The sequence below is a fragment of the Pseudomonas fluorescens genome (assembly GCF_000730425.1).
GTDB classification, from domain to species: Bacteria; Pseudomonadota; Gammaproteobacteria; order Pseudomonadales; family Pseudomonadaceae; genus Aquipseudomonas; species Aquipseudomonas fluorescens_X.
On the sequence record NZ_CP008896.1, the window covers coordinates 5,954,431 to 6,064,456 of the forward strand.

General features: G+C 60.6%; 89 protein-coding genes, 2 tRNA genes, 2 rRNA genes and 3 pseudogenes. 43 read left to right on the top strand and 53 right to left on the bottom strand.

Translation table 11 applies throughout. From position 1 onward, the window contains the following. Positions 1-40 precede the first annotated feature (40 nt). Positions 41-1,174, top strand: coding sequence for an elongation factor P maturation arginine rhamnosyltransferase EarP (earP, locus tag HZ99_RS26825; RefSeq protein ID WP_038447499.1), 1,134 nt, complete (start codon positions 41-43; stop codon positions 1,172-1,174). Between the two features lie 49 nt (positions 1,175-1,223). After that, positions 1,224-1,796 (top strand): elongation factor P, encoded by a 573-nt coding sequence (locus HZ99_RS26830; RefSeq protein WP_029298017.1) that lies wholly within the window; start codon positions 1,224-1,226, stop codon positions 1,794-1,796. Positions 1,797-1,856: 60 nt separating this feature from the next. On the opposite strand, the gene HZ99_RS26835 is transcribed toward HZ99_RS26830, so the two are convergent. From HZ99_RS26835 to HZ99_RS26845, 3 genes are all read right to left on the bottom strand, one after another. Further along, positions 1,857-2,276 carry an organic hydroperoxide resistance protein gene (locus tag HZ99_RS26835; protein ID WP_038447502.1) on the bottom strand — a complete coding sequence of 140 codons (420 nt, stop codon included), beginning with the start codon at positions 2,274-2,276 and terminating at the stop codon, positions 1,857-1,859. A 208-nt stretch (positions 2,277-2,484) separates the two neighbouring features. Continuing rightward, the gene (locus HZ99_RS26840; protein WP_038447505.1) at positions 2,485-2,928 is read right to left on the bottom strand and encodes a MarR family winged helix-turn-helix transcriptional regulator; all 444 of its coding nucleotides are present in this window, start codon (positions 2,926-2,928) and stop codon (positions 2,485-2,487) included. A gap of 77 nt (positions 2,929-3,005) precedes the next feature. Next, complete coding sequence (locus tag HZ99_RS26845) at positions 3,006-3,956, bottom strand: LysR family transcriptional regulator (protein ID WP_038447508.1); 951 nt, start codon at positions 3,954-3,956, stop codon at positions 3,006-3,008. A gap of 111 nt (positions 3,957-4,067) precedes the next feature. Between HZ99_RS26845 and HZ99_RS26850 the strand changes: the two genes are divergently transcribed. After that, positions 4,068-4,817, top strand: a complete 750-nt coding sequence (locus HZ99_RS26850) for a sulfite exporter TauE/SafE family protein (RefSeq protein ID WP_038447511.1) — start codon at positions 4,068-4,070, stop codon at positions 4,815-4,817. Here HZ99_RS26850 and HZ99_RS26855 read toward each other — a convergent pair. Then, on the bottom strand, positions 4,807-5,688 hold the full coding sequence (locus HZ99_RS26855) for a LysR family transcriptional regulator (protein WP_038447514.1): 882 nt from the start codon (positions 5,686-5,688) through the stop codon (positions 4,807-4,809). The genes HZ99_RS26850 and HZ99_RS26855 overlap by 11 nt on opposite strands. A 70-nt stretch (positions 5,689-5,758) precedes the next feature. On the opposite strand from HZ99_RS26855, the gene HZ99_RS26860 reads away from it, so the two are divergent. Together HZ99_RS26860 and HZ99_RS26865 are read left to right on the top strand one after the other, a co-directional pair. Continuing rightward, positions 5,759-5,965: a DUF1127 domain-containing protein gene (locus HZ99_RS26860; RefSeq protein WP_038448212.1), complete on the top strand. Its 207-nt coding sequence runs from the start codon at positions 5,759-5,761 to the stop codon at positions 5,963-5,965. 43 nt (positions 5,966-6,008) lie between these two features. Then, positions 6,009-7,241 carry a winged helix-turn-helix domain-containing protein gene (locus tag HZ99_RS26865; protein WP_038447517.1) on the top strand — a complete coding sequence of 411 codons (1,233 nt, stop codon included), beginning with the start codon at positions 6,009-6,011 and terminating at the stop codon, positions 7,239-7,241. Between the two features lie 51 nt (positions 7,242-7,292). Here HZ99_RS26865 and HZ99_RS26870 read toward each other — a convergent pair whose 3' ends face one another. Next, entirely contained in the window at positions 7,293-8,639 is a 1,347-nt protein-coding gene (locus HZ99_RS26870) for a class II 3-deoxy-7-phosphoheptulonate synthase (protein WP_038447519.1), read from the bottom strand. A 142-nt stretch (positions 8,640-8,781) separates the two neighbouring features. On the opposite strand from HZ99_RS26870, the gene HZ99_RS26875 reads away from it, so the two are divergent. Then, positions 8,782-9,537 (top strand): spermidine synthase, encoded by a 756-nt coding sequence (locus HZ99_RS26875; RefSeq protein WP_038447522.1) that lies wholly within the window; start codon positions 8,782-8,784, stop codon positions 9,535-9,537. A 103-nt stretch (positions 9,538-9,640) separates the two neighbouring features. On the opposite strand, the gene HZ99_RS26880 is transcribed toward HZ99_RS26875, so the two are convergent. Continuing rightward, positions 9,641-10,432 carry a crotonase/enoyl-CoA hydratase family protein gene (locus tag HZ99_RS26880; RefSeq protein WP_038448213.1) on the bottom strand — a complete coding sequence of 264 codons (792 nt, stop codon included), beginning with the start codon at positions 10,430-10,432 and terminating at the stop codon, positions 9,641-9,643. Between the two features lie 422 nt (positions 10,433-10,854). On the opposite strand from HZ99_RS26880, the gene HZ99_RS26885 reads away from it, so the two are divergent. Continuing rightward, on the top strand, positions 10,855-12,528 hold the full coding sequence (locus HZ99_RS26885; protein WP_017136163.1) for a DEAD/DEAH box helicase: 1,674 nt from the start codon (positions 10,855-10,857) through the stop codon (positions 12,526-12,528). 153 nt (positions 12,529-12,681) lie between these two features. On the opposite strand, the gene HZ99_RS26890 is transcribed toward HZ99_RS26885, so the two are convergent. Beyond that, positions 12,682-13,449: a DODA-type extradiol aromatic ring-opening family dioxygenase gene (locus HZ99_RS26890; RefSeq protein ID WP_038447530.1), complete on the bottom strand. Its 768-nt coding sequence runs from the start codon at positions 13,447-13,449 to the stop codon at positions 12,682-12,684. Positions 13,450-13,551: 102 nt separating this feature from the next. Between HZ99_RS26890 and HZ99_RS26895 the strand changes: the two genes are divergently transcribed. Then, positions 13,552-14,208, top strand: coding sequence for a thiopurine S-methyltransferase (locus HZ99_RS26895; protein ID WP_038447533.1), 657 nt, complete (start codon positions 13,552-13,554; stop codon positions 14,206-14,208). A gap of 57 nt (positions 14,209-14,265) precedes the next feature. On the opposite strand, the gene htpX is transcribed toward HZ99_RS26895, so the two are convergent. After that, positions 14,266-15,153: a protease HtpX gene (gene htpX, locus HZ99_RS26900; RefSeq protein ID WP_029298042.1), complete on the bottom strand. Its 888-nt coding sequence runs from the start codon at positions 15,151-15,153 to the stop codon at positions 14,266-14,268. A gap of 314 nt (positions 15,154-15,467) precedes the next feature. Next, the gene (locus HZ99_RS26905; protein ID WP_038447535.1) at positions 15,468-16,679 is read right to left on the bottom strand and encodes a pyridoxal phosphate-dependent aminotransferase; all 1,212 of its coding nucleotides are present in this window, start codon (positions 16,677-16,679) and stop codon (positions 15,468-15,470) included. A gap of 203 nt (positions 16,680-16,882) precedes the next feature. Between HZ99_RS26905 and msrB the strand changes: the two genes are divergently transcribed. The 3 genes from msrB to HZ99_RS26920 all read left to right on the top strand — a co-directional run bounded on the left by msrB (position 16,883) and on the right by HZ99_RS26920 (position 18,396). Then, on the top strand, positions 16,883-17,275 hold the full coding sequence (gene msrB, locus HZ99_RS26910; RefSeq protein ID WP_038447538.1) for a peptide-methionine (R)-S-oxide reductase MsrB: 393 nt from the start codon (positions 16,883-16,885) through the stop codon (positions 17,273-17,275). Between the two features lie 177 nt (positions 17,276-17,452). Beyond that, positions 17,453-17,938: a glutathione peroxidase gene (locus HZ99_RS26915; protein WP_038447541.1), complete on the top strand. Its 486-nt coding sequence runs from the start codon at positions 17,453-17,455 to the stop codon at positions 17,936-17,938. Then, entirely contained in the window at positions 17,935-18,396 is a 462-nt protein-coding gene (locus HZ99_RS26920) for a MarR family winged helix-turn-helix transcriptional regulator (RefSeq protein WP_038447545.1), read from the top strand. Before HZ99_RS26915 ends, HZ99_RS26920 begins: the two co-directional genes overlap by 4 nt. On the opposite strand, the gene HZ99_RS26925 is transcribed toward HZ99_RS26920, so the two are convergent. Beyond that, positions 18,380-20,704: a hybrid sensor histidine kinase/response regulator gene (locus tag HZ99_RS26925; protein WP_038447548.1), complete on the bottom strand. Its 2,325-nt coding sequence runs from the start codon at positions 20,702-20,704 to the stop codon at positions 18,380-18,382. The two genes, HZ99_RS26920 and HZ99_RS26925, sit on opposite strands and share 17 nt — an antisense overlap. Positions 20,705-20,870: 166 nt before the next feature. Between HZ99_RS26925 and HZ99_RS26930 the strand changes: the two genes are divergently transcribed. After that, positions 20,871-21,761, top strand: a complete 891-nt coding sequence (locus HZ99_RS26930) for an ATP-binding protein (RefSeq protein WP_038447551.1) — start codon at positions 20,871-20,873, stop codon at positions 21,759-21,761. Next, on the top strand, positions 21,758-22,240 hold the full coding sequence (locus HZ99_RS26935; RefSeq protein WP_038447554.1) for a GAF domain-containing protein: 483 nt from the start codon (positions 21,758-21,760) through the stop codon (positions 22,238-22,240). The genes HZ99_RS26930 and HZ99_RS26935 overlap by 4 nt, the downstream gene beginning before the upstream one ends. Positions 22,241-22,386: 146 nt before the next feature. Here the strand turns inward: HZ99_RS26935 and HZ99_RS26940 are convergent, their stop codons facing one another. From HZ99_RS26940 to HZ99_RS26975, 8 genes are all read right to left on the bottom strand, one after another. Beyond that, positions 22,387-26,013, bottom strand: a complete 3,627-nt coding sequence (locus HZ99_RS26940) for a transporter substrate-binding domain-containing protein (protein ID WP_038447557.1) — start codon at positions 26,011-26,013, stop codon at positions 22,387-22,389. Between the two features lie 8 nt (positions 26,014-26,021). Beyond that, complete coding sequence (locus tag HZ99_RS26945; RefSeq protein ID WP_038447560.1) at positions 26,022-26,648, bottom strand: response regulator transcription factor; 627 nt, start codon at positions 26,646-26,648, stop codon at positions 26,022-26,024. A 352-nt stretch (positions 26,649-27,000) separates the two neighbouring features. Further along, positions 27,001-27,402 carry a response regulator gene (locus HZ99_RS26950; RefSeq protein ID WP_038447563.1) on the bottom strand — a complete coding sequence of 134 codons (402 nt, stop codon included), beginning with the start codon at positions 27,400-27,402 and terminating at the stop codon, positions 27,001-27,003. 246 nt (positions 27,403-27,648) lie between these two features. Next, a complete protein-coding gene (locus tag HZ99_RS26955; RefSeq protein WP_038447567.1) occupies positions 27,649-28,980 on the bottom strand; it encodes a deoxyguanosinetriphosphate triphosphohydrolase in 1,332 nt (443 codons plus the stop codon). 72 nt (positions 28,981-29,052) lie between these two features. Continuing rightward, complete coding sequence (locus tag HZ99_RS26960) at positions 29,053-30,216, bottom strand: EAL domain-containing protein (protein WP_038447570.1); 1,164 nt, start codon at positions 30,214-30,216, stop codon at positions 29,053-29,055. Positions 30,217-30,325: 109 nt separating this feature from the next. Beyond that, complete coding sequence (locus HZ99_RS26965; RefSeq protein WP_038447572.1) at positions 30,326-30,667, bottom strand: hypothetical protein; 342 nt, start codon at positions 30,665-30,667, stop codon at positions 30,326-30,328. Continuing rightward, positions 30,664-31,050: a phage holin family protein gene (locus HZ99_RS26970; RefSeq protein ID WP_029298076.1), complete on the bottom strand. Its 387-nt coding sequence runs from the start codon at positions 31,048-31,050 to the stop codon at positions 30,664-30,666. The genes HZ99_RS26965 and HZ99_RS26970 overlap by 4 nt, the downstream gene beginning before the upstream one ends. A 2-nt stretch (positions 31,051-31,052) precedes the next feature. Then, on the bottom strand, positions 31,053-31,367 hold the full coding sequence (locus tag HZ99_RS26975) for a DUF883 family protein (protein WP_029298079.1): 315 nt from the start codon (positions 31,365-31,367) through the stop codon (positions 31,053-31,055). Positions 31,368-31,722: 355 nt separating this feature from the next. Between HZ99_RS26975 and HZ99_RS26980 the strand changes: the two genes are divergently transcribed. Then, on the top strand, positions 31,723-32,931 hold the full coding sequence (locus tag HZ99_RS26980; RefSeq protein WP_038447575.1) for an ammonium transporter: 1,209 nt from the start codon (positions 31,723-31,725) through the stop codon (positions 32,929-32,931). Here the strand turns inward: HZ99_RS26980 and HZ99_RS26985 are convergent. After that, a complete protein-coding gene (locus tag HZ99_RS26985) occupies positions 32,918-34,654 on the bottom strand; it encodes a cation:proton antiporter (RefSeq protein ID WP_404942421.1) in 1,737 nt (578 codons plus the stop codon). The two genes, HZ99_RS26980 and HZ99_RS26985, sit on opposite strands and share 14 nt — an antisense overlap. 148 nt (positions 34,655-34,802) lie before the next feature. On the opposite strand from HZ99_RS26985, the gene HZ99_RS26990 reads away from it, so the two are divergent. The 3 genes from HZ99_RS26990 to HZ99_RS27000 all read left to right on the top strand — a co-directional run bounded on the left by HZ99_RS26990 (position 34,803) and on the right by HZ99_RS27000 (position 36,391). After that, positions 34,803-35,039 (top strand): glutaredoxin family protein, encoded by a 237-nt coding sequence (locus tag HZ99_RS26990; protein ID WP_038448215.1) that lies wholly within the window; start codon positions 34,803-34,805, stop codon positions 35,037-35,039. A 76-nt stretch (positions 35,040-35,115) separates the two neighbouring features. Continuing rightward, entirely contained in the window at positions 35,116-35,451 is a 336-nt protein-coding gene (locus HZ99_RS26995; protein WP_029298086.1) for a hypothetical protein, read from the top strand. A 49-nt stretch (positions 35,452-35,500) separates the two neighbouring features. After that, positions 35,501-36,391: a pseudouridine synthase gene (locus HZ99_RS27000; RefSeq protein WP_038447581.1), complete on the top strand. Its 891-nt coding sequence runs from the start codon at positions 35,501-35,503 to the stop codon at positions 36,389-36,391. Between the two features lie 68 nt (positions 36,392-36,459). Here the strand turns inward: HZ99_RS27000 and HZ99_RS27005 are convergent, their stop codons facing one another. Beyond that, positions 36,460-36,681, bottom strand: a complete 222-nt coding sequence (locus tag HZ99_RS27005; protein WP_038447584.1) for a YgdI/YgdR family lipoprotein — start codon at positions 36,679-36,681, stop codon at positions 36,460-36,462. Positions 36,682-36,761: 80 nt separating this feature from the next. Further along, on the bottom strand, positions 36,762-37,364 hold the full coding sequence (gene mobA / locus HZ99_RS27010) for a molybdenum cofactor guanylyltransferase MobA (protein WP_038447587.1): 603 nt from the start codon (positions 37,362-37,364) through the stop codon (positions 36,762-36,764). A gap of 76 nt (positions 37,365-37,440) precedes the next feature. On the opposite strand from mobA, the gene moaB reads away from it, so the two are divergent. The 3 genes and pseudogenes from moaB to yegS all read left to right on the top strand — a co-directional run. Continuing rightward, on the top strand, positions 37,441-37,980 hold the full coding sequence (gene moaB / locus HZ99_RS27015) for a molybdenum cofactor biosynthesis protein B (protein WP_038447589.1): 540 nt from the start codon (positions 37,441-37,443) through the stop codon (positions 37,978-37,980). Then, positions 37,964-39,190 carry a gephyrin-like molybdotransferase Glp gene (gene glp / locus HZ99_RS27020; RefSeq protein WP_038447592.1) on the top strand — a complete coding sequence of 409 codons (1,227 nt, stop codon included), beginning with the start codon at positions 37,964-37,966 and terminating at the stop codon, positions 39,188-39,190. The genes moaB and glp overlap by 17 nt, the downstream gene beginning before the upstream one ends. Before the next feature lie 87 nt (positions 39,191-39,277). Beyond that, positions 39,278-40,202 (top strand): annotated as a pseudogene (yegS, locus tag HZ99_RS27025) (lipid kinase YegS); the annotation flags it as partial. Here yegS and HZ99_RS27030 read toward each other — a convergent pair. The 3 genes from HZ99_RS27030 to HZ99_RS27040 all read right to left on the bottom strand — a co-directional run bounded on the left by HZ99_RS27030 (position 40,164) and on the right by HZ99_RS27040 (position 42,489). Continuing rightward, a complete protein-coding gene (locus tag HZ99_RS27030) occupies positions 40,164-40,823 on the bottom strand; it encodes a response regulator transcription factor (RefSeq protein WP_038447596.1) in 660 nt (219 codons plus the stop codon). The pseudogene yegS and the gene HZ99_RS27030 sit on opposite strands and share 39 nt — an antisense overlap. After that, positions 40,820-41,713 (bottom strand): sensor histidine kinase, encoded by an 894-nt coding sequence (locus HZ99_RS27035; protein WP_038447598.1) that lies wholly within the window; start codon positions 41,711-41,713, stop codon positions 40,820-40,822. Before HZ99_RS27035 ends, HZ99_RS27030 begins: the two co-directional genes overlap by 4 nt. Positions 41,714-42,042: 329 nt before the next feature. Then, positions 42,043-42,489: a hypothetical protein gene (locus tag HZ99_RS27040; RefSeq protein WP_038448216.1), complete on the bottom strand. Its 447-nt coding sequence runs from the start codon at positions 42,487-42,489 to the stop codon at positions 42,043-42,045. Positions 42,490-43,040: 551 nt separating this feature from the next. Here HZ99_RS27040 and HZ99_RS27045 point away from each other — a divergent pair. Both HZ99_RS27045 and HZ99_RS27050 read left to right on the top strand, forming a co-directional pair. Further along, a complete protein-coding gene (locus HZ99_RS27045; protein ID WP_038447601.1) occupies positions 43,041-43,976 on the top strand; it encodes a chemotaxis protein CheV in 936 nt (311 codons plus the stop codon). 128 nt (positions 43,977-44,104) lie between these two features. After that, on the top strand, positions 44,105-44,911 hold the full coding sequence (locus HZ99_RS27050) for an MOSC domain-containing protein (RefSeq protein WP_038447604.1): 807 nt from the start codon (positions 44,105-44,107) through the stop codon (positions 44,909-44,911). A 64-nt stretch (positions 44,912-44,975) separates the two neighbouring features. Here HZ99_RS27050 and HZ99_RS27055 read toward each other — a convergent pair whose 3' ends face one another. The 8 genes from HZ99_RS27055 to HZ99_RS27090 form a co-directional block, all read right to left on the bottom strand. Next, the gene (locus tag HZ99_RS27055; RefSeq protein WP_038447607.1) at positions 44,976-45,260 is read right to left on the bottom strand and encodes a pyrimidine/purine nucleoside phosphorylase; all 285 of its coding nucleotides are present in this window, start codon (positions 45,258-45,260) and stop codon (positions 44,976-44,978) included. A 47-nt stretch (positions 45,261-45,307) separates the two neighbouring features. Continuing rightward, on the bottom strand, positions 45,308-45,850 hold the full coding sequence (locus tag HZ99_RS27060; protein ID WP_038447610.1) for an exonuclease domain-containing protein: 543 nt from the start codon (positions 45,848-45,850) through the stop codon (positions 45,308-45,310). Between the two features lie 70 nt (positions 45,851-45,920). Further along, the gene (locus HZ99_RS27065; RefSeq protein ID WP_038447613.1) at positions 45,921-47,855 is read right to left on the bottom strand and encodes an acetyl/propionyl/methylcrotonyl-CoA carboxylase subunit alpha; all 1,935 of its coding nucleotides are present in this window, start codon (positions 47,853-47,855) and stop codon (positions 45,921-45,923) included. A 160-nt stretch (positions 47,856-48,015) separates the two neighbouring features. Beyond that, complete coding sequence (locus HZ99_RS27070; protein ID WP_038447616.1) at positions 48,016-48,798, bottom strand: enoyl-CoA hydratase/isomerase family protein; 783 nt, start codon at positions 48,796-48,798, stop codon at positions 48,016-48,018. Next, positions 48,795-49,952: a citronellyl-CoA dehydrogenase gene (gene atuD / locus HZ99_RS27075; RefSeq protein WP_038447619.1), complete on the bottom strand. Its 1,158-nt coding sequence runs from the start codon at positions 49,950-49,952 to the stop codon at positions 48,795-48,797. The genes HZ99_RS27070 and atuD overlap by 4 nt, the downstream gene beginning before the upstream one ends. A 20-nt stretch (positions 49,953-49,972) precedes the next feature. Then, the gene (atuC, locus tag HZ99_RS27080) at positions 49,973-51,589 is read right to left on the bottom strand and encodes a geranyl-CoA carboxylase subunit beta (protein WP_038447621.1); all 1,617 of its coding nucleotides are present in this window, start codon (positions 51,587-51,589) and stop codon (positions 49,973-49,975) included. A gap of 3 nt (positions 51,590-51,592) precedes the next feature. Further along, entirely contained in the window at positions 51,593-52,465 is an 873-nt protein-coding gene (locus tag HZ99_RS27085; RefSeq protein WP_038447624.1) for an SDR family oxidoreductase, read from the bottom strand. Between the two features lie 12 nt (positions 52,466-52,477). Next, on the bottom strand, positions 52,478-54,256 hold the full coding sequence (locus HZ99_RS27090) for an acyclic terpene utilization AtuA family protein (protein WP_038447627.1): 1,779 nt from the start codon (positions 54,254-54,256) through the stop codon (positions 52,478-52,480). Positions 54,257-54,413: 157 nt separating this feature from the next. Here HZ99_RS27090 and HZ99_RS27095 point away from each other — a divergent pair, with 157 nt between their 5' ends. The 3 genes from HZ99_RS27095 (at position 54,414) to HZ99_RS27105 (ending at position 57,029) form a co-directional block, all read left to right on the top strand. Next, entirely contained in the window at positions 54,414-55,037 is a 624-nt protein-coding gene (locus HZ99_RS27095; protein WP_038447630.1) for a TetR/AcrR family transcriptional regulator, read from the top strand. Between the two features lie 99 nt (positions 55,038-55,136). Beyond that, positions 55,137-55,934, top strand: a complete 798-nt coding sequence (locus HZ99_RS27100) for a substrate-binding periplasmic protein (protein WP_038447633.1) — start codon at positions 55,137-55,139, stop codon at positions 55,932-55,934. A gap of 81 nt (positions 55,935-56,015) precedes the next feature. Continuing rightward, the gene (locus HZ99_RS27105; protein WP_038447636.1) at positions 56,016-57,029 is read left to right on the top strand and encodes a GNAT family N-acetyltransferase; all 1,014 of its coding nucleotides are present in this window, start codon (positions 56,016-56,018) and stop codon (positions 57,027-57,029) included. A gap of 165 nt (positions 57,030-57,194) precedes the next feature. Here HZ99_RS27105 and HZ99_RS27110 read toward each other — a convergent pair whose 3' ends face one another. Beyond that, positions 57,195-57,746, bottom strand: coding sequence for an RNA polymerase factor sigma-70 (locus HZ99_RS27110; RefSeq protein WP_029298131.1), 552 nt, complete (start codon positions 57,744-57,746; stop codon positions 57,195-57,197). Positions 57,747-58,058: 312 nt separating this feature from the next. Here HZ99_RS27110 and HZ99_RS27120 point away from each other — a divergent pair, with 312 nt between their 5' ends. The 3 genes from HZ99_RS27120 (at position 58,059) to HZ99_RS27455 (ending at position 74,605) form a co-directional block, all read left to right on the top strand. Further along, positions 58,059-58,817 carry a thioesterase II family protein gene (locus tag HZ99_RS27120; RefSeq protein ID WP_038447642.1) on the top strand — a complete coding sequence of 253 codons (759 nt, stop codon included), beginning with the start codon at positions 58,059-58,061 and terminating at the stop codon, positions 58,815-58,817. A gap of 70 nt (positions 58,818-58,887) precedes the next feature. Beyond that, positions 58,888-71,832, top strand: coding sequence for a non-ribosomal peptide synthetase (locus HZ99_RS27125; RefSeq protein WP_038447644.1), 12,945 nt, complete (start codon positions 58,888-58,890; stop codon positions 71,830-71,832). Between the two features lie 187 nt (positions 71,833-72,019). Next, positions 72,020-74,605, top strand: a complete 2,586-nt coding sequence (locus tag HZ99_RS27455) for a hypothetical protein (protein WP_051903261.1) — start codon at positions 72,020-72,022, stop codon at positions 74,603-74,605. 98 nt (positions 74,606-74,703) lie between these two features. On the opposite strand, the pseudogene HZ99_RS29355 reads toward HZ99_RS27455, so the two are convergent. Beyond that, positions 74,704-74,802, bottom strand: a pseudogene (locus HZ99_RS29355) (thiol:disulfide interchange protein DsbG); the annotation flags it as partial. Positions 74,803-74,962: 160 nt separating this feature from the next. Here HZ99_RS29355 and HZ99_RS27135 point away from each other — a divergent pair. Next, entirely contained in the window at positions 74,963-77,632 is a 2,670-nt protein-coding gene (locus HZ99_RS27135; protein ID WP_038447648.1) for a hypothetical protein, read from the top strand. Positions 77,633-77,691: 59 nt separating this feature from the next. Here HZ99_RS27135 and dsbG read toward each other — a convergent pair whose 3' ends face one another. From dsbG to dsbD, 3 genes are read right to left on the bottom strand one after another with little or no spacing between them, the layout of a single operon-like run. Then, complete coding sequence (gene dsbG / locus HZ99_RS27140; protein WP_038447651.1) at positions 77,692-78,453, bottom strand: thiol:disulfide interchange protein DsbG; 762 nt, start codon at positions 78,451-78,453, stop codon at positions 77,692-77,694. Next, positions 78,429-79,298, bottom strand: coding sequence for a TlpA disulfide reductase family protein (locus HZ99_RS27145; RefSeq protein ID WP_038447653.1), 870 nt, complete (start codon positions 79,296-79,298; stop codon positions 78,429-78,431). Before HZ99_RS27145 ends, dsbG begins: the two co-directional genes overlap by 25 nt. Then, on the bottom strand, positions 79,298-81,028 hold the full coding sequence (gene dsbD / locus HZ99_RS27150) for a protein-disulfide reductase DsbD (protein WP_038447656.1): 1,731 nt from the start codon (positions 81,026-81,028) through the stop codon (positions 79,298-79,300). Before dsbD ends, HZ99_RS27145 begins: the two co-directional genes overlap by 1 nt. A 171-nt stretch (positions 81,029-81,199) precedes the next feature. On the opposite strand from dsbD, the gene HZ99_RS27155 reads away from it, so the two are divergent. From HZ99_RS27155 to HZ99_RS27175, 5 genes are all read left to right on the top strand, one after another. Continuing rightward, a complete protein-coding gene (locus HZ99_RS27155; protein WP_038447657.1) occupies positions 81,200-81,880 on the top strand; it encodes a response regulator in 681 nt (226 codons plus the stop codon). Further along, positions 81,877-83,199, top strand: a complete 1,323-nt coding sequence (locus tag HZ99_RS27160; protein WP_038447660.1) for an ATP-binding protein — start codon at positions 81,877-81,879, stop codon at positions 83,197-83,199. Before HZ99_RS27155 ends, HZ99_RS27160 begins: the two co-directional genes overlap by 4 nt. 123 nt (positions 83,200-83,322) lie before the next feature. Then, positions 83,323-84,096 (top strand): N-acetylmuramoyl-L-alanine amidase, encoded by a 774-nt coding sequence (locus HZ99_RS27165; protein WP_038447663.1) that lies wholly within the window; start codon positions 83,323-83,325, stop codon positions 84,094-84,096. 155 nt (positions 84,097-84,251) lie between these two features. Next, entirely contained in the window at positions 84,252-85,664 is a 1,413-nt protein-coding gene (locus HZ99_RS27170; protein ID WP_038447666.1) for an aspartate aminotransferase family protein, read from the top strand. A 79-nt stretch (positions 85,665-85,743) separates the two neighbouring features. After that, positions 85,744-85,968, top strand: coding sequence for an MbtH family protein (locus tag HZ99_RS27175; protein ID WP_038447669.1), 225 nt, complete (start codon positions 85,744-85,746; stop codon positions 85,966-85,968). A gap of 157 nt (positions 85,969-86,125) precedes the next feature. Here HZ99_RS27175 and HZ99_RS27180 read toward each other — a convergent pair whose 3' ends face one another. The 9 genes from HZ99_RS27180 to HZ99_RS27220 form a co-directional block, all read right to left on the bottom strand. Continuing rightward, the gene (locus tag HZ99_RS27180) at positions 86,126-87,049 is read right to left on the bottom strand and encodes a metal ABC transporter solute-binding protein, Zn/Mn family (protein ID WP_038447671.1); all 924 of its coding nucleotides are present in this window, start codon (positions 87,047-87,049) and stop codon (positions 86,126-86,128) included. Beyond that, the gene (locus HZ99_RS27185; protein ID WP_038447674.1) at positions 87,049-87,948 is read right to left on the bottom strand and encodes a metal ABC transporter permease; all 900 of its coding nucleotides are present in this window, start codon (positions 87,946-87,948) and stop codon (positions 87,049-87,051) included. Before HZ99_RS27185 ends, HZ99_RS27180 begins: the two co-directional genes overlap by 1 nt. Then, positions 87,945-88,691 (bottom strand): metal ABC transporter ATP-binding protein, encoded by a 747-nt coding sequence (locus HZ99_RS27190; protein WP_038447677.1) that lies wholly within the window; start codon positions 88,689-88,691, stop codon positions 87,945-87,947. The genes HZ99_RS27185 and HZ99_RS27190 overlap by 4 nt, the downstream gene beginning before the upstream one ends. Continuing rightward, the gene (locus tag HZ99_RS27195; RefSeq protein WP_038447680.1) at positions 88,688-89,608 is read right to left on the bottom strand and encodes a metal ABC transporter substrate-binding protein; all 921 of its coding nucleotides are present in this window, start codon (positions 89,606-89,608) and stop codon (positions 88,688-88,690) included. The genes HZ99_RS27190 and HZ99_RS27195 overlap by 4 nt, the downstream gene beginning before the upstream one ends. Before the next feature lie 34 nt (positions 89,609-89,642). Continuing rightward, a complete protein-coding gene (locus HZ99_RS27200) occupies positions 89,643-90,218 on the bottom strand; it encodes a DUF6162 family protein (protein ID WP_038447682.1) in 576 nt (191 codons plus the stop codon). Then, positions 90,215-90,544, bottom strand: a complete 330-nt coding sequence (locus tag HZ99_RS27205) for a hypothetical protein (protein ID WP_038447685.1) — start codon at positions 90,542-90,544, stop codon at positions 90,215-90,217. Before HZ99_RS27205 ends, HZ99_RS27200 begins: the two co-directional genes overlap by 4 nt. Beyond that, the gene (locus tag HZ99_RS27210; RefSeq protein ID WP_038447688.1) at positions 90,541-91,080 is read right to left on the bottom strand and encodes a hypothetical protein; all 540 of its coding nucleotides are present in this window, start codon (positions 91,078-91,080) and stop codon (positions 90,541-90,543) included. The genes HZ99_RS27205 and HZ99_RS27210 overlap by 4 nt, the downstream gene beginning before the upstream one ends. Further along, positions 91,080-92,288, bottom strand: coding sequence for a PepSY-associated TM helix domain-containing protein (locus HZ99_RS27215; RefSeq protein WP_038447691.1), 1,209 nt, complete (start codon positions 92,286-92,288; stop codon positions 91,080-91,082). The genes HZ99_RS27210 and HZ99_RS27215 overlap by 1 nt, the downstream gene beginning before the upstream one ends. Positions 92,289-92,560: 272 nt before the next feature. Next, on the bottom strand, positions 92,561-93,016 hold the full coding sequence (locus HZ99_RS27220; protein WP_038447693.1) for a VOC family protein: 456 nt from the start codon (positions 93,014-93,016) through the stop codon (positions 92,561-92,563). Positions 93,017-93,208: 192 nt separating this feature from the next. On the opposite strand from HZ99_RS27220, the gene HZ99_RS27225 reads away from it, so the two are divergent. Beyond that, positions 93,209-93,574 (top strand): antibiotic biosynthesis monooxygenase, encoded by a 366-nt coding sequence (locus HZ99_RS27225; protein WP_038447694.1) that lies wholly within the window; start codon positions 93,209-93,211, stop codon positions 93,572-93,574. Here HZ99_RS27225 and HZ99_RS27230 read toward each other — a convergent pair. The 3 genes and pseudogenes from HZ99_RS27230 to ssuD form a co-directional block, all read right to left on the bottom strand. Then, positions 93,563-94,666, bottom strand: coding sequence for a sigma-54 interaction domain-containing protein (locus tag HZ99_RS27230; RefSeq protein ID WP_038447695.1), 1,104 nt, complete (start codon positions 94,664-94,666; stop codon positions 93,563-93,565). The genes HZ99_RS27225 and HZ99_RS27230 overlap by 12 nt on opposite strands. Before the next feature lie 8 nt (positions 94,667-94,674). Then, positions 94,675-95,863 (bottom strand): annotated as a pseudogene (locus HZ99_RS27235) (acyl-CoA dehydrogenase family protein). A 121-nt stretch (positions 95,864-95,984) separates the two neighbouring features. Then, positions 95,985-97,130, bottom strand: coding sequence for an FMNH2-dependent alkanesulfonate monooxygenase (ssuD, locus tag HZ99_RS27240; RefSeq protein WP_038447698.1), 1,146 nt, complete (start codon positions 97,128-97,130; stop codon positions 95,985-95,987). 253 nt (positions 97,131-97,383) lie between these two features. On the opposite strand from ssuD, the gene HZ99_RS27245 reads away from it, so the two are divergent. From HZ99_RS27245 to HZ99_RS27255, 3 genes are all read left to right on the top strand, one after another. Beyond that, complete coding sequence (locus HZ99_RS27245; RefSeq protein ID WP_038447699.1) at positions 97,384-97,653, top strand: hypothetical protein; 270 nt, start codon at positions 97,384-97,386, stop codon at positions 97,651-97,653. A gap of 221 nt (positions 97,654-97,874) precedes the next feature. After that, positions 97,875-99,035, top strand: coding sequence for a cysteine desulfurase family protein (locus tag HZ99_RS27250; RefSeq protein WP_038447701.1), 1,161 nt, complete (start codon positions 97,875-97,877; stop codon positions 99,033-99,035). 37 nt (positions 99,036-99,072) lie between these two features. Beyond that, positions 99,073-100,881: an aminopeptidase P family protein gene (locus tag HZ99_RS27255; RefSeq protein ID WP_038447703.1), complete on the top strand. Its 1,809-nt coding sequence runs from the start codon at positions 99,073-99,075 to the stop codon at positions 100,879-100,881. A gap of 45 nt (positions 100,882-100,926) precedes the next feature. Here HZ99_RS27255 and HZ99_RS27260 read toward each other — a convergent pair whose 3' ends face one another. Both HZ99_RS27260 and HZ99_RS27265 read right to left on the bottom strand, forming a co-directional pair. Continuing rightward, complete coding sequence (locus tag HZ99_RS27260) at positions 100,927-101,517, bottom strand: 2-hydroxychromene-2-carboxylate isomerase (RefSeq protein ID WP_038447705.1); 591 nt, start codon at positions 101,515-101,517, stop codon at positions 100,927-100,929. Positions 101,518-101,553: 36 nt separating this feature from the next. Beyond that, positions 101,554-102,285 carry an SDR family oxidoreductase gene (locus tag HZ99_RS27265; protein WP_038447707.1) on the bottom strand — a complete coding sequence of 244 codons (732 nt, stop codon included), beginning with the start codon at positions 102,283-102,285 and terminating at the stop codon, positions 101,554-101,556. Positions 102,286-102,375: 90 nt separating this feature from the next. On the opposite strand from HZ99_RS27265, the gene HZ99_RS27270 reads away from it, so the two are divergent. Further along, the gene (locus HZ99_RS27270) at positions 102,376-102,936 is read left to right on the top strand and encodes a TetR/AcrR family transcriptional regulator (RefSeq protein WP_038447709.1); all 561 of its coding nucleotides are present in this window, start codon (positions 102,376-102,378) and stop codon (positions 102,934-102,936) included. A gap of 4 nt (positions 102,937-102,940) precedes the next feature. Here the strand turns inward: HZ99_RS27270 and HZ99_RS27275 are convergent, their stop codons facing one another. Both HZ99_RS27275 and rhtA read right to left on the bottom strand, forming a co-directional pair. Then, positions 102,941-103,222, bottom strand: coding sequence for a hypothetical protein (locus HZ99_RS27275; protein WP_029300660.1), 282 nt, complete (start codon positions 103,220-103,222; stop codon positions 102,941-102,943). Between the two features lie 169 nt (positions 103,223-103,391). After that, positions 103,392-104,279 (bottom strand): threonine/homoserine exporter RhtA, encoded by an 888-nt coding sequence (gene rhtA / locus HZ99_RS27280; protein WP_038447711.1) that lies wholly within the window; start codon positions 104,277-104,279, stop codon positions 103,392-103,394. A 696-nt stretch (positions 104,280-104,975) separates the two neighbouring features. Between rhtA and HZ99_RS27285 the strand changes: the two genes are divergently transcribed. From HZ99_RS27285 to HZ99_RS27300, 4 genes are all read left to right on the top strand, one after another. Next, positions 104,976-106,512 (top strand): 16S ribosomal RNA (locus tag HZ99_RS27285). 82 nt (positions 106,513-106,594) lie between these two features. Further along, positions 106,595-106,671 (top strand) — tRNA-Ile (locus tag HZ99_RS27290). A gap of 30 nt (positions 106,672-106,701) precedes the next feature. After that, positions 106,702-106,777, top strand: a tRNA-Ala gene (locus HZ99_RS27295). A gap of 247 nt (positions 106,778-107,024) precedes the next feature. After that, a 23S ribosomal RNA gene (locus HZ99_RS27300) occupies positions 107,025-109,918 on the top strand. Together the 16S and 23S rRNA genes with 2 tRNA genes alongside form the textbook arrangement of a ribosomal RNA operon. Positions 109,919-110,026: the final 108 nt, after the last annotated feature.

Sequence of the window (110,026 nt, forward strand, 5' to 3'; positions counted from 1 at the left end):
TTTATGCGGACAATCGAGCCTTTGAATGATGGAGCCGGGAATGAAAGCCCGCTGGGATATTTTTTGCAGCGTCGTCGATAACTACGGCGACATCGGCGTGACCTGGCGGCTGGCCCGGCAACTGGCAGCGGAACATGCATGCAGGGTGCGCTTGTGGGTCGATGATTTGCGGGCGTTCGAACGCATGTGCCCAGAGGTGGATGTGCAGTTGGACCAGCAGTGGCAAGAGGGTGTCGACGTGCGCCACTGGTCACCGACCTGGGTGGCTACGCCGGCGGCCGATGTGGTGATTGCCGCATTTGCCTGCCAATTGCCCCACGACTACATGGAAGCCATGGCCGGGTGTGAGCAGCCGCCGCTGTGGATGAACCTTGATTATTTAAGCGCCGAGGAATGGGTCGTCGGTTGTCACGGCCTGCCGTCGGTGAAGTTCAAGGGCGTACAAAAGTACTTCTTTTTTCCGGGATTTCTCCCAGGCACGGGAGGCTTGTTGCGTGAGGCCGGGTTGATCGAGCGGCGTCAGGCTTTTCAGCGTGATCCCCAAGCCAGGAAAGAATTCCTACAGTGGCTGGGTGTTGTTCCTGCGGTAGGCACGCGATTGATCTCGCTGTTTGCCTACGAAAATGCGGGATTGGCCAGTTGGCTGGAAGCATTGGCGGTTGATGGACAGGCCACTCACCTGTTAGTGCCGCAAGGGCGCATCCTTGGCGACGTGCAGCGTTGGCTGGGTGTGGCTGAGCTGGCAGTGGGGGATATTCATCTGCGCGGCACCTTGACGGTGCAGGTGTTGCCGTTCGTGCGCCAGGAGCAATACGACCATCTGCTGTGGTGCTGCGATTTCAATGCCGTGCGCGGCGAAGACTCCTTCGTACGGGCACAATGGGCCGGGCGCCCGCTGCTGTGGCATATCTACCGCCAGGATGAAGACATTCACCTGGACAAGCTCGATGCCTTCCTGACGCTCTACACCAAGGCGTTGTCTGCACCCGCGAGCGCCGCGCTGATTGGCCTGTGGCAAGCCTGGAACACAGACAGCGATATGGCCTCAAGCTGGAAAATCGCGCTCGAACATTGGCCGGAGCTGACCGTGCACGCCGAGAAATGGTGCCTGGAACAGGCCTTGCAGGCCGATCTTGCGACGGCGCTGGTACAGTTTTATGAAAATTGGATATGATACGCGACCTTGATTTTTGTAAATCCCATCCAAATTTCGGATATTCGTAATGAAAACTGGTAAAGAACTGAAACCCGGTACCGTGATCCGTATCGACAACGACCCTTGGTTGGTTCAGAAAGCTGAGTTCACCAAGTCTGGTCGTAACAGCGCAATCATGAAGACCAAGCTGAAGAACCTGCTGACCGGTTACAAGACCGAAACCGTATACAGCGCTGATGACAAGCTGGACGACGTGATCCTCGACCGTAAGGAAGCGACCCTGTCCTTCATCAGCGGCGACACCTACACGTTCATGGACACCACCGACTACACCATGTACGAGCTGAACGCTGAAGATATCGAAGCCGTTCTGCCTTTCATCGAAGAAGGCATGACCGACGTCTGCGAAGCGATTTTCTTCGAAGAGCGCCTGGTTTCCGTAGAGCTGCCGACCACCATCGTGCGTAAGGTTGCCTACACCGAAGGTTCCGCTCGCGGCGACACTTCGGGCAAAGTGATGAAGCCTGCCAAGCTGGCTAACGGTACCGAACTGCAAGTTGCTGATTTCATCGAAATCGACGACCTGATCGAGATCGACACCCGTGAAGGTGGTTCGTACAAAGGTCGCGCCAAGAAGTAATTCTGGCGTTACTGACAAAAAACCCGACCTTGAGTCGGGTTTTTTTTGCCTGTTTGCCAGTCACACCGTGATATGCAGGCGCACATCAACATTGCCGCGGGTGGCATTGGAGTACGGGCAGACCTGATGTGCCGCGTCTACCAGGCTTTTAGCCTCGCCTTGCTCCAGGCCGGGCAGGGACACGTGCAGGTCGATGTCCAGGCCAAAACCACCGGGAATCTGGCCGATGCCCACATGGGCGGTGATCGAGGCGTTATCGGGGATCTTGCGTTTGTTTTGGCTGGCGACGAATTTCAGGGCGCCAATAAAGCAGGCCGAGTAGCCAGCGGCGAACAGTTGCTCCGGGTTGGTGGCCTGGCCGCCAGCACCGCCCAGTTCTTTTGGGGTAGAAAGTTTGACGTCGAGGATGTTGTCGTTGGAAACGGCACGGCCATCACGACCGCCGGTGGCGGTGGCTACTGCGGTATAGAGCGTTTGCATGGGAGATCTCCTTGTTGGTTTTGCGCTAAAAATTTGCGCGCTAAGTAAGTTGCTAAATAAATGTATCGCGCAAATAGTTTGCGCGCAATATAAAATTCAAAATACTCCCATTACCTGTAGGAGCCGGCTTGCCGGCGAAAAACCTGAGCGCGGCACCACGCACCCGCGTCATCATTGGCGATTTTCGCCAGCCGGCTCCTACAGGAGGCTAGACGCTACCCTGCAAATTCCTGCGCAATTCCAGCAGGTCTGCCTGCAGCTTCTGCAGTTGCTCCATCTGCAGCCCGCTGGCGCCGAGGATGCAGGGGGGAACATCCAGGGCCTTGTCCCGCAGTGCCCGGCCAGCGTTGGTCAACTCCACCACGACCACGCGCTCATCGGCGCGATTGCGTGTGCGGCTTAGCAGGCCCTCGGCTTCCAGGCGCTTGAGCAGTGGCGTCAGCGATCCCGGATCGGTCAGCAAGCGGCTGCTGATTTCGCCCACGGTCAGGCCATCTTTTTCCCACAACACCAGCATGGCCAGGTACTGCGGGTAGGTCAGGCCAAGGGCTTGCAGCAGGGGTTTGTAGACTTTGGTCATCAACAACGATGTGGAGTGCAGGGCGAAGCACAGTTGGTTGTCGAGGAGCAGGGCATCACAAGAGTCGGTCATGGCAGGGCCTTAAAGCGTATTTGATCTGGAATCTAGCGGCCAAACCTTTAACGCGCCAGATAATTTTGCCGCGGCCGTCAGCCCCAGCCACTCTGCAACGCCAGATCCCACGGTGGGATGGGGCTGAAACGGCTCTTGAGGTACTCCAGCAGCAAGCGGCTGCGTGCGTTGGCTTGCTGTTCGAGGCGCAGGGCGTAGATGCCGGCGCTCTCTGCAGTCGGCAGGCCGTTCTCGCAGAACAATGGCACCAGCTCGCCGCGTACCAGGTATTCACTGGCCAGCCAGGTAGGCAGGTGAGCGATGCCCAGCCCGGCCAGGGCGCCGGACAGCAGGGCTTCGGCATTGTTGGCGCTCATGCGGATACGCTGCGGACGGTAGGTGTTCTTGCGCCCATCGAACTCAAAGCGCCAGGCGAACGTCGGCGCCAGTCCTTCCCAGTCCAGGCCATCGTGTTGATTGAGCTGGCTGGGATGGGTCGGCGTGCCACGGTTTTTCAGGTAGGTTGGGCTGGCGCAGGCGATTCTTACGATGCTGGCCAATGGTGTGGCGATCAGCCTCGTATCAACGATAGGTCCTGCGCGCAGTACCAGATCCACCTTGCCCAGGTGTTCGCCTTGCATGTCGACAAAACTGTCGATCAAGTGCAGGTGTACGTCCAGGCCAGGGTAGACCGTCAGGAAGTCCGCAATTGCCGGCGCCAAGTGCCGTCGGCCAAACGCAGCGGGTGCGTCCACGCGAATCAGGCCTTCGGGTGCATGACTTAAAGACACGGCCTCGGCTCGTGCCAGTTGCAACTCCCGGACAACCCGCCGCGCCCGCTCGGCAAACGCCAGGCCGGCAGGGGTGGGTAGCACTGCGTGGGTACTGCGCAAGAACAGCTGGCTGCCCAGGGCGCCTTCCAGGCTGTCGATCCTGCGGGCGACGGCGGAGGGCGTCAGCGGATGGCGCCGCGCGGCTGCGGAAAAACTGCCCGTCTCCAGCACGTCGAGGAACAGGCCCAGTTGATCAGTCAAGGTCGTGGGATTCATGGGGTCATTCGCTTGTGCGGATTTGGCATAGCCATTGTGCGTTGCTGTGCGTTTCCATGCCAGGGTGGACTGCGTAGCATGCAGGGCTTGAGACGGTGCAGGGGCGCAGTTGTGGTGGATATGGCGATGTATGTGCTGCTGGGCATAGCCTTGGGCACCGTGGGTGGGTTGTTTGGCATTGGTGGCGGGCTGATTGCGATCCCGGTACTGGGCGTGTTGTTTGGGCTGGATCAGCAAATCGCCCAAGGCACCGCGCTGGTGATGGTTGTGCCCAATGTGATGCTGGCGCTGTGGCGTTATCACCAGCGCAATCGCATTGAGCTGCGCCATGCCTTGCCACTTGGCGTCACGGGCTTCTGCTTTGCCTGGCTGGGGTCGATCTGGGCAGTAGGTATCGATGCCGGTGTGATGCGCATTGGTTTTATCGCGTTTTTGGTGGCCCTGTCGGCGTACAACCTGTTGCGCATGGTCACCAGCAATGCACCGCCCAGCGCGCAGATGCGCTATTCCTGGCCGTGGCTGGGGGTACTGGGCGCAGCGTCGGGCTCCATGGGTGGCCTGTTCGGTGTCGGCGGCGCGGTGGTTGCCACGCCCGTATTGACCAGCGTGTTCGGTACTACCCAGGTGGTCGCCCAGGGCCTGTCTCTGGCATTGGCCTTGCCCAGCACCGGCGTCACTCTGGTGACCTACGCCTGGCACCATGAAGTGGATTGGCTGATCGGCATGCCCCTGGCGGTTGGCGGCCTGCTCAGTATCAGTTGGGGGGTGAAAATCGCCCACGCATTGCCGGAGCGTCTGCTACGCGGTTTGTTCTGTGGCTTTTTGGTGGTGTGTGCGGTGATGTTGACCTTCAAAGTCTGAAACCCTCGAGGATGTACTCCGCCAGGCATTCGGTGATGGGGGAGGTCATGCCCGGGTTGCGCAGCAGCCGCAGGTTGACTGAGTGCAACGGGCCGAAGCCTTCGTCGCTGCCAAGTATGCGCAGGTCTTCGGTGACCAGGCTTTCCATCATGACCGTCACTGCCAACCCCGCACCTACTACGGCCTGGATCGCCGCACCGTTGGAGCTGTGATAAGCGAGGCGATACTCTCGCCCCACAGCCTCCAGGGAGGCGCGGGCCCATTGCGTACAAAAGCTGTCCAGGCCGGAGATCGCCAGAGGCAGGGTTTCGTGTTCATCCACGCAAAAGCAGGGTGATGCCACCCAGACCATACGTTCATTGCGCAACAACTCGCCGATTTCATTGCCCTGCTCGCGGCTGACCACCGTCAGTGCCAGGTCGCGCCGCTGCATCAGCACCGGCGTTCCCTCACAGTGCATCTCGATCTGGATCAGCGGATACGCCTTGGAAAACCGCTTCAGAATACCGGGCAGGTAGCGCATCACGTAGTCGTCCGGGGTGCCGATCCGCACCAGTCCAACCATATGCGGCTCGCGCAAGGTATTGAACACCTCACTGTGCAGTTTCAGGATACGTCGCGCATACCCCAGCAACACCTGGCCCTCGGGCGTAAGCCTGACCTGCCGGCCATCGCGTTCGAAGAGTTTGCGCTGCAGCACGTCCTCTTCGAGCCGCTTCATCTGCATGCTCACCGCTGACTGGGTGCGATTGACCTGCTCGCCGGCGCGGGTGAAACCCCCTTGGTCGGCGATGGCGACGAAGGTGCGTAGCACGTCGGTATCGATGCTCGGGTAGTTGTTCAATTGATCAATCTCTGAGATGTATTGCATAAAAAACATTCGTTGGATTGATCGTAACCCTGAGCACAGACTTTAGTCATCCCCACTGGAGGGCAAGATGATGAAAGGTCAAAAAGGTTATGTGTTGATGGTGAAGCGCCCGTTTGCCGGGCTGTTTCAAAGAGTTGCCCGTTGGTACGCCTTGCATTGCGAGCGTCAGGTGCTGGCACAGATGAGCGACGAGTCGCTCAAGGATATTGGCTTGACCCGGGCGGACGTCGAGCATGAGCGCCACCGGCACTTCTGGAATGACCCGTTGGGTAAATGACGGGCTTCGCGCTACAGTCTGCGGGCGCAATCAGGAGATACACATGCCCGCAGAACTGAGCTTTTCCCTCAAGCAGGCGCGCCGTCTGGCGCTGGCGGCCCAAGGCTTCTCCGGGCGCCAGCCGCCGTTGCAGATCAAGGCCACCCAGGTCAATCGCGTGATCGAGCGCCTGGGCGTATTGCAGATTGATTCGGTCAATGCCGTGGCGCGCTCTCACTATTTGCCGCTGTTTTCCCGCTTGGGCAATTACTCGCCGCTGCTGCTTGAACAGGCGGCCTGGAGTCAGGGGCGCCAGCGCACGTTGTTTGAATATTGGGGGCATGAGGCCTCGCTGTTGCCCATGGCGCTTTACCCGCTAATGCGTTGGCGCATGCAGCGGGCAGCCGAGGGGCAGGGGATCTACCAGCAGATGGCGCGTTTTGGGCGTGAGCAACAGCCCACCATCCGCCGCGTGCTGGCCATTGTCGAGCAACGGGGCGCGCTGGGAGCGGGCAGCCTATCGACCCGTGAAGAGCGCGCCGGGCCGTGGTGGGACTGGAGTGATGAAAAGCACGCGCTGGAGTGGTTGTTCGCTGCCGGCCTGGTGACGGTTGCGGGGCGCCGTGGTTTCGAGCGGCTGTATGACCTTCCGGAGCGGGTCATACCGTCTGCGATTCTGCAACAAGCGCCCTTGAGCGAACACAGCGCCCAGTGCGGCCTGTTGCTACATGCCGCAACGGCGTTGGGTATTGGTACAGAAAAGGACCTGCGCGATTACTTTCGCCTGGACCCCGCAGACAGTCGTGGGCGCCTGGCCGAGTTGGTCGAGGACGGGCAGTTGCAAGCGTGCCGGGTCCAGGGGTGGAAGCAGGTCGCTTATTGCCTGCCCGAGCCCAGTGTCCCGCGCAAAGTGGCAGCCAGCGCCTTGCTGTCACCCTTCGACTCATTGATCTGGGAGCGCAGCCGTACCGAGCGGCTGTTCGACTTTCGCTATCGGTTGGAGATCTACACCCCGCAGGACAAGCGGGTGTACGGCTATTACGTACTGCCGTTTCTGCACAATGAACGGATTGCTGCACGGGTGGATTTGCGGGCCGAGCGAGCCCGTGGGCGGCTGGCGGTGCATGCCGTGCATGAGGAAGAACCGGGGCTGGACGAGGCGGGGATGTTGGCGTTGGCGTTGAACTTGCGGCAGATGGCAGATTGGTTGGGGTTGGAGCAAGTCCAGGTCAACTGCCAGCGGCACAGTGCAGCCCGGTTGCGGGTGGCGATGCTGGCAATAGAGGTTGGCCGTTAGGGCCCTATCGCGGGCAAGCCCGCGATAGGGGTCGATCAGGCTACAACTGCCCTAGCGTTTGACCTGCTTCAACGTCTCGGCAATCAAGAACGCCAGTTCCAGCGACTGATCGGCATTCATCCGTGGGTCGCAATGGGTGTGGTACCGGTCCGACAAGCCATCTTCGGTAATCGGCCGCGCGCCCCCGATGCACTCGGTGACATTCTGTCCGGTCATTTCGATATGAATCCCACCGGCATAAGTGCCTTCGGCTTGGTGGGCCTGGAAGAACGCCTTCACTTCGCTGAGGATCTGCGCAAAGTCCCGGGTCTTGTAGCCGCTGCTGGCCTTGATGGTGTTGCCATGCATCGGGTCGCAGCTCCAGAGCACCTGCTTGCCTTCGCGCTGTACCGCACGGATCAGGTTGGGCAGGTGATCACCGACCTTGTTGGCGCCCATGCGTGCGATCAGGTTCAAGCGGCCGGGATCGTTGTCCGGGTTGAGGATATCGATCAGGCGAATCAAATCGTCGGGGTTCATGCTCGGGCCGACCTTGACCCCGATCGGGTTGTTCACCCCGCGCAGGAACTCGACGTGCGCGCCGTCGAGCTGGCGCGTGCGGTCGCCGATCCACAGCATATGGGCTGAACAGTCGTAGTAGTCGTTGGTCAGGCTGTCGCGGCGCACGAAGGCTTGCTCGTAGTTGAGCAGCAGGGCTTCGTGGGCGGTGAAGAAGCTGGTCTCGCGCAATTGCGGCGAGCTGTCCATGCCGCAGGCGCGCATGAAGGCCAGGGTCTCGTCAATCCGATCCGCCAGTTGGCTGTACTTGTCGGCCAGGGCGGAGTTGGCGATAAAGTCCAGGTTCCACTTATGCACCTGGTGCAGGTCGGCAAAACCGCCCTGGGCGAAGGCCCGCAGCAGGTTCAGGGTCGCGGTGGACTGGTGGTAGGACTGCAACAGGCGGTCGGGGTCCGGGACGCGGCTTTTTTCGTCGAAACCAATGCCGTTGACGATATCGCCGCGGTAGGCGGGAAGGGTGATGCCGTCGATGGTTTCGTCGTTGGCCGAGCGCGGCTTGGCAAACTGGCCGGCCATGCGTCCGACTTTGACCACCGGGCAGCTGGCGGCGAATGTCATGACAATGGCCATCTGTAGCAACACTTTAAACGTGTCGCGGATTTTTGCCGCCGAGAACTCGGCAAAACTCTCGGCGCAGTCGCCACCTTGCAGCAGGAACGCGCGACCCTGGGTCACCTCGGCAAACTGGCGGCGCAGCTCCCGGGCTTCGCCTGCGAAGACCAGCGGTGGGTAACTGGCCAGGCTCTGCTCGACCTGCAGCAAGTGCGCGGCGTCGGGGTAGCGGGGTTGTTGCTGGATCGGCAGGGCGCGCCAGCTGTCGGGGCTCCAGGGTTGGCTCATCGTGAACTCGAATGAATGTCGGGAGCGTGCATGTTATCAGCAATTAGTGCGTGACCTGCTGGCGCTGCTTGGCCGACAATCGCGCCTTTCCCGCTTGGTACCAGGCGGCTTGAACCCATGCCCGGGCCCATTAGGAGATGAAATGACTGAGGAGCGCGTCGAGCGCCTGTTGGCTGAGGTCCATGATGACTTTGGCATGATCCGTGTGCTGGAAGTGGCCGATTACCGCTTTCTCGAATTTGGCGATGCCATCGAGCAAAGCTGCGTGTTTACCGCCGATCCGAGCTGGCTGGAGTATGACTACACCCGTGCCATGTTGATTGGTGCCTTGTGTCATGAGCGGCCCGAAAGTGCGCTGTTTCTCGGTCTGGGTGCCGGGACATTGACCCAGGCCTGCCTCAAGTTCCTGCCCCTGGAAGATGTCGAGGCCATTGAGCTGCGCCCGGACGTGCCGCGCCTGGCTATCGAGTATTTGGGGCTGGATGATGACCCGCGGCTGTATATCCGTGTGGGCGATGCCTTGGAGTTGCTGGAGACTGCGGAGCCGGCGGACCTGATTTTCGTCGACCTGTACACCGATGTGGGGCCGGGGGTTGGCCACCTGGCCTGGACCTTCCTGGAAAACTGCCAGAAGAAACTCAACCCAGGCGGTTGGCTGGTGATCAACCAGTGGGCGACCGATGATGGCAAGCCGCTGGGCGCCGCGTTGTTGCGCGGGCTTTATCATCGGCATTACTGGGAACTGCCGGTGAAGGAGGGCAATGTGATCCTGATCGTGCCAGCGGATCTGGATCAAGAGCTGGATTTGGGGGCGGTTTCCATTCGAGCCGAAGCTCTGGCGCCTCGGCTAGGTTACTCATTGCAGGCGTTGATCAAGGCTGTTCGGCCGGCGACTTAGTTGCCTGTACTGGCCTCATCGCGGGCAAGCCCGCCCCTACATTTGACCGCATACATCTGTGGGAACGGGCTTGCCCGCGATGAGGCCATCACTGTCGACGACCTTACAAGCCTTTAAATACCCCCGGTCGCTTCTCCAGCATCGCCCGCACCCCCTCCTTGGCATCCTCGCTATTGAGCAGTTTCTCCACCAACACCGGCAACCCGGCGGCCGCTGCGGTTTCACCTTCATCCCGCGCCTGGCGTGCCGAGATCAATGTGGCCTGCACACCCAATGGCGCCTGGCTGGCAATCCGGTTGGCCAGGGCCAGGGCACGGGGCAGCAAGTCCTCGCTGGCCATGACCTCCTGTACCAGCCCCAGTCGCAAGGCTTCATGGGCGTCGAACTCGTCGCCGGTCAGCAGCCAGCGCATGGCGTTGCCCCAACCAGCGATCTGGTGCAGGCGCAGGGTGGCGCCGCCAAAAGGAAAGATCCCACGTTGTACTTCCATCTGCGCAAAGCGCGTATTGCTGGCACACAGGTTGATGTCTGCGGCGAGCATCAATTCGATACCGATGGTCAGGCAATAGCCCTGGGCTGCCACGATCACCGGTTTGCTGACCCTGGGTCCCGCGAACACGCCCCATGGATCGCAGCCTCCCAGCGGTGGTTGCCAGCCCTGTGCCATGGTGTGGGCGACGTTGATCAGGTCCAGCCCGGCGGTGAAGTGGTCGCCGTGGCCGAAAACCACGGCCACGCGCGCCTCTTCATTGCGATCGAATTCGCCGTAGGCCAGGCTCAGTTCGTTGAGCAGGTCGAGGTCGAAGGCATTGCGCTTGGCGACCCGATCGAGCCCCAACAGCAGGACATGCCCTTGTAGTTCACGGCTGACACGGCTGCTGCTGGTTTGTTTCATGGGTGGATCCTCGGGCGCGAAAGGCAGTTTCGGACCGAAGGGCCCGCTGCAAAAGGTGAAGCGTTTAAGCGCAATGATCAACAGGGCCGGGCCTTTGAAAAATAGACGCTCCTGCAAGGATGCGCAAAGCCTGTGGCGTAGAGCAGTTGAATGGTCTTTTCCGATAAAAAAAGCTCCCTTTTTCAGGGATTTCCGGTATAGTGCGCGCCGGCCTTTAACCGGGCCGCGTTTAGGTAGCGCAATTCCCCGAAGTCAGCTTCGGCTGCACGTCCGCACTGCGGACTCTCCCTTGACGAATCTTTTTCATTCATTCGTTTTCGCAAATCCCCGCCGACAAAGCAGCCAGGGCGACTCTTGAGTCTCAACACGGCATGCGCAGCTTTGGAGCATGGGTCTTTGCGGATGCACTTAGAGGCAGACCCATGACCCAGGAAACCGGCGGCTTCGCCGCTTTTAATCTTAACCCGAACATTCTTGCTGCCGTCATCGCGACCGGCTACGAAGAACCTTCGGCTATTCAGCAGCAATCGATCCCGATCATCATGGCCGGCCAGGACATGATTGGCCAGGCGCAAACCGGTACCGGTAAAACCGCCGCGTTCGCCCTGCCTATCCTGCACTGCATCGATCCTGCCAAGCGCGAGCCGCAAGCCCTGATCCTGGCGCCAACCCGTGAGTTGGCGCTGCAAGTAGCAACCGCTTTCGAAACCTACGCCAAGCAAATGCCGGGCGTTACCGTTGTGGCCGTTTACGGCGGCGCGCCTATGGGCCCGCAACTGAAAGCAATCCGTAATGGTGCGCAGATTGTTGTCGCCACTCCGGGTCGTCTGTGCGATCACCTGCGTCGCGACGAAAAAGTGCTGTCGACCGTGAACCATCTGGTTCTCGACGAAGCTGACGAAATGTTGAAGCTGGGCTTCATGGATGACCTGGAAGTCATCTTCAAGGCGCTGCCACCGACCCGTCAGACCGTGCTGTTCTCGGCCACCCTGCCGCAGTCGATCCGTGCCATTGCCGAGCGCCATCTGCGCGATCCGCAACACGTGAAGATCCAGACCAAGACCCAGACTGTTACCGCGATCGAACAGGCTCACCTGTTGGTTCACGCTGACCAGAAGACCTCGGCTGTATTGAGCCTGCTGGAAGTCGAAGACTTCGACGCACTGATCATGTTCGTGCGCACCAAGCAAGCGACCCTGGACCTGGCCAGCGCCCTGGAAGCCAAAGGCTATAAAGCCGCTGCGTTGAACGGTGATATTGCCCAGAACCAACGTGAGCGCGTTATCGACTCCCTCAAGGATGGCCGCCTGGACATCGTTGTGGCGACTGACGTAGCTGCCCGTGGCCTCGACGTTCCACGTATCACCCACGTGTTTAACGTTGATATGCCGTACGACCCTGAGTCCTACGTTCACCGTATCGGCCGTACCGGCCGTGCCGGTCGCGAAGGTCGTGCACTGCTGCTGGTGACTCCGCGTGAGCGCCGCATGCTGCAAGTGATCGAGCGTGTAACCGGTCAGAAAGTTGCCGAAGTCCGCCTGCCGGATGCCCAGGCCGTTCTCGATGCGCGCATCAAGAAACTGACCAACAGCCTGTCGCCGCTGGTGGCTGACGCTGAATCGACCCACGGCGACCTGCTGGACCGCCTGACCGCCGATATCGGTTGCACCCCGCGTGCCCTGGCTGCAGCCCTGCTGCGCAAGGCTACCAACGGTCAGGCCCTGACCCTGGCTGCGATCGAAAAAGAACGTCCACTGGTGCCGAACAACGCTCCGCGCGGTGATCGTCCAGAGCGTACCGGTGATCGTCCGGACCGTGGTGATCGTGAGCGTCGTGCTCCGGTTCCATTGGCTGAAGGCCGTGCTCGCTGCCGTACCGCGCTGGGCGCACGTGATGGCATCGCTGCCAAGAACCTGCTGGGCGCTATCCTCAACGAGGGTGGCCTGGCTCGTGAAGCGATTGGTCGCATCCAGGTGCGTGACAGCTTCTCCCTGGTGGAGCTGCCGGAAGATGGCCTGGAGAAATTGCTGGCCAAGCTGAAGGACACCCGCGTTGCTGGCAAGCAGCTCAAGCTGCGTCGTTATCGCGAAGATTGATCGGCCCTCGGGTTGATTGATCGAACATAAAAAATCCCCGACTGGTTCGGGGATTTTTTATGCCTGGGGTTTCACCTTGCCTGGGTTCTTGTGGAGGGCTGGCGTGCGATGGCATTTGCATCACAGGCAAGCGTGCGGCCTATAAAAACGCTGCTAATCAAATCGATAGATATCCATTCCCAAGGCGCCGAGGGTGAATCCCTGATGGGCCACAGTGAACTGGCCGCCTGCGCCGTAGGCGAAGTACAGCGGTAACAAGTGCTCATCGCTGGGGTGGCTGCGCACGGCATGAGGTGCTTGCTTGCGGTAGTCGTGCAGCCCGGCCTCATCCTGTGTCGCTAGTTTGTCGACCACCCAATCGCGAAAGTCACGCGCCCAGGGCTCAATGCTTTCCGGCCCGGCGTGCCAGTCCAGCTCACTCAGGTTGTGGGTGATGCTGCCGGAACCGATCAGTAAAATACCTTCTTTGCGTAAGCTTGCGAGTGCCTGACCGATTCGGGTTTGCAGCGCCGGTCCCATATGGCTGGGCAGGGATACCTGTACCACGGGTATATCGGCTGCCGGGTACATCAGTGACAGCGGCACCCAGGTGCCATGGTCGAATGGGCGCTGGTGGTCGAGGCGGGCAGGCAAGCCATCGGCTGCGAGCAGCTCGACAAGCCGCTGCGCCAGGGCCGGATCGCCGGGCGCTGGATACTGCACCGCAAACAGTTCGCGGGGGAAGCCGCCGAAGTCGTGCCAGGTCTCTGGGGCGGGGCTGGCGCTGACCAGCAGTTCACGGCTTTCCCAATGTGCGGACATCACCACGATTGCCTTGGGCCGTGGCAGGGCGGCGGCCAGGCGCTTGAGCGCCGGGCCGCTGGCGCCAGGTTGCAGGGCGAGCATGGGCGAACCGTGGGAAATAAACAGGCTGGGAAGCATGAGCGGGCCCTCAAGGTTAAGATAAGGCCATCTTCAATCAGATCATTGATCTAAATCTAATATAAGTTTTAGCGCTATTTGATCGAGTTTTCGGGATTATTCATGGACTCCACCTTTTGGCATGACCGCTGGGCACGCAATCAAATCGGCTTTCACCTGCCTGAGGTCAATCCCTATTTGCAGCGATACTGGCCGGGCCTCGGGCTGGCCAGTGGGGCCGGCGTGTTGGTGCCGCTGTGTGGCAAAAGCCTGGACTTGATGTGGCTGGCGGAGCAGGGGTATAGGGTCCTGGGTGTAGAACTGTCGGAAAAGGCGGTTGAAGCGTTTTTCCGGGAGCAGTGCCTGGCTGCGCATGTCAGCCGGCGAGGAGGCTTCAAGGTTTATCAGGCGGGTGCTGTCGAGCTGTGGTGCGGTGATTTTTTCGAATTGAGTCGCGAGGATGTGGGCGGTTGCACGGCCCTCTATGATCGGGCGGCGCTGATTGCCTTGCCGTCACCGGTGCGTGAGCGCTATATCGCACATTTACAGACGATTGCACCTCAGGTGCAGGACGGCCTGTTGATCAGCCTGGATTACGAGCAGGCCCTGAAGGACGGGCCGCCGTTTGCAGTGAGCGATGACGAAGTCCGTGGGCTGCTGGGAGCGCACTGGCGCCTGAGTATCCTGGAACAACGGGATATCCTGGCCGAGAGCCCCAAGTTCGCCCAGGGTGGTGTCACGTCGCTGGAGGAGCGGGTTTACCAGCTGGCGGGGTTGTAAAATACGTGCCCACAAAAAAGGGGCGATTCAATCGCCCCTTTTTTTACCTGCTGGCTGTCAGCCGCGACGACGTAGTGCGTCGATCCGCTCTTCCAGTGGCGGGTGGCTCATGAACATCCGCGCCAGGCCTTGCTTGACGCCACCGTTGATGCCGAAGGCATTCAGGGTATCCGGCATATGCACCGGCAGGCCCTGTTCGGAGCGCAGGCGTTGCAGTGCGCCGATCATGGCAGCAGTACCGGCCAGTTGAGCCCCGGCTTCGTCGGCGCGGAATTCGCGTTTGCGCGAGAACCACATCACGATGGAGCTGGCAAGGAAGCCCAGTACCAGTTCGGCAAAGATGGTCGCCACGTAGTAGGCGATACCCTGGCCGCCTTCGTTCTTAAAGATCACCTTGTCGACAAAGTTGCCGATGATCCGCGCGAAGAACATCACGAAGGTGTTCACCACGCCCTGGACCAGTGCCAGGGTCACCATGTCACCGTTGGCGACGTGGCCGATCTCATGGGCCAGCACGGCCTTCACTTCGTCTGGCGAGAAACGCTCCAGCAGACCCTGGCTGACGGCAACAAGAGCATCGTTCTTGTTCCAGCCGGTGGCAAAGGCGTTGGCCTCGTAGGCCGGGAAGATCCCGACTTCCGGCATCTTGATCCCGGCTTCGCGGGACAGTTGCTCGACGGTCTGCAGCAGCCATTGCTCATGCCGGGTGCGCGGCTGGGTGATGATCTGGGTGCTGGTGCTCATTTTCGCCATCCACTTGGAGATGAACAGCGAGAAGATCGAGCCGGCAAAACCAAAGACGGCACAGAAAACCAGCAGCTGATTGAGGTTCAGATCAACCCCGTTGGCCGCCATGAACCCGTTGAAGCCGAAAAGGCTCAGGGTGATGCTGGCAATCAGCACGACCGCCAGGTTAGTGGCCAAGAACAGCAGGATGCGCATCATGGTTGTAGAATTCTCCTCATGCTTAATATGTCGCGTACTGCGGGGTATATAAGGTGCGGCAGTGGGCTATTCAACCGGGCGACTATTTCAAACTGTGTCCTACAGCTTGAATGTAGAGCCTTGAAAGGATTTTCTGACTCTGAATGTTGAAGGAGATTTCCGTTCAGCAGCCTTGGGACCCCGTGATTGTTGGGGAGTACAAAGCCGAAGGGCAGCAGGGAAGGGCAGAAGGTATTTCTGCCCGACACGGGCACAAGATGTGTTGCTAGATACTCACTGTACGACCTCTTGCGGGCCGTACAGCGAAAGCGAGGTTACTGGCGATAGGACTTCAGGAAGTTGCCAATGCGCCCGATGGCCATGTCCAAGTCATCCACACGGGGTAAGGTCACCACGCGAAAGTGATCAGGCCACGGCCAGTTGAACGCCGTGCCCTGGACCACCAGCAGTTTTTCCGACAGTAGCAGATCGAGGACGAATTTCTCGTCGTTATGGATCGGGCAGACTTTCGGGTCGATCCGCGGGAACGCGTACAAGGCGCCCATGGGTTTGACGCAACTGACGCCGGGAATGTCGTTGAGCAGTTCCCAGGTGCGGTTGCGTTGTTCCAGCAGGCGACCGGCGGGCAGCAACAGGTCGTTGATACTCTGATAGCCGCCCAGGGCAGTCTGAATCGCGTGCTGGCTGGGTACGTTGGCGCACAGGCGCATATTGGCCAGCATGTCGATGCCTTCGATGTAGCTCTGGGCATTGTGCTTGGGCCCGGAAATGGCGACCCAGCCGGAACGAAAGCCCGCCACCCGGTAGGACTTGGACAGGCCGTTGAAGGTCAGGCACAGCAGGTCCGGGGCCAGGGATGCGGTGCAGATATGCACGGCTTCGTCATAGAGGATCTTGTCGTAGATCTCGTCGGAGAACACCACCAGGTTGTGCTGGCGTGCCAGTTCCAGCATGCCCAGCAGCACTTCCTTGGAGTACACCGCGCCCGTGGGGTTGTTCGGGTTGATGATCACCAGCGCCTTGGTGTTGGGCGTGATCTTGGCCTTGATATCAGCCAGGTCCGGCCACCAGTTGGCTTGTTCATCGCACAGGTAATGCACTGGATGTCCGCCGGCCAGGGTTACCGCAGCGGTCCACAGTGGATAGTCGGGCGCTGGCACCAGGACTTCGTCGCCGTTGTTGAGCAAGGCCTGCATGGCCATCACGATCAGCTCGGAGACACCGTTGCCCAGGTAGATATCTTCGATACCGACCCCTTCCACCTGTTTTTGCTGGTAATACTGCATCACCGCCTTGCGCGCACTGAACAACCCCTTGGAGTCGCTGTAGCCTTGGGCGGTGGGCAGGTTACGGATCACGTCCTGGAGGATTTCATCCGGCGCTTCGAAACCAAAGGGCGCCGGGTTGCCAATGTTCAGCTTGAGGATGCGATGGCCTTCCTCTTCCAGGCGTTTGGCGTGCTTGAGCACTGGGCCGCGAATGTCGTAGCAGACGTTGGCGAGCTTGTTCGATTTGCTGACCTGCATGGCGATGTGATCCCGAAAATGAACGATCCAGACGATGTGAAGACTACCGTGCTGGGAATCCTGCGTGTGGCCTGACCCATAAATACGTTTGAATGCCGATAACGCGGGTGCCAGACTGGCGCTTTGAAGAGGCGCAATCATACGTGCCGCCTGATCCATGGAAAAGACACAGATCAGGCTTTTTCAGTTGTCGAGGTGGATTGATGGAAAAGTTGGATAAGACCCTGGAAGAATGGCGGGAAATGCTTGACCCGGCGCAGTACCAAGTGTGCCGTCTCAAGGGCACAGAGCGGCCGTTTTCCGGCAAATACAACGCCACTACGACCGATGGTGTGTATCACTGTATTTGCTGCAATGAGCCGCTGTTCGACTCGAAGACCAAGTTCGATGCCGGTTGTGGCTGGCCCAGTTTTTATGAGCCGATTGCCGATAGCGCGATGATTGAGATTCGTGATGTCAGCCACGGGATGATTCGCACCGAAGTGACCTGTGCCAAGTGTGACGCACATCTGGGCCATGTGTTCCCGGATGGTCCACCGCCTACTGGTTTGCGTTACTGCATCAACTCGGTGTGCCTGGACCTGGTTCCTCGCTAAACCTGCCTCACCTGTAGGAGCCGGCTTGCCGGCGATGAGGGCCTGGGGGGCGCCATCGCCGGCAAGCCGGCTCCTACGGGATTGTGGTGATGATAAGGAATCAGTTCGGTTAATTAAATTGCATGCAATTTAATTGCTCGCTATGTTCTGCCTTTATTCTCCATCCGAGGCCTTGTCATGAGTGACAACCTGTTGACCATCCCTTGCACCACCATCACGGGCGAGCAAAAGACTCTGGCGGATTTCGCCGGCAAGGCGATCCTTGTGGTCAATACCGCCAGCAAATGCGGTTTCACCCCGCAGTACCAGGGCCTTGAGCAACTCTGGCAGCAGTACAAGGACCAGGGCCTGGTGGTGCTGGGCTTTCCGTGCAACCAGTTTGGCAAACAGGAACCAGGTGACGAGGGGGCTATTTCCGCGTTTTGCGAGTTGAATTTCGGCGTCAGTTTTCCGCTGTTCAAGAAGGTCGATGTCAATGGGGGCGAGGCCCATCCACTGTTCGCGCAATTGAAACAGCGCGCGCCGGGTCTGCTGGGCTCCAAGGGCATCAAGTGGAACTTCACCAAGTTCCTGATTGGTCGCGACGGCCAGGTAGTCAAGCGTTTTGCCCCGACCACCAAACCCCAGCAACTGACCCAAGAGATCGAAGCGCTGCTCAAATGACCGACTTGCCTGCCGTATCCCTGGCCCTGGATGACCAGTTGTGTTTCAAGCTCTACGCCGCTTCCCGGGCGGTGACGCGGGCCTACAAACCGATGCTCGACCAACTGGGCCTGACGTATCCGCAGTATCTGGTCATGTTGGTGTTGTGGGAGTGGCATGCCGCCGCACCGCGCCAGCCGACGGTCAAGGCGCTGGGGGAACGATTGCTGCTTGATTCCGGCACGTTGACGCCATTGCTCAAGCGCCTGGAGCAGCTGGCGCTGATCAAGCGCCTGCGCAGTACCAGTGATGAGCGCGAGGTGCACTTGAGTCTTGCCCAGGCAGGCCTGGCGCTGCGTGACCGCGTCCAGCCGCTGAAAGCCCGGCTGATGTGTGACCGCGGAGTGGACCTGAGCCAGGCGGATGCCCTGCGCCATGGTCTGGAGCAGTTACTTGAGCAGATCACAGACTTGTCGTAGTCGGCACCCATAGGTCGAGCAGGGCGTTGAGTTCTTCGCGGCGAAAAGGCTTGGCCAGGTAGTCGTTCATCCCCGCGGCCCGGCAACGTTCGCGTTCCTCGGCCAGGGCATTGGCGGTCAACGCGACAATTGGCAGCTGTGGCCAGCGCCCGCTGCGGCGGATCTGTCGGCTCGCCTCGTAGCCATCCATGACCGGCATGTTGCAATCCATCAGTACCATATCGAAGCGTTGTACTTCCAACTGCTTCAGCGCCTCTGCGCCATGGGCCGCGACGACTACCTCGCAGCCAAGCTTGCCGAGCATGCCCTTGGCTACCAGTTGATTGACCAGATTGTCCTCTACCAGAAGGATACGTGCCCGATGCGCAACCGGGCTGGTTTCCAGTTGGGCAAGGTCGAGGATGATTTCGCTGCCGTCGCGCAGGGTGCGGTGCAAGACCTGATACAGCGCCGCGCGGCTCAGCGGGCGTGCCTGCTGTTGCAGGGGCGCCAGCGTGGCCACTTCTTCGCCGGGCATGAAGTTGCCGTAGGCGGTGACCAGCAGGATCGGTGCGCTGATGGCCGGGCGCAGGCGGAACAGGCATTCGGGGCAGTCGGTGATCAGGATGTCCGGTGCCAGGCCACTCAAGTCATCGTCGATCGTATAGCTGTGGGGCGTCAGTCCCCAGTGCGGCAGCAGAGCGTGCAGCAGTTCTGCCAAGCCACTGCTAGCCCCGGTAATGACTGCGACTTCGCCGGCCAACGGCCCCAGTCGCGCGGCTGGTGTGTGGGCGGGCAGTGGCAATTCGGCACAGAACTGGCTGCCGAAACCGGTTTCCGAACTGATGGTCAGCCGGCCTTGCATGGCCTCGCAAAGATTGTGGGTCAGTGCCAAGCCAAGGCCAGTCCCGCCGAACTGGCGGGTAATGCCAGCGCCCGCCTGGGTAAAGGGTTTGAAGATACGTGCCTGGGCCTCCTGCGCAATACCGATGCCGGTGTCACACACTTCGATGCGCACACCATTGGGTGGCGCGCTGAGGCGCACATCGACGCGACCGAACCGGGTGAACTTCAAGGCGTTGGACAGCAGGTTACTGACAATCTGCCGGACCCGGGTCGGGTCACCGACCACTTGGGCGGGAAACTGTGGGTCGATCAGGCAGGTCAATTCCACGTTGGGCGCGGCGTTCTGCGACAGCAGGTTGGCGGTGTCTTCCACCAGGGAGCCGAGGTCGAAGGGGATGCTCTCCAGTTCCAGTTGCCCGGCATCGAACTTGGACAGGTCGAGAATATCGTTGAGCAGTTCTACCAGCACTTTGCCGGAGTCATGGGCAATCGACAATTGCTGGCGTTGTTCGGCATTCAGCGCGCTGTCCAGGGACAGCGCGATCATGCCGAGCAGGCCATTGAGTGGGGTGCGGATTTCATGGCTCATGTTGGCGAGGAAGGCCGCACGCGCCTGGGCCATGCCCAGGGCGGTCATTTTCGACGCCTCCAGTTCTTCGTTGGATTGGCTTAGCCGCTGGTTGATGGCCTTGAGTTCGGTGGTACGCGCCGAAACAATGTCTTCCAGTCGGGCAAGGTACTCGGTCAGGCGGTCCTCGGCGTGGCGCCGCTGCTGGATTTCGGTCTCCATATTCTCGAACTGTTGGTTGGCGACATTGACCAATACGCCGATCTCATCGTATTCGTGCCCCGGCGGGCAATCCAGGCGAGCCTGCGGCGCACTGCCGGGGCTGCGTGTGCTCAGTTCGCGGATGATGCGCACCAAGGGCTGGGTCAGCATCGCGTAGAACAGGCCCAGGAGGATGCCGGTCAGGATCAGGCTGCGGGCAAAGCCATTAAGCAGGGTGATCTCCGCCCTGCGCAGGAACCGGCTGCCGAATGCGTAGGTGTCGACGTCAAGGCGCAACACACCCAGGGATTCGTCTGGCATATGGGTGAGATACAGGCGGTCTTCGAACTGGCGGTTGGCGCCGAACAGGAAGTCGCTGATGGGGCGGTAGCTGCTCTCCTTGCGCGGCCGATCAACGTCAGCCAGCACCAGGCCATTGTTGTCGACCAACTGCGCTCGTGTGATGGCGGGGGAGTGCAGCAAACCCAGGGTCAGTTCCTGGGCCAGTTCGGCGTCGATGTTGTAGGCGATACGTGAGGCCGGGTTATGGCTGATTTCAAGCAGCGCGTGTATTTCACGGTTGATGGACGCGTCTTCGCTGGCATAATCAATGCCGATCTGGATCAGGCTGAGCAAGGTTCCCAATACGAAACCGACCAGCACAGTCAGTCTGGCTTGTTTATAAGACAAGCGGTGGGCGAACTTGATATCCATTAGGTGCTGAGCCACTTTACGTTTCCCTTCGCCCGGCAAGCATAGCTGAACATCCCCAGCGCCAGCCTTGCCCGGTATGAATCGTTTTTTCAGGTGCAGCCGCCTGGCAACTGCGTCAGGGTTGCCAATACGCCATCTTTTACAAGAACTTGCCACAGGAATAGTCATGGATTCTCGATTGAATGCCTTTCTTGAGCGGGCCGATGCGGTGCTGGCTCGTCTGGAACCCTTGTTGCCAGCGCCTCGCGAGGTCATTGACTGGAGCCTCTGCCTGGCGGCCCGCTGGCAGCGTGAGGGTCGTAGCGGTTTTTTGATGCCGCTGGAAGTCAGCCTGGATATGCGCCTGTCCGACCTGATCGGCGTCGATAAGCAACGCGAGCAATTGGCACGCAATACTCAACAATTTCTCGATGGCCTACCCGCCAACCATGCGTTGCTCTGGGGCTCGCGTGGCACTGGCAAATCCTCCATGGTTCGCGCCTTGCTGGCCCAGCATGCCAAGGCCGGCTTGCGCCTGATCGAAATCGAGCGCGACCACCTGGCCGACCTGCCGCGTGTAGTCGAACAACTGCTCAAGTTGCCGCAGCGTTTTATCCTGTTCTGCGACGACCTGTCGTTCGACGCCGGTGAAGGCGATTACCGTGTGCTCAAGAGTGTGCTGGACGGCTCGCTGGAGCAGGCTCCGGAAAACGTGTTGCTGTATGCCACGTCCAACCGTCGTCACCTGGTGCCGGAGAACCAGAGCGACAACGATAACTGGAAACGCGTGGACGGTGAGCTGCACCCCAGTGAAGCGGTGGAAGACAAGATCGCCTTGTCCGACCGCTTTGGCTTGTGGTTGTCCTTCTATCCGTTCACCCAAGAGCACTTCCTGGACGTGGTGGAGCACTGGATCGGCGAGCTGGCGAACAAGGCGGGCTTGCAGTGGCAGCGCGATGAGGCACTCGACATCCTGGCGGTGCGCTGGGCCACGGGTCGCGGTAATCGCAATGGCCGCTGCGCCTACCAATTCGCCCGCTATTGGGTAGGTCTTAAACTGCTGGAGCGTCAACCATGATCGATTTGCAACAGGCGGGCAGCGGCCTTGATGGGTACGCCATGCTCTGTGCACAGTTGGAATCGCTGCTGGGCGATGAGCGCGACTTTATCGCCAACGCGGCGCAGTTTTCTGCGTTCCTGTTCAACCAGATCGATGACTTGAATTGGGCCGGCTTTTATCTCAACCGTGATCAAGAACTGGTGCTTGGGCCTTTCCAGGGGCAGATCGCCTGTGTGCGCATTCCGTTTGGTCGAGGGGTGTGTGGTGCGGCAGCCGCTTCGCGGCAAACCCAGCGGGTGGAAGATGTGCATGCGTTTGCCGGGCACATTGCCTGCGACAGTGCCTCCAACAGCGAGCTGGTGGTGCCATTGGTCAAGGATGGCAAGTTGATTGGGGTGCTGGATCTGGATAGCCCGAAGCTTGCGCGCTTCAGTCCTGAGGATCAGGTAGGTATTGAACGGCTGGCCGCAATTTTTCTGCGGTTGACTGCCTGCTGAGTGAGTGGGGGGGGCGGGGGGGCTAGCCAGAGCGCGGGACTGCATTCCCTGTGGGAGGTGGCTTGCCTGCGATAGCGTCCGGAAGAAAACTTGGGGTGTCAGGTACCCCCTGTTTTCGTTAACGACCATCGCCGGCAAGCCGGCTACTACAATGGTGCGAGGATGTTCAACTGCTCTTGCAGCACGTGCTCAAGGTCGAGCATGGCTTTTTCGATGGCTTTGACCCAGATCTCGACCTGCGCCGGATCGGCACCCTCGCCAGCTTGTTCCAGCACTTCGCATTGCCCGGCCAGAGTGCAGGCCTGGACGATCCTGGCGGCGCCCTTGATCTTGTGGGCCTGCTCAATCAAGTCCTGATGCGCGCCTTGTGCGAACAATACAATGAGTTCTTCGCGATCACGCCGGCTGCTGCTCAACAGTTCTTCCAACAGACGCTGGCTTAGCAGTGGATCTCCGCCGGTGAGGGCGTTGAGGCTATCCAGATCAAAGATCTGCGCTGATGACAGCGGGGTGATTTCGGCCAAGTGCCGCTCCAGTGTGGTAAGGCTGATGGGCTTGAAGAGGCAGTCATTCATGCCCGCATCCCGACAGCGCTGTTTTTCCTCCGGCTGGGCATTGGCGGTGAATCCCAGGATGATGCAGGGCGTCATGTTTTCCCGTTGCTCGTGTTCGCGGATCGAGCTGGCCAGCTCATAGCCGTTCATGACCGGCATGTTGCAGTCGGCAATGATCAGGTCGAAATGTTCCTGGCGCCAGGCCTGGAAGCCCGCCGCGCCATGCTGGACTGCGGTGAATCGGTGCCCGAGAAAGCCTAATTGCTGGCACATAAGCAGGCGGTTGGCCGGATGGTCGTCCACCACCAGTACATTCAGCACCGCTGCTGCGTCCTGGGTCGCGGGCTTGAGTTCGATCTGCGGGTAGGCAGGTGGCAGGCTGGTCATCTGCAGCGAGACAAACACCTGGGTGCCGACGCTGGGCACGCTGCTCAGGCTCAACTGCCCGCCCATCATTTCGCATAAGCTGCGACAGATCACCAGGCCAAGACCGGCGCCGCTCCTGGCCAGGTGCCCGGAGTTATCGGCCTGGGAAAAAGGCTCGAACAGGCGTTGCTGATCATCCCGGCTGATGCCGATACCGGTGTCCTCGACCACCAGTTTCATCTGGATCTGTTGTGGCTGCCCGGTGGCCTGGATATCGACCTTGATCTTCACCCCGCCGTGCTCGGTGAACTTGATGGCGTTGCTCACCAGGTTGGACAGGACCTGTTTGAAACGCAGGGGATCGATCTGCACGTCACGTTCTTCGAAGCCGGGATTGAACTCCAGTAGCAGGTTGAGGTTTTTCTGGCGTGCCAGGCCATCGAACACGCGTACCACCGACTCGATCAGTTCCCGCAGGTTGACGCGCTCCGGCGCCAGGCTCAGGCGGCCCGATTCGATGCGTGCGATGTCGAGGATATCGCCAATCAACTCCAGTAAGTCTTTGGCCGAGTTGTAGGCCACTTCGATGGCCGGTCGATCCAGATGTCCATGGTCGGCACGCTTGAGGGTCAGCTCTAGCATGCCGATCACCGCGTTCATGGGGGTGCGGATCTCATGGCTCATGGTCGCCAGGAACGTACTTTTCGCACGGTTGGCCTCATCGGCACGGTCTTTGGCGGCGCGCAGGTCATCGAACAATTGGCGACGGTCGCTGATGTCGATCCAGCCGCCGATAATGCCCTGGACCTTACCGATCGAGTCGCGGTAGGGCAGGATCCAGTGATAGATCGTCAGGAGTTTCCCGTGAATATGCAGAGAGCGATCAAGGATCAGCGGCGTGCCCTGGGCCACTACCCGAAGATAGTCGGCATGGTACTGTCTGGCCTGGGCCTCGTCCGCCAAGTTGATCTGCATGACACTCTTGCCGATGACCTCCTCGCGTGCGACACCGAAAGCCTGCAGGTAACTATCGTTGCAGGTCTGCAGCAAACCGTTGCGATCACGCACATAGATCGGGTGAGGGGTTTCATTGACCAGGGCGCGCATGAATTCGTACTGATCGCTCAGGGCTCGCTCTGCCATCTGCCGATGCTTGATCTGTCTGCGCATGTAGCCGTTCCAGGCTAGGGACGTGAGTAGCAGCAGCGCGGCGGCGATGACAATCTGGAAGATCAGGCGATGGTAGTTGCGCCAATAGCTGTCGGACGCGGCTGTGTAGCCTCGCCAGCGGTTGTTGATTACCCCAAGTTCATCCGGCGCAATGCTGAGCAGAGCCTTGTCAAGGATGGAGGCCAGTTCGGGAGCGTTGCGTGACGTGGCCAGGGAAAAGGAGGCCAGTTGCGTGCCAATACTCGAACTGATCTGCAATCGGCCCTGGAAGAAGTGGGATGAGAGGAAGTAGTTGGCGACCACCAGTGAGTTGACGGCCCCATCCACATGCCCCTGGGCCAGCATCTCCGAGGCCTTGAAGGTATCGCTGGCCTGCACCAGGGTGATTTGCGCAAACTCCCGGCGCAGATAGTCCACCAGAGGGTTGCCTTCGGTGATGGCCAGTTTTTTCCCTGCCAGTTGCTCAAGGCTTGAGGGCGCTCCAGGCTCCTTACGCGTGAGCAGGACGTAGGAGTTCTGTAGGTAGGGACGACTGAAGTTGAGCCTGGATTCGCGTTCACGGCTGGGACTGATGGCGGCAATGATGTCTGCGTCGCCGTTTTCAACCCGCTCGATCATTTGGTCGACGTTACGGGTGCTCTGGAACTCCAGGCGCAAGCCGGTACGCAGTCGGATCAACTCCAGCAGGTCGGCGGTCATGCCCCGCAACTGGCCGTCAGAATCGACGAACGTCAGTGGCGCGAAGGTTTCGTTGATGACCACTTTCACCACTGGGTGGTTCTTGAGCCAGCGTTCTTCACGTTGGTTCAACTGCAACTTGTGGTCGGTCAACAGGATGTCACTGCCTGCACTCCAGCGTTTGGCGATGTTTTCCCGTTCGTATGTCCCGATGTCGGCGAGGACCGTATCGACGATACCCAGCAGGGTTTGCTGGTCACGATGCACGGCGAAGCTGAAACCGTATGCTTCGTGCTTGCCGAAATTGGCCATGCGGATGTTCTTCAGGTAGCCCTTGTTGATCATGTAATGGGTGGAAATGGTATCGCCGAGAAACACGTCGGCCTGGTCGAAGGCTACGGCGTTCAGTGCATTCAAATAGGACGGATAGACCTGGATGATCGCGTTGGGGTACAGCGCCTTGACCTCCTTCAATGGCAGGTAGTGGTAGACAAGGCTCAAGCGCATGCCCGCCAGCCCGTCATTGAGCGGGCGGGTTTCTGCGTCGCGAGTGACCAGTACCGGTTGGTCCACCGCGTACGGCGTTGACAGGATGACATCGGGGTTGCTCGCTTCGAATCCGTTGGCGCTGCCCAGCAAGTCGATCTTCCCATCTTCCAGCGCCTGGATTGCCGCTTCGCGCGAAGGGTAGCGCATTACCGTGACGGGCAATGCCAGGGCTTTGGCGAGGATTCCTGCGTAGTCGGCGGTAATGCCTTCATAGTCATGACCGCTGGCGGTGATGTCGAAGGGCGGGTAGTCGGGGGTCGAAGCGCCCAGCACCAGTTCGCGTTTGTTTTGTAGCCATTGGCGCTGGGTGGGGTTCAGTTGGGTGTCCAACTGAACAATGCCGGCACGACTCAGCAGCGAGTAGCGTTCTGGAGCGGTTTGAGCCGCTGGCACGGCTGTACTCAAGCACAGCCCGGTACTCAAAATGATTAGATAGTCCTTTAAACGCCTTGGCATCCTGTTTCTCACACTAACGCGTTGCGTTTTGCCATCTCGATAAGTTCTACCAAGGACTTGGCCTTAAGCTTTTGCATTAAGCGTTTTTTATAAGTGCTGACAGTTTTGTTGCTAAGGAACATGCCCTTGGCGATCTCTTTGTTTGTACGGCCTTGCGCAAAAAGTTGTAAGACCATAAGTTCCCGGTCGTTGACGGATTTGAAAAGAATCAGTTCTTCGTTTTCGCCGGTTTCAGCGCCAGTGGCATTTAAGGCCTGGCTTGGAAAGTAGTTGTAACCTGAAAGTACAGCCCTGATGGCACTTAGCAGCTCACTTAGGTCACCTTCTTTGCAGACATAACCATCGGCGCCCGAACGCATACAGCGTGTGGCAAATAGTGTCGGAGACTGGGCTGTCAGAATCAGGGTTTTCATTGGCGTGCTCATCGCATTGAACCTGCAAAGAACCTCCAGTCCGTCGAGTTTTGGAATGCTGATATCAAGTATAATGAGGTCTGGAAGACATTCGCGGACCATTTGTATTGCATCACAACCGTTATCTGTTTCACCGACTACTTTGTAACCTTCATGTTCCAGCAACATTCGGATTGCAAGTCGAATAACCGGGTGGTCGTCAATAATAAAGACTGTGTTCATGAGCCAATTCCATACTAATGCAAATAAGCGCGCACATTAGCTCAGAAGGCAGGGTAGGAGCATGAAGGCAAGGCTGAGTAGATATAAAACAGGAAAATTCCTACATCAAAAAAGGTTTAGGACTACGACTCGCTAAGGCTTTATTGGGCGTGCTGTAAGAGTTTCTTGGCTGAAAGGTTTAAAGAGTGCGCGGTGTTATTTGCGGGTTGAATAGGAGGGTATTTCATTCGCAGGTATGTTTAATGTCCTACGTTAAAACTCGAAAAGTTACCTGAAGGATCGGCGGAGTGCTGATGCAGCAGGTGCTTCCGGTATGTCAGGAAGTTTTTGTCCAAGTACAAGGCAGTATTCTTTAATCGCGGGCGAGCCCTGATTGGCTGATCAGCTCGATCCAGGCTTCTTTGTTCAATGGCTTAGCCAAATACCCGAGTAGACGCAAGTCGCGTTGCGTTGCCAGGGTTTTCAGATAATCCAGTTCGAGGGTAGGCAGCCCACTTAGCAAGACCGCACTTTTGACAAAGCCTGCATGGCTGGCTATCTCCACCAACTCCAAGCCGGTGAGGTCGGGCAGGCATTGATCACACAACATGAGATCGAAGGGGGTCTCGGTTGTGCGCATCAACTTGATCGCCTGTTCGGCATTCTCGGCAGGTGTCAGTTGATTGAAGCCGAAACTCTTGAGCAGGCACTGAATGGCCAGGAGTTGAAACGGGTGATCTTCCACCAACAGGATGCGCAATTGTCGTTCGGGCATAGGAAGTTCCGTGGAAGTAGCTGCAGCCGGAAAGTGCCAGCCAGTGCCTGTATCGAGTTGCCCAGTGACCCAGGTGGTGGGCTATCGTGGGTTGGCGTGAATGTAGGAACTGATCGCTGGGGTGGATAAGAGAGGGGTGATTATTCATTGGGTGTTGAGGCGAATTCGATCAGGCCGCTCTGGTGCCTGCGTAGGTCGATTCTTTGAGGCAAGCACCCAGGCAGGAAAGACTGCCTGGGCCACGGGTCATTGAGAGTGTGAGCGCCCGGTCATCTCGCGGGCCATCTCGCTGGCGTAGCTATCGGTCATGCCGGCGATGAAGTCGATCATGCGCAGGAATGAACGGTGCAGTGGCCAGTCAGGGTGGGGGGCGCTATTACCCAGCAAATCGAGGACGCGCCGATTCTTGAAGGAGGGTGTACGGCCGCCATGTTGCTCCAGTGCGGCGCCACAGAAGGTGTTCAGGAGGATCTCCAGGGTGGTGTAGGCGCCGATCTCATGCAGGGTCTTGCGTTTGTCCTGAAAGATTTTCTTGCGCGCCATGTCCTTGGCATTCAGTACACAACGCTTGGCTGGGCCATGCATATGCTCCACCAGGTCGCCCTGCAGGGTCCCGGCCAGCAGCGCCGGTTGCTGCTCGACGAACGCCCGCGCGGCGGCGTTGGTCAGGTGCTCGATGGCTTTCCCCCGCAAGATCGCGAGTTTGCGCCGCCTGGAGTCTTGGGGGCCGAGTTGCCGGTAGGTTTCCGGCAGGTCATCACCTACCAGGTTCAACAGCAGTGATTCGACTTCGGCGTACTCCAGCAACTCCATTTCCAGGCCATCTTCCAAGTCAATCAAGGCGTAGCAGATATCGTCGGCCGCCTCCATCAAGTAGACCAGCGGATGGCGCGCCCAGCGTTGTTCCTCCAGTTGTGGCAGGCCGAGCTTCTGGGCGATCTGTTCCAGGATCGGCAGCTCGCTCTGATAGCAGCCAAACTTGTGTTTCTTGTAGCCCAGGGAGTCGGCGTGGCGGGCGGTCCACGGATACTTCAGGTAAGTGCCCAAGGTGGCGTAGGTCAGGCGCGTGCCACCGTCGAACTGGTGGTACTCCAATTGCGTCAGTACGCGGAACCCTTGTGCGTTGCCTTCGAAATTGAGGAAGTCATTGCGCTCTGCGTTACTCATGTCATCCAGCCAGCCACGGCCTGCTGCCTGCTGGAACCAGTGGCGAATCGCATCTTCGCCGGAATGGCCGAACGGTGGGTTACCGATGTCGTGGGCCAGGCAGGCCGATTGCACTACCATTCCCAAGTCGCTGGGGTCGCACCAGTCGGGCAGGGCGCTGCGAATGGTCTCGCCGACGCGCATCCCCAGGGAGCGCCCCACACAACTGACTTCCAACGAGTGGGTCAGCCGGGTATGGATATGATCGTTGCTGGTCACCGGATGGACCTGGGTCTTGCGGCCCAGGCGGCGAAAGGCCCCCGAGAAGATGATCCGGTCATGGTCTTTGTGAAACGGGCTGCGGCCCAGCTCTTGCGGGCTATGCAGGGGTTTTCCAAGGCGTTCGCGGGTAAGCAGGGTAGGCCAATCCAAGGCGAGGGCTCTCCGTGGGATGAATGTCGACCCCCAGCTTCCCGGTTCGGCGTGCCCGGAGCAAGCAAAAAACTACAGGCTGGAGGCGTCAATATCGATTAACAGCAAGCGCTGACCGTTATCGAAGAATTGCCCTGCTGTCAGGCAGTACTGATTGGTCGTGGCATCGCGGTAGGTGGTGGAGAGAATCAGGCGGCGTTCTTCCCAGCCTTCGGCTAGCAGATGATAGAAGTAAGGGCGCCATGACCAGTTATGGCCCAGGTAGCGGCTGTCGGCTTGCCAGGCATCCTGGCGCCACTCGAAGTTGGGGGTCAGTTGGGTGCCGTGGCGATCACACTGATAAAACCGCAGCAACCGGGGAAAGCCCGGCAGCCATGGCAGTTGACTGAGCGGCGCCTGGGCCAGCGCCCAGCGTTGCAGGATCTGCATCAGCTCGATCAGTTGCTGGCGCAGCAACATGATACGCCCGCGCTCGGCCAGTTTCTGCTGTACGTAGGCCTGGCGCAGCGCAGCGAAACGCGGCACAAATGCATCGGCAGGGAACCAGTCCAGTTGTGCCTGGGCAAACAGGTAGCCCTGGACATAACGCGCGCCACATTCGAGGGCAAAGCTCAGTTGTGCTTCGGTTTCCACGCCCTCGGCAATGATCCAGCACCCGGTTTTTTCCGCCATTTGCGCCAGGGCGCGCACCACTTCACCGCTGGGACCGCCCAGGGCCGCAGCCTGGAACAGGCGCATATCCAACTTGAGGATATCCGGACGCAAGGCGAGGACCCGATCCAGTTGCGAATATCCGGCACCAAAGTCATCGATGGCAATCCGCGCTCCTGCCTCACGGTAGCGGGTGGCAACCTCGGCCAGGCGCTGGCTGTTGCCTCCCAGTTCGGTGATCTCAAACACGATGCGCTTGGGGTCGACATTATGGGCCTGCAACTGTTTCAGGCTGGGCAGGGCTTGCCCCGGTCGTAGCAGGGTAATCCAGCGTGGCGAGATATTGAGGCTCAGGAACCAGTCTTCAGGTGCTTCATGCAGGCGGCTCAGGGCATAGTCGCGGATCTTGCGGTCCAGGCGACGCAACGCCGAGGTGGGTGTGCGAGCGTCGGCGAATAGCGGGCCGACCGAATGCAGTTGGCCATCGGCCTGGAGTAGGCGCCCCAGTGCTTCCATTCCGGCAATACGACCGGTGGCGGTATCGATAAACGGTTGGAAACAGGCGAGCGGTTGCCCGTCAATCACAGAGCCTCCTTAGGGTGTTTCGTATAGGAAAGATATCGCATGAAAAAGGCCCGGCCCCTGTAGAGAGGGAGCCGGGCCTGATCCGTTTGCAAGAATGCAGCCAGTTACGTCAGGGCTTTCGGGATGCGCCCTGCATGGCAAGCTTGATCAAGGGGATCAAGCCCGCACCGAGCCGTACCAGGCGGGTCATGGTGCCTATTCCGCCCCCCTTGGCGCCTTTGCCGGTGAAAAAACCCAGCAGGGTCACCGCGGCGACGCCCCACAGCGGCGCATGTTTGATACCGAAGCCGGCCTGCCAGCTTTGGCCCATGTTGCGCACCTTTTGCAAGGGCAGCAGCAATTGCTGGGACTCATGGCGAATTTCCTGGCGATGCATTTCCATGCGCAGGCGGATCAAGGCCTTGCGCATTTCCCGCCGGGAGTTGGTTTGCGGCAGTTCAGTCAGGCTCATGGCAGCAGGCGCTCCCGGTCGTTGGCCAGCTCTTCGAGGGTGGCGTGGAAAGGCGTGGACTCATCGAACACCGCAGCCTTCAAGCGCAATCCACAGAACGCTGCGGCCAGTACGTAAAACACGCAAAGGCTGATGATCCCGGTCAGGCGATAGGTGTCCCAGACGAGGATCATCACCAGCGCCGATAATCCCACCAGCAGCAACAGGGCAAACACCAATGCCAGACCGGCAAACAGCAGCAGGCTGACGGTGCGTGCCTTCTGTTCCTGCAACTCAATGCCAAACAGTTCGACATGGCTGTGCAGCAAGCCCAGGACAGCCGCGCCGAGGCGCCGCGATGTGGAGCTTGGGCCCGAGGACGAGCCGGTTTCGCCGATAGACATGATTAGCGCCTTGTGGCCAGCAGGCCGATCAGGAAACCCACGCCGGCCGCGATGCCAACGGATTGCCAAGGATTGGCCTGTACGTAGTCTTCGGTGGCGGTGACTGCCGCCTTGCCGCGTTCGCGCAGGGAGTCTTCGGTCAACTTCAGGGTTTCCCGGGCCTGCAGCAGACTGTCGTGGATCTTCGAGCGCAATTCATCAGCCTGGTCACCGGCCAGAATCGCGGTGTCGTCCAGCAGCTTTTCGGTATCGCTGACCAGGGTCTGGAAATCTTCCATCAGTATTTCTTGAGCCGTCTTTGCCGTTTTTCTGGCCATGGTTAACTCCGTGAGTGGCTGTCTGAAGCTTTTGCAGGGTTTTGGTTGAGAGTCACCGGTATCGGTGAAGGTTCATTGCAATTGTCTGGTACAGCTTTTGCTTTGCCTTGGTGCGCCTGCCGCAAGGCTTGCGCGCAATGTGGGCGGTTTCGGCCAAAGCCTTGAAAAACCTTACCCTAAATCACTAAAACCCGTGGGAAAACCCGCAAGCCATTGCCTCTTTCAACGGTCGTCGCGCCAAAGCGGTTCATACCCTCTGCAGAAGGGGAGAACGCGCAGTGCCAATTTAGTGCGCGATCCTTGGGTGATGACCTGCTTTGGTGCTTTTCCCTCAACTGCAGGCCTGCCAATCTCCATGGAAAATATGCAAAGCGCGGTGGACACCCTGGTCCACAGCTCCAATACGCTGTTTATTCTGATCGGCGCGGTAATGGTCCTGGCAATGCATGCCGGCTTCGCATTCCTGGAAGTCGGTACGGTACGGCAGAAGAACCAAGTCAACGCGTTGTCGAAAATCCTCAGTGACTTTGCGGTCTCGACCCTGGCCTATTTCTTTATAGGTTATTGGATCTCTTATGGGGTCAGCTTTATGCAGCCGGCCGCGGTGCTCAGTGCCGACCATGGTTACGGCCTGGTGAAGTTCTTTTTCCTGCTGACTTTCGCGGCAGCCATCCCGGCGATCATCTCCGGAGGCATTGCCGAGCGTGCACGCTTTGCCCCTCAGTTGTGTGCCACGGCGTTGATCGTGGCGTTCATCTACCCGTTTTTCGAGGGCATGGTGTGGAATGGCAACTTCGGCCTGCAAGCCTGGTTGCTGGCGACCTTTGGCGCAACCTTCCATGACTTTGCCGGTTCCGTGGTGGTGCACGCCATGGGCGGCTGGCTGGCGCTGGCGGCGGTGTTGCTGCTGGGCCCACGTCAGGGCAGGTATCGCGATGGGCGATTGGTAGCGTTTGCACCTTCGAGCATTCCGTTCCTGGCATTGGGCTCGTGGATACTGATCGTCGGCTGGTTCGGCTTCAACGTGATGAGTGCGCAGACACTCTCCGGGGTGAGTGGACTGGTGGCGGTCAACTCGTTGATGGCCATGGTGGGTGGTACCGTGGCGGCGCTGGTGATTGGGCGTAACGATCCGGGCTTTTTGCACAATGGTCCGTTGGCCGGGCTGGTGGCGATTTGCGCGGGTTCCGACCTGATGCATCCGGTGGGCGCGTTGATTACCGGTGTGGTGGCCGGTGGCTTGTTCGTGTGGTGCTTTATCGCCGCTCAGGCTCGCTGGAAGATCGATGATGTGCTGGGGGTCTGGCCGCTGCATGGCTTGTGTGGCGTGTGGGGTGGGATTGCCTGCGGGATCTTCGGCCAGAGTGCCTTGGGTGGGCTGGGCGGCGTGAGCCTGATCAGCCAGTTGATCGGCACCGCCCTGGGGGTGGCGGTGGCCCTGGCTGGCGGGCTGCTGGTGTACGGCGCGCTCAAGTACTTCTGCGGCCTGCGCTTGAGCCAGGAAGAGGAGTACTACGGCGCGGACTTGTCGATCCATAAGATTGGCGCAGTCAGTCAGGATTGATCGGGGCTTCACGGTTGTCGTCGGTGTGCTGGTAGAAACCATGAAGCAAGCGGTAGCGGTTGCGCCGCACTTCATCGACGCGATCGCGTACCTGCTGGTCGGGCAGGCCGAGCATGATCATCGCGTGCGATGCGAGCATCAGGCTCGACTCCAGTAGCTCGGGCACCACTTCACTGGCCCCGGCGGCTTTCAGCTCCGTCAATTGGCTGTCGTCACGGGTGCGCACCAGGATCGGCACTTTATGGTTGATCCGCCGCGCTTCCTTGAGCACCGTCAGGGCCACGTCGCTATTGTCCACGGCAATCACCACCAGGCGAGCGCGCGCAAGGCCGACGGCGCTGAGCAACGCGCCGCGCCGGCAATCGCCATAGTGCACGCTGCTGTCCTCGGTGGCGGCTTCTTGTACGCGTTCGGGGTCATCGTCCAGGGCAATGAACGCCTGTTGTTCACGGCGCAGGAAACGCCCGATGGATTGACCGACCCGGCCATAGCCGCAGATCAGCACGTGCCCGCGCAATTGGGCATTAAGCGCGGTGATTGCTTCCAGTTGTACTTGCTGGTTGGGCTTGCGGTGCAGGCGCAGTGCGATAGCGGGGGCGGCCCGCAGCAGCAGGGGCGTGAGCAGCATCGAGCAGAACGTTGCTGCCAGCAGCAGGCCGCTGATTTCGCCTGGCAGCATATTGCTCAATTGCATCTGCGCCATCAGCGCAAAGCAGAACTCACCGCCCTGGGCCAGGGCCAGGCCACTGCGCCAGGCGGTTTCGCCGTCGCTACCCCGCAGCTTGACCAGCACTGCGACGACGCAGCCCTTGATCAGCATCAGCCCCAGGGTCAGCCCGAGGATCTGCAGGCTGTGACTGACGAACAGCTGCAAGTCGATCAGCATGCCGATACTGACAAAAAACAGCCCCAGGAGGATGTCGCGAAACGGCCGGATATCGGCTTCGATCTGGTGCCGGTAATGACTTTCCCCTAGCAACATGCCCGCCAGGAACGCACCGAGGGCCGGCGACAGGCCCAGCAGGTGGGTGAGCCAGGCAGTGAGCAACACAATCACCAGGGCCAGCAGCACGAACAGTTCCGCCGAGTGGGAGGCAGCGACTTCGTGGAACAGGCGCGGCAGCAGCCAGCGGCTAGCGAGCAGCAGGCCGAGGAACAACACCACGGTCTTGCCCAGGGTCAGGGGCAGAGCCCAGTACCAGGCCTGCTCGCTGCTGCCGGCGAACACCGGGACCAGGGTCAGCAGCAGCACCGCGACCACGTCCTGGAACAGCAGAACGCCAATCGCGTTCTGCCCATGGCTGCTGAAAATCTCCCCAAGGCTGGTCAACTCCTTGCTCACAATCGCGGTGGATGACAACGCCAGCCCGGCCCCCAGCAACAACGCCGCCACCGGCGACATGCCCATCAGCAGCAACAAGGCCCCCAGCAGGATCGCGCAGCACAACACCTGCAGGCTGCCCAGGCCAAACACTACTCGGCGCAGGGTGAGCATCTTGGACAGGGAAAACTCCAGGCCCAGGGAAAACAGCAGGAACACCACGCCCAGTTCGGCGAGGTCGGGCAGGTCTTCGCTGTCATTGACCCAATCCAGGGCCGTTGGCCCGACAGCCAGGCCCACGCACAGGTAGCCGAGCACCGGCGGCAGTTGCAGGCGACGGAACAGTGCAATGACGACCAGGGATGAGGCAAGAATGATCAGCAGGTTGGCAAACACAGACATCTCCGTCGGGGTGTTGCGGGAAAAAAGCCGCGAGAATCGCTGAATCAGTTATAGGCCATGGTGATCTGGATCAGGTCTTTGGCATGACTCGACGAGGTTTTTCCGGCGGCCTAGAATGAGTACCTGTTTCTTCTCGGGTCTGTACATCATGCCTCCTGAATGCCAGTTGTTCGGCACCCTCGGCTGCCATCTGTGTGAGCTTGCCGAAGCGCAAATCATGCCGTTGGTCGAGCACGGGCTGTTGGTCGAACTAGTGGATATCGCTGATTCGCAAGCGCTGTTCGAAGCCTATGGCCTAAGCATTCCGGTGCTGCGCCGGGTGGATACCGGTGCAGAATTGGGTTGGCCGTTCGACACTGAACAGGTGGTCGCCTTTCTAATCTAGTGCTAACGCCATGGCAGATTGCTGATTATTCGGTTACTGTATGTTTGTACAGCGATTTGAGTGAGAGGGAACGCCCGTGGTGAATGTTGAACAATTGAAAAGCAGCGTCAATCGCATGTCCGTCGATATCGTGCGCGATGCTGTCAATGAGCTGCGGCTTGATGGCCTGGTCACGGAAGGCAAGACGCCGTTCAACAAAGTGCATTTCAATACCTGCTTTGCCGAAATCGAAGCGTTGTTCCAGCGGGCCGGTTACCACAAGCAGTTGGACGTGGTGGGGTACCAGGGCCTGCTGTATGCGTTGTACGACCCTGGCCGCTGGGAGGCGGTGGATGTACTGCGCTGGCTCAAGGAGTTCACCGAGGCGGCCAGTGCCTCGCCGGTGCTGCGGGCCGAGTTGGTCAGGGCGTGAGATTCTGGGGGATAATGCCCCATAGTGTTTCCAGGCCTTGAGTGTACGCATGTCCGATACCGGTTTTTCCGCTGCCCAGAACCAAGCCAGTACGTTGTACCTGCCGCCTGGCCCCTGGGCGACCGTGCTCGATTGCCTGTGCGAGCACTTTCGTGCCATTGGCCGCGAGCAGTGGCTGGACCGTATCGCCCGTGGCCGGGTGCTGGATGGTAACGGCCAGCCCATCGCCGTGGGCCTGGCCTACAAGGAAGGCTTGCGCATCCACTACTTTCGCGAAGTGCCGGATGAAAAGCCGATTCCGGTGCAGGAGGCCATCCTGTACGCCGATGAGCATCTGGTGGTGGCCGACAAACCGCACTTTCTGCCAGTGACGCCCGCCGGCGAATACGTTGAGCAGACGCTGTTGCGCCGCCTGATCCGCCGCCTGGATAACCCGTCGCTGGTACCGCTGCACCGGATCGATCGCCATACCGCAGGGCTGGTGCTGTTCTCTGCCAACCCGCGAAGCCGATCGGCGTATCAACAACTGTTCCCCACTCGCCAGATCGATAAAATCTACGAGGCCATTGCACCGGCCTTGCCCGCGCTGACATTCCCGCGGGTGCACAAGAGCCGCCTGGTGGAGGGCGAGCCGTTTTTCCGCATGCAGGAAGGGCCTGGTACGAGCAACACGGAAACGGCGGTGCAGGTGCGCGAGAAGAATGGCGACCTATGGCGCTATGGCCTGTTTCCGGTGACGGGCAAGAAGCATCAGCTGCGGGTACATATGACGGCACTGGGTGCGAGTATCTGCAATGACCCGTTTTATCCCGAGGTCATCAAGGATGCCGTGGATGACTACGCCAACCCGCTCAAGTTGCTGGCCCAGGGTGTACGGTTTATCGACCCGGTAACCGGCGAGCCGCGCAGTTTCAGCAGCAGGATCGTGCTTGAGTGGTGATGTTTGCCATGCGCCAGACACAACAAAGCCCGCTCAAAAGCGGGCTTTGTTGTGTCTGGCGTTAAGACTTACAGGTCTTTAACGGTGCGAACCTGATCCTTGTTGATGCGGGTATGCTTGCCGTCCAGTTGTTCGAATTCGTAGAAGCCCGAATCCTGATCGAATTTAGGGGTGTCGACAGCCTGGATTTCGCGACCGTCATTCAAGGTGATCACTGTTGGCGAGGAGCAACCGGCGAGGGTAGCAAGGCCCAGTGCAAGCATGAGAGCGGCGATGGTCCGTTGAGTCATGAGTCTTCTCCGAGAGTAATGCTGTGTTGAGTTCTGACCTTGTGACGTATGCAACGTCGGCAAAGTTCCTTGTCTAACGCTCATTCTGACACGCCGGGGCGTGGGTGCAACAACTCTGGTGTATTGAGGTTGGCCAGGCGTGGGTCGTTCTCTGCGCAGTCGAGCGCCAGGGCCCCCAATTTCAGCAGGATCTGGCGCGGGCTGCGCTCGGCAGCCAGCCAGGCGTTTTCCACCTCGTCACGCAGGCGCGTCGGTATGACGCAGAGCAGAGGTTCCCAGAATGCGCCGTGGCGGATCATCACTGGCACATGTGGGTGCTGGCGTGCGGTCTGGAGCAGGTCTGCGAGTAACTGCCCATCGATGTGCGGCACGTCGCAGGGCAGTACCAGTAGATGTTCATGGCGTGCGGCGGCGAGCCCGGCACGGATACCGGCCAAGGGCCCGGGGAAGTCCGGGCTGTCGTCGTTCACCAACTGGTCGGCATAGGCGGCGTACTGCATCTGGTTGCGGTTACAGGAGATGATCAGGTCATCGGTCAACGGCCGCACCCGTTGGTGCAGGTGGGCAATCAGCGGTTGCCCGTGCCAGTCGAGCAGGCCCTTGTCCAGCCCGCCCATACGCTGGCCGCGACCGCCGGCCAGCAACAGGATCGAGCAGGGCAGGGGCGAAGAATTGAATGGCATGACGGCTCCGCGGAGGCAGTGAAATAGGGGGCTGTGATATAACATCGGGCTGTTCCTTCGACAACCGGACCGAGCCATGAAAGCCAAGGCTGATGCGCCTTTCGTACCTCTCAACATCGCTGTACTGACGGTCAGCGATACCCGCACCCTGGAAACCGACACCTCCGGACAAGTCTTTGTCGACAGCCTGCTCGCGGCCGGCCATCGCCTGGCCGAACGGGTACTGCTCAAAGATGACCTCTATAAAATCCGTGCGCAAGTGGCGCACTGGATCGCCGAGGATGTGGTGCAAGTGGTGCTGATCACCGGCGGCACCGGCTTTACGGGGCGCGACAGCACCCCGGAAGCTGTCAGTTGCCTGCTGGACAAGCAAGTGGATGGGTTTGGTGAGCTGTTCCGGCAGATTTCGGTCGCCGATATCGGCACCTCCACCGTGCAGTCCCGCGCCCTGGCCGGCCTGGCCAATGGCACCCTGGTGTGCTGCCTGCCGGGTTCCACCAACGCAGTGCGTACCGGTTGGGACGGGATTCTCGCCGAACAACTGGATGCTCGCCATCGCCCGTGCAATTTCGTCCCGCACCTCAAGTTGGCCGAGCCGTGTGAATCCCGTGGGTAAGCCGGGCAAGACCGGTGCACTGATGCCGGTAGAAGAAGCACTAGAGCGTTTGTTGAACATGGCCGGGGCCGCGCCGATCCGTGAGCAGGAACACCTGCCATTGGCCGAGTGCGACGGACGCGTGTTGGCCGAGGCGCTGGTGTCCACCCTCGACCTGCCGCCCTGGCCCAACAGCGCCATGGACGGCTACGCCTTGCGCAGTGCCGATTGGACGGGGGAGCCACTGCTGGTGAGCCAGCGTATTTTCGCCGGCCAGGCCCCTGAGCCCTTGGCGGCGGGGACCTGCGCGCGGATTTTTACCGGTGCCCCGGTCCCGGAAGGCGCCGACTGCGTGGAAATGCAGGAAAATGCCGAGGTGCAGGTCGATCAGCGGGTGAGCTTTACCCAGGCGCTGAAGGTCGGGCAAAACATCCGGCCCAAGGGCCAGGAGACTACGGTCGGTGAAGAAGTCCTGGCGGCCGGCACGCGGCTCGGGCCCATTGAGTTGGGGCTGGCGGCCTCCCTGGGGCGCGACCGTCTGGCAGTGGTGCGGCGCGTGCGTGTGGCGGTGCTGTCCACGGGTGACGAGTTGATCGAGCCGGGCCAGCCCCTGGGGCCGGGGCAGATCTATAACAGCAACCGCCGCGTGTTGTGCAGTTGGTTGCAACGCCTGGGCTGCGAGGTGACCGACGCCGGTATCTTGCCCGATGACCTGGCGTTGACCCGTACGCGTCTGGGGGCGCTGGGGGCGGTGGACTTGATTCTGTCCACCGGCGGTGTCTCGGTGGGAGAGGCCGACTTCCTGGGTATCGCATTGCGCGAGGAGGGCGAGTTGGCCTTGTGGAAGCTGGCAATCAAGCCTGGCAAACCGCTGACATTTGGCCATTTTCGTGGTGTTCCGGTGATCGGTCTGCCGGGGAATCCAGCGTCCACTCTGGTTACGTTCGCCCTGTTGGCGCGGCCATACCTGTTACGCCGCCAGGGTGTCGAGGTGGTGCAGCCCCTGCATTTCGAGGTGCCGGTGGGATTCGTCTGGGCCAAGCCGGGCAACCGTCGCGAATACCTGCGCGGGCGCCTGGAACAGGGGCGGGCGGTGATCTACCAGAACCAGAGTTCCGGCGTGTTGCGCAGTGCTGCCTGGGCCGAGGGTTTGGTGGAAGTATTGGAAGGCACCACCTTGGCCATCGGTGACCGGGTGAATTTCATTCCCTTGAGTGAAGTGTTGGGCTGAAGAATTAATTGACAGTCCGATGGCTTTTTTCCAACTGCCGAAGGTCAACATCCCTTAGGTCCCCTGCAACGATAGGAGCTTCACCCCATGAGCAAACCCAAGGCACTGCTGATTCTGCACGGCAAGCAAGCCCTCAATGAGGAGGTGCGGGCGGCAGTACAAGGCAAGCGCGAACAGGGGTGGGAGCTGGCGGTTCGCGTCACCTGGGAGGGGGGCGATGCCCAGCGCCTGGTAGCTGAAGCCCTGGATGCCGGCTACACACGCCTGATTGCGGGCGGCGGCGACGGCACGTTGCGTGATGTGGCCGAAGCCATGGCTCGCGCCAAGACTGACGCCAGCCTGGTGCTGATGCCCCTGGGCACCGCCAATGACTTCGCCCGTGCGGCTGGAGTGCCGCTGGAGCCGCGCCTGGCCCTGGAACTGCTGGACGTGGCGCCACGCGCCATCGACCTGGGGGAGGTGGGCGGGCAGGTTTTCCTCAATATGGCCACCGGCGGCTTTGGCAGCCAGGTCACGGCCAATACCTCCGAAGACTTGAAAAAGGTGCTGGGCGGCGCGGCCTATCTGTTCACCGGCCTGTCGCGGTTCAGCGAGCTGCGGGCGGCCTATGGAGAGCTGGTGGGGCCGGACTTTCATTGGCGCGGCGAGTTGCTGGCACTGGGGATCGGTAACGGTCGCCAGGCCGGCGGCGGGCATGAGCTGTGCCCGGGCGCCCTGGCCGATGATGGCCTGCTGGATATCAGTATCCTGCCGGCGCCCCAGGAAGTGGTCGGCACGTTGCGCAGCCTGATGAGCGACGGTTGGGGCCTGGACAACCTGTTTGTGCGGGCGCGCCTGCCGTGGGTAGAAATCAAGGTGGCCGAAGGGCTGGCTATCAACCTCGATGGCGAGCCGCTCAAGGGCGATGACCTGCGTTTCCAGGCCTTGCCCAATGCCTTGCAGGTGCACTTGCCGGTGGATTCACCGTTGCTGGCTAATCGTCCAGGCTGATGATCTGCTCGCGTACGGCAAACAGCACCAGGCCGGCCACATCGAAAATCTGCAGGCGCTTCATGATTTGCGAGCGGTGAGCCTCTACGGTCTTGATGCTCAGGCCCAGGCCGTGGGCGATTTCCCGGGTGGACTTGCCGCGCACGATCAGGCGCAGGATTTCCAATTGGCGTGCCGTCAGGTTGTGGCGCTGTACCGGTTGCGTGGTTTGCGACTGGTTGTGGATCAAGGCCTGGTTGATCACCGTATGGGCAATGGCCGGGCTCAGGTATCGCTCGTCATTGCGCAACGCCAGCAACGCATGTTCCAGCTCGTTGGCGGTGGTGTCCTTGAGCAGGTAGCCGTGGGCGCCGGACTCCAGGGCACGCATGATCAACTGCGGGTCGGTGTGCATCGAGAGGATCAGCACTTTGCTCTTGGGGTAGACGTGCTTGAGCTGTTGCAACGCGTCCAGGCCGCTGGTGTGTTTCATCGACAGGTCCAGCAGGACGATATCGGGCTGCAGGGCGGCGAATCGTTCCAGCACCTGCGCGCCATCGTTGGCTTCGCCGATCACGGCGTAGCCGGGGATATCGAGGATCAGCGCGCGCACACCGGCGCGGATCAGTGCGTGGTCATCTACCAGGAGTAAATTGCAGGTCACTCTAAAACCTTAGGCGTACTGGCCCGTTCGAGGGCGCGGGGTGCCCAGGGGAAAAGCGCCTCGATCCGCGTCCCTAATCCGGGTTGGCTCCTGACGGACAACGTGCCTCCCAGTTGATCAATGCGCTCGGACATGCCCGCCATGCCCCGTTGGCCTTCCAGGCCGGGGTCGGTGGCGGGCAAGAATCCCAGGCCGTCATCGCTGATAAACAGTGACAGTCCCTGGGGCAAACGTTGCAGGCGTACCCGCAGGTTGCGCGCCTGGGCATGGCGCAACATGTTGGTCACGGCCTCTTGAGTGATACGAAAGGCCGCTACGGCCATTTCTTCCGGAATCCCGGTCAGGCGTTGCTGGCATTCCAGGCTCCAGTGCACCGGGGTGTTTTCCAGGGTCTTGAGCAGATGCGCGCGCAGGCTCGCTTCCAGGCCCAGGCTGGTCAGTTGCCGGGGGTTGAGAATGGCCGACACGTCGCGCACCTTGGCCAGGGTTTCGTTGAGGGTGTTGCACAGCACATTGCACTGCTCCTGCAACTCTGCCGGCAGGCGGCGTTGCAGCCAGTCGCTTTGCAGCTTGGCCGCAGTCAACAGTTGGCCGATATCGTCATGCAACTCGCGGCTGAGGCGATGGCGCTCGTTTTCCTGGACTTGCAGCAGGCGGTCGGCCAATTCCTGGGGCTGGAACTTGATGGACTTGCGCGAGCGCCAACGCTGCAGGCCGACAGCGGCGAGGATGGCCATATTGAGAAGCAGCAGGAGTATCGGCAGCGGGGCTTCGTGGGCGTACACCCAGAGGCTGACAAGGGTCGCGCACAGGCATAGGCCAAGCGTTATCCAGCGGGTACTGCTTTGGGATCCGAACCTGGCGATGAGTGACTTGAGGTGGGTGTACATAGCAGATGGAGCCGATGGGTGTTCGCTGCGGGTAGACCGGTCACGACCGCTGACTGGGCTCTGTTTGAAAAGCGTTATTGAGTCTGATATGAGGTCGAAGGCTTTCTTGGGTTTGCTGACAGCAGACCGGTCAGTCACTTCGAGCGCGGCAATAGTACCATCAACAATTACCGCTGGTCGCCTGGCACGGTGCTTAGTTCAAGGGTGGCTAGTTGTATTGTTAATCATATTCTGCATCGTTATTAGCCATACTTAGTTGGCTGGCTAAATACCCGCCCGGCGACTAGTTGGGCACCCTCCGACATGTCCGGATTAACTGCAGGGCCAGATCAGGAGGCATGGGGCATGGATTGGCGGTAGACACTGCCAACATCCTTCTGGGGGATCTGCTGGGCGACGGTTTCAATCAACGTGGTTTGCTCCGCTTCATCCAGGCCGAGCTTGCCGGTCTTGATATCGATCAATTCCAATTGCCAGGCCAGCAATGTCAGGCAGTCATGCAGGGCTGAGAGCGCGGCATCATGCAGTTGCACCGGGTTCTGGGCATTGCTGATCAGCCCCTGAATGTGCCAGGAAAAATTGCCGATCGCCTCCAGCGCCATGGCGTCGGCCTTCTCGGCCAGCTTGGTCAGGCTGTTTTTCATGCAGTCGATGGCGTCGTTGTCGTTGCGAATCAAATGCAGGTGGCTCAAACATTCCTCTGACTTGGCCAGCAGCATTTCTGCCTCCAGGAGGAACTCGGGAAGTGCAGCTTGCCACTCTTTACCGTCGTTCATCATGAAAGTCTCCACAACACACGGTCAGATAGTGAGATGTTGTACTGGCGCAATAGCTGCAAACTAGCGCCGAAATATGACCGGAATCTGTAGTTCGTTTCTGATTTTTTAGTAGTACTTTTACTTGAATGACGGGTGTCGTGACTGCTGGTGCTGCTTGCAGTAGAAACATCCAGAGGCATTCGCATCACTTCGATTGCCCAGGTGTTAATGCCTGGAAGGCCCTTGGGCCGTGGGCTTGCGATAGCAAACAAAAGCCTGACTCCATTCATGCAATGAGAATGGCGTCACATTAATGGCTATTGGATATCGCGAATATCAGGTTGGACCCGATTGTGACTAGGGGAATCCCTTACAGCGTTGAACCTCGTGGTGTTTCGAGGGTCGCGCATGGCTGACTGCCAGGAGCTGAAGTGACTTCAGTAAAGCATGATGTCAGTGTGACATCAATGCATTTGCGTGGCATTTTAGTGAGGGTCAAGGTCTGAGGCTGTCTGCCGATAACCTTCTTTGTAGGCAGCAAATCTTTCAGCACACCCCAGGAGTCTTCAATGGCTGGCATTCTCGACACGGTAGATCAACGCACACAACTGGTGGGTGAGAATCGCCTGGAGATCCTCATGTTTCGCCTGGCTGGGCGCCAGTTGTTCGCGATCAACGTGTTCAAGGTGCAGGAAGTCCTGCAACTGCCCAAGCTGACCTTGATGCCCCAGCGCCACCCGTTTGTCTGCGGCGTGGTCAACCTGCGCGGCCAGACCTTGCCGGTGATCGACCTGTCCCAGGCCATCGGCATGCGCCCGTTGGTGCCAGGGCCCAGCAGCACCATCATCGTTACCGAGTACAACCGTTCGGTACAGGCCTTCCTGGTGGGCGGCGTCGACCGCATCGTCAACATGACCTGGGAGTCGATCCTGCCGCCGCCTGCCAGCGCCGGCCGCCAACACTACCTCACGGCGATCAGCAAAGTGGATGAGCAGTTGGTCGAGATCATCGATGTGGAAAAAGTCCTCGCCGAGATCGTGCCCTACAACGCCAAGGTTTCCCGGGAAAAACTCGAGGACCCGGTACTCGAACGCGCCCGTGGCCGCGAAGTGCTGTTGGTGGATGACTCCAATGTGGCCCTGTCGCAGTTGCGCGACACCCTGGGGCAACTGGGAGTGAAGATGCATATCGCCAGTGACGGCCTCAAGGCCTTGAACATGCTCAAGGCGTGGGCGGACAGTGGCCAGGTGATGACCGACAAACTGCTGATGATCTTCACCGACGCTGAAATGCCCGAGATGGATGGCTACCGCCTGACCACCGAGATCCGTAACGACCCGCGCCTGCGCGGTCTCTATGTGGTGCTGCACACCTCATTGTCCGGCAGCTTCAACGACTCGATGGTGAAGAAGGTCGGTTGCGACAACTTCCTCTCCAAGTTCCAGCCCGACAAACTGGTGGACGTGGTGCGACAGCGCCTGATGCTGGACGAAATTCCTGCCTGATCCCTCGCCCTTGTAGGAGCCGGCAAGCCGGCGCCTACAGGTGACGGCGCCTCGAATGCATGGGGATATTTTGATTCTGGCGGCATGCTCGTATAGGGTGACGTTTTTGCTCACAGGAACCCAGGCTTATGCTTCGTCTCAGCGCGTTGTATCGGTACCCCTTGAAGTCGGGCAAGGCGCAGACCTTGGCGAATATTGGCCTGGACAAACTGGGGGTGGAGGGGGATCGACGCTGGATGTTGGTGGACGAAGCCAGCGGGCGTTTCCTGACTCAGCGCGCAGTGGCGCAGATGAGCCAGCTATCGGCCCTCTGGAATAGCGCCGGTGGCCTGACCTTGAACGGTGCAGGCCTGCCCACCCTGGATGTGGCGTTGCCCGGTGCGGATGCCGAGCTGCGGGGTGTCACCATCTGGCGCGATACCTTGCGGGTACCGGACGCTGGGGATGAGGCCGCCGACTGGGTCAGCCGGTTCATCGGCAAACCCACCCGCCTGGTACAGGTGCCCCTGGAACGGGCGCGCACCACGGCGGCCGGTTACGGCAAGGATGATGATCAGGTCGCGTTCGCTGACGGTTTTCCGCTGTTGCTGATCGGCCAGGCCTCCCTCGACGACCTGTCCCAGCGTATTGGCCGGCCTATGGAAATGCTGCGCTTTCGCCCTAATCTGGTGATCGAAGGCAGCGAGGCCTTTGCCGAGGATGGCTGGAAGCGCCTGCGCATTGGTGACGTGGAGTTGCGGGTGGTCAAGTCCTGTTCGCGTTGCATCCTTACCACCATCGACCCGGCGACCGGAGAGCGCAGTGCCGACCGCCAGCCGCTGGCGACCCTGGAAACCTACCGCAAGGAGCCCGATGGCGTGATGTTCGGCCAGAACCTGGTCAATGACGGGGTTGGCCACCTGGAAGTCGGCATGCCGGTGACGATCCTCGAGTAACCCAGGCCCGATGAAAAATGCCCGTCTCTGGTGAGACGGGCATTTTTTTGTGCGTGGGGAAGGCTTAGCCGCGGTATTCGCACAGATAGGCAGTGTCCACGGCCACCTTGAGCTGGAACTTGCTGTCGGCGGGCACATTGAACTGGCTGCCGGCGGCGAAGGTTTCCCAGCTGTCGCTGCCTGGCAGCTTGACGGTCAGCGCGCCCGAGACCACGTGCATGATTTCACGCTGGGCCGTGCCGAATTCGTATTCACCCGGGGCCATGACGCCGATGGTCGCCGGGCCTTCAGTGGTACCGAAGGCGATCGACTTGACGGTGCCGTCGAAGTACTCATTGACTTTGAACATGGGTGAATCCTCGAAAAAGGGGCAAGAAAGGCCGGCCAGTATGCCTTCTACACGGGCAAAATCAACGGCAGCAAACGCGCTGTATTGCGCGCATCTTCCAGTGCCCGGTGTTGCTGGCCGTTGAACTGCATGCCCGCCAGTTGCAACGCGCCATTGAGTCCCAGCGGCTTGTCCAGGCGCCGAGCCTTGGCGAAGCGTTGCTTGAGGTTCACATGGGGTGTCTGGCCAAGCACGCTGGCCAGGCCATGGCGCTGCCACTCCAGCTCCAGTTGCTGGCGATCGTAGTCGCCCCAACTGGCCCAGCCTTCCAGGCGCGGGTGATGCTGGCCCAGCCAGCGTTCGAACAGCGGCCAGACCTCGGTCAAGGGCGCCGCGCTGTCGATATTGGCCTGGTTGATATGCGTCAACTGGCGGCAGAACGGTGTCAACAACGGGCGGCGCAAGGGCCGCACGAAGCGCTGGAAGTGGTCCAGCTCACGGCCCTGGCGGTTGACCAGGCTCACGCCGACTTCGATGATCTCCATCTCCGACACGGGCCAGCCGCCTTCATCCGTTGTGGCTTCAAGATCAATAATCAGCCAATGAGGCATCGCAGGTTCCCGTACTCATCCCTTCCTGATGGGGATAGAGCGTAGCCAAGCCTGGTAGTTCCGCCCGGGGCTACTCGATCTGCAGCAATACCTGGCGATTGCGCACTTGATCGCCTGCTGTGACCTGAATGGCCTTGACCACTCCGTCGATACCCGCCGTGAGCGGGTGCTCCATTTTCATCGCTTCAAGCACCAGCAGCAGTTGGCCCTTGGTCACCACATCCCCTTCGGCCACCTGCACCAGGGTGATGGCACCGTCCATCGGCGCCTTGACCGTGCCGTTGCTGGCTGGTGTTTCACGGCTGGCCACGGTTTGCGTTTGATTGCACACGCGCAGGCTGTGACCGGCGTGCGACAGCCAGAGCTGGATGCCCTGCAGGTGATAGGCAAGCCGTTGCCGAATGCCGTTGATGACCAGGCTGGCCCAGCCTCCATCACTGTCGAGGAGGTGAATATCGATGTTGCCGACGTGCAAATGGTCGTCCGCCAATAGCTGGACGCTGACCTCATGAAGGTGCTCATCGATACCCAGGCGATAGGTCCAGGGCACGCTGGCATTGTTGCGCCAGCCTGCCAGGGCGGGGCGATGCACTGCCGCGCTGTGCCGATAGAACAGTGCGGCGGCCACTGCCAGTTGTTCGTCGCTGATGACGGGGCGGGCAATTTCACTGAAGTGTTCGGCGATAAAACCGGTGCTGAAATCCGCCGCGACAAACTGCGGGTGCCCAAGCAAGTCCACCAGTAACCGTTGATTGCTGGGAATCCCCAGCAGCACACAGTCCTGCACCGCACGCAGCAGTTTGCGTCGCGCCTCTTCGCGGGTGGCACCCTGGGCGATGATCTTGCCCAGCATCGGGTCATAGAACGGGCTGATGCTCTGGGGGGCCTGCAAGTCATGGTCGACCCTGACGCCGGCAGCCGGCTCCCAGCGCAGCACTTCGCCGGTTTGTGGCAAGAAACCCCGGGCCGGGTCTTCGGCGTACAGGCGCACCTCCATGGCATGCCCGGTCAACGTCACCTGGTCCTGACGCAACGGCAGGGGCTGGCCGGCGGCGATTTGCAGTTGCCAGTCCACCAGGTCCAGGCCGGTGATCAGTTCGGTGACCGGGTGCTCCACCTGCAGGCGGGTGTTCATTTCGAGAAAGTAGAACCGTCCGTTCGGCTCCAGCAGGAACTCCACGGTACCGGCGCCGACGTACTCCACTGCGCGTCCGGCCTTGAGTGCCGCCTCGCCCATGGCCTGGCGCAGTTCGGCGGTCATGGTCGGGCAGGGCGCTTCTTCGATGACCTTCTGATGGCGACGCTGTATCGAGCAATCACGTTCGCCCAGGTAGATCAGGTTGCCGTGGGCATCACCGAACAGTTGGATTTCCACATGGCGTGGCGCGATCAACGCCTGCTCCAGAATCAGTTCGTCGCTGCCAAAGGCATTCAGGGCTTCGGAGCGTGCGGTGTGCAGTTGTTCGAGCAGCTGCACAGGCGTGTGCACCAGGCGCATGCCACGTCCGCCGCCGCCGGCACTGGCCTTGATCATCAGCGGGTAACCGATACGCTCGGCCTCGCTTTGCAAGGTGGCGTCGTCCTGGGCGCTGCCCTGGTAGCCGGCAATGCACGGTACACCGGCTTCGAGCATGGCGATTTTCGACAGGCGCTTGCTGCCCATCAATTCAATGGCGTGGGCGCTGGGGCCGATAAAGACCAGGCCGGCGGCGATGCAGGCCTTGGCGAACACGGGGTTTTCCGAGAGAAAGCCGTAGCCTGGGTGGACCGCGTCGGCGCCGGTGAGGCGCGCAGCGTCGAGAATCGCCGGGATGTTCAGGTAGGACTGCTGCACCGGGGCAGGGCCGATGTTCACGGCTTCGTCGGCCATCTGTACATGCAGGGCGTCAGCGTCGGCCTCGCTATAGACCGCCACGGTGCGGTAGCCCAAGGCTTGGGCGGTGCGCTGGATCCGGCAGGCGATTTCGCCGCGGTTGGCGATCAGTATTTTATTGAAGCTGGGCATTGTGGGTCCCTGTCTGATTGGTTACGCAGCACTTGCACCCCTGCGGGGCTTGTGTAGGCGCTGGCTTGCCTGCGATTGCATCACTTCGGTATCCCTGACAGACCGAGGTGCCCGCATCGCAGGCAAGCCAGCTCCCACAGGGGATGGGGCGTTTTCAAGATCAAATTACCCATCTGGCCTTGCGCTTCTCGACAAACGCCTGCGTCCCTTCAGTCCCTTCGTCCCCGGTCACCGCTTCAGCAAACCAATCGGCAGCCTGATCCAGCAGCGGTTCCAACGGCTGATCCAGGCTCTGGAGCAGCAACGCCTTGGTCCGGGCATTGGCCTGCGGCGCACAGCGCAACACCTGCCCCAGCACCTCATCCAAGCGCTGCGCCAACCCTTGGGGGTCATGCTCGACAACATGCACCAGCCCCAGGCGTTGCGCCTCGAGCCCATCAAACCGCGCTGCGGTCAGCGCCAGGCGTCGGGCCTGGGTCAGGCCGATACGCCGCACCACAAACGGCGCGATTTGTGCCGGCAGCACGCCGAGGCTGGTTTCTGGCAAGCCGAACTGTGCCTGGTGGTCGGCAATCGCAATGTCGCTGACACACGCCAAGCCCAACCCACCGCCCAGCACTGCGCCCTGCAACACCACAATCACCACCTGCGGCAATGCTTCGACTTCTTGCAACAGGGCGCCAAACGCCCGGTTCAAATCACGCAAGCCCTCGCGGCTGCCCGCGCGGTTCATGTCCTTGACATCACCGCCCGCACAGAAGTGCCCGCCGGCGCCACTGATCACCAGCGCTCGCATGTGCTCGTCATGCGCCACATCCGTCAGCACCGTGCGCAGTTCGCTGACCATCTGCAAGCTCATGGCATTGCGGCTCTGGGGACGGTTGAGGGTGATGTGCAGCACACCGTTGTGCGGTTCCAGCAACAGGGTTTCCCAGGTGCTCATGACTTTTTCCCCGGCAGCGTGCCCATCAGTTTGCAAATGATCCCCAGCATGATCTCGTCGGCGCCGCCGCCAATCGACACCAGGCGCACATCGCGATAGGCGCGGGCCACCGGGTTGTCCCACATAAAGCCCATGCCGCCCCAGTATTGCAGGCAGCTGTCGCTGACTTCGCGGCCCAGGCGCCCGGCCTTGAGCTTGGCCATCGAGGCCAGCCGCGTCACGTCCTGGCCTTTGATGTATTGCTCGGTGGCCTGGTACACCAGGGCGCGCAGGCATTCGATCTCGGTGGACAGTTCGGCCAGGCGGAAGTGGATCACCTGGTTGTCGATCAAGGCCTTGCCGAAGGTCTGGCGCTCCTTGCAATAGGCGATGGTGCTGTCGATGCAGAACTCCAGGCCCTTGATCATATTGGCCGCGCCAAACAGCCGTTCCTCCTGGAACTGCAGCATCTGCATCATGAACCCTGCGCCTTCATGGCCGATGCGATTGCGCTGGGGCACGCGCACGTCATCGAAAAACACCTGGGCGGTTTGCGAGCTGTGCATGCCGAGCTTTTCCAGGGGCGGGCTGACGCTGATGCCGGGGGTGTTCATCGGCACCATGATCAGTGACTTGTTGATGTGTGGCTTGCCGTCCGAGGTGTTGGCCAGCAGGCAGATAAAATCGGCACTGGGGGCGTTGGTGATCCACATCTTGCTGCCATTGATCACGTAGTCGTCGCCGTCCTTGCGGGCGTGGGTTTTCAGGCCGGCCACGTCGGAGCCGGCACCGGTTTCCGAGACGCCGATGCAACCCACTTGTTCGCCGCTGATGGCCGGTCGCAGGAACTCCTCGCGCAGCTCGTCGGAACCGAAACGGGCCAGGGCCGGGGTGCACATATCGGTCTGCACGCCGATGGACATCGGGATACCGCCGCAACGGATGGTGCCGAACTCTTCGGCCGCGACTATCGAGTAGCTGTAGTCCAGGCCCATGCCGCCGAACTTCTCGGGCTTGGAAATGCCCAGCAGGCCGAGGTCGCCGGCCTTGCGGAAAATCTCGTGGACAGGGAAGTGCCCGGCTGTTTCCCATTCGTCGACGTGGGGGTTGATCTCGCGTTCGACAAAGCCCCGTATGGTGCGGCGCAGCTCTTCGTGTTCTTGGGTAAAGATCATTTTTATTGTTCTCCTGATCGTTAAAAACGCGCTGTGCCGAAGCTGTTGGGTTGCAATTGGCGCACCTGGGCCTCCTGGCAGATATCCAGCAGGTAGCCCAGCAGCGTGCGGGTGTCCCGTGGGTCAATCAGCCCGTCGTCCCACAGGTTGGCGCTGGCGTACAGGGCCGTAGACTGGCTATCGAGTTTCTGGGCGGTGACCTGTTCGAGCATGTCGAGCACCTTGGGGTCGGGCACCAGGCCATCTTTCAATTGCTTGGCCTCGGTGACAATGCGCAGCACCTTGCCAGCCTGGGCGCCGCCCATCACGGCAGTGCGGCTGTTGGGCCAGGCGAAGATAAAGCGTGGGTCCAGGCCACGGCCGCACATCGCATAGTTGCCAGCGCCATAGGAGCCGCCGACCACCACGGTGAGCTTGGGCACGCGGGCATTGGCCACCGCCTGGATCATCTTTGCGCCGTGCTTGATCACACCGTGCTGTTCGGATTCGGTACCCACCATAAAACCGGTGGTGTTGTGGAAAAACAGCAGTGGCGTCTGGCTTTGGTCGCACAGCTGGATAAACTGCGCGGCCTTGCTCGCGCCCTTGGGCGTGATGGGGCCGTTGTTGCCGATAAACCCGCAGGCGCGGCCCTGGATCTGCACGTGGCCGCAGACGGTGTGGGGGTCGAACTCGCCCTTGAATTCGAGGAAGTTGGAGCCGTCGGCGATACGCGCAATGATTTCCCGCACGTCATAGGGCTTTTTCGGATCATCGGGGATCAAGCCCAGCAGTTCTTCAATGGGGTACAGCGGCTCGGCGTAGGTCCGCGCCGGCTGGGGCGGCAGTCGGTCGTCCCACGGCAACAGGCTGACAATCTCGCGCACGATGCGCACGCCATCAGCATCATTTTCGGCAAGGTATTCGGCGGTGCCCGCGGTTTGCGCATGCATCTGGGCGCCGCCCAGTTCTTCATCCGTCGCCACTTCGCCGGTGGCGGCCTTGAGCAGCGGTGGGCCGGCCAGGAACAACTTGGCCTTGCCGCGCACCACCACCACGTAATCCGAAAGGCCTGGCTGATAGGCACCGCCAGCGGTGGCGGAGCCATGGACCACAGTGATCTGCGGCAGGCCCATGGCCGACATCCGCGCCTGGTTGGCAAAGCTGCGTGCGCCTTCGACGAAAATCTCCGCCGCGTAATTCAGGTTGGCGCCGCCGCTTTCGGCCAGGGTCACCACCGGCAGTTTGTTCTCCATGGCGATCTGTTGCAGGCGCAGGGATTTTTTCAGGCCACTCGGGGAAATCGTCCCGCCCTTGATCGCACTGTTGTTGGCCACCACCAACATGCGCACGCCGCTGACGTAACCGATACCGGCAATCAAGCCGCCACCGGCCGCGCTGCCGTCCTTGTCATCGTGCAGCTTGTAGCCGGCCAGGCTCGCCAGTTCGAGGAAGGGCGCGCCGGGGTCGAGGAGCAGGTTGAGGCGTTCACGGGGCAGCAGTTGGCCGCGTTTGTCGAACTTGCCCTTGGCGGAGGTGGCCTTGTCCAACAGGTTCTGTTCCAGTTGGCGCAGGTGGTTGATGGCCGTGAGCATGGCCTCGCGGTTCTGCGCGAACTGCGGGCTGTGGGCGTCAAGTAAGGCGTCGATGACGGGCATAGTTTACTGCCCCTCCTTGAGCACATCCGGCAGGTAGGCGCGGTGAAAACCATTGAATGACGGGCTCGGCGGCTGCGCCTTGTGCAGCGGCCAGGCGCGGCTGCCCAGGCTGGCGGCGCCGTCGATGCGCAACGTGCTGCCGCTGACGAACGCGGCGGCGGGGCTGAGCAGGAACACAATCGCCGCGCTGACTTCCGATTCGGTGCCAATGCGCTTGAGCGGTACATGTTCGCGCAGGGTCGGGATCACCGCCTTGAACGCGCCTTCGTAAGTGTCCATGCCACTGGAGGCAATCCAGCCTGGCGCCACGGCGTTGACCCGTACCCCGGCATAGCCCCACTCGAACGCGGCAGTCTTGGTGAAATTGTCCATCCCCGAGCGCGCCGCGCCCGAGTGGCCCATGCCGGGCATTCCGCCCCACATATCGGCCAACATGTTGACGATGGCGCCGCCGTGCTTGCTCATCGATTGATTGAACACCTCCCGGGCCATCAGGAAACCGCCCACCAGGTTGGTGCGCAACACCGTTTCAAAGCCTTTTTGATTGATCGATGCCAGGGGCGAGGGGTATTGGCCACCTGCGTTGTTCACCAGGCCATGGAGCGGGCCGTGTGCCTCGATGATGTGGCTGACCAGCGCTTTTACCGCCTCTTCATCGCGAATATCACAGGCCTGCCAGCTGGCGCGGCCACCGTCCTCGCTGATTTCCTGGGTGACCTGTTGCAGCTTTTGCGGCTTGCGCCCCACCAGCACCACATGGGCGCCGAGTGCCGCCAGTTCATGGGCGGTGCAACGGCCAATCCCGCTGCCGCCGCCGGTGACGATAATGGTTTGCCCTTGGAACAAGTCGGCTTTGAAGATCGAGTCGAAGGCCACGGCGAGAGTCCCTTAGTTGAGTTGATCAGCGAGGTGGCGGGGCACGGCAATCGGGATTTCCAGCAGTTGCTGGGCGAAGGCCTTGCCTTGGGGGTCGATGCGCAGGCTGGCGATGCCACCGCCGCCCAGGGCGTTTTCCAGGAGGAAGTTCAGGCTATGGCTGCCGGGCAGGTACCAGCGCTGGACACGTCCGTGCAGCGGGTCGAGCACATGGCTCATCCAGTCGACGATCACTTCTGGGGTCAAGGCTTCGGCAATCCATGGCAGGTATTCGGGCCGGCGCGCAATCACACCAATGTTGCTGTGGTTGCCCTTGTCACCGGAGCGCGCCACGGCCAGTTTGACCAGGGGTACGCTGGCATCGGCGAGGCCTTCAGGCCTGGGCGGGTCGAGTGGTACGTGGGGCGTGCCCAGGGCGGTGGTAGCAGGCAGTTCGCAGGGGTGGGACTGCCCTTGGAAGTCGACGCTCAGGCTGCACACGCTTTTATCGATCAGGAATGAAAACAGGCGGATCAGCGGGTACACGGTGGGCCTGCCGCCGACGATGCCGGTCAGCCCCGGCGCCATACCGGTGGCCGCCTGGGCGATTTCCCGGGCGAACAGCGCCAGTGCCTGCTTGCTTGGGTGGCGCACCGCCAGTTTGAGCACCACTTCGCGGCAGTCCTGGCGCCGGGCGTGGGCGCCGTAGGTGGCTTCGCTGCCGAGCAATTCAATGTTGACCTCGGTGTAGGGCGCCCAGCCGCGCTGGCTGAACAGCTCTGAAGTCTTGTTGATGATCGCCTGGCTGACCCGTTCGGCCTTGGCCACCGCATCGATGCCGGCCAGCAGGCAACTGGCGGTGCAACGAAAACCGTCGGGGTAGGTGGCGCTGACTTTGTATTGGTGGGTCGGCGCCAGCCCTTTGGCGCCGCACAGGCGCACACGGTTTTTGCCTTGCTGCTCCAGCGTGACCTGGCTGAAGTCGCAGATCACATCCGGCAGCAGATAGGCGCGCGGGTCGCCGATTTCATACAGCAGTTGTTCGGCGACGCTCAGTTCGCTGATCAAGCCGCCCGTGCCCGGCACTTTGCTGACGGTGAACTGGCCGTCAGCGCTGACTTCGACAATCGGGAAGCCGATGTGCTCGTAGTCCGGCACCTCGCGCCAATCGGTGAAGTTGCCACCGGTGCACTGCGCGCCGCATTCGATGATATGCCCGGCCAGCGCGGCCTGGGCCAGTCGGTCGTAGTCCTGCCACGACCAGTTGAATTCATGCACCAGGGCCGCGCTGACCACCGCGCTGTCTACCACGCGCCCGGTGATGACGATATCGGCACCCAACTGCAGGGCCTGGACGATGCCCGGTGCGCCGAGGTAGGCGTTGGTGGACACGCACATCGCCGGCAAAGGCGCGCCGCTGAACATATCGCTGATGCCCTGCAACTGCTTGAACTGCGGTTGCAGGTCATCGCCCAGCACGACAGCGATTTTCAACGGTACCCGGGCCTGGTCGCAGGCGGCCTGCAATGCGGCGGCGCAGGCCTGGGGGTGAATGCCCCCGGCGTTGCTGATCACCCGGATGCCCTGGCGCTGGATATCGCCGAGCAAGGGCCCCAGCACTTCGACGAAGTCCGTGGCGTAGCCGGCCTGGGGGTCTTTTATTCGCGCCCCGGCGAGGATCGACAGGGTGACTTCTGCCAGGTAGTCGAACACCAGGTAATCCAGCGCGCCACCTTGCACCAACTGCGCGGCGGCGGTGCAGGTGTCGCCCCAGAATGCACTGGCACAGCCGATACGGACGGTCTTATCCATGGGACGTTCTTCTCTGGAAAATCGTTGGACCGAGACTACCAAGCAAGCGCTTGGTTTGTAAACGCTGGTCATAACTTTTGTCCAAGCGCTTGCTTGGGTGGCTGTCACGGCCTAAATTGCCGGCCACGACGCAATCAAAGTAGTTGAGGAGAGCAGCATGGATGAGCAAAAAGCCCTGGAGGTGATGCGCACCATGGTGGCCGGCGGGCAACTGACCGACCCCGACAGCGCCCGGGGCAAGCTGCTGCAGACCGCGGCTCACCTGTTTCGCAACAAGGGCTTTGAACGCACCACCGTGCGTGACCTGGCCAGTGCGGTGGGGATCCAGTCCGGCAGCATCTTTCACCACTTCAAGAGCAAGGACGAAATCCTGCGGGCGGTGATGGAAGAAACCATCCATTACAACACCGCGATGATGCGCGCCTCCCTGGCCGAGGCGAGCAACCTACGCGAGCGGGTGCTGGCGCTGATTCGCTGCGAGTTGCAGTCGATCATGGGCGGTAGCGGCGAAGCCATGGCGGTGCTGGTGTATGAATGGCGCTCGTTGTCGGCGCAAGGGCAAGCCCAGGTGCTGGCGTTGCGCGACGTCTACGAGGACATCTGGCTGCAAGTACTGGGGGAGGCCAAGCAGGCGGGTTACATCAAGGGCGATGTGTTTATCGCTCGGCGTTTTCTGACCGGGGCGCTGTCCTGGACCACGACCTGGTTCCGCGCCCAGGGCAGCATGACCCTCGAACAATTGGCCGATGAGGCGTTGCTGCTGGTACTCAAGGCTGATTAGGCGGGGTGTGCAGGCCATTTTATTGTCGGGTAGAAAGTTGTCTCTACAGACAAAAACGCCTAGCTTAGCGAGATTCAGATTTTGAACGGTGTGTGCCTGATGTATTCGCCTTTGCGGCTGGCTGCAGGACTTACAGTATTGGCGATGGGCACCTTGTGGCAGGCGCAGGTTTCGGCGGCCCAATTGGTACGGATCGGTGCCGCGCATTTTCCACCGTACACCGTGCGCCCGGAGCAGGGTGCCGACACTGGACTGCTGCCGCAATTGGTGGAGGCGTTGAACCGTGCGCAAACCGACTACCAGTTCGTGCTGGTGCCGACCTCCATTCCTCGGCGCTTTCGTGATTTCGAGCAAGGCCGGGTCGACATGGCCATCTTCGAGAACCCGCAATGGGGTTGGCAGGACATCCCTCATGCCAATATCGACATGGGCCTGGAGGACGCCGAGATTTTTGTCGCCCGGCGCCAGCCCGGTCGCGACCAGGAGTATTTCGCCGACCTCAGGGGCAAGCGCCTGGCGGTGTTCAGCGGTTATCACTACGCCTTTGCCAACTTCAACCCCGACCCCAAGTACATGGCTGCGCAGTTCAACGCCACGCTGACCTATTCCCACGACAGCAACTTGCTGATGGTCACTCGTGGCCGGGCGGATATCGCCCTGGTGACGCGCTCCTACCTCAGTGACTTCATGGTGCGCAATGCCGATACCGCCGGGCAGTTCCTGGTGTCGGAACGCATTGACCAGGTCTACCACCACTACGCGCTGCTGCGGCCCAAGGCAGCGATCAGTGGCCCGGCGTTTGCCGCGTTGCTCAAGGGCCTGCGCGAGAGCGGCGAGCTGTTGAAGATCTTCGAGCCGTATCGCATCGAGGTGCTGCCGGTATCTGACGCGCCGTGATCCCGGCAACACCGGCTTAAATTTTTGCTACCGGTTCACGTCACTTCGTCTAACTGTCGACGATTACCGTGAGCCCCTCCCATGCCCAATCCCCAAGACTTGTCAGTCCTGCCTCTCCCGGCAGGGCCCGCCCTTAACGCAGACGAAAGCGATGGCCGCCTGACCCTGACCCTCGCAGGCCAGCCACTGGTGCGCCTGCGCCTTGGGCGCGGCGAAGTGCTGGAGGTGCATTTGCAAAACCCCGCTGAGGTGCCTTCGGTACAGGCCCTGTGGGCCGCGTGTTATTGGTTGTTTGCCCGGGAACCCGAACGCCAGCAACTCTTCTGGCATCTCGAACATGCCCCTGATGAGGCCCTGCGCAGCGGCCTGTTGCTGGCCACGGACGTGGCGGGGCAGTTGCGTTGCGAGCGCACCCTGTTCTGGCAATTGCCACAGCCGTGGTTGGCCCAGCCGTCGAATGATGCCTATGCGCAGCAGATGATCATCAGCAATGGTAAGCGCCATCCGGTGCGGGCGCCCAAGCCCTGTGGCGAGGTCTATCGACGTTTCGATGCGCGCCTGGGCGCCTGGGTCTCATTGCGCACGCTGGAGATCGATGTGGACCTGGCCCGCTTCAATCGCTGGCAGAACAGCGCGCGGGTCGCCAACTTCTGGCAGGAAAGCGGCAGCCTGGAGCAGCACCGGGACTATCTGCAAAAACTGGCAGCTGACCCGCATGCCTTGACGTTGATCGGTTGTTTCGACGGTGAGCCCTTTGCCTATTTCGAGGCGTATTGGGCCAAGGAAGATCGCATCGCACCGTTCTATGACGCGGGCGATTACGACCGGGGTATCCATATGCTGGTGGGGGAGGAGCATCACCGCGGGCCGCACAAGGTTGCCAGTTGGCTGTCGGCGCTGGTGCACTACCTGTTCCTCGACGACCCGCGCACCCAGCGTGTAGTGGCAGAGCCGCGGGCCGACAACGCCAGGATGATCGGGCATATGCAGAACCAGTGTTTTCACTGCGAGAAGGAGTTCGATTTCCCCCACAAACGCGCGGCGTTGATGATCCTGGGGCGGGAGCGGTTTTTTGAGCGGTGTGGGTTGGTCTGAGGGCTACAGGCCAAGGCAGATCAATGTAGGCGCTGGCTTGCCAGCGATGACGCCAGTGGGAACACCTCGGGGTATCAGGTATCCAGCGTCATCGTTAACGAGCATCGCCGGCAAGCCGGCTCCTACAAGGATCAGGCCGCCTTTGTGTTCAATGCGCAGTACAGCTCAGACCCGTCGGGCAAAGGTATCGCTATGGGTCCCCGAAACCTTGCGGCAGTGCACCAGCGCATCGCGAATCATGAAGTTGACCAGGGTCGGCGAAACGCCCAGTTCCTTGGCAATGTCCTTTTGCGGCACGCCATGCAGGCGGTACATCTCGAACGCGTAACGCGTGCGCTGGGGCAGCTCGGTCAGGGCGTCGGCGATGTTTTCCAGGGTGGAGAAGTTGATGTGCGAGGTTTCCGGTGAAGCGCCATGAATAACCACATTCAAGCCTTCCTCTTCCGTGCCCGAGTACTTCAGTTCCAGGGCCTGTTTACGGTAGTGGTCGATAGCCAGGTTGCGCACGATCTGGAACAGATAACTCAGTTGCGCCTTGAACGATGAGGTGATCTGCGGGGCCGATTGCAGTCTGAAGTAGGCGTCCTGCACTACGTCTTCGGCGCGGGAGCGGCAGCCGGTAATGCGCGCTGCGATCTTGACCAGAATCAGTCGATTGTCGACAAACGCCTGGAGTAACGGTGAGTCGCACCTGCTTGTGGATACTTGTTCCGTCATGGAAATCACCTTGCTGCAAATGAGGTTAGTGGAGGGCATCCCTGCTGAGGCCTCCTACACATCGGGCAACAAATTATTCTTAATGATAATGATTGTCAAATGAGAAGTGGAACTAATCTTATGCCGGAATGCAAACGGTGAAGCGCTTCTCTTTGTGTGCGGGCCCGGGCTTGCAGACTAATTATTTTGCCGTGCCATCCGTTCTCATTGGTGACAGGCCAGCCAATACGCCGGCCATGGATTTGCACCTGGAGGAGGACGACATGCGTTTGTATCGCGAGAACCCAGCGTTCCAGGCAGGGGTGGTCTGAGATGAGCACGTCGACCCGCTTGCGCCTGTTTTGCCTGCCCTATTCGGGCGCCAGCGCCATGTTCTACAGCCGCTGGCGCCGGGCGTTGCCCGAGTGGTTGCAGGTGTGCCCGCTGGAGCTGCCAGGGCGTGGCATGCGCATGGACGAACCCTTGCAGCGCGATATCAAGGTGCTGGCTGCGCAGTTGGCCGGCGAGATCAGCACCGAACTCGACGGTCCCTACGCTTTGTTCGGCCACAGCCTCGGTGGCCTGCTGGCCTTCGAACTGGCCCATGCCCTGCGTGAGCGCGGCCTGCCTGCGCCCCTGGCGTTGTTTGCCTCGGCCACTGCTGGCCCGGCGCGCCGGGATGTCAGTGAATACGCCGTGGAAAAAGACGACAGCCAACTGATCGAACGCCTGCGCACGCTCAAGGGCACCCCCGAAGACGCCCTGGCCAATCGCGAGTTGATGCAACTGACCTTACCGATCCTGCGCGCCGACTTCCTGTTGTGCGGCAGTTTCCAATACGGCGAGCGCGAGCCGCTGCCGATGCCGATCCATGTGTTTGGCGGCAAACAAGACGACGTGCGTGCCGACGAATTGCTCGACTGGCAGGAAGACACCGCCAGCGGTTTCTCCCTGGACATGTTCGAGGGGCACCACTTCTTCCTGGTGCAGCAGGAAAGCTCGCTGTTGCGCTGCGTGCGGCGCTATGCCGACGAACACTTGACCCGCTGGCGCCATGGCGCTGCGCGGCGGGCGGCCCTGGCGGCTGGCTGAACACGCCGCCACACGCCCACGCCCTCTATCCCCGATTTCCCCGCAAGCCGATTTCAGGCAGGAACCCCTCATGATGGACGCCTTCGAACTTCCCCGCACTCTGGTCCAGTCTCTCCAGCGCCGTGCCGCGCAGACCCCGGACCAGGTGGCCCTGCGTTTTCTGGCTGAGTCCGCCGACGACACCGTGGTGCTCAGCTACCGCGACCTGGACCTGCGCGCCCGCACCATCGCCGCCGCCTTGCAGGCCTCGGTCGAGCCCGGCGAGCGCGCGGTGCTGCTGTTCCCCAGCGGCCCGGATTATGTCGCGGCGTTCTTTGGCTGCCTGTATGCCGGGGTGATTGCGGTGCCGGCTTATCCGCCGGAGTCCACCCGTCGCCATCACCAGGAGCGGTTGCTGTCGATCATCGCCGATGCCGAGCCAAGGCTGTTGCTGACCAGCAGTGGTTTGCGCGACGCCCTGGGTCAGATCGAAGAAGCGCCGCCCCTGCTCTGCGTGGATGAGCTGCATACGGATGTTGCTGCCGGCTGGATCGCGCCAAACCTGCAGGCCGACGATATCGCCTTCCTGCAATACACCTCCGGCTCCACGGCTTTGCCCAAAGGCGTGCAAGTCACCCACGGCAACCTGGTGGCCAATGAACTGTTGATCCGTCGCGGCTTCGGCATCGACCTGAACCCGGATGACGTGATTGTCAGCTGGCTGCCGCTGTACCACGACATGGGCCTGATCGGCGGCCTGCTGCAACCGATCTTCAGTGGTGTGCCGTGTGTGTTGATGTCACCGGCCTACTTCCTCGGCCGGCCGTTGCGCTGGCTGGAAGCGATCAGCCAATACCGCGGCACCATCAGCGGTGGCCCGGACTTCGCCTACCGCCTGTGCAGCGAGCGGGTCAGCGACTCGGCCCTGGAACGCCTCGACCTGAGCCATTGGCGCGTGGCCTATTCCGGTTCCGAGCCGATCCGCCTGGACACCCTGGAGCGCTTCGCCGAGAAATTCGCCCGCTGCGGCTTTACCCCGAACAACTTCTTTGCCTCCTATGGCCTGGCCGAGGCGACTCTGTTTGTCGCCGGTGGCACTCGCGGCCAGGGCATCCCGGCCTTGCGCCTGGACGAACAGGCGCTGGCCGCCAACCGGGCGGAGCCTGGGCAGGGCAGTGCGATCATGAGCTGCGGCACCAGCCAGCCCGAGCACGGGGTGCTGATTATCGAGCCCCATACCCTGGCCGAACTGGCCGACAATTGCGTCGGCGAAATCTGGGCCAGCGGCCCGAGCATTGCCCATGGTTACTGGCGCAACCCCGAAGCCACCGCCAAGACGTTCGTGCAGCACGCCGGTCGCACCTGGCTGCGCACCGGTGACCTGGGCTTTATGTGCGACGGCGAGGTGTTTATCACCGGGCGCCTGAAAGACCTGTTGATCGTGCGCGGCCACAACCTGTACCCGCAGGACATCGAACAAACCGTCGAGCGCGAAGTGGAAGTGGTGCGCAAGGGTCGTGTCGCGGCGTTTGCGGTGAATGACCAAGGCCTGGAAGGGATTGGCATCGCCGCAGAAATCAGCCGCAGCGTGCAGAAGATCCTGCCGCCCGAAGCCCTGATCAAAGCCATCCGCCAGGCGGTGGCCGAGGCCTATCAAGAGGCGCCGTGCGTGGTGGTGCTGCTCAATCCCGGCGCGCTGCCGAAAACCTCCAGTGGCAAGGTCCAGCGTTCGGCCTGCCGCACTCGCCTGGCCGATGGCAGCCTCGACAGCTACGCGCAGTTCCCCGATCAGGCCGTGCAGGCCGGTGAGGGCGCCTTGGCGTCGGGGCTGCAACAGCAGATCGCCGCGATCTGGTGCGAGCAGTTGCAAGTGCCACAGGTGGCTGCCGACGATCACTTCTTCTTGCTCGGCGGCAACTCCATCAGCGCCACCCAGGTGATCGCCCGCCTGCGCGAGACCCTGGGCCTGGAACTCAATCTGCGCCTGTTGTTCGAGGCGCCGGTGCTGGCTGATTTCGCCGCCAGTGTCGGCCAGTTGCAGCGGGACGGTGGCGTGGCCCAGGGCGCAATCAGCGCCTTGTCACGCCAGCAGGAGATGCCGCAATCCCTGGCGCAAAACCGCCTGTGGATCACCTGGCAACTGGACCCGCAGAGTAGCGCCTACACCATCCCCGGAGCATTGCGCCTGCGGGGCGAGCTGGATGAAGACGCGCTGCAGGCAAGCTTTGCGCAACTGATCCAGCGCCACGAAGCGCTGCGTACGCGTTTCTATGAGCGCGACGGCCAAGGCTACCAGCGTGTCGATGCCCAGCGTGAATTTGCCGTGCAAGTCATCGACCTGCGCGACTTGCCCGTGGCCGAGCGTGAAGCCCGCGCCGCACAGATCCGCGAGGATGAGGCGCGTACCCAGTTCGACCTGGAGCAGGGCCCGCTGCTGTGGGTCACGCTAGTGCGTCTGGACGATGAGGATCACCAGTTGCTGGTGACCTTGCACCACATCATCGCCGACGGCTGGTCGCTGAACGTACTGATCGACGAATTCTCGCGCCTCTACGCCGCCGCGTCCCAGGGCCAGGCCATTGAGTTGCCGGCCCTGGCCGTGCAATACGCCGACTACGGCAGCTGGCAGCGTCAATGGCTGGCCGAAGGCGAAGGCCAGCGCCAATTGGCTTATTGGCAGCAACAACTGGGTGATGAACATCCCACCCTGAGCCTGGCCACCGACCACCCGCGCTCGGCCCAGCAACGGCACAGCGCGTCGCGCTACAGCGTGCGCCTGGACGCGAGCCTCGGCGCAGCTATCCGCCAGACCGCCCAGGCCCACCAGACCACGACGTTTGTGCTGTTGCTGGCGGTGTTCCAGAGCCTGCTGCACCGCTACAGCGGCCAGCGCGATATTCGTATCGGCGTGCCCAATGCCAACCGTGGGCGCCAGGAAACCCAGGGGCTGATCGGCTTCTTTATCAATACCCTGGTGATGCGCGCCGAAGTGGATGCGCGCCTGCCATTCAGCGAGTTGCTGGCGGCGACCCGTCTGGCGGCCACCGAGGCCCAGGCCCATCAGGACGTGCCCTTCGAGCAGTTATTGGAAGCCCGCCCCCAAGCCCGGGAACAAGGCTTGTTCCAGGTGATGTTCAACCACCAGCAACGCGACCTGAGTGCCTTGCGCCGCTTGCCGGGCCTGCTTGCCGAAGAGCTGCCATGGCACAGCCGCGAAGCCAAGTTCGACCTGCAACTGCACAGTGAAGAAGACCGCAACGGGCGCCTGGGCCTGTCGTTCGACTATGCCGACGAGCTGTTCGACACCGACACCATCGCGCGCCTGGCCACGCATTTCATCAACCTGCTGCAGGCGGTCTGTGCGCAGCCGCACCAGGCGGTGGGCGATCTTGTGCTGCTACAGGCCGACGAGCACACCCAGCAACGCCACTGGAGCGAGGCGCCGTGCGCGTCGGCGCAACAGCTGGTGCCGGAGCAGCTCAACCAGCATGGCGACGAGCGTACCGCCCTGATCTGGCAGGACGGCAGCCTGAGCTATGCCCAACTGCACACCCAGGCCAACCGCCTGGCCCATTACCTGCGTGACAAGGGCGTCGGCCCGGACGTGTGCGTGGCGATTGCCGCCGAGCGCTCGCCGCAACTGCTGATCGGCTTGCTGGCGATCCTCAAGGCCGGGGGCGCCTATGTGCCATTGGACCCGGACTACCCGACGGATCGCCTGGCCTACATGCTGGCCGACAGCGGCGCGCAATTGCTGCTGACCCAGACCCCTCTGCTGGCGCAGTTGCCGGTGGCCGAAGGCGTGTCGGTGATCGCCATGGACAGCCTCAAGCTCGACAGCTGGCCGACCCAGGCACCGGGCCTGCACCTCCATGGCGACAACCTCGCCTATGTGATCTACACCTCGGGCTCTACCGGCCAGCCCAAGGGCGTGGGCAATACCCATGGCGCACTGGCGGAGCGTCTGCAGTGGATGCAGGCCACCTACCAACTGGACGAAAGCGATGTGCTGATGCAAAAGGCACCGATCAGTTTCGACGTGTCGGTGTGGGAATGCTTCTGGCCGTTGATTACCGGTTGCCGTCTGGTACTGGCAGGCCCCGGCGAGCATCGTGACCCCCATCGTATTGCACAACTGGTGCAGGCACATGGCGTGACTACCCTGCATTTTGTGCCGCCACTGTTGCAGCTGTTTGTCGATGAACCGCTGGCGGCCGAATGCACCAGCCTGCGCCGGGTGTTCTCCGGTGGCGAAGCCTTGCCCGCCGAATTGCGCAATCGGGTCCTGGCGCAGTTGCCTGCGGTGCAACTGCACAACCGTTATGGGCCCACCGAAACCGCGATCAACGTCACCCATTGGCACTGCCAGAATGCAGATGGCGAACGCTCGCCGATTGGCCGGCCACTGGGCAATGTGATTTGCCGGGTGCTGGACGAGCAATTCAACCTGCTGCCGGCGGGTGTGCCGGGCGAGCTGTGCATCGGAGGGATTGGCCTGGCCCGCGGTTATCTGGGGCGTGCGGGGCTTACGGCCGAACGTTTTGTGGCCGACCCACTGGGCGCGGCCGGCGCACGCCTGTACCGCACCGGCGACCGCGTGCGCTGGGCTGCCGATGGCGTGCTGGAATACCTCGGGCGCCTGGACCAGCAGGTCAAGCTACGCGGCTTTCGTGTCGAACCGGAAGAAATCGAGGCGCGGCTGCTGGCCCAAGATGGTATTGCCCAGGCGGTGGTGCTGATCCGCGACACCGCCGGCGGTGCGCAGTTGATCGGTTACTACACCGCCAGCGGCGAGCTGGCTGAGCAGGACGTGAAAGCCGCCCTGGCCGCCGAGTTACCGGAGTACATGGTGCCGGCGCAACTGATACGCCTCGACGCCATGCCGCTGAGCCCCAGCGGCAAGGTGGATCGTCGTGCCTTGCCGGAACCGGTGTGGCAGGCGCGTGAGCATGTGGAGCCGCAAACCGCACTGGAACAACAAATCGCCGGGATCTGGCGCACGGTGTTGGGCCTGCCACGTATCGGCCTGCGCGATGACTTCTTCGCCTTGGGCGGTCACTCGCTGCTGGCCACGCAAATCATCTCCCGTACCCGCCAGGCCTGTGATGTGGAACTGCCGCTGCGCACCTTGTTCGAAGCCAGCGAACTGGGGGCTTTTGCCGAACAAGTGCGGTTGATCCAGGCCAGCGGCCAGCGTAACCAGCAGACTGCGATTGGCAAGGTCGATCGCCGCCAGCCGGTGCCGCTGTCCTATTCCCAGCAACGCATGTGGTTCCTCTGGCAAATGGAACCGGACAGCCCGGCCTATAACGTCGGCGGCATGGCGCGCTTGCGTGGGGTACTGGATGTGGGGCGTTTCGAGGCGGCGTTGCAAGCTTTGATCATGCGCCACGAAACGTTGCGCACCACTTTCCCGAGTGTCGATGGCGTGGCCTGGCAGAAGGTCGCCGCGCAAAGCAACGTGCGCATGGGCTGGCAGGACTTTTCGGCCCTGAACGAGGCTGAGCGCCAACAGCGCTTGCAGCAACTGGCCGACCAGGAAGCGCACAGCCCCTTCAATCTGGAGACCGGGCCGTTGTTGCGCGCCTGTCTGGTCAAGGCCGGCGACCAGGAGCACTACCTGGTGTTGACCCTGCACCATATCGTCACTGAAGGCTGGGCCATGGACATCTTTGCCCGTGAACTCAGCGCGCTGTATGAAGCCTTTATCGATGAGCGCGAATCGCCCCTCGAACCGTTGCCGGTGCAGTACCTGGACTACAGCGTATGGCAGCGCCAATGGCTGGAGGCCGGCGAACGCCAGCGCCAGCTCGACTACTGGACCACGCAATTGGGCAACGAGCACCCGCTGCTGGAGTTGCCCGGCGACCGCCCACGCCCGGCGGTGCAAAGCCACCAGGGCGAGTTGTACCGTTTTGACCTTGACGATGAACTGGCCGCCAAGGTTCGCGCCTTCAATGCCGAGCATGGCCTGACCCTGTTCATGACCATGACCGCGACCCTGGCAACGCTGCTCTACCGCTACAGCGGCCAGACCGACCTGCGTATCGGTGCGCCGGTGGCCAACCGTATCCGCCCGGAAAGCGAAGGGCTGATCGGTGCCTTCCTCAACACCCAGGTCTTGCGTTGCCAGCTCGACGGGCAGATGCGCGTCGCTGAGCTGTTTGAGCAGGTGCGCCACACGGTGATCGAGGGCCAGTCCCATCAGGACCTGCCGTTCGATCACCTGGTGGAAGCCCTGCAACCGCCGCGCAGTGCCGCGTATAACCCGTTGTTCCAGGTGATGTGCAACGTGCAGCGCTGGGAGTTCCAGCAAAGCCGGCAACTGGCCGGGATGACCGTCGAGTACCTGGCCAACGACGCGCGTGCCACCAAATTCGACCTCAACCTGGAAGTCACCGACCTCGATCATCGCCTGGGTTGCTGCCTGACCTACAGCACGGATCTGTTCGACGAGCCGCGCATTGCACGCATGGCCACACATTGGTGCAACCTGCTGGAGGCGCTGATCACCGATCCGCAACAGCGTTTGAGTGAGCTGGCGTTGCTGCAGATCGATGAGCAGCGTGCCCTGCAAGACAGCCTCGGGATCGAGGCCGGCGAGCACCGGCTCGACCAGTGCATCCATCATCTGTTCAGCCAGCAGGTCGAGGCCCGTGGCGATGCCCCGGCGCTGACCTTTGCCGGCCAGACCCTGAGCTACCGCGAACTGGACAGCCGCGCCAACCGCCTGGCCTGGATGCTGCGCGAGCGTGGAGTGGGCCCGCAGGTGCGGGTCGGCCTGGCGCTGCCACGCTCCCTGGAAATGGTCATCGGCCTGCTGGCGATCCTCAAGGCCGGTGGCGCCTATGTGCCGCTTGACCCCGAATACCCGCTGGACCGCCTGCACTACATGATCGAAGACAGCGGCATTGGCCTGTTGCTCAGTGATGCGGCGATGTTCGACGCCCTCGGTGAGTTACCCGCCAGTGTCAGTGGCTGGTGCCTGGAAGATGACCTGCCGGTGCTCGCCAACTATCCGGCCAGCGACCTGCCGGCGATCAGCCTGGCGCAGCATCAGGCGTACCTGATCTACACCTCCGGCTCCACCGGCAAGCCCAAGGGCGTGGTGGTATCCCACGGTGAAATCGCCATGCATTGCCAGGCGGTGATCGAGCGCTTTGGCATGCGCGCAGACGATTGCGAACTGCATTTTTATTCGATCAACTTCGACGCCGCCACCGAGCGCCTGCTGGTGCCGCTGCTCTGCGGTGCGCACGTGGTCTTGCGTGCCCAGGGCCAATGGGATGCCGAAGAAATCTGCGGGCTGATCCGTGAGCATCGCATCAATGTTCTCGGCTTTACCCCAAGCTATGGCAGCCAGTTGGCGCAATGGCTCGCCACGCAAAACCAGACCTTGCCGGTGCGCATGTGCATCACGGGTGGTGAAGCCCTGACCGGTGAACACCTGCAGCGCATCCGCGCGGCGTTCCAGCCGGCGCTGTTTTTCAATGCCTATGGGCCGACCGAAACGGTGGTCATGCCGCTGGCCAGCCTGGCCCCCGAGGTGCTGGAGGAGGGCGCCGGCAGCGTGCCGATCGGCCGCATCATCGGCGCACGGGTTGCCTATATTCTGGATGCCGACCTGGCGCTGGTGCCCCAAGGTGCCACCGGCGAGCTGTACGTGGGCGGCGCCGGCCTGGCCCAGGGTTATCACCAGCGTCCGGGCATGACCGCCGAACGTTTTGTGGCCGACCCTTATGCCGATGGCGGGCGCCTCTATCGCACTGGCGACCTGGTGCGCCAACGCGCCGATGGCCTGGTGGAGTACCTGGGGCGGATCGACCACCAGGTGAAAATCCGTGGCTTTCGCATTGAACTGGGCGAGATCGAAACCCGCCTGCTGGAGCATGAGGCGGTACGTGAGGCCGTGGTCCTGGCCCTGGATGCGCCGAGCGGCAAGCAATTGGCGGCGTACCTGGTCAGCGATGCCAGTGATCACGCAACGTTGCGCGAGGCGCTCAAGACGCACCTGAAGGCGCAACTGCCGGACTACATGGTGCCGGCGCACTTGATGGTGCTCGACAGCATGCCGCTGACCGCCAACGGCAAGCTCGACCGCCGTGCCTTGCCGCAGCCGGACCCCGAGACCAATCGGCAAGCGTACGTGGCGCCGAACAATGAACTGGAGCTGAGCCTTGCCGCGATCTGGTGTGCGGTGCTCAATGTGCAGCAGGTCGGGCTGCACGACAACTTCTTCGAGCTGGGCGGCGATTCGATCCTGTCGATCCAGGTGGTCAGCCGGGCACGGCAGGCGGGGATACACTTCAGCCCACGCGACCTGTTCCAGCACCAGACCGTGCAGGCCCTGGCGGCGGTGGCCACGCGCAGTGAGCAGATCATTGCCGAGCAGGGTGTGCTGACCGGCCCCTCGGGCATGACGCCGATCCAACACTGGTTCTTTGACAGCGAGATCCCGGCGCGTCATCACTGGAACCAGGCCTTGGTGCTGGCGCCGGTGCGGGCCCTGGACCCGCGCCGTCTTGAGCAGGCCCTGCTGGCTGTGCTGGAACACCACGACGCCTTGCGCCTGGGCTTCACCCAGCGCGGTGCACAATGGCACGCCGAGCATCTGGCGGTGCCGGAAGGCGGCGTGTTGTGGCTGGCCCAGGTGACGGATATGCAGCAGTGCGAGGCGCTGTTCGCCGATGCCCAGCGCAGCCTCGACCTGGAACACGGCCCGCTGCTGCGCGCCTTGCTGGTGGACGGGCCGGTGGGGCAGCAACGCTTGCTGATCGCGATTCATCACTTGGCGGTGGATGGCGTGTCCTGGCGCGTATTGCTCGAAGACCTGCAAAACGTCTACCGCCAATTGAGTGAGGGCCAGGCCATCAGCCTGCCGGCCAAGACCAGTGCCTTGCGTGATTGGGCCACCCGCTTGCAGGCCTATGCCAGCAGCGAATCCCTGCGTGAAGAACTGGGCCTGTGGCAGCAACAGTTGGCCGGCCCGGCGGTTGAACTGCCGGTGGACCGCGCGCACGGTAGCCTGCGCAATCGTGACGCCGAGACGGTCAGCGTGCGCCTGGATGCCGAGCGCACCCGCCAACTGCTGCAACAGGCACCGAGTGCCTACCGCACCCAGGTCAACGACTTGTTGCTGACCGCACTGGCCCGCGTGCTGTGCCGTTGGAGCGGGCATGCCTCGACCCTGATCCAGTTGGAAGGCCATGGCCGCGAAACCCTGTTCGATGAGATCGACCTGACCCGCAGTGTCGGTTGGTTCACCAGCGCGTACCCGCTGCGCCTGACCCCGCTGCAGGTCGAGGAGGCCAGCGGGCAGGGCGCGTCGATCAAGGCGATCAAGGAGCAACTGCGCGCGGTGCCCCACAAGGGCCTGGGCTACGGTGTGCTGCGTTACCTGGCCGACAGCACCTGTCGCCAGGCCATGGCCGCGTTGCCGAGCGCTTCGATTACCTTCAATTACCTGGGGCAGTTCGACCAGAGCTTTGATAGCCAGGCGCTGTTCCACCCACTGGAAGCGTCCGCCGGCCCGGCCCATGATCCGGATGCGCCGCTGCCCAACGCCCTGAGTGTGGACAGCCAGGTGTACGGCGGCGAATTGGTGCTGCGCTGGACCTTCAGCCGCGAGCGCCACGACCAGCAGAGCATCAGCGAACTGGCCGAGGCCTACCTGGGCGAGTTGCAAAGCCTGATCGCCCACTGCCTGCGCGACGACGCCGGTGGCCTGACGCCGTCCGACTTCCCGCTGGCGCACTTGACCCAGGCGCAGCTGGATGGGTTGCCGGTGCCGGCCAGTGCCATCGAGGACGTGTACCCGCTGACACCGATGCAGGAGGGTTTGCTGTTGCACACCCTGCTGGAGCCGGGCACCGGTCTGTACTACATGCAGGACCGCTACCGCATCAACAGCGAGCTCAACCCGGAGCGCTTTGCCCTGGCCTGGAAAGCTGTGATCGCCCGGCATGAGGCGCTGCGTGCGTCGTTCTGCTGGAATGTCGGCGAAGCGATGTTGCAGGTGATCCACAAGCCCGGCAGCACGCCCATCGAATACCTGGACTGGACCGGCACCCCGGCCGAGCAACAGGAGCCGCGCCTGCAAGCCCTGCTCAAAAGCGAGCGCGAGGCCGGCTTCGATCTGCTCAACCAGGCGCCGTTCCACCTGCGCCTGATCCGCGTCGGCGAAGCCCGCTACTGGTTCATGATGAGCAATCACCACATCCTGATCGATGCCTGGTGCCGCTCGTTGCTGATGAATGACTTCTTCGATATCTACATGGCCCTGGGTGAAGGCCGCGAGGCGCAGTTGGCAGCGCCGCCACGCTATCGCGACTATATCGCCTGGTTGCAACGCCAGAACCTGGCCGAGGCGCGGCAGTGGTGGCAACAGAACCTGCAAGGCTTTGAGCGCACCACGCCCATTCCGAGCGACCGGCCATTCATGCGCGAACACGCCGGCCATAGCGGCGGCATGGTGGTGGGTGATTGCTACACCCGCCTGGATGTACGTGACGGCGCGCAATTGCGTGAGCTGGCCCAGGCTCATCAGTTGACCGTGAACACCTTCGCCCAGGCGGCGTGGGCCTTGGTGCTGCGGCGCTTGAGCGGCGAGCGTGACGTGTTGTTCGGCGTCACCGTGGCCGGGCGCCCGGTGGACATGCCGCAGATGCAGCGCACGGTCGGCCTGTTTATCAACAGCATCGCCCTGCGGGTCAAGGTGCCTGAGGACGATCAGCCGTGCAGCGTGCGCCAGTGGTTGAGCACCTTGCTCGACAGCAATATGCAACTGCGCGAATACGAGTACCTGCCGCTGGTGACGATCCAGGAGCACAGCGAACTGCCCAAGGGCCAGCCACTGTTCGACAGCCTGTTCGTATTTGAAAACGCCCCGGTGGAAGTCTCGGTACTGGACCGCGCACAAAGCCTGAATGCCACCTCGGACTCGGGCCGCACCCACACCAACTTCCCACTGACAGCCGTGTGCTACCCGGGCGATGACCTGGGCCTGCACCTGTCCTACGACCAGCGTTATTTCGATGAGACCACCGTGCAAGGCATGCTCGCTGAGTTCAAGCGCTTGCTGCTGGCGCTGGTGCAGGGCTTTCATGGCGACATGGCCGACCTGCCGCTGATGGGCGAGCAGGAGCGTGAATTCCTGGTGGACGGTTGCAACCAAAGCGCTCATGACTACCCGCTGGAACGCAGCTACGTCGAACTGTTCGAGGCGCAAGTGGCGCAGCATCCGCAGCGCATTGCCGCCAGTTGCCAGGACCTGCGATGGACCTATGCCGAGCTGAACCAGCACAGCAACCGCCTGGGCCATGCGCTGGTCGCGGCGGGTGTCGGCCTGGATCAACCGGTGGCGCTGCTGGCCGAGCGTGGCCTGGATCTGCTGGGGATGATTATCGGCAGCTTCAAGGCCGGTGCGGGTTACCTGCCGCTGGATCCAGGGCTGCCGACCCAGCGCCTGAGCCGGATTATTGACTTGAGCCGCACGCCAATGCTGGTGTGTACCGAGGCCTGCCGCGAACAGGCACAGGCATTGCTCGCAGAGTTTGCCTGTGGCGCGCAGCCCAAGTTGCTGGTGTGGGAAGAGGTCGCGGGTGCGCACACCAACCCGGGGATCTACAGTGCCCCGGACAACCTCGCCTATGTGATCTACACCTCCGGCTCCACCGGTTTGCCCAAGGGCGTGATGGTCGAACAGCGTGGCATGCTCAACAACCAACTGAGCAAGGTGCCGTACCTGCAACTGAGCGAGCAGGATGTGATCGCCCAGACGGCCTCGCAGAGTTTTGATATTTCCGTGTGGCAGTTCCTCGCCGCGCTGCTGTTCGGTGCGCGAGTGGATATTGTGCCCAACACCATTGCCCATGACCCGCAGGGTTTGCTGGCGCATGTGCAGGCCCAGGGCATCACCGTGCTGGAAAGCGTACCGTCACTGATCCAGGGCATGCTCGCCCAGGAGCGCATCAGCCTGGAGGGCCTGCGCTGGATGCTGCCGACGGGTGAGGCGATGCCGCCGGAACTGGCGCATCAATGGCTGTTGCGTTACCCGGCTATCGGCTTGGTCAACGCCTACGGCCCGGCGGAGTGCTCGGATGACGTGGCGTTCTTCCGTGTCGACCTGGCCTCGACCCGTGGCACCTACCTGCCGATTGGGACACCGACGGATAACAACCGTTTGTACCTGCTCGATGGCGCGCTGGAGTTGGTGCCGCAAGGTGCGGTGGGCGAGTTGTGCGTGACCGGTACCGGGGTCGGGCGTGGGTATGTCAGCGATCCGCTGCGCACCGCCCAGGTATTTGTGCCGGATCCATTTGGCGCACCCGGGGAGCGTCTGTATCGCACCGGTGACCTGGCACGGCGGCGCAGCGATGGGGTGCTGGAGTACGTCGGGCGTATCGACCATCAGGTGAAGATTCGTGGCTATCGCATCGAACTGGGTGAAATCGAGGCGCGTCTGCATGAGCAGCCCGAGGTCCGCTATGCCGCCGTCGGTGTGCAGGAAGGCGTCAATGGCAAGCACCTGGTGGGTTACCTGGTGGCAACTGACGGGAGCCTTGAACCCGGCGAGCGCCTGGACCGCATCAAGCAACGCCTGCGCAGCGAACTGCCGGAATACATGGTACCGCTGCATTGGTTATGGCTGGAGCGCCTGCCCTTGAACGCCAACGGCAAACTCGACCGCAAGGCCTTGCCGGCCCTGGAGATCGGCCAATTGCACAGCCAGGACTACCTGGCGCCGCGCAGCGAACTGGAGCAGACCCTGGCCACGATCTGGGCCGAGGTGCTCAAGGTCGAGCAGGTGGGCGTGCTGGACAACTTCTTCGAGCTGGGCGGGCACTCGTTGCTGGCCACGCAGATCGCCTCGCGGGTGCAGAAAACCCTGCAACGGGAGGTGCCATTACGGGCGATGTTCGAATGCAGTACGGTGGCAGAGCTGGCGGCGTACATCGAGGGCCTGGCGGCCAAGCAAATCAGTGCCGGGACGGCGGATCGGCTGAGTGATCTGATGGCGGAGCTGGAGGGGCTTTAAGGCTGGCGGTTATTCCCCCCGAAGCGATTCGGGGGAATAACCGCTGGTCGGCTGGACAGGCTTGTTCGTGGGTAACTGTCAATTATGACAGTAGAAGACTCTCTTTTTTCAGGATGTGATGGACCGTATTGCAGGTAAGCAGTGCCGGCCTGTAGACGCCCGATCTTTTCTGAAAAGGAGTTTCCCCATGCCTGATTCAAAATCCAAGGTTGTAGAACTGCCCGCACCGGTGCTGGTCGAGGCTGAAGGCCAAAGAGAGGTCGACCCGCTTCGATTGCTGGAAGGTGCCACGGTTCGTGTCGGTTACGAGGGGATGCGCAGCACCGACCGTATCAACCTGTGTTGGGTCTCCACGGTAGGGAGTTGCGCGCCCATCGCCCCCCAGTACGGCGTGGAAGAGGGATCTATCGATTTTCATGTTCCGCCGTTGTACGTGGGCATGCGCCTGGATAATTTCGCGTTTTTTTCATACACCGTTAGCCGGGATGATGAGGAACACCGGTCGCCTGAAGGCGTGGTCCGGATTGTGCTGCCTTCCAATTTGCCTCGGCCGCAGATCTTCGAGGCGCCCCTCAACACTCTGGACCTGGGCCGGTTGTGCTGTGATGACCCCGTGACCATTCATGTTGCGCCCTGGCCGTTTATCGGTACCACGCAACTTGTCCAGCTCTATATCGGTGGCGTCTACCCGGATGGTTCAAAAGCCAGGCTGTTTCCTTTTGATGATGCGCCGATTACCGAAGACGATGTGCTTAACGGCTGGACCAGGACCCTGCCCAGGGCCGAACTGGCGGCACTCAAGCATGACAGCGAGTTGTATATTCTCTTCAGTGTCGAGTTCCTGCCGCGCAACGAATCGAGACCGGTCTACAGGGGGTTTCCTTCGCTGCTGGTGAATCTGCTCACCGAGCCCCACCTGGAACTGACCGCCCCCCATCTCGTCGAGTCTGTGGACTGCGGTGCCGACGGCTGGCTACTCAACCCGGTGAACACGGTGGACGGCGCACATATTCGGGTAGCGTACGAACGCATGTGCCCGGGGGATTGGGTGTGCCCGACCTTTACCGGCGCGCCAGGGCCCGGCTCGCCGGTGCTGGAATGCCGTGCGGTTGTGGGCGGTGAACAGAGCCTGGAGTTTGCGGTGCCGGCCTCGGCGATCAGTGCCAACCTGCGCCAGAAAATAGTGGTGGCCTACAGCGTGTCGCGCGTTTGTGGCGGTTACTGGGAATCGCCAGTAAAAGAGGTGCAAGTGCTGGATATCAGCGGCCTGCCCAAACCTGCGGTGGAACAGGCCACGGGTAGCACACTGGACCTCAATACCTTCATCGGCGATGCCACGGCCACGGTGATGACCTGGCCCTATATCGAGTTGGGCCAATTTTGCTGGCTGTGGATCACGGGTGACCAGGAAGATGGCAGCGCCTACCGCTTTGATGTGCTGGAAGGTGAACCGGTAACCGAGGAGTGGCTGGCCAGTGGCGTCGATACGCCGTTGTCGCGCCAGCAATTGCAAAAGCTTGCGGATTGCAGTGACGTCGTGGTGCATTTTGCGTTGAACTTCAACGACCAGTTGGACCGGGACAGTGCGAAGAAATTTCCGCTGCTGAGGCTGCACATCGTGCAGCAAGACCTGGACCTCAAGCCTCCGAGCGTGCGCGAAGCCGTAGACGGGCAATTGACGATATGGAACGGCCGGGATGGGGTGACTGTCCGGGTCGAATACGACGGGATCAGCGCCCATCACAGGATCAATGTGCAGTGGGTCAGCGGTGACGGTACGATCCTGCCACTGGAGCCAAAACCCGGTAACAGCGAGCCAGGCTATGTCGATTTCGCGATCCCCCGTGAAGCGGTGATTCATGCTGCTGGCAAGACGGTGCTGATCCTGTACACCGTTACCAGCCCCTGCAAATTGGCATCCTCCAGGACCTTGCCTCTGCAGATCAGTGTGCCGGTGCGTTTGCCGACGCCGGTGGTGACGCAGGCGACTAACAACATCCTCGACCTGGGCACCTTCGCAGGGGATGCTGATGTTCGCGTCGAAGCTTGGTGGTTTATCCTGCCGGGACAAAGAGTCTGGTTGCGGTGCGTCGGAACCAACATTGATGGAAGTGCCTATACCATCAATATCGCGGTGGCACAGGAGGTTACACAGGGAGACGTGAGTTCAGGGTTGAATGAAGTTCTCAAACGATTGGATCTTGAGAAGCTAAAGCATGACACGCCTCTGGTACTCACTTGTAAGGTAACGGCCGATGGAAGCATTAAGGAAAACGAGGCTGTGGAGTTTGCACCGCGGGAACTGATAATAAGAAGACCCGTTGTCGTTATTGAGGAACGGTTTGAAGCGCAGGCCACCCGTACCTATAAAGTCGGTGGTGTCGTCGACACGCCAACCATGACGGTGACATTTATTTCAGGCCCTTCTTTGGCGGGAATCGTGCCTTACGGTAACGACCAATATTACTCTGGGCAATGCTATGTGATGTGTCAGTACGTCTCTCATACGGTACCGCCGCAAATACATCGATTCGATTTTAAACACAAGCTGGAGGCTGTGAAGTTTGGTTGGTCATGGAAGCAAAGCCCAGGCAGTGTGACGTTCTATGATGAACAGAATCACGTGCTTGCGGTGCGCAATTACCCTGACGAAAACAGGGGAGGGTTCTGGGTTGACTATTCACCTGCAAATGGCCAACTGATTTCAAGGATGGAAGTTACCGCCGAGGATTATTCGTTTATCGATAATTTTACGATGGCTTACCGAGCTTAGGCTGTTTGAGTCTTGTTGTGAGGAGTACTCGAATACCCGCTGCGTGTGGGTATTCTTTTTTCAGGTTGATGGGGCAAGAGTCTGATTCAACTTGCCGGAGCCGACTTGCCCAGGCTGTGCTCACGGATGATCCCCACCATGATCTGCCGCAACTGCACGTTGCTGATGTTCACCCAAGTCCGCGCGTGTTCCCAAAAATGTACGAGGGGCCACTGGTCGGCAAAGCGCACTTTTTTGAGTAAAACTGTCAATTCTGACAGTAGGCAAGACGCTCTCTCCAAGCGCTAGATAACACTGGTTCCCAGGCTTGCTTGGCCGGTACTGAACGTTATTTATCCTAGGACAGGAGGTCTTATCGTGGCTAAACAAACATCACCCAGAACATCCGCCGCCCCTGAAGTTTCGGACGTGCCTAGCGCCGAATTACCCTACCCGCAGATTCAGTACGCAGAAAACAACAACGTGCTTGACCCGATCAAGGCGATCAAAGGTACGCATGCCACGATCACGGTTGCGAACATGCAGGCTGCACCTGTTACCTTGTATTGGGCTATCAAGGATCAGGCCCTGCCTGCGTTTGAGCCGATTGTGGTGCCTGGCAGTACCAGCGGCAGAATTGAAATTGCCATCCCCTGGCAATGGGTGAGTACTTGCATCGGGCACACGGTGCTGGTCAAGTATTCGGCCACGGTGAACGGGCGCCTTCAAGAGTCGTTGGTCCTGGAGTTGGAAATCCAGCAGATCCGGGAAGAGAATCTTCGAGAGTCATTGCCTGTATTCCTGCACTCCAGATTGGAATGGAGTACATGGTGGCTGAACATGTACGAGTTCCAGGGCGATGAAACCATACGGATCAAGGCCTGGCCCATGATTCAGGCCGGGCAGCGGCTGTTTGTCACCGTAGCCGGTAACCAGCACCAGGTACCGTACAGATTCATCTGGGTGTCCTTTGATCATGTGGTGACCGCCGCTCAAGCCCATGTTGATCATGTCTTCGAGTTCTGGTTGGCCCGTGGCTGGATGTCGCGACTGGATGACTACTCGGCGCTGACAATTCATATGGGGGTGATCTGGGACGGCACTGCGCCGGTGCTGCCTGCACCAGATGACCCTGTCCATGAAAATCCGCTGCCCATCAATGCCCAGGATTTCCACCTGCGCACTACCACGCTGTTGCGGGTGGACCCGGCGCTGGATTTACCGCCGCCACACCTCAAAGAATCGGTGGACTGCGATGGCGATGGCTGGGTGGTGAATCCGATCAATACGGTTGACGGCGGGCATATCGTGATCACCTATGAGGGGATCGATGCCGGAGATATTGTGTGTCCCACGTTTGTGGGCACACCCGGGGCGGGCTCACCGCCTCTTGAGTGCCGTACGGTGCAGCCAGATGAAACCAGCCTGAAATTTCCTGTAGCGTCTTCGGCTTTCAGTGCCAACTTTGGTCAAACTGTCACGCTCACCTACACAGTAAGTCACAGCGGCACCGGGCCTTGGCAATCACCGCCACGGCAAGTGAACGTCCTCGATATCACTGGGCTGCCGACGCCGGAGGTCGAGCAGGCCACGGGCCAAACTCTGGACCTCAATACGTTCTCCGGTGACGCCACTGCCACGGTCGAGCCTTGGCCTTACATGGCCCTGGGTCAATTTTGCTGGCTGTGGGTCACCGGAGAACGGGAAGATGGCAGTGCCTACCGTTTCCAGGTGCTGGAGGGTGAACCGGTCAGCGCCGAGTGGCTGGCCAGCGGCGTCAACACGCCATTGGCCCGCAACGAATTGCAGAGGCTGGCCGATTGCAGCACCTTCAAGGTGCATTTTGCCGTGAATTTCAACGGGCAAATGGATAAAGCCAGCGCCAAGGAGTTCCCGGTACTGACCCTGGATATCGTCCAGGAGGACCTCGTGCTCATGGCGCCTACGGTGCGTGAAGCGGTGGGGTCGCAACTCACGGTGTACAACGGGCGTGAGGGTGTGACGGTGCGGGTGGCGTACGACCTGATCAATCCTAGTCACGCGATCAGTGTCTGTTGGAAAAGGGCGGATGGCACTTGCCTGCCGTTGATGTCGAAGCCCGGCAGCAGTGATCCTAAGTACGTGGATTTCCAGATCTCTCGCGAAGCCGTGATCTACGGGATCGGTAAAACGATCACGATTAATTACACCGTCACCAGCGCCTGTAAGCGGGCCACTTCAGCTGATTTGAATCTGGCGATAAGTGTCCCTGTGCGTTTGCCAACTCCGGTAGTACCGCAGGCGACGAATAATATCCTCGACTTGCGCACCTTTGCCGGGAACGCGGATATCACTGTTGAACAGTGGTGGTTCATCTTGCCAGATCAGAAAGTTTGGTTGCGGGGGGCGGGAACCAAGAAAGATGGCAGTGCATACCTATTGAATGTGTACTTGGGTAAGGCGGTGACGGCTGCTGAGGTCAGTGCGGGCTTGAAAGAGGTCCTGAAACGAAACGAGCTTGAGTCGTTAAAAAATCTAAGCAGTTTGACCTTCACCTGCAAGGTAACGCCGGATGGCAGTACCCATGAGAGTGATTCAGTGGTGTTCCCGATATTGCCACTGACGGTTAGGTTGCCATTCGATGATCTCACCACGTTTGATAACGAAAACTGGAATGGTTGGCAAAAAGGCCCGGCTGCCGCAGATCCCAAAGACTTGGTGATCAAGCACGAAGAAGGCAACTGGTTCCTGTACAACTGGACCTATACCGATAACTCGGCGGGTGTCTTTTTGTTCAGAAATTACTCGGGACTTGAGATCAACAGAAACTATGAATTCAGTATATCTATCCGGCGCGTCAATAATTCACCGTCTGTACCTGAGGTGTCGATGTTGGCGGCAGGCAAGACTGTAGTCGCCCGTACTCCCATTCCTGGCCAGGAATGGAGAACTTTGCTAGGCGTCTTCACAGCAACGGCGACGACCATGAGTCTTGAACTTTACAACCATATTGCGACAGGGATCGGTAACGATTACGCAGTGGATAACATTCGCGTTCGAGAGTTGTAACGGTTGTTCAAAAATGCCCGCCTCGTGCGGGCATTCACTTGCTAGTGGCTGTTGTACCGTTATTTCGGCCCAAGAATTTTCCCCAACTTATCCGGCGACGGCGCCCCTTGCTGTTGCTGCAACTGCCCCTTGTCATCCAGATAGAAAATCGCCGGGGTGGCCGACAACTCCAATTCATCCATCAGCTTCATATTGGCATCGAGCTTGGCCTGGATCTCGGCCGGGATCTTGGCCAGCGCCTTGAGCTTGCTCGCCTTGCCCGCAGACTCATGTTCTTGCAGGGCCTGGGCCGTGTCTTTGCTGGCCAGTAGCGCTGCCGATTTGCCGGGGCTGTCCTCGCGGATGATCCCGACCATGATGTGCCGCAACTGCACCTTGCCAGCCTTGACCCAGGGCCGTGCCTGTTCCCAGAACATATTGCAGTATGGGCAGTTGGGGTCGCTGAACAGGTAGACGGTGCGCGGTGCATTTTTATCGCCGTCCTGGATCCAACTGCTCTGTTCCATCTTGGCCCAGACTTCCTTGGCCATTGGTGCGTAGACCAGTTTTTCCAGGGGCGCGGTGCTCAGGTCGTTGCCCTTGGCGTCGTACAGGTTGCCGGCAAGGACGTGTTGGCCATCGGCGGTCAGGTACAGCGCCATGCCACGGTTCTGGTACTGCGCGGCGTAGCCCTTGAGCCCGCCCGGTGCATCGAAGCTGCCGATGATCTTGGCGCCCTTGGCTTCGATCTGTTTGATCGGTGCGGGCCATTCTTCAGCGTGTGCGAGGCTGGCGGCCAGGGTCAGGGGCAACAGGGTCAGCAGGTGGCGGAGGCGGGGCATAGGGGTTTCCTTGTTGTGGCCGGCTGGGCGGCGGTCGAGTCCGAGGGGTCGAAAGATTCCATGGCGCGGGCCAGGCTGGCCTGGGACAACTCGCCCAGGTGGCTGTTGATCAGGCGGCCGTCGGCTTGGTAGAACAGCGTGGTGGGCAAGGCCATGGAGCCCACCGCCTGGCCCAGGCGGCCGCTGGCATCGAACAGTACGTTGTCCAGGTTCAGGCCCTGGGTCGCCAGGTAGGTGCTGACGCTTTGCATGCTTTCGGCCTGGTTGACGAACAAAAAGGTTACGTCAGGCCGTTGTTTCTGAGCGTTTTCCAGAACCGGCATTTCCCGCCGGCAGGGTGGGCACCAGGTGGCCCACAGGTTGATCACCAGCGGCCCGCCTTGGTAGTCGGCCAGTTGCACGGTTTCGCCATCGGCATTACGCAAGGCGATGTCCGGCAGGCGGGTGCCTCGCTCGAATATGCTCAGGGACAAACTGGCCAGTGCCCAGAAAGCCAGGCCGGTGATGACGCCTGCGCTCAACGGTTTGCGCAGGGCCGGGCGACGCCAGCCCCACAGGATGGCGCCAAGCAGCAGGGCAATCACCCCAGGCCAGGCGAGAAAACCACCGTCGCGCAAGTCGACGATTTGCAGCGGATCGTCACGGTAATAGGTCCAATACATCAGGACAAAGCTGACCCGCGCACTGAACATGCCCAGCAGGAACAGGCTGAACAGCACCGACTCAGGGTTCTCGCCCCCCCGCTTGGCCACGCGCCAGCCGACCAACGTGGCGAGGATCAGCGCGGTGATCAGCAGCAAGTGGTTCAGGGCGATGGCGAAGGTGCCGATGGTCAAGGTCAGCATCAGCGTGCGTCCCGGGTCTGGGTCCAGCGTTGCAGGAAGGCAGCGGCATCCACTTCGCCAGTGATGCGCTGGGCGCGGCGTTCTTCACCGTCCGGGCCGATCCATACGAAGCTCGGAGGGCCGGGGACTTTGTAGCGGCCCAGCAGCTCGCGGCTGGCGGCGTTGTCGGCGGTGACGTCCAGGCGCAGCAGGCGCACGTCCTTGAGTGCAGCCAGCACTTCGGGTTGGCCGAACACCTGTTTTTCCATGATCTTGCATGACACACACCAGTCGGCGTAGTAGTCCAGCAGCACCCATTGGCCCTGGGCCTTGGCGCTGTCGAGTTGGGCTTGCAGTGCGACGGGCTCGTTGATCGTGGTGAAGGCGTCATGGGCCGTTGGTGCACTGGCAACGGGGGAACCACCGAAGACCTTGAGGGGTTGCCACAGGTCATCGCTGCCACCGGCTGCGCCGATAACCAGGATGGCGCCCCACAATCCCAGTACCAGGGAACCGGCGCCGAGTGCCTTGGCGACAAGGCCGTACTCACGGGCCAGGCTCCAGCCGCAGTACGCCATGACCAGGGCCAGCACGCCCCACAGGCCAAGCCACAGGCTCTCGTCGACCACTGGGCGAATCATCAGCACGGCGGTCGCCAGGAACAGGAAGCCGAAGACGCCCTTGAGCACATTCATCCAATTGCCAGGCTTGGGCAGGAAGCGATTGCCCACGGTCACCAGCAGCAGCAATGGCACCCCGATCCCGATGCCCATGGCAAACAGGATCAGGCCGCCGTGCAGGGCGTTGCCGCTTTGTGCGATGTACAGCAGGGCGCCAGCCAGGGGGGCGGTCATGCACGGGCCCACCAACAGGCCGGACAAGGCCCCGAGCACGCCAGCCCCGACCAGGCTGCCGCCACTTTGCTTGCGGGTGGCATTGTCCAGGCGATCGCGCAGGAAGGCTGGCAGTTGCAGTTCAAAGAACCCGAACATTGGCAGGGCCAGGATCACAAACAGGGCCGCGAAACTGCCGAGAATCCAGGGAGTTTGCAGCAACGCAGCGAGGTTGCTGCCTGCCAGCGCGGCCAGCACGCCGAGTGCGGCATACACCAGGGCCATGCACACCACATAACTGGTGGCCAGGGCAAAACCACGGCGTGGGCTGGCGCCGCTGCCTACTACCAGGCCGGCGAGGATCGGCAACATCGGCAGTGAGCAAGGGGCAAATGCCAGCAACAGGCCAAGGCCGAAGAACACCAGCAGGCTCCAGCCCAGGCTGCGTTGTTGCAAGCCACTGGCCAGGCTTTCATCCTGGGCCTCGGCGGCAGCCGCCGCGGCAGGGTTGCCGCCCAGGTCTACAGTGAGCGATTGCGGTGGGTAACATAGGCCCGCATCGGCACAACCCTGCCAACCCAGCTTGATCTTGCCGGTGGCGCCGGCCGGAAGTTTCACTTCCAGGCCCTGGCGGTACACTTGTTGCTCGCCGAAGAACTCGTCGCTATGGGCCTCGCCTTGTGGCAGCACCGGCTGTTGGGCCAGGCCCTCGAACTTCATACGTTGCTGGTACAGGTAATAACCATCGGCAATCTGCCAATACAGCTGGGTTTCACCAGAGGCCAGGCGCTCAGAGGTAAAAGTAAAGGCTTTGCCCACCGGGAGGAATTCGGCTTTGGCCTCGAAAGGATTGTTGCCAGGTGCGGCCTGGGCCAATCCGCTGAACAACACCAACAGGAAGATAAACAGATGCCGCATGGTCAAGCCTTAGTTCGATGCAAGTGGGGCACACAATGTGTGGTGCTGATTAACCGATGATTAACCGGGCTATTCTAGAGTGTAGGGATAATCTGGGTGTGCATCTTTTAGCGGCATAATGCGCGCTTAATCCGCCAACCTTTAAATCAGCACTTTTGCAAAGGGCTCACCATGCACGTACTGGTCTGTGAAGACGATGAACTGATTGCCAGTGGCATCGTTGCCGGTCTTGGTGCCCAGGGCTTTACGGTCGAGCGTGTGGGCACGGCCGCAGCTGCCCGGGCGATGCTCAAGGCGGCGCAGTTCGACATCATGGTACTGGACCTCGGCCTGCCGGATGAAGATGGTCTCAAACTGCTGCAACAACAGCGCAGCGCAGGCCTGGAGATCCCGGTGTTGATTCTCACCGCACGGGATTCTGTGACCAACCGGGTCGATGGCCTGCAAGCCGGTGCCGACGATTACCTGCTCAAACCCTTCGACTTGCGCGAGTTGGCTGCACGCCTGCAAACCCTGCTGCGCCGGGTGGCCGGGCGCAGTGTCGACCTGATTGAGCATGGTCGGTTGAGCTACAGCCCCAGCAGCCGCGAAACCCTGCTGGGCGGCAAACCGGTGGACCTGTCCCGCCGTGAACAGGCCTTGTTGCAGGCGCTGCTGCACAACCGCGGCCGGGTGCTGTCCAGCGAGCAGCTCAAGGACAGCGTCTACGGCTTCAACGATGAGTTGGAAAGCAACGCCTTGAACGTGCATATCCACCACCTGCGTCGCAAACTGGGCAACGGCATTGTCGAGACCGTGCGTGGCCTGGGCTATCGCCTGGGCCCGGCAGACGGTGGAGAGGACGCTTCGTGACGAGCTTGCGCCTGCGCCTGACCTTCAAACTGGGCGCCGCCTTTGTGCTGATCTGGGTGCTGGCGGCGGCCTGGATGCTCAACGACCTGCGCAACCAGATGATGTTTTCCCTGGATCAACGGCTGGTGGCATCGGCGCGCATGGTGGCCGGGCTGATGGAGCAGATGCCAGGCCTGGCCAGCGTGGGCGAGGGCAAGCGCTTTGGCGCCGAGCAACTGAACGTGCCCGGTGGCATGGCGTGCCAGGTCAGCTCGTTGCGTGGTGAGGTGCTGGCCCGCAGTCACACCACCCCGGACCAGGGGCTGGAGTCTCGGCAAAGCGGTTTTCGCGACCAGGTGATCGACGGTGCCGCCTGGCGCAGCTTTACCCTGGCCCGGGGCGATTTGTTTATCACCACCGCCGACCGCCAGGTGGAGCGCGAGGCGCTGAACATGTCGATCCTGCTGGCGGCCTCGGTGCCGGTGGGCGTGGCCCTGTTGGGTTGCCTGTGCCTGTTATGGCTGGGGATCGGCCAGAGCCTGGTGCCGCTCAATCGCATGCGTGACGCCTTGATGCGCCGCAGCGCCGACTCCCTGGAGCCGTTGCAGATTCACCCGTTGCCCAGCGAACTCAAGCCGTTGCTCGATACCCAGAATCAACTGCTGCAACGCATCGCCAAGACCATCGAGCGCGAGCGCCGGTTGACCGGCGATGCCGCCCACGAACTGCGCAGCCCCCTCACGGCGATCAAGACCCATCTGCAAGTGGCACGCATGACCGACGGCGCTGCCCGCGACCAATCCCTGGCCCATGCCGAGGAGGGCGCCGATCGCCTGCACCGCACCCTGGAGCAATTGCTGCTGCTGGCGCGGGTCGAGGGTAGCCTGTCGTTTGATGACGGCCTGCAGTCCAGCGCCGAACAGGTGGCGCAGTTGGCGATCCAGGATGCCAATGCCGGGGATAATCGGCGCATCGACCTGATCCTGGAGGACAAGCTGTCGCAAAATCCGGTGGAAATGCCCGTGGGCCTGGCAGTTGCCGCCTTGCGCAACTTGCTGGATAACGCCCTGCGTCACACCCCGGCCGATACGCGGGTGGAGTTGAACGTGTTCACCCAGGGCAATCACGTGGTGTTTCGCGTGCGCGACCATGGCGCACCCATCTCCAGCGAGGACTTGCAACACCTGACCCAGCGTTTCTGGCGCAATGGCAACAGCGGCGGTTGTGGCCTGGGCCTGGCCATCGTGCAGGCGATTGTCCAGCGCTGCTCCTGTTCCCTGGTCTTTGACAGCCAGCCTGATGGCCTGCGGGTCGACCTGGGCATGCCGCTGCGGCGCTGATCTTTCCTTGCATACACATAACTACCGCCATCCTCAGGCCCGACGCTTCAGGATGGCGGTAATTTTTGTGTTTGCAGGTTTGCCGGCTGAATGAATCAGCCTGTATTGAAAAGGACAGCACCTATGTTGGTCATCGATTCAACTTACCCCGCCAAAGACTTTAATCAGCGCAATGGCGAAACCGTGCGCCAGTTGGTGGTGCATTACACCGCCGCGCCCTTTGCCTCCTCCCTGCGCACCCTGACCCGCCAGGGTGTCAGCGCCCATTATCTGCTGCCCGATCCCCGTGAAGCCGGTTATCGAGACGCCGGCTACGACGAGCTGAGGGTGTTTCAGTTGGTGGACGAACACCAGCGCGCCTGGCATGCGGGAGCCAGTCATTGGGCGGGCCGCGATAACGTCAACAGTTGCTCTATCGGCATCGAGATCGTCAACCTGGCCCGCGATGAGGGTGGAGTATTTACCTTCCCTGACTATGACTTGCAGCAGATCGAGGTGCTGATCGCGCTGATTCGCGATATTTGCGCCCGTCATCCGCAGATAGGCGCCACCGATATCGTTGGCCATTCGGATGTGGCGTTCTGGCGCAAGAGTGACCCCGGGCCACGGTTGCCCTGGTACAGCTTGTTCGAGGCGGGTATTGGTGCCTGGTTCGATGAAGAGGTCAAAAATGCCTATGCGCGGCGCTTTCGCATGGGGTTGCCACCGGAGGTGGAGATTGAACGGGCGTTCCAGCGCTACGGCTACGCGCCGGCAAAAAACCGCCAGGCGTTCCAGCAACGGGTACGGGCCTTCCAGATGCACTTTCGGCCTGGCGACTATCGCGGGCAACTGGATATCGAGACCTGCGCGATTCTCTATGCGCTGAATGAAAAGTACACCAGTGCCAGCGAGTGACCGGTCATTTGCCGGTTTTTCGCAGGCATAGGTGTAAATCCTCACGCCGCTGAAGCGTTTCCAGAACAGGAAATCCGTGCGCATGCCCTTCGGGGGCCAGACGTCAACGGGTTGGCAGTTTGGTCACCATCATCAGCGTATTGAGGGATCTAGAGATGTCAGTCGCTACCAGCCGCATTGAAAATTTGCAGGTGTCGGCCAGCCCGACGCCAGTGGAAACGCTTTACCAGTTCGATGAATCACCGTTGCTGGCTCGCCAGCGGCTGCAGGAGTCCAATGCGCGCAGCTACCCCCGGCGTATCCCCCTGGCACTCAAGCGGGCCAAGGGCATTTATGTCGAGGACGTTGAGGGCCGCAGTTTCATCGACTGCCTGGCTGGGGCCGGCACATTGGCGCTGGGACACAACCATCCGGTGGTGATCGAGGCGATCCAGCAGGTGCTGCTGGACGAGTTGCCCCTGCATACCCTGGACTTGACCACGCCGGTCAAGGATCAGTTTGTGCAAGACCTGTTCAGCCTGTTGCCGGCAGAGTTGGCCCGGGAGGCGAAGATCCAGTTTTGCGGCCCCACCGGCACCGATGCGGTGGAAGCCGCGCTGAAACTGGTGCGTACCGCCACGGGACGCAGCACGGTGTTGTCGTTCCAGGGTGGCTATCACGGCATGAGCCAGGGCGCATTGAGCCTGATGGGCAGCCTGGGGCCGAAAAAACCATTGGGGGCCTTGCTGGCCAATGGCGTGCAGTTCTTGCCATTCCCTTATGACTATCGCTGCCCGTTCGGCCTGGGCGGGGTGGAAGGGGTCAAGGTCAACCTGCATTACCTGGAAAATCTGCTCAATGACCCGGAGGCCGGTGTGTTGCTGCCGGCAGCGGTGATCGTCGAAGTGGTGCAGGGCGAGGGCGGTGTGATTCCTGCCGACCTCGACTGGCTGCGTGGCCTGCGGCGGATTACCGAGCAGGCCGGCGTGGCGTTGATCGTTGACGAAATCCAGAGCGGGTTCGGTCGCACTGGCAAGATGTTTGCCTTTGAACATGCCGGCATCGTTCCGGATGTGGTGGTGTTGTCCAAAGCCATTGGTGGCAGCTTGCCGCTGGCGGTAGTGGTGTATCGCGAGTGGCTCGACACGTGGTTGCCGGGTGCCCATGCCGGGACCTTCCGTGGTAACCAGATGGCGATGGCGGCGGGGTCGGCGGTGATGCGTTACCTCAAGGACCATAACGTCGCCGACCACGCGGCGGCCATGGGTGAGCGCCTGGCTGAACACCTGCGCATCCTGCAACGGGACTTCCCGCAGTTGGGGGATATCCGCGGGCGTGGGTTGATGCTCGGGGTGGAACTGGTCAACCCGAGCGGCGCGCCTGACGTCCAAGGCCACCCGCCGGTCCATCGACAATTGGCGCCCCTGGTACAGCGTGAATGCCTCAAGCGCGGGTTGATCCTGGAGTTGGGCGGGCGTCATGGCAGCGTGGTGCGCTTCCTGCCGCCTCTGGTCATCACTGCCGCAGAAGTCGACCGCGTGGCTGAGATCTTCGGGCGGGCGTTGGCGGCGGCTGTGGCGAGCCTCTAATTTTTCGGCGCCGCTATACGTTCCTACATACATCAGCCACGCGCAGTGCGTGGCAGCCTTTGAGTGACGGAGAACCACAATGACCTCAGTATTTGATCGTGAAGACATCCTGTTCCAGGTAGTGGTCAACCATGAAGAACAGTATTCCATCTGGCCTGACTACAAGGCCGTGCCAGAGGGCTGGCGCACCGTGGGTAAAAGCGGGATGAAGAAAGAGTGCCTGGCCTATATCGAAGAAGTTTGGACTGATATGCGGCCGCTGAGCTTACGGCAGAAGATGGACGCGCAGGCAGTGGCTGGCTGAGGCTAAAGCCAGATCAAACTGCCTTGCCCTGTAGGAGCCGGCTTGCAGGCGATAGCGGTGTACCAGCCAATACACTCTTTGGCTGACATTCCGCCATCGCAGGCCAGCCCGCCTACAGGGAACCTCGTTGGCAACTAACTCTGGACACGCCGCAGGTTCAGGGCACCAAAGCCCCGATCACCTGATCCACATTCCCCTCCAGCTCCGCCACCGGATCCGCACCGTCAGTACCCAGCACCAGCAGTTTCGCGCCCCCCGCGCTGACTGCCGCCTTCACCGCCTCGGCTGGCTGGCGATGATGCAGCACCACCGCCACGTCGTTATCCTTCAGGCTGGTACTCAGCGCCTGTAGTGCCTCGGCAGACCATTCGGCATCCGGCCGTGGATCAGTGCTGAGCAGTTCCAGGTTCAACCCACTCACCAGATAAGCAAAATGGTCGCTCAGGCTGACCACACTCAGGTTATCGGCCTGGGCCAGGCGTGCCTCGCTGTCGGCAGTCAGCTTGAGCAGGCGTTGCTTGAGGCTGGCCAGGTTGTTGTCGATTTGTGCCTTGGCAGCGGGGGCCAGGCGGCTCAGGTCGGCGGCCATGACATCGGCCATGCGTCCCAGGTTGTTGCTCGATTGCCACGGCTGGCTGTTGAGGCCATCCACCGCGCCCGGTTGCAGAGCCACGCCCGGCAAGCCACCGTCTACCGGGCGTGCCGCGTCCACTTCGACGATGCGGATATTGCTGCGCCGGGCTATCGGGTACAGCGGGTCGTCCGGCCATAGCGAACGCAGGCCGACGGCGGCGTCGGCGTCCAGCGCCAGCGTGTGCAGGGCGGGCGCGCCACGGCCGGTAAAGTAAGAGGTCTGGCGTGAACCCGGCAAGTTGGCCGGTGCCGCACGTTCCAGTTTGACCGAGGTGCCCTTGAGCAAGGTCTCGGCCAGCCCGTAGGTCACTGGCAAGGCCGCCAGGACCTTGACCGGTTTGGCGGATTGGGCTGTGACCGGCAGCGGTTTGGCATTGTCGGCCGCCAGCAGTGGGGGGCTGATCAGGCAAGCGATAGCCAGGGCGATGGGGCGTAGAGCAGGGCGCATTATCCAAGATTCCCTTTCAGGCTGGGGACCGTGCCGCGCGCAATGGCGGCCAGGGCGAAGGCGATGCCGGCCACGAGGATGATCGCGGCGCCGGATGGAATGGGCAGGTCGAAGATGATCGGCAGCAAAATCCCGCATAGGGTGCTGACCGTGGCAATCACCACCGAGACCCAGAAGAAACCTTTGAGCGACTGACTCAACAAGCGTGCCGCAGCGGCCGGAATCACCAGCAGCGCGCCGACCAGGATCGCCCCGATGACCTTGACTGCTGCCACGGTGATCAGGGTGACGAGGATTACAAACAGGTAGTCCAGGGTCTTCACCGCCACGCCACGTACGGCGGCCAGTTGCGGGTTGAAGCTGGCCAGCATGATGCGGTTGTACAGCGGCAGGGCAAGGGCCATCACCAGTGCCCCGACAATCGCCAGCACCAGCAGGTCATTGCCGTTGACGGTCAGGACCGAGCCAAACAGCACGTTTTCCAGAATGTGCACGTTGATCTTGCCCGCGAGGATCAGCAGCAGGCTCGCCCCCAGTGCCAGGGACACCGAGAGGAACACGCCGATCAGCGTATCGGGGGCCAGGCCGGTGCGGTTGCGCAGGTAATTGAGCAGGATGCCGAACAACAGGCAGTAGCCGAACAGGCTGCCATAAGGCCCGGTGTAAGGTTCTCCCAGCAAAATGCCCACGGCTACGCCGGTCAGTGCCGCGTGGCCCACGGCTTCGGAGAAGAACGCAAAGCGCTTGACCACCACCAGCGTGCCCAGGCCGCCCAACACCGGGCCGATCAGCAGGCCGGCGAGCAGGGCGTTGACCACAAACCCGTAGGCCAGGGCTTGTGGCAGGTAGCCGGACGAGGCCCAGCCCTGGACCATCAAGCGAAAGGCTTCGTAGCTCATTGGGCTGCACTCCGTGGATGGGTGGAAAACAGTGTCAGCAGGCGTTCCGGGATCAGTGCTTCCCTGGGTGTGGCGTCGAACAGCACTCGGCGGTTCAGGCCGGTAACGCGCTCTGCCAGGCGACCCACGGCCTCCAGGTCGTGTTCGATCCAGAGCACGGTAATCCCGGCCTGCCGCCAGTCGCCCAGCAGGCGTTCGAACACCTGGATCCCGGCTTCGTCGAGGGCCGACATGGGTTCATCGAGGACCAGCAGTTGCGGCGCGGGGATCAAACCCTGGGCCAGCAGCACACGCTGGCGCTCGCCGCCGGACAGCGCGCCCATCCGGCGTTTGCGCTTGTCTTGCATGCCCACGCGCTCCAGCGCCTGGCCTATCGCCCCGGCGTAATGCCGGGACACGCCGAGAAACGCCGGGCGCCGCTGGCACATGGCGGCCATGAAGTCATCGACGGTCATCGGCAGGCCACGGTCGAACTCCAAGGCCTGGGGCACGTAGCCGATGGTGCCCGTGGCGCCCGGCCAGTGCAGGCTCAGCTGGCCCAGGTGTGGGGTCTGTCCCAGCAGGGTCTTGATCAGCGAGCTCTTGCCGCCACCGTTGGGGCCGACCAGGGCGTGGATACTGCCCGGTCGCACCTGGAAGCTGACGTTGTCGAGGATTGCGGTACGGCCCAGGGTCAGCGAGACGTTGTCGAATTCGATTGTCGGGCCGATGTTCGCCACGTTCAGGTGTTCAGCCGCCATCATGCCCCCGACTCCTGGATGGCCCGGACCACGGTATTGAGGTTGCCGGTCATTTCCACTTCGTACTTCTCGGCACTGTATTCACCGTAGGAAATATGTGACAGCGGGTACAGCTTGACCCCCGACTCGCGCTGGATGGTCTCGACGTAGGTGGACGGGAAGTCCATCTCCGAGAAGATCACCTTCACGTCCAGCTCGCGCAGTTGGTCGATGGTCTTCTTCAATTGGCTTGGGCTTGGCTCGATGCCATGGGCCGGCTCCACCACGGCGGTGACTTCCAGGCCGAACTCGCGCAACAGGTAGTCGTAGGCGGCATGCACCGTGGCCACGCGCAGGTCGGCGTTGGGTGCGCTGGTGAGCTTGGCCAGGGCATCGGCGCGCATCTGGCGCAGGCGCTTGCCATAGGCGCGGGCGTTCTGGGTGTAGGTCTTGGCGTTGTCCGGGTCGAGCTTGCCCAGCTCCCGGGCGATGTTGTTGACCTGGGCAATGGAGGCACTGATGGACAGGAAGGTATGCGGGTTGACCACCTTGCCGGCGCCGCGGGCCGCGTTGCCCGTGGCGGCCAGCAACGGCACATTGGCGTTGGCCTCGATCACCGGGATGCCCGGGCGTTCGCTGGTGGCGATCATGCGGTCGGCGAAATCATCATGGCCAACCCCATTGAGCACGATCACATCCAGGGTGCCGATGCGCTTGATATCTTCGGCGCGCGGCTCGTAGGCGTGGGGGTTGAAACCGGCCGGAATCAGCGGCACCACTTCGGCCTTGTCGCCGACGATATTCGCCACGTAGCTGTAATAAGGATGCAGGGTGATACCGATACGCAGGCGCTTGGCCGCTTCAGCATTGGCCAGGGGCGTCAGCAGGAGGCTGAACAGGCCCACCAGCAGCAGGCGGAGCAAGGGAGATGACATAGACATGGGTACTCGATCTTCTCTCGGAAACAGCGTGATTTCAGTGGCGATGCTGGCGGGTGACGCCGGCGTCGAATTGCGCAACGACCTGCTGCCAGCCAGCAGCGATCAGCCCCTGGTCGCTCAGGTCAGTGGGGGCGTCCAGGTTGGCACTACGGTTGAGCCAGATATCCGGCTCGGCACCGTCCACGCGCATCAGTAGTGAACCGCTGGTGCCATTGGCCTGGCTCAGGCCCAGGTAGGTCGCGGGTGCCAGCAACTGCCAGCGATGGTCGCCACGGCTGACCGAACTGGCGTCCCGGGCGAAGGGTGCGAAGCCCTCTTCAGCCAGTTGCGCGGGTGTGGGCAGGGCGCTTTGTTCCTGCACCAGCAACTGGATTTCATCCAGGGTCACCCGCAGGTCGGCGTAGATGCCCTGCTCGGCGGCGCTCAAGTCGCGGCGAGCGTCCAGTTGGTGGCTGGCCACTGTCTCGATGGCCTGGGTTTCACCGTGCAGGGATACCACCGTGCCGGCGACGGCCAGGATGATCAGGCACAGCAGCAGGACATAGAGGGTTTCGTGGCCGGCTCCGGCAGGCCGGACGACTTGGGTGGTGCCTGGGGTTACGCTGCTCATTGGGCCTGGATATCCGCTTGGTCGATCTCGACAACGTGGCCGGGACCGGCGTCAAACAACACGTAGAACTCGCTGGCAGGTTTCTTGAAGGTCAGCGTCGAGTCGGCACCCAGCTTGCCGGGCACCAGGATGGTCTCGTCGTAGCCGATCACATCCAGGGTCACCCCAGGGGCGCCGCTGCCATCGGAGAAGCCTCCGGTGCACTGGATCTGCTCGCCGGGGATTTCCTTGCATTCGCACATCGGGTTGTGGGCCAGGGCTTGGGTGCTTGCGCCAGCGCACAGGATCAGCACGGCACAGGCGCGGGTCAGGCGAATCAAAGTCATGGTTTAACTCCTTGCTTGGTCAACCAGGCGACGGTGGCAGGCGAAGCCTGGCTCAAGGGGACAGATGCCTGTTGCATGCTGCCGTCCCAGCCTTCCATGGTGATCCACAGTTGGGCGTCGGGCGGGGTGCGTTCAGGGATTGGCAGGGTGGCACCCATGCGGTACGGGGTGCCGAAGAAAATCACGCCGGCGGCCCGCAGGCTGCGGGGCTTGCCGATGCGCAGGTAGGTCGCCTTGACCTGATCGCCACAGGTCGCGCACAGGGCAGCATTGAAGGACTTCATCGGACCGGCCGGGTCGGGGCGGGGGGCTTCATTGCGCAACTCGGCGAGGGTGATACTCCACGGGCCGACCTGCACTTCGCCGACCTCTCGTTCACCCAGGCCGGCATCACCGCGAAACAGCGCGGCATCGGCAAAGTACTTGGGCATAAAGCCCAGGGGCACCAGCAACAGCAGGATATTGATGTGGAAGCGCCATTTGAGCCAGAAGGCGCGCAGCGGCGAAGGCGCTTGAACGGTGGTGGTCTTGTTCATTACTTGCCCTCCGAGGTTTCAGCCTGCATGGCGCTCATGGGATTGGCGGGCGCGGTGTTGCGCGGGGCCTTGGCGTTGCGCTTGAGAGCGTGCAGGGTGGCCAGGGCGGTGCGCTTGCTCCAGATCAACAGGCCGCTGAGGACCATCATGCTCAGCAACAGACCGAAGAAAAACCACACCAGCTTGATCCAGATCCCGCCAAAGTCGCCGGTGTGCAGAGGGCGCATGGATTCGGTGACGAACTCCAGGCCCGAGCGGTCGGACAGCAGGTGTGTGGCGGCGATTTCACCGTTGTAGGGGTTGATGTCGGCGGTCTGGAACATCAACGGGTACCAGCCGCGGCCGCCGATACTCAGGTGGCTGTAGGCGTTGCTCGGCAGGCCGACGAAGCTGACGTCGAACCCCGGGATCCGCTGGGTGGCAATGTTGATGGCATCGTCCAGGGGAATCATGGGCGGCGGTACGCCAGGGGCCGACAGTGGCACCTTGTCCCGAGAGATCACCGGCACGATGGCCTCGCTGGAGAGGGTGATCTGGTTGTCCGCAAGAATCGCCTGGATCAGGAACCAGGTGCCGGTGATGGAAATCACCGCGATAAACCAGATCGACCAGATGCCGCTCAGGCGGTGGAAATCCCCCCAGAAGATCCGCGCGCCATGCTTGATACGCAGGGTCGGCTTGAAGAAGCCTTTCCAGAACCGTTTGTACACCACAAGGCCTGTGACCAGCGATGCGAGCATGGGGAGCCCGAGGAACGACACCAGGTACCAGCCCCAGCTATAGCCGTTGGTGAACGGTACCAGCCACCAGCCATGCAGGGCGCGGGTGAACTGGCGGAAGTTGAACGATGGGCTGATGCCCTGGATGACCCCCGTGTACGGATTGACATAGACCGCCACGGAGCGGCCGTCGGGGTAGCTGATGTTGACGTCGAGGGCAAAGTGCGACTCGTCCGGACGGACGATGGACTCGACAATGGCCTTGGGCTCGGCCTGTTTGATCGCGGCGAGGACCTGGTCATAGCTGAGCAGCTCGGCATCGTCCGATGGTTTGCTGGCACGCATTTCCGGGTTGGCCAGCCAGACGATTTCCTGGCTGACCACCGCCAGGGTCCCCGTGACACAGACGATCAGTACGAAGAACCAGATGGGCAATGCCAACCAGCTGTGTACGAGAAACCAGAGTTTGGAGCGTGACTTCTTCGACATGTCTATGGGGGTCTTGATCGGAGGGGGGCAGAGAAGGCCCATGAAAGGCCAGTCGTAGCTTTTGCTTACGCGACGGGCTGTATCTAAGTTAAGACGGATGAGAATCGCAAAACCCTAAGGCGGAAATGAAAGCAAATGTTTCAGATGTGCATGTGCCCTGTAGGAGCTGGCTTGCCAGCGATAATCGCCAACGATGATGCGGGATGCCTGTTGCCTCGCGCTGCTCTCGGGTTTATCGCCGGCGAGCCGGCTCCTACAGTTGATTGGGGGGCTTATGCGAACAGGTCCTTGGCGCGCTGGCGAATCTGCTCCTCGGTCAGTTCTTCTATATGGGTGGCGAGAAACCAGACATGCCCGAAGGGATCCTTCAATGTCCCGGAGCGGTCGCCGTAGAACTGATCCTTGGGTTCTGAAATGGCCGTGGCACCCGCCGCGATCGCTTGTGTGTACTGGGCGTCCACGTCCGTTACATACAGGTGCAGGCCAACGCTGGTTGGGTGTGTGCCAGGGCTGCCGAAGGCCATTTGATCGCAGGGGGAGGCCAGCATGATGGGTGAGTCGCCAATGCGCAGTTCGGCATGGCCGACCTTACCGTCTGGCATGTCCAGGCGCATGATTTGAATCGCGCCGAAGGCTTTTTTATAGAACTCGATGGCTTCAGCCGCCTGGTCGATACCCAAGTATGGCGTGATGCTGTGATAGCCCTCGGGGATGGGTTTGACGCTCATTTCGCTCTCCTTGACGGGTGTGTGGGGGCCGGTTTTCCGGTCTTTTCACTATAGGCCAGGTCCTTCTTGGCCTCTGGGCAACCGACGACTGTCCTGCAGGCGTACCGTGAACATTTCCTCAAGCAGAGGCTTGACCTTGACTTAACTAGAGGTTTTACCCTGCGTGGAACCTACAGCTAAAGGGGATTTGTCATGCAGGTTTCAGCGAAAAGTCATGGTTTTACTCAACTGATCGAGTTTCAGATCGAGCCCCGCCAGCAGCCTGCGCTGGTGTTGGCGCTGTCTGAGCAGACCGAGCGCCTGGCCCAGGGCCATGAGGGGTTTCTGAGTGCCAGTGTGCAGGTCAGTGATGATGGGCGACGAGTGCTCAACTACCTGCAGTGGCAGACCCGCGAAGCGGGGGATATGGCGTTCAAGTGCCTGGAGCGCGAGGGCGACGCCTTCTGGGCCTTGATTCGCACCCACCAGGCCACGGCCGTGACCTTCGGCTCATTCCAGGTGCTGCGCAGTATCGAGCGCAGCGTCGACAATGCGCTGGCGTGCGCCCTATATCGATAGGTGCAGCATGCGTTCGCCCTGCAGGCTTGCCCCTGGGCGGCGTTTATTGACCGCCAGTTCGCCGATCCTGATCAGGCGTGTTCGCGTGATATTGCGGCTCAGGCCCAGCAGGTTGGCGGTGTGTACCTGGTTGTAGTGGCTGAAGCGATAGGCGGCCCGTAGCAACGCGTCCTCGACTTTCTCATGCAAGGCACCGGCCTGTTCGTCGAACAGCTTCTGGAAGGCTCGCTCCAGCAAGGCCTCTGCACTGCTGTCGAGACCGTGCTGGTTGTCGTCCTGGCGCTCGATGCGCATGTTCGACAAGCGCAGGTCATCGCGTTCGATCACGCCATTGCGGCAAATCAGCAAGGTGTGATGAATGACGTTTTCCAGCTCGCGGATATTGCCCGGCCAGCTGTAGCTCCTGAGCTTTTGCTCGGCCTCGGGGCTGATGGTGATGGGGCCGTAGCCCAGGCGCTGGCTGTAGGCGTCGATAAAGTGCCGGGTCAGGGGCAGCGTATCGCCGGGGCGTTCGCGCAAGGGGCTCAGTTCCAGGCTGACCACGTCGAGGCGGTAGTACAGGTCTTCACGGAAATGCCCGGCGTTGATGGCTTTTTCCAGTTGCACATTGGTTGCTGCCAGCACCCGCACATCGATGGGAATGCTCTTGCGTGAGCCCAGGCGCACCACTTCGCGCTCTTGCAGGACACGCAGCAGTTTGACCTGGATGGCCATGGGCAGATCACCGATTTCGTCGAGGAACAACGTGCCGCCATTGGCCTCTTCGAACCATCCGGCCTTGGCGCTGAGGGCACCGGTGAACGCCCCTTTTTCATGGCCGAACAGCTCCGCCTCCACCAGGGATTCGGAAAACGCCCCGCAATTCACCGCCACGAAGGGCCGGTTGCGTCGAGCGCTGAGGTTGTGGATATGCCGGGCCACCAACTCTTTGCCGGTGCCGGTTTCGCCGATGATCAGCACGCTGGCTTCGCTGGGGGCCACTTGCTGGATATGCGCAAGCAGGGCCTGGGACTTGGGGTCTTCGAAGACTTGCGCGGTGGCGCGAATCGACGTGGCGAGGGCGGGCGAGGGCGGTAGGGTCAAAAGCTGCATGGGCACCTCTAGGAATAGAACGTTGGCGTCGGCAGGGACTGGTTCAAGGCCCAGTCGCCCAGTTCGTGGAGTTTGTAGTCCACCGGGTCGTGCAGGCTCTGGGTGCGCAGGTTGCGCCAGTGGCGGTCCAGGCGCAGCGAGGCATGGGTTGCGCGGGCGCCGGTGACTTCAAACAGGCGGCTGCACAGCTCCAGGCCGCTACGGGTGGCGGCGACCTTGGCCGTGGCGATGGCAATCGCCAGTTGCCCGCGTTCGTGCTCACTCAAGGCCGGGCCCTTGTCCCAGGCCAGGTCCAGCAACTCAGGCGGCCCTCTGCACCAACAGGCGCACGCCTTCCAGCGCCACCCAGAACTCGCCGTAATGGTTGAGCACATATGGATCCTGGCGCACGTCCTGGGCTGTGGATTTGTGCCAGGGCCGGGTTTCGGTGAGGGTGTAGTTGCGCGCTTCCTCAAATGCGCCTTCGGCGATGCCGAGAAACATATGGGTGAAGGTCAGTTGGGCGATCAACGGGCGCAGGCAGGCGAACGGCGTGCTCAGGGGGCCGGGGTCGAGCAACAGCTCCGACTCTTCGACCCGGACGCGCTCGAAGCTGACGCTGCCGCTGTCGGTCTGGCGCTGGCCGATACTGTTCCAATCGTTGTGCACGGTAATGCCACTGCGCCCGCTGGGGATGGCGGCGATCAGCAGCTTGCCGCCGGCACTTTCATCCACCGCCGAGGCGATCAACATCTGTGAATCGCTGGCGCCGGAGCAGAAGCTCTTTTTGCCGGAAAACTCACGCCAGCCGCCAAAGTCCTTGACCACCGTGCGTGTGTCCAGCGGGTTGAGGGCATTGCCCCAGAACCAGTGCTTGCGGGCGGTCTGTTCAAACCAGGGTTGCCACTGTTCCGGGCGGGAAAACAGCCGCACCGTGGCCAACATCAGGTGATGGAAGCCCAAGACATGGGCGATGGAGCTGTCGACCTTGGCGAATTCGCGCACGATCTCCAGGGTTTCGCTCCAGCGTGCGCCAAGGCCGCCGTACTGGGTGGGAATGCTCAAGGCCAGCAACCCGCTGTGGCGCAGGGCGTCGCGCTCAGCCTTGGGCGTGCCACCACGCTCGTCACGCTCCACGGCGCTGAGGGCGAACTCGGCGGCCAGTAGCTTGGCGGTCTGCAAGGGGGATGGCAGGACGCTATGGGGTTTGGCTGTCACGCGGTGCTCCTGAAAAAAATCAAATGCGCCGAAGATCCCCTGTAGGAGCCGGCTTGCCGGCGATAGCGGTCTGTCAGTTACACCGCTATCGCCGGCAAGTCGGCTCCTACAAAGAGGGGATTCAGGCCTTTGTGGTGGCAGGCAGCACATCGTTGGCAATCATTTCGCCGAACGGCCCGGTGAGGTTAGTGGCGCCACGTCCGGCCAGGCTGGCGTAGGGTTCGGGCAGCAGCGGGAACACCAGTTCGGCAAAGCGATAGGCTTCTTCCAGATGCGGGTAGCCGGAGAAGATGAAGCTCTCGATGCCCAGGTCGGCATACTCCTTGATCCGCTCGGCCACTTGCTGCGGGTTGCCCACCAGTGCGGTGCCGGCGCCGCCGCGTACCAGGCCGACGCCAGCCCACAGGTTAGGGGCGATTTCCAGGTTGTCACGCCGCCCATCGTGCAGGGCCGCCATACGGCGCTGGCCTTCGGAGTCAAAGCGCGAGAAGGATTTTTGCGCGGCGGCGATGGTGTCGTCGCTGATGTGCTCGATCAATTTGGCTGCTGCTTTCCAGGCATCTTCTTCGGTTTCGCGCACGATCACATGCAGGCGGATGCCGAACTTGACAGTACGGCCATGGCGGGCCGCGCGTTCGCGTACATCGGCGAGTTTTTCGGCGACGGCGGCCGGTGGTTCGCCCCAGGTCAGGTACACGTCGACCTGCTCGGCGGCGAGGTCGTGGGCCGCATCGGATGAACCGCCGAAGTACAGCGGTGGGTAAGGCTTCTGGACCGGTGGATAGAGGGCCTTGGCGTTCTGCACCTTCAGGTGTTTGCCTTCAAAGTCGACAGATTCGCCCTGCAATACCCGCCGCCAGATCTTGAGGAACTCATCGCTCACCTCATACCGTTCGCTGTGGTCGAGAAAGCTGCCGTCGCCACGGTTTTCATCGGGGTCGCCGCCGGTCACCACATTAATGAGCAGGCGGCCATTGGACAGGCGATCGAGGGTGGCGGCCATGCGCGCGGACACGGTGGGCGAGATAATCCCCGGGCGGATCGCCACCAGATAGCGCAGGCGTTCGGTCAAGGGCACCAGGGCCGAGGCAATCACCCAGGAGTCCTCGCAGGAGCGTCCGGTAGGGATCAGCACGCCGTGGTAGCCGAGGTTGTCGGCGGCCTGGGCCACTTGCTTCAGATAATTGAGGGTGACCGGGCGGGCGCCTTGGGTGGTACCGAGGAAATGGCCGTCGCCATGGGTTGGAAGGAACCAGAAAACATCCATGACAAGTCCTTGAGCGCTGTTCAACAGGGAGTGTTGCCTGGCCAACAGTTGTGTAAACAACAGTTGCGGCGTTGGGGACCGTTATAGAACGTCTTTTTTATTCCGTAAACGAACGTATTTCTATATTTATAGATCTTAAAGAAATATGTGGGATTGGCTGATAGCGACTATCACAGAGGATGATTTTTCCCAGGGAAGGTGCGGGAGTAGCTTGTATTCATCGCCTCAGCGCCCCATTCGCAGGACTTTCGCCATGAACTATTCACTCTCTGTCGCCTTGTTGTTGGTTGCTTCTTTCCTTGCCGGTTGTGCCACTCACCCGGCACCTGAGTTGCGCCCGTATACCGCCGAGGAAACCCGGCAATTGGCGATGGAGGGGCTTAACCGTCGTGGTTTGTCGTTTGACGAATATCAACAGAAGAAGGCTGAGCTGAATGCCCAGCCACAGAAACCTTTTGGCTTTGATCGCCAGGGTGAAATGAATGCCGAGCGCAACGTGACGCTGCATGGGCGCCCCAGCTGAAACAATAGGCGGCGCCCCAGGGCCCGAAGTTCCGAACAGGAGCTTCGGGCTTTTTGTTTTCCATCCTTTTGATCGAGCCTGTTAAGCTCAATTTCAGGAGCGTTCCTACGCACTTTTAAATTCTTTAACGGTATCCGATCAGGTTAACCTGACGATCTCTGTACTGGTCGCTGCCCCTGGGACGCTGATCTCGGGAACATGCTCTGCGGGTTTTTAACGTCATGAATGAACGTCCTTTGTATTTCGACTACGCCGCCACCACACCAGTGGATGAGCGGGTCATCCAGGTCATGGTTGAGTGTCTGGGTTTCAATGCCAATTTCGGTAACCCCGCGTCCAGCTCCCATGCGTTTGGCCAACAGGCCCGGCACACGGTCGAGCAGGCGCGCCGGCAGGTGGCGCAATTGGTTGGCGCCCAGGCCGAACAGATCGTCTGGACGTCGGGGGCCACCGAGTCCAACAACCTTGCGCTGAAGGGCGTGGCCCAGGCGCGGGGTGTGGCCGGTGGCCATATCCTCACCAGCCAGATCGAGCACAAGGCGACGCTGGACACCGCGCGCCAATTGCAGGAAGCCGGGGTTGCGGTGACCTACCTGGTGCCGGACGCCGACGGCCTGATCACCGCCGAGGCGGTCAGCCAGGCGTTGCGTGAAGACACGTTCCTGGTGTCGTTGATGCTGGTCAACAATGAGCTGGGTACGCTCAACGACATCCCGGCCATTGGCGCGCGGGTGCGTGAGCACGGCGCGCTGTTGCATGTGGACGCGGCGCAAGGGGCGGGCAAGGTCGCCATCGACCTGGCGCGCTGGCCGGTTGACCTGATGTCGTTTTCTGCGCACAAGCTGTATGGCCCCAAAGGCATCGGCGCGTTGTATGTCGGGCCGCGGGCGCAGCAGAACGTCACGGCGCAGATCCACGGTGGTGGCCATGAAGGCGGGCTGCGCTCGGGAACCCTGGCGACCCACCAGATTGCGGGCATGGGCAGTGCCTTCGCGTTGGCCGCGCAATCCTTTGCTGAAGAGTCGGCGGGTATTGTCGCCTTGCGCCAGCGCCTGCTTGAGCAATTGCAGGCTATCCCCGGCGTGCGCCTGAACGGCAGCGCCACCCAGCGTATTCCCCACACCTTGAGCCTGACCTTCAGCGAAGGCGAGTTCAATCCGGCGGCCCTGAGCGCCGGTATCGCTTTTTCGGCGACCTCTGCCTGCAATTCGGCAAGCAATGCACCCTCCCATGTACTGCTTGCCCTGGGACATGATGCGCGCAGTGCCGGTCGCACCATTCGCCTGAGCCTGGGGCGGTTTACCACCGAGCAGGATATCGATCAGGCAGTGCAATTGATCAAAGGCTCATTGGCCAGCGCGCCGGCCTTCTGGGCAGTTTGAAACACATAACAATTATTAGTGGTTAGCAGGAGACATGATGAGTACGCAGCCTTTGCCCCATGGAACGGTTCCCCAGCGCCTGGCGCACACCCGCGAGTTGATGAAACGGGAGGGCATCCATGCCTTGCTGGTGCCATCGGCCGATCCGCACCTGTCCGAGTACTTGCCGGGTTATTGGCAGGGGAGGCAGTGGTTGTCGGGGTTTCATGGGTCGGTAGGCACGCTGATCGTCACGGCTGATTTCGCCGGGGTCTGGGCTGACAGCCGTTACTGGGAGCAGGCGAGCAAGGAGCTCAACGGCAGCGGCATCGAGTTGGTGAAGCTGCAACCGGGGCAGCCCGGCCCGCTGGAATGGCTGGGTGAGCAAACCCCGGAAGGCGGGGTAGTGGCAGTGGACGGCGCGGTGATGGCCGTTGCATCCGCCCGTACCCTGGGCAGCAAGCTGGCAGAGCGGGGCGCGCGCCTGCGTACTGATATCGATCTGTTGAACGAGGTCTGGAGCGACCGCCCGGCACTGCCAAACCAGCCGATCTATCAGCACCTGCCACCCCAGGCGACTGTCAGCCGAGGCGAAAAACTTGCGGCACTGCGCGCCAGCCTGAAAGAAAAGGACGCAGATTGGCATTTCATTGCCACCCTGGATGACATCGCCTGGCTGTTCAATCTGCGCGGTGCAGATGTGTCGTTCAACCCGGTGTTTGTGTCATTCGCCCTGATCAACCAGCAGCAGGCCACCCTGTTTGTTGCTCTTGGCAAGGTTGATGCTCAGTTGCGCGGGGTGCTGGAACAAGATGGCGTGACGCTGCGCGACTACAGTGAAGTGGCTGCAGCCTTGGGTGAAGTGCCGGACGGTGCCAGCCTGCAGGTGGACCCAGCGCGCGTGACTGCCGGGTTGCTGGATAACCTGGCCAGTGGCGTCAAGCTGGTGGAAGGGCTCAACCCGACCACGTTGGCCAAGTCCCGTAAAAGCCTGGCGGACGCCGAGCATATTCGCCGGGCCATGGAGCAGGATGGCGCGGCGTTGTGCGAGTTTTTCGCCTGGCTGGATTCGGCCCTGGGTCGCGAGCGCATCACCGAGCTGACGATTGATGAACACCTGACAGCTGCGCGTACCCGGCGCCCGGATTTTGTATCGTTGAGCTTCAATACCATCGCCGCATTCAACGGCAATGGCGCTATGCCCCATTACCACGCCACGCAAGCAGAACACGCGGTGATCGAAGGTGATGGCCTGCTGTTGATCGACTCGGGCGGCCAGTATCTGGGCGGTACCACCGATATCACGCGGATGGTGCCAATCGGTACACCGAGCGAGGAACAAAAGCGCGATTGCACGCGTGTGCTCAAGGGGGTGATTGCCCTGTCGCGCGCGCAATTCCCCAAGGGCATCCTCTCGCCCTTGCTGGACGCTATCGCCCGCGCGCCGATCTGGGCCGAAGGCGTGGATTACGGCCATGGCACCGGACATGGGGTGGGTTACTTCCTCAATGTCCATGAAGGCCCGCAGGTGATTGCCTACCAGGCTGCAACTGCGCCGCAAACCGCCATGCAGGCGGGCATGATCACCTCCATTGAGCCGGGCACCTATCGTCCTGGGCGTTGGGGGGTGCGTATCGAGAACCTGGTGTTGAACCGAGAGGCGGGCAAGACCGAATTTGGCGAGTTCCTCAAGTTCGAAACCCTGACCCTGTGCCCTATCGATACCCGTTGCCTGGTGCCGTCATTGCTGACGACCGAGGAGCGGCAGTGGTTCAACGACTACCATGGCGAAGTGCGTCAACGCTTGAGCCCGTTGCTCAGTGGCGCCGCGCTGGAGTGGTTGCAGGTACGCACCGCCGCTATATAAGGACTGGCCGCTCACAGGCACGGGCCTGGGAGCGGCTTGCAGGCGCTAACGCAAGGCTTCGCGTACAAAGTCCAGGCGATCCTGGCCGAAGAACAGCTGTTGATCGACAAACAGGCTAGGCGCACCGAACACGCCCCGGCCAATCGCCTCTTCGGTCTTGCGCTTGAGGGCGTCCTTGACCTCCTCATCCTGGGTCAGCTCCTGCACCTGGGCAGGGTTGAAGCCGTGTTCCGCCAGGACCTGCGCAACGACTGTCGAATCACCCAGGTTGCGCCCATCCACCCACAGTGCCCGGAACAGGCAGTCGATGAAGTCGATGAAACGTTCTGGCTGGCGTAGTTGAATGCCGGTGACGGCGCGCATCAGTGTCAGGGTGTTGATGGGGAAGTGTGGGTTGAACTTGAGGGGTACACCGTAACGCTTGGCATAGCGTGCCAGGTCTTGCAGCATGTAGCGGCCCTTGGCCGCGATGGTGATGGGCGAGACGTTGCCGGTGGCCTTGAAGATGCCGCCCAGGAGAATAGGCTGATACACCAGTTGGCTACCGGTTTCGGCACAGATTCCGGGTAGTTGGGTATAGGCCAGGTAGGTGGTGGGGCTGCCGAGGTCGAAGAAAAATTCCAGGGTTTTGCTCATGTCGGATGCTCGCTGCTTATTGTTATGTCGGCATGCTTACCAGGTTTCGTTCCAGGGGCGCAGGTCCAGCTCGAAGGTCCAGGCGTCCCGTGGCTGGCTATGCAGGTGCCAGTAGTTGTCGGCGATGTGTTCGGGGTCAAGGATGCCGTCCTGGTCCTTGAGTGCGTATTTGGTGGGGAAGTTCTCGCGGATGAAGTCAGTGTCGATGGCGCCATCCACCACCACATGGGCCACGTGGATGTTCATCGGGCCCAGTTCCCGTGCCATGCTTTGCGCCAGAGCGCGAATACCGTGCTTGGCCCCGGCGAAGGCGGCAAATCCCGCTGCCCCACGTAACCCAGCGGTAGCACCGGTAAACAGGATCGTTCCACGTCGGCGAGTTGCCATGCGCTTGGCCACTTCCCGGGCATTCAGGAAGCCTGAGAAGCAGGCCATCTCCCAGATCTTGAAATATTTGCGTGCGGTTTCTTCGAGAATGCTGCACGGCACATTGGCGCCGATATTGAACACGAAGGCCTCAATCGGACCCAGCTCGCTTTCGATCTGTTCGATCAGCGCGATCACCTCGTCCTCCTTGCGCGCGTCGCAGGCAAATCCGTGGGCTTCGCCGCCAGAGGCTTGAATATTTTCCACCAGGGGCTGCAGTTTGTCGGCACTACGTCGGGTGACGCAGGCGACATAACCCTCCCGGGCAAAACGCCTGGCGATGGCACCGCCTGTAGCATCGCCGGCGCCGACGACCAGTACGATTTTCTTATTCTCAGTCATGGCAAGTCCTTGAGCAAACGATCGTTAACTAAACGAACGTTATGCTACGATTTGGCAAGCGTCAAGGTGGTGTTTTCAACGGGAGAGACGATGCGTTATTCAGTCAGTCACAAGCAACAAACCAGAGACAAGCTTCTGCAGAGCAGCGCGGCCCTGGCAAAAAAAGAAGGGTTTGCCAGTGTGGGCGTGGATGGCTTGATGAAAGCCATTGGCTTGAGTGGGGGGGCGTTCTATAGCCACTTTTCTTCCAAGGACGCATTGTTCAGCTCAATCGTCGAGCACGAGTTGAGTCAAAGCCTTGAGCGCTTGGGTGAGGGGGCGGTGCAGAGTCGAGAACGCTTGGCACGCTGCCTCAAGATTTATTTGAGTATGGCTCACGTGGAACAGGTGCAAGACGGCTGTGCATTGCCGAGCATGGGGGCGGAGATTGCCCGGGCTGATATAGCCGTACGCCAGCAGGCGCAAGAGTGGATCTGTCGGTTACAGGCCAACTGGGCGCGGACTTTGGAGAGTGACAGCCTGGCCTGGGCGATTTTGTCCCAGTGTGTGGGAGCGCTGGTGGTGGCCAGGATGATGGTTGACCCGCACGTCCAGGCACAGGTGCTCTCATCGAGCTATAACGAACTCAGCCAGAAAATCGCCCAGCAATGATCGTTTACTTACAGAGCACGATCATGCTGCGGCTGGTATAGCCGGCAGGGTTGATACCGAAGGGGTAATCACCCGGTTCTTCGGTGTTGTCGCCGGACTTGGCGATGACCCGGTAGCCCTTCTTGCCGCACGAGTTGGCTGCGCTGGTGTAGCACTGGTCCCAGGAGGAGGACAAGCCAGAGCAGTTGATATGCAGCCCTTTCTTTCCGCGTTTGACTTCTGTCTTGGTGGTCGCGGCACACCCTGCAAGGGCGATGACGACAAGCACTATCAAAATTCGCTTCATTACCATCCTTAATAGCCGCGCCGTTGGAAGGTCCGATGCTGGCTTTACTCGCTCTCAAGTGTAGCGTTCGTGGATGTCCTTATTCGAAAATCTCCATGACTGACACTGAGTTACGGCCTAAACATGGCCTAATTGAGCGGCAAATGCCAGAGCTTCGTTAAATCCTGTCTCAATCTGCCGCGACGATAGGCTTCGACTGGCTGCGCATGGTCAGGGTCGCACCCACGGAGGCCAGGATAATGCAGGCGATCGCCAGCCATTGCGCCAGGGACAAGAACTCCTGAAGGAAAAACAGTCCGGAAAGCGCGCCGAATGCAGGTTCGATGCTCATCAGGGTGCCGAAGGTGCGTGCAGGCAGTCGGGTCAGGGCGACCATCTCCAGGGTATAGGGGAGGGCGGTGGAAAGAATGGCCACGCCAATGGCGATTGGAATCAGCGAGGGTGTCAGCAGTGCGCTCCCTGCGTGGACGATACCGATAGGGGCGACAAACAGTGCGGCGATCATTACGCCGAGGGCGGCTGTCTGGACGCCGTTGTCTGCGCCAGCTTTTTGCCCGAAAAGAATATAGAGGGCCCAGCAGATACCCGCACCCAGAGCGTAGGCAGCGCCGGTCAAGTCGATGCCTTGGCTGGTTTCGCCAACCGGTATTAATAGCAGCAGGCCGATGACGGCCAAGGCTATCCACAGGAAGTCAACTGCGCGCCGCGAGGCATAGATCGCCACGGCCAGTGGTCCGGTGAACTCCAGAGCAACTGCAATTCCCAAGGGCACGGTGCGCAATGACATATAGAAGAGAAAGTTCATGCCGCCAAGTGCCATCCCGTAGACGATGACGGTGCGCAGCGACTTGGCGGTGAGTTTTGCACGCCAGGGACGAAGTAATAGCAGCATGATGATGCTGGCAAAAACCAGGCGCAGGGTGGTAGTGCCTTGGGCGCCAACAATCGGGAACATGCTTTTGGCCAGCGAGGCACCCGACTGGATCGAGGCCATGGCAATCAGCAGCAGGCCGACAGGGAAAAGCGCCGAGCCCAGGCTGCGGGATGAGGTGGTCATTAGGGGTGTTTGTCCAGGGTCATATAGAGGCAGAAGGGACTATGATGATCAACCGGTGCGAAATGAGCAATATATTGCTCAGTTTTACGAGTGTTCGATAATAGAGCGAAGGGTTTTGAGTGTTTTTGGGTTCGTCGATAGAAAAGCTAAATTAACGGTTGACGGCGATTTATATCTGTCTATAATTCGCCCCACTTCCGGCGCAGTCGAAACGGAAAACTCCTTGATAAACAAAGAGTTATGCAGGATTCGACAGCGAGGCGCTTCAGTTCATCGAAGCCCGGAAGGAGTGGGTAGGGCAGGGTTGTTTGGCTCTATCGACGTTTCGATCTTCTCGGTCGAAAGCGGAGAAAAAGAGGTGTTGACAGCAGCGTGTAACGCTGTAGAATTCGCCTCCCGCTGACGAGAGATCGAAAGCGCAAGTGGTTGAAGTTGTTGAGGAAATCCTCGAAAACTTCTGAAAATAACCACTTGACAGCAAGTGAGGCTGCTGTAGAATGCGCGCCTCGGTTGAGACGAAAGATCTTAACCAACCGCTCTTTAACAACTGAATCAAGCAATTCGTGTGGGTGCTTGTGGAGTCAGACTGATAGTCAACAAGATTATCAGCATCACAAGTTACTCCGCGAGAAATCAAAGATGTAACCAACGATTGCTGAGCCAAGTTTAGGGTTTCTTAAAAACCCAAAGATGTTTGAACTGAAGAGTTTGATCATGGCTCAGATTGAACGCTGGCGGCAGGCCTAACACATGCAAGTCGAGCGGTAGAGAGAAGCTTGCTTCTCTTGAGAGCGGCGGACGGGTGAGTAATGCCTAGGAATCTGCCTGGTAGTGGGGGATAACGTTCGGAAACGGACGCTAATACCGCATACGTCCTACGGGAGAAAGCAGGGGACCTTCGGGCCTTGCGCTATCAGATGAGCCTAGGTCGGATTAGCTAGTTGGTGGGGTAATGGCTCACCAAGGCGACGATCCGTAACTGGTCTGAGAGGATGATCAGTCACACTGGAACTGAGACACGGTCCAGACTCCTACGGGAGGCAGCAGTGGGGAATATTGGACAATGGGCGAAAGCCTGATCCAGCCATGCCGCGTGTGTGAAGAAGGTCTTCGGATTGTAAAGCACTTTAAGTTGGGAGGAAGGGTTGTAGATTAATACTCTGCAATTTTGACGTTACCGACAGAATAAGCACCGGCTAACTCTGTGCCAGCAGCCGCGGTAATACAGAGGGTGCAAGCGTTAATCGGAATTACTGGGCGTAAAGCGCGCGTAGGTGGTTAGTTAAGTTGGATGTGAAATCCCCGGGCTCAACCTGGGAACTGCATTCAAAACTGACTGACTAGAGTATGGTAGAGGGTGGTGGAATTTCCTGTGTAGCGGTGAAATGCGTAGATATAGGAAGGAACACCAGTGGCGAAGGCGACCACCTGGACTGATACTGACACTGAGGTGCGAAAGCGTGGGGAGCAAACAGGATTAGATACCCTGGTAGTCCACGCCGTAAACGATGTCAACTAGCCGTTGGGAGCCTTGAGCTCTTAGTGGCGCAGCTAACGCATTAAGTTGACCGCCTGGGGAGTACGGCCGCAAGGTTAAAACTCAAATGAATTGACGGGGGCCCGCACAAGCGGTGGAGCATGTGGTTTAATTCGAAGCAACGCGAAGAACCTTACCAGGCCTTGACATCCAATGAACTTTCTAGAGATAGATTGGTGCCTTCGGGAACATTGAGACAGGTGCTGCATGGCTGTCGTCAGCTCGTGTCGTGAGATGTTGGGTTAAGTCCCGTAACGAGCGCAACCCTTGTCCTTAGTTACCAGCACGTAATGGTGGGCACTCTAAGGAGACTGCCGGTGACAAACCGGAGGAAGGTGGGGATGACGTCAAGTCATCATGGCCCTTACGGCCTGGGCTACACACGTGCTACAATGGTCGGTACAGAGGGTTGCCAAGCCGCGAGGTGGAGCTAATCCCATAAAACCGATCGTAGTCCGGATCGCAGTCTGCAACTCGACTGCGTGAAGTCGGAATCGCTAGTAATCGCGAATCAGAATGTCGCGGTGAATACGTTCCCGGGCCTTGTACACACCGCCCGTCACACCATGGGAGTGGGTTGCACCAGAAGTAGCTAGTCTAACCTTCGGGAGGACGGTTACCACGGTGTGATTCATGACTGGGGTGAAGTCGTAACAAGGTAGCCGTAGGGGAACCTGCGGCTGGATCACCTCCTTAATCGACGACATCAGCTGCTCCATAAGTTCCCACACGAATTGCTTGATTCATTGAAGAAGACGAAAAGAAGCAGCCCGAAATTGGGTCTGTAGCTCAGTTGGTTAGAGCGCACCCCTGATAAGGGTGAGGTCGGCAGTTCGAATCTGCCCAGACCCACCAATTTTGTGTGGGAAACGCCTGTAGAAATACGGGGCCATAGCTCAGCTGGGAGAGCGCCTGCCTTGCACGCAGGAGGTCAACGGTTCGATCCCGTTTGGCTCCACCACTACTGCTTCTGTTTGTAGAAAGCTTAGAAATGAGCATTCCATCATTGTGATGGTGAATGTTGATTTCTAGTCTTTGACTAGTTCGTTCTTTAAAAATTTGGGTATGTGATAGAAAGATAGACTGAACGTTACTTTCACTGGTAACGGATCAGGCTAAGGTAAAATTTGTGAGTTCTCTTAATTGAGAAATTCGAATTTTCGGCGAATGTCGTCTTCACAGTATAACCAGATTGCTTGGGGTTATATGGTCAAGTGAAGAAGCGCATACGGTGGATGCCTTGGCAGTCAGAGGCGATGAAAGACGTGGTAGCCTGCGAAAAGCTTCGGGGAGTCGGCAAACAGACTTTGATCCGGAGATGTCTGAATGGGGGAACCCAGCCATCATAAGATGGTTATCTTGTACTGAATACATAGGTGCAAGAGGCGAACCAGGGGAACTGAAACATCTAAGTACCCTGAGGAAAAGAAATCAACCGAGATTCCCTTAGTAGTGGCGAGCGAACGGGGACTAGCCCTTAAGTGGCTTTGAGATTAGCGGAACGCTCTGGAAAGTGCGGCCATAGTGGGTGATAGCCCTGTACGCGAAAATCTCTTAGTCATGAAATCGAGTAGGACGGAGCACGAGAAACTTTGTCTGAATATGGGGGGACCATCCTCCAAGGCTAAATACTACTGACTGACCGATAGTGAACTAGTACCGTGAGGGAAAGGCGAAAAGAACCCCGGAGAGGGGAGTGAAATAGATCCTGAAACCGTATGCGTACAAGCAGTGGGAGCCCACTTTGTTGGGTGACTGCGTACCTTTTGTATAATGGGTCAGCGACTTATTTTCAGTGGCGAGCTTAACCGAATAGGGGAGGCGTAGCGAAAGCGAGTCTTAATAGGGCGTCTAGTCGCTGGGAATAGACCCGAAACCGGGCGATCTATCCATGGGCAGGTTGAAGGTTGGGTAACACTAACTGGAGGACCGAACCGACTACCGTTGAAAAGTTAGCGGATGACCTGTGGATCGGAGTGAAAGGCTAATCAAGCTCGGAGATAGCTGGTTCTCCTCGAAAGCTATTTAGGTAGCGCCTCATGTATCACTGTAGGGGGTAGAGCACTGTTTCGGCTAGGGGGTCATCCCGACTTACCAAACCGATGCAAACTCCGAATACCTACAAGTGCCGAGCATGGGAGACACACGGCGGGTGCTAACGTCCGTCGTGAAAAGGGAAACAACCCAGACCGTCAGCTAAGGTCCCAAAGTTATGGTTAAGTGGGAAACGATGTGGGAAGGCTTAGACAGCTAGGAGGTTGGCTTAGAAGCAGCCACCCTTTAAAGAAAGCGTAATAGCTCACTAGTCGAGTCGGCCTGCGCGGAAGATGTAACGGGGCTCAAACCATACACCGAAGCTACGGGTATCACCCTCGGGTGATGCGGTAGAGGAGCGTTCTGTAAGCCTGTGAAGGTGAGTTGAGAAGCTTGCTGGAGGTATCAGAAGTGCGAATGCTGACATGAGTAACGACAATGGGTGTGAAAAACACCCACGCCGAAAGACCAAGGTTTCCTGCGCAACGTTAATCGACGCAGGGTTAGTCGGTCCCTAAGGCGAGGCTGAAAAGCGTAGTCGATGGAAAACAGGTTAATATTCCTGTACTTCTGGTTATTGCGATGGAGGGACGGAGAAGGCTAGGCCAGCTTGGCGTTGGTTGTCCAAGTTTAAGGTGGTAGGCTGGAATCTTAGGTAAATCCGGGATTCTAAGGCCGAGAGCTGATGACGAGTTACCCTTTGGGTGACGAAGTGGTTGATGCCATGCTTCCAAGAAAAGCTTCTAAGCTTCAGGTAACCAGGAACCGTACCCCAAACCGACACAGGTGGTTGGGTAGAGAATACCAAGGCGCTTGAGAGAACTCGGGTGAAGGAACTAGGCAAAATGGCACCGTAACTTCGGGAGAAGGTGCGCCGGTGAGGGTGAAGGACTTGCTCCGTAAGCTCATGCCGGTCGAAGATACCAGGCCGCTGCGACTGTTTATTAAAAACACAGCACTCTGCAAACACGAAAGTGGACGTATAGGGTGTGACGCCTGCCCGGTGCCGGAAGGTTAATTGATGGGGTTAGCTAACGCGAAGCTCTTGATCGAAGCCCCGGTAAACGGCGGCCGTAACTATAACGGTCCTAAGGTAGCGAAATTCCTTGTCGGGTAAGTTCCGACCTGCACGAATGGCGTAACGATGGCGGCGCTGTCTCCACCCGAGACTCAGTGAAATTGAAATCGCTGTGAAGATGCAGTGTATCCGCGGCTAGACGGAAAGACCCCGTGAACCTTTACTATAGCTTTGCACTGGACTTTGAATTTGCTTGTGTAGGATAGGTGGGAGGCTTTGAAGCGTGGACGCCAGTTCGCGTGGAGCCATCCTTGAAATACCACCCTGGCAACTTTGAGGTTCTAACTCAGGTCCGTTATCCGGATCGAGGACAGTGTATGGTGGGTAGTTTGACTGGGGCGGTCTCCTCCTAAAGAGTAACGGAGGAGTACGAAGGTGCGCTCAGACCGGTCGGAAATCGGTCGTAGAGTATAAAGGCAAAAGCGCGCTTGACTGCGAGACAGACACGTCGAGCAGGTACGAAAGTAGGTCTTAGTGATCCGGTGGTTCTGTATGGAAGGGCCATCGCTCAACGGATAAAAGGTACTCCGGGGATAACAGGCTGATACCGCCCAAGAGTTCATATCGACGGCGGTGTTTGGCACCTCGATGTCGGCTCATCACATCCTGGGGCTGAAGCCGGTCCCAAGGGTATGGCTGTTCGCCATTTAAAGTGGTACGCGAGCTGGGTTTAGAACGTCGTGAGACAGTTCGGTCCCTATCTGCCGTGGACGTTTGAGATTTGAGAGGGGCTGCTCCTAGTACGAGAGGACCGGAGTGGACGAACCTCTGGTGTTCCGGTTGTCACGCCAGTGGCATTGCCGGGTAGCTATGTTCGGAATAGATAACCGCTGAAAGCATCTAAGCGGGAAACTAGCCTCAAGATGAGATCTCACTGGAACCTTGAGTTCCCTGAAGGGCCGTCGAAGACTACGACGTTGATAGGTTGGGTGTGTAAGCGCTGTGAGGCGTTGAGCTAACCAATACTAATTGCCCGTGAGGCTTGACCATATAACACCCAAGCAATTTGCTTGCCTGAAGCTGAAAAGCCCAAGAGCACCAGATTGCGGTGTGTGAAGACGAAACGAACCGAAAGTTCGAATGCACAAGACACCGACT

Bases quoted from the DNA above. Each gene is read 5' to 3' on its own strand.
- HZ99_RS27055 (WP_038447607.1), bottom strand. From the start codon at position 45,260: ATGTTCAAAGTCAATGAGTACTTCGACGGCACCGTCAAGTCGATCGCC.
- HZ99_RS27040 (WP_038448216.1), bottom strand. From the start codon at position 42,489: ATGAACGACGGTAAAGAGTGGCAAGCTGCACTTCCCGAGTTCCTCCTG.
- HZ99_RS26835 (WP_038447502.1), bottom strand. From the start codon at position 2,276: ATGCAAACGCTCTATACCGCAGTAGCCACCGCCACCGGCGGTCGTGAT.
- HZ99_RS26865 (WP_038447517.1), top strand. From the start codon at position 6,009: ATGCCCGCAGAACTGAGCTTTTCCCTCAAGCAGGCGCGCCGTCTGGCG.
- HZ99_RS26840 (WP_038447505.1), bottom strand. From the start codon at position 2,928: ATGACCGACTCTTGTGATGCCCTGCTCCTCGACAACCAACTGTGCTTC.
- HZ99_RS26890 (WP_038447530.1), bottom strand. From the start codon at position 13,449: ATGCTTCCCAGCCTGTTTATTTCCCACGGTTCGCCCATGCTCGCCCTG.
- HZ99_RS27005 (WP_038447584.1), bottom strand. From the start codon at position 36,681: ATGACTCAACGGACCATCGCCGCTCTCATGCTTGCACTGGGCCTTGCT.
- HZ99_RS26965 (WP_038447572.1), bottom strand. From the start codon at position 30,667: ATGAGCCTGACTGAACTGCCGCAAACCAACTCCCGGCGGGAAATGCGC.
- HZ99_RS26895 (WP_038447533.1), top strand. From the start codon at position 13,552: ATGGACTCCACCTTTTGGCATGACCGCTGGGCACGCAATCAAATCGGC.
- HZ99_RS26880 (WP_038448213.1), bottom strand. From the start codon at position 10,432: ATGAAACAAACCAGCAGCAGCCGTGTCAGCCGTGAACTACAAGGGCAT.
- HZ99_RS26985 (WP_404942421.1), bottom strand. From the start codon at position 34,654: ATGTCTGTGTTTGCCAACCTGCTGATCATTCTTGCCTCATCCCTGGTC.
- HZ99_RS27165 (WP_038447663.1), top strand. From the start codon at position 83,323: ATGTTGGTCATCGATTCAACTTACCCCGCCAAAGACTTTAATCAGCGC.
- HZ99_RS26950 (WP_038447563.1), bottom strand. From the start codon at position 27,402: ATGCCCGAACGACAATTGCGCATCCTGTTGGTGGAAGATCACCCGTTT.
- HZ99_RS27000 (WP_038447581.1), top strand. From the start codon at position 35,501: ATGTCCGATACCGGTTTTTCCGCTGCCCAGAACCAAGCCAGTACGTTG.
- HZ99_RS27220 (WP_038447693.1), bottom strand. From the start codon at position 93,016: ATGAGCGTCAAACCCATCCCCGAGGGCTATCACAGCATCACGCCATAC.
- HZ99_RS27045 (WP_038447601.1), top strand. From the start codon at position 43,041: ATGGCTGGCATTCTCGACACGGTAGATCAACGCACACAACTGGTGGGT.
- HZ99_RS26905 (WP_038447535.1), bottom strand. From the start codon at position 16,679: ATGCAGGTCAGCAAATCGAACAAGCTCGCCAACGTCTGCTACGACATT.
- HZ99_RS27455 (WP_051903261.1), top strand. From the start codon at position 72,020: ATGCCTGATTCAAAATCCAAGGTTGTAGAACTGCCCGCACCGGTGCTG.
- HZ99_RS26845 (WP_038447508.1), bottom strand. From the start codon at position 3,956: ATGAATCCCACGACCTTGACTGATCAACTGGGCCTGTTCCTCGACGTG.
- HZ99_RS26940 (WP_038447557.1), bottom strand. From the start codon at position 26,013: ATGCCAAGGCGTTTAAAGGACTATCTAATCATTTTGAGTACCGGGCTG.
- HZ99_RS27205 (WP_038447685.1), bottom strand. From the start codon at position 90,544: ATGACTTTGATTCGCCTGACCCGCGCCTGTGCCGTGCTGATCCTGTGC.
- HZ99_RS26930 (WP_038447551.1), top strand. From the start codon at position 20,871: ATGGATTCTCGATTGAATGCCTTTCTTGAGCGGGCCGATGCGGTGCTG.
- HZ99_RS27065 (WP_038447613.1), bottom strand. From the start codon at position 47,855: ATGCCCAGCTTCAATAAAATACTGATCGCCAACCGCGGCGAAATCGCC.
- HZ99_RS27265 (WP_038447707.1), bottom strand. From the start codon at position 102,285: ATGACTGAGAATAAGAAAATCGTACTGGTCGTCGGCGCCGGCGATGCT.
- HZ99_RS27225 (WP_038447694.1), top strand. From the start codon at position 93,209: ATGCAGGTTTCAGCGAAAAGTCATGGTTTTACTCAACTGATCGAGTTT.
- HZ99_RS27125 (WP_038447644.1), top strand. From the start codon at position 58,888: ATGATGGACGCCTTCGAACTTCCCCGCACTCTGGTCCAGTCTCTCCAG.
- HZ99_RS27255 (WP_038447703.1), top strand. From the start codon at position 99,073: ATGAGTACGCAGCCTTTGCCCCATGGAACGGTTCCCCAGCGCCTGGCG.
- HZ99_RS27035 (WP_038447598.1), bottom strand. From the start codon at position 41,713: ATGTACACCCACCTCAAGTCACTCATCGCCAGGTTCGGATCCCAAAGC.
- moaB (WP_038447589.1), top strand. From the start codon at position 37,441: ATGAAAGCCAAGGCTGATGCGCCTTTCGTACCTCTCAACATCGCTGTA.
- rhtA (WP_038447711.1), bottom strand. From the start codon at position 104,279: ATGACCACCTCATCCCGCAGCCTGGGCTCGGCGCTTTTCCCTGTCGGC.
- HZ99_RS26925 (WP_038447548.1), bottom strand. From the start codon at position 20,704: ATGGATATCAAGTTCGCCCACCGCTTGTCTTATAAACAAGCCAGACTG.
- HZ99_RS26915 (WP_038447541.1), top strand. From the start codon at position 17,453: ATGAGTGACAACCTGTTGACCATCCCTTGCACCACCATCACGGGCGAG.
- HZ99_RS27060 (WP_038447610.1), bottom strand. From the start codon at position 45,850: ATGCCTCATTGGCTGATTATTGATCTTGAAGCCACAACGGATGAAGGC.
- HZ99_RS27230 (WP_038447695.1), bottom strand. From the start codon at position 94,666: ATGCAGCTTTTGACCCTACCGCCCTCGCCCGCCCTCGCCACGTCGATT.
- HZ99_RS27260 (WP_038447705.1), bottom strand. From the start codon at position 101,517: ATGAGCAAAACCCTGGAATTTTTCTTCGACCTCGGCAGCCCCACCACC.
- htpX (WP_029298042.1), bottom strand. From the start codon at position 15,153: ATGATGCGCATCCTGCTGTTCTTGGCCACTAACCTGGCGGTCGTGCTG.
- HZ99_RS27175 (WP_038447669.1), top strand. From the start codon at position 85,744: ATGACCTCAGTATTTGATCGTGAAGACATCCTGTTCCAGGTAGTGGTC.
- HZ99_RS26885 (WP_017136163.1), top strand. From the start codon at position 10,855: ATGACCCAGGAAACCGGCGGCTTCGCCGCTTTTAATCTTAACCCGAAC.
- HZ99_RS27120 (WP_038447642.1), top strand. From the start codon at position 58,059: ATGAGCACGTCGACCCGCTTGCGCCTGTTTTGCCTGCCCTATTCGGGC.
- HZ99_RS27245 (WP_038447699.1), top strand. From the start codon at position 97,384: ATGAACTATTCACTCTCTGTCGCCTTGTTGTTGGTTGCTTCTTTCCTT.
- HZ99_RS27250 (WP_038447701.1), top strand. From the start codon at position 97,875: ATGAATGAACGTCCTTTGTATTTCGACTACGCCGCCACCACACCAGTG.
- HZ99_RS27215 (WP_038447691.1), bottom strand. From the start codon at position 92,288: ATGTCGAAGAAGTCACGCTCCAAACTCTGGTTTCTCGTACACAGCTGG.
- HZ99_RS27270 (WP_038447709.1), top strand. From the start codon at position 102,376: ATGCGTTATTCAGTCAGTCACAAGCAACAAACCAGAGACAAGCTTCTG.
- HZ99_RS26875 (WP_038447522.1), top strand. From the start codon at position 8,782: ATGACTGAGGAGCGCGTCGAGCGCCTGTTGGCTGAGGTCCATGATGAC.
- HZ99_RS27070 (WP_038447616.1), bottom strand. From the start codon at position 48,798: ATGAGCACCTGGGAAACCCTGTTGCTGGAACCGCACAACGGTGTGCTG.
- HZ99_RS27195 (WP_038447680.1), bottom strand. From the start codon at position 89,608: ATGTCTATGTCATCTCCCTTGCTCCGCCTGCTGCTGGTGGGCCTGTTC.
- HZ99_RS27200 (WP_038447682.1), bottom strand. From the start codon at position 90,218: ATGAGCAGCGTAACCCCAGGCACCACCCAAGTCGTCCGGCCTGCCGGA.
- HZ99_RS26920 (WP_038447545.1), top strand. From the start codon at position 17,935: ATGACCGACTTGCCTGCCGTATCCCTGGCCCTGGATGACCAGTTGTGT.
- HZ99_RS27180 (WP_038447671.1), bottom strand. From the start codon at position 87,049: ATGCGCCCTGCTCTACGCCCCATCGCCCTGGCTATCGCTTGCCTGATC.
- HZ99_RS27185 (WP_038447674.1), bottom strand. From the start codon at position 87,948: ATGAGCTACGAAGCCTTTCGCTTGATGGTCCAGGGCTGGGCCTCGTCC.
- HZ99_RS27155 (WP_038447657.1), top strand. From the start codon at position 81,200: ATGCACGTACTGGTCTGTGAAGACGATGAACTGATTGCCAGTGGCATC.
- HZ99_RS27190 (WP_038447677.1), bottom strand. From the start codon at position 88,691: ATGATGGCGGCTGAACACCTGAACGTGGCGAACATCGGCCCGACAATC.
- atuD (WP_038447619.1), bottom strand. From the start codon at position 49,952: ATGATCTTTACCCAAGAACACGAAGAGCTGCGCCGCACCATACGGGGC.
- HZ99_RS26870 (WP_038447519.1), bottom strand. From the start codon at position 8,639: ATGAGCCAACCCTGGAGCCCCGACAGCTGGCGCGCCCTGCCGATCCAG.
- HZ99_RS26970 (WP_029298076.1), bottom strand. From the start codon at position 31,050: ATGTCTATCGGCGAAACCGGCTCGTCCTCGGGCCCAAGCTCCACATCG.
- HZ99_RS27095 (WP_038447630.1), top strand. From the start codon at position 54,414: ATGGATGAGCAAAAAGCCCTGGAGGTGATGCGCACCATGGTGGCCGGC.
- earP (WP_038447499.1), top strand. From the start codon at position 41: ATGAAAGCCCGCTGGGATATTTTTTGCAGCGTCGTCGATAACTACGGC.
- HZ99_RS26975 (WP_029298079.1), bottom strand. From the start codon at position 31,367: ATGGCCAGAAAAACGGCAAAGACGGCTCAAGAAATACTGATGGAAGAT.
- HZ99_RS26935 (WP_038447554.1), top strand. From the start codon at position 21,758: ATGATCGATTTGCAACAGGCGGGCAGCGGCCTTGATGGGTACGCCATG.
- mobA (WP_038447587.1), bottom strand. From the start codon at position 37,364: ATGCCATTCAATTCTTCGCCCCTGCCCTGCTCGATCCTGTTGCTGGCC.
- HZ99_RS26855 (WP_038447514.1), bottom strand. From the start codon at position 5,688: ATGCAATACATCTCAGAGATTGATCAATTGAACAACTACCCGAGCATC.
- HZ99_RS26830 (WP_029298017.1), top strand. From the start codon at position 1,224: ATGAAAACTGGTAAAGAACTGAAACCCGGTACCGTGATCCGTATCGAC.
- HZ99_RS27275 (WP_029300660.1), bottom strand. From the start codon at position 103,222: ATGAAGCGAATTTTGATAGTGCTTGTCGTCATCGCCCTTGCAGGGTGT.
- atuC (WP_038447621.1), bottom strand. From the start codon at position 51,589: ATGCCCGTCATCGACGCCTTACTTGACGCCCACAGCCCGCAGTTCGCG.
- ssuD (WP_038447698.1), bottom strand. From the start codon at position 97,130: ATGGATGTTTTCTGGTTCCTTCCAACCCATGGCGACGGCCATTTCCTC.
- HZ99_RS27210 (WP_038447688.1), bottom strand. From the start codon at position 91,080: ATGAACAAGACCACCACCGTTCAAGCGCCTTCGCCGCTGCGCGCCTTC.
- HZ99_RS27170 (WP_038447666.1), top strand. From the start codon at position 84,252: ATGTCAGTCGCTACCAGCCGCATTGAAAATTTGCAGGTGTCGGCCAGC.
- dsbD (WP_038447656.1), bottom strand. From the start codon at position 81,028: ATGCGGCATCTGTTTATCTTCCTGTTGGTGTTGTTCAGCGGATTGGCC.
- HZ99_RS27050 (WP_038447604.1), top strand. From the start codon at position 44,105: ATGCTTCGTCTCAGCGCGTTGTATCGGTACCCCTTGAAGTCGGGCAAG.
- HZ99_RS26860 (WP_038448212.1), top strand. From the start codon at position 5,759: ATGAAAGGTCAAAAAGGTTATGTGTTGATGGTGAAGCGCCCGTTTGCC.
- HZ99_RS27090 (WP_038447627.1), bottom strand. From the start codon at position 54,256: ATGGATAAGACCGTCCGTATCGGCTGTGCCAGTGCATTCTGGGGCGAC.
- HZ99_RS27105 (WP_038447636.1), top strand. From the start codon at position 56,016: ATGCCCAATCCCCAAGACTTGTCAGTCCTGCCTCTCCCGGCAGGGCCC.
- dsbG (WP_038447651.1), bottom strand. From the start codon at position 78,453: ATGCCCCGCCTCCGCCACCTGCTGACCCTGTTGCCCCTGACCCTGGCC.
- HZ99_RS27145 (WP_038447653.1), bottom strand. From the start codon at position 79,298: ATGCTGACCTTGACCATCGGCACCTTCGCCATCGCCCTGAACCACTTG.
- HZ99_RS26945 (WP_038447560.1), bottom strand. From the start codon at position 26,648: ATGAACACAGTCTTTATTATTGACGACCACCCGGTTATTCGACTTGCA.
- HZ99_RS27100 (WP_038447633.1), top strand. From the start codon at position 55,137: ATGTATTCGCCTTTGCGGCTGGCTGCAGGACTTACAGTATTGGCGATG.
- msrB (WP_038447538.1), top strand. From the start codon at position 16,883: ATGGAAAAGTTGGATAAGACCCTGGAAGAATGGCGGGAAATGCTTGAC.
- HZ99_RS26980 (WP_038447575.1), top strand. From the start codon at position 31,723: ATGGAAAATATGCAAAGCGCGGTGGACACCCTGGTCCACAGCTCCAAT.
- HZ99_RS27110 (WP_029298131.1), bottom strand. From the start codon at position 57,746: ATGACGGAACAAGTATCCACAAGCAGGTGCGACTCACCGTTACTCCAG.
- HZ99_RS26990 (WP_038448215.1), top strand. From the start codon at position 34,803: ATGCCTCCTGAATGCCAGTTGTTCGGCACCCTCGGCTGCCATCTGTGT.